General features: G+C 70.5%; 96 protein-coding genes, 3 tRNA genes and 1 other RNA gene (1 of these 100 only partly in view). 39 read left to right on the top strand and 61 right to left on the bottom strand.

The window, feature by feature from the left end:
- Window positions 1–702: 702 nt before the first annotated feature.
- The 4 genes from FHS13_RS18480 to FHS13_RS18465 all read left to right on the top strand — a co-directional run bounded on the left by FHS13_RS18480 (window position 703) and on the right by FHS13_RS18465 (window position 4,470).
- Entirely contained in the window at window positions 703–1,347 is a 645-nt protein-coding gene (locus tag FHS13_RS18480; RefSeq protein WP_184293184.1) for a DUF6230 family protein, read from the top strand.
- Entirely contained in the window at window positions 1,338–1,763 is a 426-nt protein-coding gene (locus FHS13_RS18475) for a DUF6114 domain-containing protein (protein ID WP_343065079.1), read from the top strand. The genes FHS13_RS18480 and FHS13_RS18475 overlap by 10 nt, the downstream gene beginning before the upstream one ends.
- Before the next feature lie 160 nt (window positions 1,764–1,923).
- Window positions 1,924–2,595: a hypothetical protein gene (locus tag FHS13_RS18470; protein WP_184293183.1), complete on the top strand. Its 672-nt coding sequence runs from the start codon at window positions 1,924–1,926 to the stop codon at window positions 2,593–2,595.
- 246 nt (window positions 2,596–2,841) lie between these two features.
- Complete coding sequence (locus FHS13_RS18465; RefSeq protein ID WP_184293182.1) at window positions 2,842–4,470, top strand: AMP-binding protein; 1,629 nt, start codon at window positions 2,842–2,844, stop codon at window positions 4,468–4,470.
- Window positions 4,471–4,532: 62 nt separating this feature from the next.
- Here the strand turns inward: FHS13_RS18465 and FHS13_RS18460 are convergent, their stop codons facing one another.
- Window positions 4,533–6,383 carry a PASTA domain-containing protein gene (locus tag FHS13_RS18460; RefSeq protein WP_184293181.1) on the bottom strand — a complete coding sequence of 617 codons (1,851 nt, stop codon included), beginning with the start codon at window positions 6,381–6,383 and terminating at the stop codon, window positions 4,533–4,535.
- 158 nt (window positions 6,384–6,541) lie between these two features.
- Here FHS13_RS18460 and FHS13_RS18455 point away from each other — a divergent pair, with 158 nt between their 5' ends.
- Both FHS13_RS18455 and paaZ read left to right on the top strand, forming a co-directional pair.
- Entirely contained in the window at window positions 6,542–7,516 is a 975-nt protein-coding gene (locus FHS13_RS18455; protein ID WP_184293180.1) for an ADP-ribosylglycohydrolase family protein, read from the top strand.
- A gap of 140 nt (window positions 7,517–7,656) precedes the next feature.
- Window positions 7,657–9,690, top strand: coding sequence for a phenylacetic acid degradation bifunctional protein PaaZ (gene paaZ / locus FHS13_RS18450; RefSeq protein ID WP_184293179.1), 2,034 nt, complete (start codon window positions 7,657–7,659; stop codon window positions 9,688–9,690).
- 55 nt (window positions 9,691–9,745) lie between these two features.
- Here paaZ and FHS13_RS18445 read toward each other — a convergent pair whose 3' ends face one another.
- From FHS13_RS18445 to pdhA (FHS13_RS18435), 3 genes are read right to left on the bottom strand one after another with little or no spacing between them, the layout of a single operon-like run.
- The gene (locus tag FHS13_RS18445) at window positions 9,746–11,056 is read right to left on the bottom strand and encodes a 2-oxo acid dehydrogenase subunit E2 (RefSeq protein WP_184293178.1); all 1,311 of its coding nucleotides are present in this window, start codon (window positions 11,054–11,056) and stop codon (window positions 9,746–9,748) included.
- Window positions 11,053–12,021, bottom strand: coding sequence for an alpha-ketoacid dehydrogenase subunit beta (locus FHS13_RS18440; protein ID WP_184293210.1), 969 nt, complete (start codon window positions 12,019–12,021; stop codon window positions 11,053–11,055). Before FHS13_RS18440 ends, FHS13_RS18445 begins: the two co-directional genes overlap by 4 nt.
- 25 nt (window positions 12,022–12,046) lie before the next feature.
- Entirely contained in the window at window positions 12,047–13,132 is a 1,086-nt protein-coding gene (pdhA, locus tag FHS13_RS18435) for a pyruvate dehydrogenase (acetyl-transferring) E1 component subunit alpha (RefSeq protein ID WP_184293177.1), read from the bottom strand.
- Between the two features lie 325 nt (window positions 13,133–13,457).
- Here pdhA (FHS13_RS18435) and FHS13_RS18430 point away from each other — a divergent pair, with 325 nt between their 5' ends.
- The 3 genes from FHS13_RS18430 (at window position 13,458) to FHS13_RS18420 (ending at window position 19,213) form a co-directional block, all read left to right on the top strand.
- On the top strand, window positions 13,458–15,116 hold the full coding sequence (locus tag FHS13_RS18430) for a catalase (RefSeq protein WP_184293176.1): 1,659 nt from the start codon (window positions 13,458–13,460) through the stop codon (window positions 15,114–15,116).
- 261 nt (window positions 15,117–15,377) lie between these two features.
- Window positions 15,378–17,801: a VWA domain-containing protein gene (locus tag FHS13_RS18425; RefSeq protein WP_184293175.1), complete on the top strand. Its 2,424-nt coding sequence runs from the start codon at window positions 15,378–15,380 to the stop codon at window positions 17,799–17,801.
- A gap of 17 nt (window positions 17,802–17,818) precedes the next feature.
- Window positions 17,819–19,213 (top strand): extracellular solute-binding protein, encoded by a 1,395-nt coding sequence (locus FHS13_RS18420; protein WP_184293209.1) that lies wholly within the window; start codon window positions 17,819–17,821, stop codon window positions 19,211–19,213.
- A 348-nt stretch (window positions 19,214–19,561) separates the two neighbouring features.
- On the opposite strand, the gene FHS13_RS18415 is transcribed toward FHS13_RS18420, so the two are convergent.
- The 8 genes from FHS13_RS18415 to FHS13_RS18380 form a co-directional block, all read right to left on the bottom strand.
- Complete coding sequence (locus FHS13_RS18415) at window positions 19,562–20,014, bottom strand: DUF4383 domain-containing protein (RefSeq protein WP_343065078.1); 453 nt, start codon at window positions 20,012–20,014, stop codon at window positions 19,562–19,564.
- Between the two features lie 198 nt (window positions 20,015–20,212).
- On the bottom strand, window positions 20,213–21,574 hold the full coding sequence (locus tag FHS13_RS18410) for an MFS transporter (RefSeq protein ID WP_184293173.1): 1,362 nt from the start codon (window positions 21,572–21,574) through the stop codon (window positions 20,213–20,215).
- Window positions 21,575–21,980: 406 nt separating this feature from the next.
- Window positions 21,981–22,520: a hypothetical protein gene (locus FHS13_RS18405; protein ID WP_184293172.1), complete on the bottom strand. Its 540-nt coding sequence runs from the start codon at window positions 22,518–22,520 to the stop codon at window positions 21,981–21,983.
- A complete protein-coding gene (locus tag FHS13_RS18400) occupies window positions 22,520–22,708 on the bottom strand; it encodes a hypothetical protein (protein ID WP_184293171.1) in 189 nt (62 codons plus the stop codon). The genes FHS13_RS18405 and FHS13_RS18400 overlap by 1 nt, the downstream gene beginning before the upstream one ends.
- A 523-nt stretch (window positions 22,709–23,231) precedes the next feature.
- Window positions 23,232–24,038, bottom strand: coding sequence for an aminoglycoside 3'-phosphotransferase (locus tag FHS13_RS18395; RefSeq protein ID WP_184293170.1), 807 nt, complete (start codon window positions 24,036–24,038; stop codon window positions 23,232–23,234).
- Between the two features lie 405 nt (window positions 24,039–24,443).
- Window positions 24,444–24,944: a hypothetical protein gene (locus FHS13_RS18390; RefSeq protein WP_184293169.1), complete on the bottom strand. Its 501-nt coding sequence runs from the start codon at window positions 24,942–24,944 to the stop codon at window positions 24,444–24,446.
- Between the two features lie 133 nt (window positions 24,945–25,077).
- Window positions 25,078–25,398: a type II toxin-antitoxin system PemK/MazF family toxin gene (locus FHS13_RS18385; RefSeq protein WP_343065081.1), complete on the bottom strand. Its 321-nt coding sequence runs from the start codon at window positions 25,396–25,398 to the stop codon at window positions 25,078–25,080.
- Window positions 25,399–25,403: 5 nt separating this feature from the next.
- The gene (locus FHS13_RS18380; RefSeq protein WP_184293167.1) at window positions 25,404–25,730 is read right to left on the bottom strand and encodes a hypothetical protein; all 327 of its coding nucleotides are present in this window, start codon (window positions 25,728–25,730) and stop codon (window positions 25,404–25,406) included.
- Window positions 25,731–25,924: 194 nt separating this feature from the next.
- On the opposite strand from FHS13_RS18380, the gene FHS13_RS18375 reads away from it, so the two are divergent.
- Window positions 25,925–26,107 carry a hypothetical protein gene (locus FHS13_RS18375; RefSeq protein ID WP_184293166.1) on the top strand — a complete coding sequence of 61 codons (183 nt, stop codon included), beginning with the start codon at window positions 25,925–25,927 and terminating at the stop codon, window positions 26,105–26,107.
- A 161-nt stretch (window positions 26,108–26,268) separates the two neighbouring features.
- Here FHS13_RS18375 and FHS13_RS18370 read toward each other — a convergent pair.
- The 9 genes from FHS13_RS18370 to dnaA all read right to left on the bottom strand — a co-directional run bounded on the left by FHS13_RS18370 (window position 26,269) and on the right by dnaA (window position 39,262).
- A tRNA-Ile gene (locus tag FHS13_RS18370) sits at window positions 26,269–26,342 on the bottom strand.
- A 185-nt stretch (window positions 26,343–26,527) separates the two neighbouring features.
- Window positions 26,528–27,193, bottom strand: a complete 666-nt coding sequence (locus FHS13_RS18365; RefSeq protein WP_184293165.1) for a DUF3566 domain-containing protein — start codon at window positions 27,191–27,193, stop codon at window positions 26,528–26,530.
- A gap of 125 nt (window positions 27,194–27,318) precedes the next feature.
- Window positions 27,319–29,922 (bottom strand): DNA gyrase subunit A, encoded by a 2,604-nt coding sequence (gyrA, locus tag FHS13_RS18360; RefSeq protein WP_184293164.1) that lies wholly within the window; start codon window positions 29,920–29,922, stop codon window positions 27,319–27,321.
- A 68-nt stretch (window positions 29,923–29,990) separates the two neighbouring features.
- On the bottom strand, window positions 29,991–31,925 hold the full coding sequence (gene gyrB, locus FHS13_RS18355; protein ID WP_184293163.1) for a DNA topoisomerase (ATP-hydrolyzing) subunit B: 1,935 nt from the start codon (window positions 31,923–31,925) through the stop codon (window positions 29,991–29,993).
- A gap of 450 nt (window positions 31,926–32,375) precedes the next feature.
- Entirely contained in the window at window positions 32,376–32,816 is a 441-nt protein-coding gene (locus FHS13_RS18350) for a DciA family protein (protein WP_343065077.1), read from the bottom strand.
- A gap of 97 nt (window positions 32,817–32,913) precedes the next feature.
- Complete coding sequence (gene recF, locus FHS13_RS18345; RefSeq protein ID WP_184293161.1) at window positions 32,914–34,047, bottom strand: DNA replication/repair protein RecF; 1,134 nt, start codon at window positions 34,045–34,047, stop codon at window positions 32,914–32,916.
- Window positions 34,048–34,153: 106 nt separating this feature from the next.
- The gene (gene gnd, locus FHS13_RS18340) at window positions 34,154–35,056 is read right to left on the bottom strand and encodes a phosphogluconate dehydrogenase (NAD(+)-dependent, decarboxylating) (RefSeq protein WP_184293208.1); all 903 of its coding nucleotides are present in this window, start codon (window positions 35,054–35,056) and stop codon (window positions 34,154–34,156) included.
- Window positions 35,057–35,108: 52 nt separating this feature from the next.
- Window positions 35,109–36,248, bottom strand: coding sequence for a DNA polymerase III subunit beta (dnaN, locus tag FHS13_RS18335; protein WP_184293160.1), 1,140 nt, complete (start codon window positions 36,246–36,248; stop codon window positions 35,109–35,111).
- Window positions 36,249–37,417: 1,169 nt separating this feature from the next.
- On the bottom strand, window positions 37,418–39,262 hold the full coding sequence (gene dnaA, locus FHS13_RS18330; RefSeq protein WP_420221699.1) for a chromosomal replication initiator protein DnaA: 1,845 nt from the start codon (window positions 39,260–39,262) through the stop codon (window positions 37,418–37,420).
- Between the two features lie 807 nt (window positions 39,263–40,069).
- Here dnaA and rpmH point away from each other — a divergent pair.
- The 8 genes from rpmH to FHS13_RS18290 all read left to right on the top strand — a co-directional run bounded on the left by rpmH (window position 40,070) and on the right by FHS13_RS18290 (window position 45,918).
- On the top strand, window positions 40,070–40,213 hold the full coding sequence (gene rpmH, locus FHS13_RS18325; RefSeq protein WP_013155858.1) for a 50S ribosomal protein L34: 144 nt from the start codon (window positions 40,070–40,072) through the stop codon (window positions 40,211–40,213).
- An 86-nt stretch (window positions 40,214–40,299) separates the two neighbouring features.
- Complete coding sequence (gene rnpA, locus FHS13_RS18320) at window positions 40,300–40,815, top strand: ribonuclease P protein component (RefSeq protein ID WP_184293158.1); 516 nt, start codon at window positions 40,300–40,302, stop codon at window positions 40,813–40,815.
- A complete protein-coding gene (gene yidD / locus FHS13_RS18315; RefSeq protein ID WP_184293157.1) occupies window positions 40,812–41,129 on the top strand; it encodes a membrane protein insertion efficiency factor YidD in 318 nt (105 codons plus the stop codon). The genes rnpA and yidD overlap by 4 nt, the downstream gene beginning before the upstream one ends.
- 28 nt (window positions 41,130–41,157) lie before the next feature.
- Window positions 41,158–42,093: a membrane protein insertase YidC gene (yidC, locus tag FHS13_RS18310; RefSeq protein ID WP_184293156.1), complete on the top strand. Its 936-nt coding sequence runs from the start codon at window positions 41,158–41,160 to the stop codon at window positions 42,091–42,093.
- A gap of 177 nt (window positions 42,094–42,270) precedes the next feature.
- Window positions 42,271–42,750, top strand: a complete 480-nt coding sequence (locus FHS13_RS18305; protein WP_184293155.1) for a R3H domain-containing nucleic acid-binding protein — start codon at window positions 42,271–42,273, stop codon at window positions 42,748–42,750.
- A gap of 395 nt (window positions 42,751–43,145) precedes the next feature.
- Window positions 43,146–43,877, top strand: coding sequence for a 16S rRNA (guanine(527)-N(7))-methyltransferase RsmG (gene rsmG, locus FHS13_RS18300; protein ID WP_184293154.1), 732 nt, complete (start codon window positions 43,146–43,148; stop codon window positions 43,875–43,877).
- A 161-nt stretch (window positions 43,878–44,038) separates the two neighbouring features.
- The gene (locus tag FHS13_RS18295; protein ID WP_184293153.1) at window positions 44,039–44,857 is read left to right on the top strand and encodes a ParA family protein; all 819 of its coding nucleotides are present in this window, start codon (window positions 44,039–44,041) and stop codon (window positions 44,855–44,857) included.
- 74 nt (window positions 44,858–44,931) lie between these two features.
- Window positions 44,932–45,918: a ParB/RepB/Spo0J family partition protein gene (locus FHS13_RS18290; protein WP_184293152.1), complete on the top strand. Its 987-nt coding sequence runs from the start codon at window positions 44,932–44,934 to the stop codon at window positions 45,916–45,918.
- 98 nt (window positions 45,919–46,016) lie between these two features.
- Here FHS13_RS18290 and trxA read toward each other — a convergent pair whose 3' ends face one another.
- From trxA to FHS13_RS18250, 8 genes are all read right to left on the bottom strand, one after another.
- Entirely contained in the window at window positions 46,017–46,340 is a 324-nt protein-coding gene (trxA, locus tag FHS13_RS18285) for a thioredoxin (RefSeq protein ID WP_184293151.1), read from the bottom strand.
- A 65-nt stretch (window positions 46,341–46,405) separates the two neighbouring features.
- Complete coding sequence (trxB, locus tag FHS13_RS18280; protein WP_184293150.1) at window positions 46,406–47,338, bottom strand: thioredoxin-disulfide reductase; 933 nt, start codon at window positions 47,336–47,338, stop codon at window positions 46,406–46,408.
- A gap of 458 nt (window positions 47,339–47,796) precedes the next feature.
- Window positions 47,797–48,633 carry a hypothetical protein gene (locus tag FHS13_RS18275; RefSeq protein ID WP_184293149.1) on the bottom strand — a complete coding sequence of 279 codons (837 nt, stop codon included), beginning with the start codon at window positions 48,631–48,633 and terminating at the stop codon, window positions 47,797–47,799.
- Window positions 48,630–49,256, bottom strand: a complete 627-nt coding sequence (sigM, locus tag FHS13_RS18270; RefSeq protein ID WP_184293148.1) for an RNA polymerase sigma factor SigM — start codon at window positions 49,254–49,256, stop codon at window positions 48,630–48,632. Before sigM ends, FHS13_RS18275 begins: the two co-directional genes overlap by 4 nt.
- A 24-nt stretch (window positions 49,257–49,280) precedes the next feature.
- Window positions 49,281–50,819, bottom strand: coding sequence for a protein kinase family protein (locus FHS13_RS18265; RefSeq protein WP_184293147.1), 1,539 nt, complete (start codon window positions 50,817–50,819; stop codon window positions 49,281–49,283).
- Window positions 50,820–51,095: 276 nt separating this feature from the next.
- Window positions 51,096–52,886 carry a murein biosynthesis integral membrane protein MurJ gene (gene murJ / locus FHS13_RS18260; RefSeq protein WP_184293207.1) on the bottom strand — a complete coding sequence of 597 codons (1,791 nt, stop codon included), beginning with the start codon at window positions 52,884–52,886 and terminating at the stop codon, window positions 51,096–51,098.
- 141 nt (window positions 52,887–53,027) lie between these two features.
- Entirely contained in the window at window positions 53,028–54,866 is a 1,839-nt protein-coding gene (gene murJ / locus FHS13_RS18255; RefSeq protein WP_184293146.1) for a murein biosynthesis integral membrane protein MurJ, read from the bottom strand.
- 184 nt (window positions 54,867–55,050) lie between these two features.
- The gene (locus FHS13_RS18250) at window positions 55,051–57,534 is read right to left on the bottom strand and encodes a DUF6049 family protein (RefSeq protein ID WP_184293206.1); all 2,484 of its coding nucleotides are present in this window, start codon (window positions 57,532–57,534) and stop codon (window positions 55,051–55,053) included.
- 372 nt (window positions 57,535–57,906) lie between these two features.
- Here FHS13_RS18250 and FHS13_RS18245 point away from each other — a divergent pair, with 372 nt between their 5' ends.
- The gene (locus tag FHS13_RS18245) at window positions 57,907–59,385 is read left to right on the top strand and encodes a CCA tRNA nucleotidyltransferase (protein WP_420221597.1); all 1,479 of its coding nucleotides are present in this window, start codon (window positions 57,907–57,909) and stop codon (window positions 59,383–59,385) included.
- Window positions 59,386–59,389: 4 nt separating this feature from the next.
- On the opposite strand, the gene FHS13_RS18240 is transcribed toward FHS13_RS18245, so the two are convergent.
- Entirely contained in the window at window positions 59,390–60,682 is a 1,293-nt protein-coding gene (locus FHS13_RS18240) for an MFS transporter (protein WP_184293145.1), read from the bottom strand.
- 90 nt (window positions 60,683–60,772) lie between these two features.
- Entirely contained in the window at window positions 60,773–61,843 is a 1,071-nt protein-coding gene (locus FHS13_RS18235) for an inositol-3-phosphate synthase (protein ID WP_184293144.1), read from the bottom strand.
- An 859-nt stretch (window positions 61,844–62,702) separates the two neighbouring features.
- On the opposite strand from FHS13_RS18235, the gene FHS13_RS18230 reads away from it, so the two are divergent.
- The 6 genes from FHS13_RS18230 to FHS13_RS18205 all read left to right on the top strand — a co-directional run bounded on the left by FHS13_RS18230 (window position 62,703) and on the right by FHS13_RS18205 (window position 68,616).
- Window positions 62,703–65,534 carry a transglycosylase domain-containing protein gene (locus tag FHS13_RS18230; protein ID WP_184293143.1) on the top strand — a complete coding sequence of 944 codons (2,832 nt, stop codon included), beginning with the start codon at window positions 62,703–62,705 and terminating at the stop codon, window positions 65,532–65,534.
- Between the two features lie 254 nt (window positions 65,535–65,788).
- Window positions 65,789–66,079, top strand: coding sequence for a 30S ribosomal protein S6 (gene rpsF / locus FHS13_RS18225; protein ID WP_184293142.1), 291 nt, complete (start codon window positions 65,789–65,791; stop codon window positions 66,077–66,079).
- A gap of 120 nt (window positions 66,080–66,199) precedes the next feature.
- A complete protein-coding gene (locus tag FHS13_RS18220; RefSeq protein WP_184293141.1) occupies window positions 66,200–66,772 on the top strand; it encodes a single-stranded DNA-binding protein in 573 nt (190 codons plus the stop codon).
- Window positions 66,773–66,904: 132 nt separating this feature from the next.
- Complete coding sequence (gene rpsR / locus FHS13_RS18215; protein WP_184293140.1) at window positions 66,905–67,141, top strand: 30S ribosomal protein S18; 237 nt, start codon at window positions 66,905–66,907, stop codon at window positions 67,139–67,141.
- 28 nt (window positions 67,142–67,169) lie between these two features.
- Window positions 67,170–67,616 carry a 50S ribosomal protein L9 gene (gene rplI, locus FHS13_RS18210; RefSeq protein ID WP_184293139.1) on the top strand — a complete coding sequence of 149 codons (447 nt, stop codon included), beginning with the start codon at window positions 67,170–67,172 and terminating at the stop codon, window positions 67,614–67,616.
- 190 nt (window positions 67,617–67,806) lie between these two features.
- A complete protein-coding gene (locus FHS13_RS18205; RefSeq protein WP_184293138.1) occupies window positions 67,807–68,616 on the top strand; it encodes a peptidoglycan recognition protein family protein in 810 nt (269 codons plus the stop codon).
- Between the two features lie 30 nt (window positions 68,617–68,646).
- Here the strand turns inward: FHS13_RS18205 and FHS13_RS18200 are convergent, their stop codons facing one another.
- Window positions 68,647–69,996, bottom strand: coding sequence for an MATE family efflux transporter (locus FHS13_RS18200; RefSeq protein ID WP_184293137.1), 1,350 nt, complete (start codon window positions 69,994–69,996; stop codon window positions 68,647–68,649).
- Between the two features lie 381 nt (window positions 69,997–70,377).
- On the opposite strand from FHS13_RS18200, the gene dnaB reads away from it, so the two are divergent.
- Window positions 70,378–73,467 (top strand): replicative DNA helicase, encoded by a 3,090-nt coding sequence (gene dnaB, locus FHS13_RS18195; protein WP_184293136.1) that lies wholly within the window; start codon window positions 70,378–70,380, stop codon window positions 73,465–73,467.
- Window positions 73,468–73,569: 102 nt separating this feature from the next.
- On the opposite strand, the gene abc-f is transcribed toward dnaB, so the two are convergent.
- The 6 genes from abc-f to upp all read right to left on the bottom strand — a co-directional run bounded on the left by abc-f (window position 73,570) and on the right by upp (window position 78,874).
- Window positions 73,570–75,234: a ribosomal protection-like ABC-F family protein gene (abc-f, locus tag FHS13_RS18190; RefSeq protein ID WP_184293135.1), complete on the bottom strand. Its 1,665-nt coding sequence runs from the start codon at window positions 75,232–75,234 to the stop codon at window positions 73,570–73,572.
- Between the two features lie 786 nt (window positions 75,235–76,020).
- Window positions 76,021–76,251, bottom strand: coding sequence for a hypothetical protein (locus tag FHS13_RS18185; RefSeq protein WP_184293134.1), 231 nt, complete (start codon window positions 76,249–76,251; stop codon window positions 76,021–76,023).
- Between the two features lie 312 nt (window positions 76,252–76,563).
- Complete coding sequence (locus tag FHS13_RS18180) at window positions 76,564–77,073, bottom strand: PH domain-containing protein (protein WP_184293133.1); 510 nt, start codon at window positions 77,071–77,073, stop codon at window positions 76,564–76,566.
- 8 nt (window positions 77,074–77,081) lie between these two features.
- The gene (locus tag FHS13_RS18175) at window positions 77,082–77,246 is read right to left on the bottom strand and encodes a hypothetical protein (protein ID WP_184293132.1); all 165 of its coding nucleotides are present in this window, start codon (window positions 77,244–77,246) and stop codon (window positions 77,082–77,084) included.
- A 348-nt stretch (window positions 77,247–77,594) separates the two neighbouring features.
- Window positions 77,595–77,828 (bottom strand): hypothetical protein, encoded by a 234-nt coding sequence (locus FHS13_RS18170; RefSeq protein ID WP_184293131.1) that lies wholly within the window; start codon window positions 77,826–77,828, stop codon window positions 77,595–77,597.
- Window positions 77,829–78,220: 392 nt separating this feature from the next.
- Window positions 78,221–78,874, bottom strand: coding sequence for a uracil phosphoribosyltransferase (upp, locus tag FHS13_RS18165; RefSeq protein WP_184293130.1), 654 nt, complete (start codon window positions 78,872–78,874; stop codon window positions 78,221–78,223).
- 283 nt (window positions 78,875–79,157) lie between these two features.
- Here upp and FHS13_RS18160 point away from each other — a divergent pair, with 283 nt between their 5' ends.
- The 4 genes from FHS13_RS18160 (at window position 79,158) to FHS13_RS18145 (ending at window position 80,867) form a co-directional block, all read left to right on the top strand.
- Window positions 79,158–79,655: a tRNA adenosine deaminase-associated protein gene (locus FHS13_RS18160; protein ID WP_184293129.1), complete on the top strand. Its 498-nt coding sequence runs from the start codon at window positions 79,158–79,160 to the stop codon at window positions 79,653–79,655.
- Between the two features lie 42 nt (window positions 79,656–79,697).
- On the top strand, window positions 79,698–80,183 hold the full coding sequence (locus tag FHS13_RS18155; protein ID WP_184293128.1) for a tRNA adenosine deaminase-associated protein: 486 nt from the start codon (window positions 79,698–79,700) through the stop codon (window positions 80,181–80,183).
- A complete protein-coding gene (gene tadA / locus FHS13_RS18150; protein WP_343065076.1) occupies window positions 80,180–80,653 on the top strand; it encodes a tRNA adenosine(34) deaminase TadA in 474 nt (157 codons plus the stop codon). The genes FHS13_RS18155 and tadA overlap by 4 nt, the downstream gene beginning before the upstream one ends.
- A 126-nt stretch (window positions 80,654–80,779) precedes the next feature.
- Window positions 80,780–80,867 (top strand) — tRNA-Ser (locus tag FHS13_RS18145).
- Window positions 80,868–80,914: 47 nt separating this feature from the next.
- Here FHS13_RS18145 and FHS13_RS18140 read toward each other — a convergent pair.
- Window positions 80,915–81,772, bottom strand: coding sequence for a substrate-binding domain-containing protein (locus FHS13_RS18140; protein WP_184293127.1), 858 nt, complete (start codon window positions 81,770–81,772; stop codon window positions 80,915–80,917).
- A 6-nt stretch (window positions 81,773–81,778) separates the two neighbouring features.
- Window positions 81,779–84,235, bottom strand: a complete 2,457-nt coding sequence (locus FHS13_RS18135; protein ID WP_184293126.1) for a glycoside hydrolase family 2 protein — start codon at window positions 84,233–84,235, stop codon at window positions 81,779–81,781.
- A 143-nt stretch (window positions 84,236–84,378) separates the two neighbouring features.
- Between FHS13_RS18135 and FHS13_RS18130 the strand changes: the two genes are divergently transcribed.
- Complete coding sequence (locus FHS13_RS18130) at window positions 84,379–85,563, top strand: ROK family transcriptional regulator (protein ID WP_184293125.1); 1,185 nt, start codon at window positions 84,379–84,381, stop codon at window positions 85,561–85,563.
- An 18-nt stretch (window positions 85,564–85,581) separates the two neighbouring features.
- Here the strand turns inward: FHS13_RS18130 and FHS13_RS18125 are convergent, their stop codons facing one another.
- The 5 genes from FHS13_RS18125 to FHS13_RS18105 all read right to left on the bottom strand — a co-directional run bounded on the left by FHS13_RS18125 (window position 85,582) and on the right by FHS13_RS18105 (window position 90,739).
- Window positions 85,582–86,115 (bottom strand): PadR family transcriptional regulator, encoded by a 534-nt coding sequence (locus FHS13_RS18125; RefSeq protein WP_184293124.1) that lies wholly within the window; start codon window positions 86,113–86,115, stop codon window positions 85,582–85,584.
- Window positions 86,116–86,124: 9 nt separating this feature from the next.
- Complete coding sequence (locus FHS13_RS18120; RefSeq protein WP_184293123.1) at window positions 86,125–86,997, bottom strand: Rieske (2Fe-2S) protein; 873 nt, start codon at window positions 86,995–86,997, stop codon at window positions 86,125–86,127.
- Window positions 86,998–87,075: 78 nt separating this feature from the next.
- Window positions 87,076–89,091, bottom strand: a complete 2,016-nt coding sequence (locus FHS13_RS18115; protein WP_184293122.1) for an NADPH-dependent 2,4-dienoyl-CoA reductase — start codon at window positions 89,089–89,091, stop codon at window positions 87,076–87,078.
- Window positions 89,092–89,256: 165 nt separating this feature from the next.
- A tRNA-Ser gene (locus tag FHS13_RS18110) sits at window positions 89,257–89,344 on the bottom strand.
- Window positions 89,345–89,398: 54 nt separating this feature from the next.
- Window positions 89,399–90,739: a DUF2252 domain-containing protein gene (locus tag FHS13_RS18105; RefSeq protein WP_184293121.1), complete on the bottom strand. Its 1,341-nt coding sequence runs from the start codon at window positions 90,737–90,739 to the stop codon at window positions 89,399–89,401.
- Window positions 90,740–90,847: 108 nt separating this feature from the next.
- Between FHS13_RS18105 and ffs the strand changes: the two genes are divergently transcribed.
- Together ffs and FHS13_RS18095 are read left to right on the top strand one after the other, a co-directional pair.
- Window positions 90,848–90,943: signal recognition particle sRNA small type (gene ffs / locus FHS13_RS18100), an RNA gene on the top strand.
- Window positions 90,944–91,068: 125 nt separating this feature from the next.
- Complete coding sequence (locus FHS13_RS18095; RefSeq protein ID WP_184293120.1) at window positions 91,069–93,177, top strand: DNA polymerase III subunit gamma and tau; 2,109 nt, start codon at window positions 91,069–91,071, stop codon at window positions 93,175–93,177.
- 13 nt (window positions 93,178–93,190) lie between these two features.
- On the opposite strand, the gene FHS13_RS18090 is transcribed toward FHS13_RS18095, so the two are convergent.
- A complete protein-coding gene (locus tag FHS13_RS18090) occupies window positions 93,191–93,811 on the bottom strand; it encodes a TetR/AcrR family transcriptional regulator (RefSeq protein WP_184293119.1) in 621 nt (206 codons plus the stop codon).
- Window positions 93,812–93,922: 111 nt separating this feature from the next.
- Here FHS13_RS18090 and FHS13_RS18085 point away from each other — a divergent pair, with 111 nt between their 5' ends.
- On the top strand, window positions 93,923–94,117 hold the full coding sequence (locus tag FHS13_RS18085) for a DUF6243 family protein (RefSeq protein WP_184293118.1): 195 nt from the start codon (window positions 93,923–93,925) through the stop codon (window positions 94,115–94,117).
- A gap of 66 nt (window positions 94,118–94,183) precedes the next feature.
- Here FHS13_RS18085 and FHS13_RS18080 read toward each other — a convergent pair whose 3' ends face one another.
- The gene (locus FHS13_RS18080; RefSeq protein WP_184293203.1) at window positions 94,184–95,380 is read right to left on the bottom strand and encodes a methyltransferase domain-containing protein; all 1,197 of its coding nucleotides are present in this window, start codon (window positions 95,378–95,380) and stop codon (window positions 94,184–94,186) included.
- A gap of 292 nt (window positions 95,381–95,672) precedes the next feature.
- Between FHS13_RS18080 and FHS13_RS18075 the strand changes: the two genes are divergently transcribed.
- The 4 genes from FHS13_RS18075 (at window position 95,673) to FHS13_RS18060 (ending at window position 99,445) form a co-directional block, all read left to right on the top strand.
- Window positions 95,673–96,008 (top strand): YbaB/EbfC family nucleoid-associated protein, encoded by a 336-nt coding sequence (locus FHS13_RS18075; protein ID WP_184293202.1) that lies wholly within the window; start codon window positions 95,673–95,675, stop codon window positions 96,006–96,008.
- 331 nt (window positions 96,009–96,339) lie between these two features.
- Entirely contained in the window at window positions 96,340–96,939 is a 600-nt protein-coding gene (recR, locus tag FHS13_RS18070; protein WP_184293117.1) for a recombination mediator RecR, read from the top strand.
- A 179-nt stretch (window positions 96,940–97,118) separates the two neighbouring features.
- Window positions 97,119–98,390: an aspartate kinase gene (locus FHS13_RS18065; RefSeq protein ID WP_184293201.1), complete on the top strand. Its 1,272-nt coding sequence runs from the start codon at window positions 97,119–97,121 to the stop codon at window positions 98,388–98,390.
- A complete protein-coding gene (locus FHS13_RS18060; RefSeq protein WP_184293116.1) occupies window positions 98,387–99,445 on the top strand; it encodes an aspartate-semialdehyde dehydrogenase in 1,059 nt (352 codons plus the stop codon). Before FHS13_RS18065 ends, FHS13_RS18060 begins: the two co-directional genes overlap by 4 nt.
- Window positions 99,446–99,527: 82 nt before the next feature.
- Here the strand turns inward: FHS13_RS18060 and FHS13_RS18055 are convergent, their stop codons facing one another.
- The 6 genes from FHS13_RS18055 to FHS13_RS18030 all read right to left on the bottom strand — a co-directional run bounded on the left by FHS13_RS18055 (window position 99,528) and on the right by FHS13_RS18030 (window position 106,250).
- Window positions 99,528–100,244, bottom strand: coding sequence for a UTRA domain-containing protein (locus tag FHS13_RS18055; RefSeq protein ID WP_184293115.1), 717 nt, complete (start codon window positions 100,242–100,244; stop codon window positions 99,528–99,530).
- A 248-nt stretch (window positions 100,245–100,492) separates the two neighbouring features.
- On the bottom strand, window positions 100,493–101,548 hold the full coding sequence (locus tag FHS13_RS18050; RefSeq protein ID WP_184293114.1) for a DUF2293 domain-containing protein: 1,056 nt from the start codon (window positions 101,546–101,548) through the stop codon (window positions 100,493–100,495).
- Window positions 101,549–101,690: 142 nt separating this feature from the next.
- On the bottom strand, window positions 101,691–102,986 hold the full coding sequence (locus FHS13_RS18045) for a dihydrolipoamide acetyltransferase family protein (protein ID WP_184293113.1): 1,296 nt from the start codon (window positions 102,984–102,986) through the stop codon (window positions 101,691–101,693).
- Between the two features lie 14 nt (window positions 102,987–103,000).
- The gene (locus FHS13_RS18040; RefSeq protein WP_184293112.1) at window positions 103,001–104,014 is read right to left on the bottom strand and encodes an alpha-ketoacid dehydrogenase subunit beta; all 1,014 of its coding nucleotides are present in this window, start codon (window positions 104,012–104,014) and stop codon (window positions 103,001–103,003) included.
- A gap of 15 nt (window positions 104,015–104,029) precedes the next feature.
- On the bottom strand, window positions 104,030–105,139 hold the full coding sequence (pdhA, locus tag FHS13_RS18035) for a pyruvate dehydrogenase (acetyl-transferring) E1 component subunit alpha (RefSeq protein ID WP_184293111.1): 1,110 nt from the start codon (window positions 105,137–105,139) through the stop codon (window positions 104,030–104,032).
- A gap of 445 nt (window positions 105,140–105,584) precedes the next feature.
- Window positions 105,585–106,250: a GntR family transcriptional regulator gene (locus tag FHS13_RS18030; RefSeq protein ID WP_184293200.1), complete on the bottom strand. Its 666-nt coding sequence runs from the start codon at window positions 106,248–106,250 to the stop codon at window positions 105,585–105,587.
- Window positions 106,251–107,041: 791 nt separating this feature from the next.
- Between FHS13_RS18030 and FHS13_RS18025 the strand changes: the two genes are divergently transcribed.
- A complete protein-coding gene (locus tag FHS13_RS18025) occupies window positions 107,042–107,803 on the top strand; it encodes a phosphatase PAP2 family protein (protein ID WP_343065080.1) in 762 nt (253 codons plus the stop codon).
- Between the two features lie 228 nt (window positions 107,804–108,031).
- Here FHS13_RS18025 and FHS13_RS18020 read toward each other — a convergent pair whose 3' ends face one another.
- From FHS13_RS18020 to FHS13_RS17985, 8 genes are all read right to left on the bottom strand, one after another.
- A complete protein-coding gene (locus FHS13_RS18020) occupies window positions 108,032–108,823 on the bottom strand; it encodes a polyphosphate polymerase domain-containing protein (RefSeq protein WP_343065075.1) in 792 nt (263 codons plus the stop codon).
- On the bottom strand, window positions 108,820–109,410 hold the full coding sequence (locus tag FHS13_RS18015) for a DUF4956 domain-containing protein (RefSeq protein WP_184293110.1): 591 nt from the start codon (window positions 109,408–109,410) through the stop codon (window positions 108,820–108,822). The genes FHS13_RS18020 and FHS13_RS18015 overlap by 4 nt, the downstream gene beginning before the upstream one ends.
- Before the next feature lie 147 nt (window positions 109,411–109,557).
- The gene (locus FHS13_RS18010) at window positions 109,558–110,223 is read right to left on the bottom strand and encodes a response regulator (protein WP_184293109.1); all 666 of its coding nucleotides are present in this window, start codon (window positions 110,221–110,223) and stop codon (window positions 109,558–109,560) included.
- Complete coding sequence (locus FHS13_RS18005) at window positions 110,220–111,779, bottom strand: sensor histidine kinase (protein WP_184293108.1); 1,560 nt, start codon at window positions 111,777–111,779, stop codon at window positions 110,220–110,222. Before FHS13_RS18005 ends, FHS13_RS18010 begins: the two co-directional genes overlap by 4 nt.
- Entirely contained in the window at window positions 111,769–112,131 is a 363-nt protein-coding gene (locus tag FHS13_RS18000; RefSeq protein WP_184293107.1) for a hypothetical protein, read from the bottom strand. The genes FHS13_RS18005 and FHS13_RS18000 overlap by 11 nt, the downstream gene beginning before the upstream one ends.
- A 90-nt stretch (window positions 112,132–112,221) precedes the next feature.
- Complete coding sequence (locus FHS13_RS17995) at window positions 112,222–113,109, bottom strand: DMT family transporter (RefSeq protein WP_425491186.1); 888 nt, start codon at window positions 113,107–113,109, stop codon at window positions 112,222–112,224.
- On the bottom strand, window positions 113,106–114,098 hold the full coding sequence (locus tag FHS13_RS17990) for an ABC transporter ATP-binding protein (protein WP_184293106.1): 993 nt from the start codon (window positions 114,096–114,098) through the stop codon (window positions 113,106–113,108). The genes FHS13_RS17995 and FHS13_RS17990 overlap by 4 nt, the downstream gene beginning before the upstream one ends.
- A 3-nt stretch (window positions 114,099–114,101) precedes the next feature.
- A protein-coding gene (locus tag FHS13_RS17985) for an ABC transporter permease (protein ID WP_343065074.1) crosses the window boundary here: on the bottom strand, window positions 114,102–114,413 show its end. It continues 528 nt past the right edge of the window; only the last 312 of its 840 coding nucleotides appear in the window; its start codon lies off the right edge, out of view; its stop codon occupies window positions 114,102–114,104.

The raw sequence follows: 114,413 nt of genomic DNA, 5'->3' as shown, positions 1-114,413 counted from the left end.
AGACCCTGCTTTCCGAGGAGGCCTTCCGAAGCTTACACGGCTTCGGGCACTGCCCGGACCGAGCTTGTTCGGAGAGGAGGTTCGCCGCCGATCGCGGTCCGGGATCCGAGCCGTCCCCGTGTCCGGGGCGCTCGCCGTTCCGCGGCGACCTGGTGAACATTACCCGCCTCCTCCACCCTCGGCAAACCGCAACGCCTGTGTCCCCACTCACACCCGCCGGCGCGCCCCGCTGCACCGCTGTCCCTTCCACCACTCCGACCCCGGCATCAACACCCCGCCGGGGCGGCACTCACTCCCGCGCGGGTCCGGGGCTCCTTCCCGCTCACCCGGATGACAAGGCGTCTCCTTTTTCGGATGACCGCCTTGGTCGATTCGCAACCTGTCCGCGACATTCCTTCTCCTTCCGCGAATGCACACTCCTCCACTCCCCCTCCTTTCCTCCGTCCTCGCACGTCAGGGCGCCCTCCATCGCACTTCACCCCCCCTCTTTCCCCCCATCTCGTGAAAATTCTCGAAGCTCTCTTGAAATCCCCGGTCGGCCGATACATCATTGTCCGCATTACCGGAGCCCTGCTCCCGGTGCAGCCCCGGCACGACGGGGGACGCACACCAGGGCCGCGGGCCGGATTGTTCGGGGGGACACCGGCGGGCGCAGCGCGGCCATGCATGACGACGTACTGACCTCTCCATGGAAGGACATGCATGGACAGCACATCCCCCGAGGTCCTCGAGGACTCCGTCGCGGAGGCACCCGGGAGCCACACCAGCTGGAAGCGCTTCGCACTTTTCTCCCTCCCGGCCGGCGCCGCCGTGGGCGGAATCCTCATCGCCATGGCCCAGGGCGCCCTCGCTGCTTCCTTCACCGTGTCCGGCCAGGACTTCAAGATCTCCGCCGACAGCCTGCACGGCGAGGGCTTCGTCCAGTACGGCTGGCTCGACCAGACCGTCCGCGAGGATGCCGTCCCCGTCGGTGTCGCGGGAATCAAGGAGGCCGAGCTCGTGGGCCTCTGCCAGTCCGTACTCACCGAGTTCCCCATCGTCGGCAAGATCTCGCTCCGGCTCACCGCCGGCGACCAGGGCACGCCCGTCCAGGCCGAGAACCTGGTGATCGACATGTCGCAGATGGCCGGTGACGCCGAGTTCCAGAACATCGAGATCGGGCGGGACGCGGGCACCCTCGACAAGGGTCCGGCCCGTGCCCACGGCTTCAACGACCTCTTCGGTATGCAGTCCGACGTGATCATCGTGGAGGACCTGGAGCAGACCGCCCGGGCCGCGAGTGCCGGCACCTTCCGGCTCTCGGGCCTCAACCTCGGTATCACCCTCGGGGAGAACGAGTGCTTCTGAGATCGTTGCGGAGCCTGGGACGCAGCTGGCGCACCTGGCGCAAGAAGCGGCCCTTCGCGGGAGGGCTCCTGATGATCTTGTCGGGCATCGTGATGGCCTCACTGGTCGCGATGCCGGTCGAACTGATGCTCCACACAGGCATCGGGGCGGTCTCGTCCCTGATGTTCGGCGGCATGCTCGCCGTCCTCGGCCTGGTCACCTGGTTCACGCCGAACCAGCACGTCATCACCGGCTCACTGGCGGGATTCCTCGCCCTGGGAGCACTCGTCCTGTCCAACCTCGGAGGACTGGTGGTCGGCACCCTGCTGGCCCTGGTCGGCGGTGGTCTGGCCTTCTCCTGGAGACCGGTCGCCAAACCGGTCAAGGAGAAGCGCCGCGGGCGCCGCAGGCGCAGGGCCGAATCCACCGGGGCCTGAGGAACCGGAAGCTGTCACAGACGTCCGGGGGCACGGCATCGCGCCGCGCCCCCGGGTCCACCCAGGAAAACCACGTCTACCGATCGGCGCGTACACCCCCCGAAAGTGTCGTCCGCCGTGCTTGCGCATGCCTGCGGGCGACTACAGAAAAGGAGTACTCATGTCGGTTCCGCGACCGAGATCCCGCACTCGCTCCTTCGCCGCTCTGGCCGCCGCCGGAGTCCTCGCCCTGTCCTGGGGCGGCAGCGCCCAGGCCGCCGCGGGCTCGACCACCGTCGAGCCCGCCGGGGACGGGTTCACCGCGACCCTCGACGGCGGCGCGGTCTTCGACGCCGGCGGTGTCGTGGTCACCTGCGACGTGTCGGTGACCGCCCCCGGCAACGGGAACAACCTCGTTCCCGAAGCCCCCGGCAACCACAACCCGGGCGGTGCCGTCACCGGCCCGATCAACGCGCCCACGTTCCAGAACTGCTCCACGAACATCGTGCTCGTGAGCGCGAGCGTCCAGGTCGTCGACCCGGTCTGGGACATCACCATCCAGCACGGCTCCCCGTCGCTGGCCACCATGGTGATCCCGGCCGGCGGCATCGTGGTGACCACCAGAGGCCTGGCCTCGTGCACCGCGGTGGTCAGCCCCGATGCCACCGCGCACGTCCAGGGCAACTGGAGCAACGGCAACCCGGCGTCGACGCTGGACTTCGACACTTCGGTGCCCGTCGACGTCGATGGCGGCTTCGGCTGCCCGACCAGCGCGTCCCACGCGTCCTTCGACGCGACCTACAAGGTGACCAACGCCGACAACCCCTCCTCCCCGATCACGGTGACCAGCTGATCCCCGGGGAAGCCCGTATGACGCCTTATCCCCTGTGAGGGGGACAAGGTGTGGGGGCCGCCGCGCACCGCGCGGCGGCCCCTCGTCTCCGGTTGACAACTACGCACCGGTAACGCCTCACTCCGGTACGGAGAAACCAGGGCCGTCCTCGCCTAACGTCGCATTACCCCGGGGAGTCACGAGGCGAAGGCTCTCCGGCAAGGCGCGGAACGCTTCGCCCGTCCCCGTCCCTCCCCGGAGACCCCCATGGCGTCCGACAGCTCCACCGCTTCACCCCCCTCCCGCATCGGCCGGCTCCTCGAGACGGTCCGGATCCTGGTCCGCGCCGGTGTCCTCGCGCCGGGACGGCCCGACCGCGTCGTCCGACAGCTACGCGCGCTGCGTACCTGGGGAGCGACGATCGCCGGGGGCTACGCCGCGGCGAGCGAACGCGTGCCGGACGGTGTCGCGATCGTCGACGACCACGGCCCCGTGACCTTCCGCGATCTGCATCTGCGCGGCCGCCTCCTCGCCCTGGAGCTGCACCGCGCGGGTGCGGGCGAGGGCTCCCGTGTGGGACTGCTGTGCCGCAACCACAGCGCCTTCGTCCAGACGATGATCGCCTGCGGCCGGCTGGGCGCCGACACCGTGCTGCTGAACACGGGCATGTCCGCGGCGCAGCTCTCCGCCGCCGTGGCGGCCCACGATGTGTCCGTGCTCGTCCTCGACGACGAGTTCGAGGCGCTGTGCGCGGACATCGACCTGCCCAGGTTCAGGGCGTGGACGGACTCCGAGGGCTCCGGCCCTCAGGTGCCCTGGAAGGCCGGAGCGGTCGCCGGGGAGGAACCCGCACCACCGCGGACCCCGAGCAGGCTGATCGTCCTGACGTCCGGGACGACGGGGGCACCCAAGGGCGCCCGCCGCCCGACCCCGAAGGGACCGCAGGACGGGGCCTCGGTGCTGTCCCGGATTCCGCTGAACTCCTCGGACCGGATCCTGGTCGCGGCCCCCGTCTTCCACACGTGGGGACTGGCGGGCGTACAGCTGGGGATGGCGATGAGGTCGACCCTGGTCATGAGGCGCCTGTTCGATGCCGAGGACGTGCTCCGGACCGTTCAGGAGCAGCGGTGCACGGCGCTGTTCGCGGTGCCGGTGATGCTGCGGCGGATCATGGAGCTGCCCGCGTCGGTGCGGCGCGCCTACGACACGTCGTCGCTGCGGATCGTGGCGTGCAGCGGCTCCGCGATGGATCCCGGCCTGATCACCTCCTTCATGGACGAGTTCGGTGACGTGCTCTACAACCTGTACGGGTCGACCGAGGTGTCGTGGGCGACCATCGCGACGCCCGAGGACATGCGCCTGTCACCGACCACGGCGGGCCGGCCCCCGCTGGGAACGCGGATCGCGATCCTGGACGACAGCGGCGCGGAGCTGCCCGCGGGCAGCGAGGGCTCCATCTACGTCGGCAACGACATGCTGTTCGACGGGTACACGAACGGTCAGGGCAGGAAGGTCGCGGACGGCCTGATGGAGACGGGCGACCGGGGTCACATCGACACCCACGGCCTCCTGCACGTGTCGGGTCGCAACGACGACATGATCGTCTCCGGAGGGGAGAACCTGTTCCCCCGCCCGGTGGAGGAGGCCATCAGCGCGCTTCCGGGCGTGCGGGAGGCCGTGGTGGCGGGCGTGCCCGACGAGGAGTTCGGACAGCGGTTCGCCGCGTTCGTGGTCGCGCACGAGGGGGAGACGCTGGATCCGGAGGAGATCCGGGCCCATGTGCGCCAGGTCCTGGGCCGTTTCTCGGTGCCGCGTGATGTCGTGCTGGTGGACGAGCTGCCGCGCAACGCCACGGGGAAGGTGGTCAGGCGCAGGCTTCCGTTCGACGCGTCCTAGGCCCAATGCCGGTCCGGGCGGACCGCTTCCCGATCCGCCCGCTCTCCTCTCCGACTGCCCGTTCAGCAGGGTCCGCGGTCGACCCAGGGGCCCCACGCGGAGGAGTCTCCGGGCGAGAAGTCGTGAATCCACCAGAGGGACTCGTACACGCGGCCCTCGTAGCTCACCCGGTCGCCCCTGTCGTAGACGGTGCCGGGGTCCCAGGGCGCAGCGCAGGAGCTCTCGTCACCCTCGTCCCGGCCGTCACCGCGACCGTCGCCGCGGCCGTCGCCCCTGTCCCCGCCGTGGCCGCCGTCCTCGTCCGACGCCTCGGGCTCGGAGGGCTCCTCCGGCTCGTCCGAGGGCTCCTCCTCTTCCTCCTCGGGCTCGGGTCCGGCGGAGACGGTGAAGGTGACGGTTCCCTCCTCGGGGAGGATCGATCCGGGTTCGGGGGTCTGGGTGCTGACCTCTCCCTGAGGAACGGTGTCGTGGTGCTCCTCGACGGCCGAGGCGCCGAGGCCCAGATCCTCGAGGGCGGTCGCCGCCTCCTCCTCGGTCATGCCGAGGAGCGTGGGGACGATGACGCCTTCGCTGACATGGACGGTGACGGCGGCATCCCGGTCTCCTTCCTCCCCCGCGGCGGGCACGGTGGACAGGACCGTTCCGGGCAGCTCGTCGGGGGAGTGCTCCTGGACGACCTCGATCATGGTGAAACCGCTCTCCCGGAGGGAGGTGCGGGCCTCGTGCTCGGTGCCTCCGACCACGTCGGGAACCTCGGTGAACCGGGGGCCGAGGGAGAGGCTCAGCACGACCTCGTCGCCCTCCCGCAGGACGCTGCCGACCTCGGGCTCGGTCCCGGCGATCTCCCCGGGCCCGACGGTGTCGCTGTAGACGTCGCCGTAGTGGACGATCAGCTGGATACCGAGCCCGTCCAGCCGCGCCTCCGCCTCGTCGGTGGTGGTGCCGACCACGTCCGGAAGGGTGACCTCCGGCTCGGGAACCAGGGCCCACCCGACCGCGAACAGGATCGCGGCGACGGCCCCCGCGGTCAGGAGTACGGGCACCCGGCGCCGTCGGGGGCGCCGCTCCCGCGCCGCCGGCGGGAGGGCCGCGGTCGCGGCGGGAGCGGCCGCGACGACGGGAATGGGCCGGGTGTCGTCGGCCCCCGGCTCCCCCGGCGGGCGCGGCAGGGAGCGCAGCACCTGCTCGACGAGGGTGAGGTACTGGCCCGCGTCCCGGGGCCGGTAGCGGGGGTTGGGGTCGGTCGCTCCGGCGACCAGCATGTCCAGGTCCGGCGGCAGGTCGGGGTCCACGGAGGAGGGGCGCAGGGAACGGCCCTCCCCGGTGGCGGCGCTCTCGCCGGTCATGAGCGTGTACAGAAGGGCGCCCACGGCGTACACGTCGCTGCGGGGCTCGGGGCCGGCGTCCTCCTCCGCGTCGAAGAGGAGGGGGAAACCGGTGAGGCGCGCCCCGCCGCTGCCGTCGGCGACGACCTGGTCCGCGCCGAGGTCGCCGTGGACCAGGCCCGCCCGGTGGACGGTGTCGAGCACCGACAGCAGGGAGGCGGCCATGCCGAGGGCGATGTGCGGGGCGTAGCGCAGGCCGCCCCCGCCGAGGGCCTCGGCGAGGGTCTCGCCCGGTACGTACTCGGTGACGCAGTAGACGCGGTCCCCGTCGCGGCCGTGGTCCAGGATCCGGGCCATGTCGGGGTGCGAGATCTCCGAGAGGTCCTGGGCCCGGTTCTGGAAGGCGTGGACCGCCGCGTGGTCGGTGAGCAGCCACGGGTGCAGCACGGTGACCGTGACGGTGCGCCCTTCGGCCCGGTCGTGCGCGAGGTACACGCTCCCCGAGGCGCCACTGCGGATCCGCTCACCGAGGACGTAGCGGCCGTCCAGGGTGGTTCCGAAGTGGGGGTCGGGAGTGGGGGTCTCCATGGCTGGAATTGTACGAGTACAAACTGCCGCATATTCCTCTCCGAAAGACCTGTTCCGATCACGCCTTCCCGCTGCGCCCCCGTGGGAGAGCGGTTAATGTCGGATCCGACATGCGGATGCCGCAGGTCCGCTCCCCCCGCAGCCCTTGGAGAGAACCCGTGCACATGCCCGTCCCGGGAAGCAGAGAAGACCGTGCCGCCGGTGTCCTGCTCGGCACCGCGTGCGGTGACGCGCTGGGAGTCCCCTACGAGTTCTCCGTGCGGCTCTCCGAGAGCCAGGTGCCCCGGATGCTCGGCGGCGGCCTGGGAGACTACGCGCCCGGCGAGTACTCCGACGACACCCAGATGGCGGTGTGCATCGCCGAGGCCGTACGCGAACACGGCGATCCCCTGTCCCCGCAGGCTCTGCGGCAGACCGCGGACAACTTCCTGCGGTGGGCCGAGGAGGGTGCCACCGACATCGGCGCCCAGACACGCCGGGTCCTGCGGGGTTCCGGGCACGCGCAGGGCAGGCCCGAGGTCGCCGAGGTGATGACCGCGTTCTCCGCGCGGGAGTTCGCCTCGGGTGTGCGGTGTGCGGGCAACGGGTCGCTGATGCGTACCGCGCCGCTGGCGCTGGCCCACCTGGACGACCCCGAGCTCCTGGCGCGGTCCGCCCTGGCCTACAGCGCCCTGACCCACGGCGATCCGCTGGCCGGCGAGGCCTGCGTCCTGTGGTGCGAGGGGATCCGCCGCGCCGTGGTGCACGGTGACACGGAGGGGGTGCGCGCCGGACTGGAGCTGCTGCCCGCGGACCGCCGCGGGCAGTGGGGAACCTGGCTGGACGAGGCCGAGGCCGGCCCTCCGCACTCCTTCCCGAACAACGGGTTCGTGGTGACGGCGCTGCAGGCCGCGTGGTCGGCGGTGACCCGCAACCCGGAGGGGTTCACCCCGGCACTCCACGCCGCGGTGCGGGCGGGCAACGACACCGACACCGTCGCGGCGATCACCGGCGCCCTCCTGGGCGCCCGCTGGGGCGTCTCCGCGATCCCCGCCGAGTACCTGGACGCCGTGCACGGATGGCCGGGCCACCGCACCGGAAGCCTCGTCGAGCTGGCCCTGTCCCTGGTCTCCGGCGAGAAAACCGGAAGGTGACGCCGGGGAAGGCCGCGGACCGCGCGGCCTTCCCGGTGAAAACGCAGGTGAAGGACGCTCTCTCCCTTCGGGACCTATTTACTGAACGATCGGTCTGTAATACTGTGCCGAAAGACCCATCCCAGAGGAGAGGACGCACGGTGCCCGAGACACTGGAGAGCTACGTACAGGGGTCCTGGTTCACCCCCCGGGAGCAGGGCGAGCCGATGTTCGACGCGAACACCGGCGAGGTGGTGGCCCACCTCTCGAGCGCCGGCCTCGACGTGGCGGGGGCCATCGACCACGCGCGCCGCGTCGGCGGTCCCGCCGTCCGCGCGCTCACCTTCCACCAACGCGCGAACCTCCTCAAGGCGCTCGCCCAGCACCTCATGGGGTACAAGGACGAGTTCTACGCGCTCTCCCACCGGACCGGCGCCACCGCCCGCGACAGCGCGATCGACATCGACGGCGGCTTCGGCACCCTGTTCAGCTTCTCCAGCAAGGGGCGCCGCGAGCTGCCCAACTCCACCGTGATCCTGGACGGCCCGCTGGAGCGGCTCGGACGCGGGGGCACCTTCGTGGGCCAGCACGTGTACACCTCCCGTCCGGGCGTGGCCGTGCAGATCAACGCGTTCAACTTCCCCGTGTGGGGCATGCTGGAGAAGCTCGCACCGGCCTTCCTGGCGGGCATGCCGAGCATCGTCAAACCCGCACCGCAGACCGCCTACCTCACCGCGGCGGTGGTCCGGCGCATCATCGAGTCGGGCATCCTCCCCGAGGGTTCCCTGCAGATGATCGCGGGCGGCCACGAGGGCATCCTGGAGAACCTGGGCCCGCAGGACATCGTGGGCTTCACCGGCTCGGCCGACACCGGGGCCCTGCTGCGCCACCACCCGGCCGTGGCCGAGGGCGGCGTGCGACTGAACGTCGAGGCCGACTCCCTCAACTGCTCGATCCTCGGCCCGGACGTCTCCACCGACGACCCCGAGTTCGAGCTGTACATCAAGCAGGTCGTCACCGAGATGACCTCCAAGGCGGGCCAGAAGTGCACCGCGATCCGCCGGGTGCTCGTGCCCGAGGCGATGGCCGGCGCCGTCGTCGAGGCGCTGTCGGCCCGGCTGTCCAAGGTCGTGGTCGGTGCCGCCGACCACCCCGACACCCGGATGGGGCCGCTGGCCACGCCGGCGCAGCGCGAGGAGGTCCGCAAGGCGGTCAAGGCGCTGCGCGGCTCGTGCGACATCGTCTTCGGCGACCCCGACCACGTGGAGGTCGTGGGCGCCGACGCCGAGAAGGGCGCGTTCGTCTCCCCGGTCCTCCTGCGCGCGCGGCCGGGCGCCGAGGAGCCGCACGACGTGGAGCCGTTCGGCCCGGTCAGCACCGTGATCACCTACTCCACAACGGCCGAGGCGGTCGAGCTGGCCGCACGGGGCAAGGGGTCACTGGTCGGCTCCCTGGTCACCGGCGACCCGGACGTGGCCCGCGAGGTCGTCCTCGGGGCGGCCGCCTGGCACGGCCGCATCCTGGTGCTCAACCGCGACAACGCCAAGGAGTCCACCGGCCACGGTTCGCCCCTGCCCGTGCTGGTGCACGGCGGCCCCGGCCGCGCCGGCGGCGGCGAGGAGATGGGCGGTGTGCGCGGGGTCAAGGAGCACATGCAGCGCACCGCGATCCAGGCCTCCCCCGACATGGCCACCGCGATCACGGGCTTCTGGACGACCGGTTCCAAGCGGACCGTGGAGGAGGTGCACCCGTTCCGCAAGAATCTGTCGCAGCTGCGCATCGGCGACACCATCGCGTCGGCGGAGCGGACCGTCACCCGGGCCGACATCGACCACTTCGCGGAGTTCACCGGCGACACGTTCTACGCCCACACCGACGAGGAGGCCGCCGCCGCCAACCCGCTGTTCGGCGGAATCGTGGCGCACGGCTACCTGGTGGTGTCGCTGGCGGCGGGCCTGTTCGTCGACCCGGACCCGGGCCCGGTGCTGGCCAACTTCGGCGTGGACAACCTGCGCTTCCTCACCCCGGTGAAGGAGGGCGCCACCATCAAGGTGACGCTGACCGCCAAGCAGATCACCCCGCGCACGAACGCCGACTACGGCGAGGTGCGCTGGGACGCCTCGGTCACCGACCAGGACGGTGAGACCGTGGCCACCTACGACGTCCTCACCCTGGTCGCCAAGGGCGAGGAGTAGCGGAGAGGAGGAGGCGCCCCGGGAACTCCTTCCCGGGGCGCCTCTCCGTGTGTCCCTACAGGACCGCGATGGCCGCGGCGGGGTCCTCGATCGCGTCGGCGACGACCCGCATGAAGCCCGCGGCCGTGCCGCCGTCGCAGACCCTGTGGTCGAAGGCGAACGACAACTGGGCGATCTTGCGCACGGTCAGCTCGCCGTCGACCACCCACGGGCGGTCGATGATGCGTCCCAGGCCGAGGATGGCGACCTGCGGATGGTTGATGATGGCGGCGCTGCCGTCCACGCGGAGCGAACCGTAGTTGTTGAGGGTGAAGGTGCCACCGGTCATCTCGGCCGGGGTCGCCCTCCCCTCGCGGGCCGCCTTCGTGAGCCGTCGGATCTCGGCGTCGAGTCCGGCGGTGGTGAGCCGGTGCGCGTCCAGGACCGCCGGGGCGACGAGCCCGCGGTCGGTCTGGACGGCCAGGCCGAGGTTCACCCCGTCGTACTGGACGAGGTCCCCGCCGTCCACACGCCCGTTGAGCTCGGGGTGGGCGCGCAGCGCCGCGACCGTGAACCGGGCGACGTAGGCGAGCAGGCCGGGCCCGTCGGGGCGGGCTGCGCGCAGGCGGACCAGCTCGGTGGCGTCGACGTCGACCCACACGGTGGCCTCGGGGATCTCCCGGCGGCTGCGTCCGAGGGCCTCGGCGACGCTCCGGCGGAACCCGCTCATGGGAGTGCGGGCGGACTCGGTCAGACCGGTGCGCGGGTCCACCGCGCCGGAAGCGCCCGGGTGCGGCGCGGACGCCGGCTCGGGGGCGGGCGCCGGCGTCGCGGCCGCGGCGACGGCGGCGGCCACGTCGCGGCGGGTGACGAGCCCGTTCGGTCCGGTGCCCTGGATGTCGGCGACGCGCAGCCCGGCCTCGCGGGCCATCTGGCGCACCAGCGGCGAGGTGACCAGCGGGACGTGCCGCGCCGAAGGCACCGCGGGTGCGGTCGGCCGGGCGGGCGGGCGGCGGCGGGGGCGGCGGCGCCGTCCCGCGCTCTGCGCCTCGGGGGTGCCGTAGCCGATGAGGACGTTGCCCGAACCCGTACCTGCGCGCTCCTCCTCGCGGTAGCGCTCGCCCTCGGGGGAGACCGGTTCCCGGTCGCCGGAGGCGATGCTGATCAGCGGGCTGCCGACCGCGACCACCTCTCCCTCGGCGCCGTACAGCGCGCTGACCGTGCCGCCGTAGGGGGTGGGCACCTCGACGACGGACTTGGCGGTCTCCACCTCGACGACCGGCTGGTCGACGGCGACCGTGTCGCCGACGGCGACGAGCCAGCGCACCACCTCGGCCTCGGTGAGTCCTTCCCCGAGGTCGGGGAGGTCGAAGGTCTGTGTCGTCACTGGTCGTCCTCCCACTGAAGGTCGTCGACGGCGTCGAGGATCCGGTCCACGCTCGGCAGCTGGTGGCGTTCCAGCTTGGGCGGCGGGTAGGGGATGTCGAACCCGGTGACCCTTCGGACGGGGGCGGCCAGGGAGTGGAAGCAGCGCTCGGTGACCCGGGCCGCGATCTCCGAGGCGACACTGGCGAACCCGGCGGTCTCGGCCACGACGACGGCCCGTCCGGTGGCGCGGACCGCCTCGCACACGGTCGCGTCGTCGAACGGCACGATCGAGCGCACGTCCACCACCTGGAGGCTGCGCCCCTCCTGGGCTGCGGCCTCGGCCGCCTCCAACGCGGTGGGCACCGACGGCCCGTAGGCGATGAGGGTGGCGTCGGTCCCGGGCCGGCAGACCACGGCCCTGCCGATGGGCGGGCGTGAGGTACCGGTGTCCACCTCCTCCTTGGCCCAGTAGAGCTTCTTGGGCTCCATGAAGACCACGGGGTCGTCGCAGGCGATCGCCTCGCGCAGCAGGTGGTAGGCGTCGGCCGGGGTGGCGGGGGTGACGACCTTCAGGCCGGGGGTGTGCGCGTAGTAGGCCTCGGAGGAGTCGCAGTGGTGCTCCACCCCGCCGATGCCGCCCGCGTAGGGGATGCGGATGACGAGGGGCAGGCCGACGCGCCCCCGCGTGCGGTTGCGCATCTTGGCGATGTGGCTGGCGATCTGCTCGAACGCCGGGTAGGCGAACGCGTCGAACTGCATCTCGATGACGGGGCGCATGCCGTTCATCGCCATGCCGACGGCCAGGCCGGCGATGCCAGACTCGGCGAGCGGGGTGTCGAAGCAGCGGTCCTCGCCGAACTCGGCGGTCAGTCCGTCCGTGATGCGGAAGACGCCGCCCAGGGGGCCGACGTCCTCTCCGAAGACGTACACGCTCTCGTCCTCGGCCATGGCGTCGCGCAGTGCCCGGTTGAGGGCCTGGGCCATGGAGAGCTTGATGGGTTCGGCCACGTCAGTTGCCCTCTCTGCTCAGTTCGTCGGCCAGCAGGGCGGCCTGTTCCTCCAGCTGCGGCGTCGGCTCGGCGTACACGTGCGCGAAGAGCTCGGAGGGGTCGGGATCGGTGTCGCGGGAGACCCCCTCGCGCATGGCGGCGGCCACGGCCTCGGCCTTCTCGGCGATCTCGGCGGCGCGCGCCTTGGTGAGCACCCTCTTGCGGCGGAGGAAGGCCTCCATGCGCAGCAGCGGGTCCCGCTCCACCCAGGGGTCGACCTCCTCGGAGCTGCGGTAGCGGGTGTCGTCGTCGGCGTTGGTGTGCGCCTGCATGCGGTAGGTGTGCGCCTCGACCAGCTGGGGCCCCTCGCCCGCACGGGCGGCGGCCACGGCGCGGTCCAGCACGGCCAGGACGGCGGGGGTGTCGTTGCCGTCGACGCGTTCGCCGTTCACGCCGTAGCCGATGCCCTTGTGGGCCAGGGAGGGGGCGGCGCTCTGCCGGGCCAGGGGGACGGAGATCGCGTACTCGTTGTTCTGCACGAAGAACACGACAGGGGTCTTGAACACCGCGGCGAAGTTGAGCGCCTCGTGGAAGTCGCCCTCGCTGGTGGCGCCGTCGCCGCACAGCGCCATGACGACCGTGTCCTCGCCGCGCAGCCGGGCGGCGTGGGCGACGCCCACGGCGTGCAGCAGCTGAGTGGCGAGCGGGGTGGCCTGGGGGGCGACCCTGTGCTCGTAGGGGTCATAGCCGGCGTGCCAGTCACCCTTGAGAAGGGTGAGCACCTGGACGGGGTCGACGCCGCGGGCGACGGCGGAGACGGTGTCGCGGTAGGTGGGGAACAGCCAGTCGCCCTCGGCCAGGGCGAGGGCCGCACCGACCTGGCAGGCCTCCTGCCCGTGCGAGGAGGGGTAAACCGCCAGGCGGCCCTGGCGGACGAGGGCGCCGGCCTGGTCGTTGACGCGGCGCCCGATCACCAGCGCGGTGTACGCGGCGAGGAGGCGATCGGTGCCGGGAAGGGGGAGGGCGGGGTCGTCGACCGGCTTCCCCGACGGGTCGAGCAGCTGCAGGGGCTGCTCGGAGGGAAGCAGATCCCGGGGATCGGCCATGCCTGACTCCTCCGTGTGTCGCATCTGACATGTTCAGGAACATGGTGCATTTGAACGCCATATGTTTGCCATAGGCCACGAAGAATCGAGAAAACGTCGCATTTCTCCGGCCCTTTAGTGCCACTTCGTCCAGAACTGTGACGTGGCGCACCCCGCTGGGTGGACAAGTGGCCGAGGACCTTGCCGGAGGGGCCGCCGGCCTCTTCCCCTCCGGCGCGGCAGGTTCTGTTTTCGGCAAGGATCCGGCCAAGATCGCGTTGCCGCGCCGCCTCCGGGGCAGGAGGTCAGCCGAAAGTCCGAGGCGATGTGCTGAAAGGCCGGTTCCATGACGGACGTATCCAGCCAGGGCCCCCAGAAGGGCGACAACCGCGAGGTCCTCACCAACCGCCAGGGCCACCAGGTCTACGACAACCAGAACCAGCGGACAGTGGGTGAGCGCGGCCCGGCGACCCTGGAGAACTACCAGTTCCTGGAGAAGATCAGCCACTTCGACCGGGAACGCATCCCCGAGCGCGTGGTGCACGCACGCGGGACCACGGCGTTCGGCTACTTCGAGTCGTACGGCGCGTGGGGAGACGAACCGATCGAGCGCTACACGCGCGCCAAGCTCTTCCAGGGAAAGGGAAAGCGCACCGACGTCGCGCTGCGCTTCTCCACCGTCATCGGCGGCCGCGACTCCTCCGAGTGCGCGCGCGACCCGCGCGGGTTCGCCGTCAAGTTCTACACCGAGGACGGCAACTGGGACCTGGTGGGCAACAACCTGGCGGTGTTCTTCATCCGCGACGCCATCAAGTTCCCGGACGTGATCCACGCGCTCAAGCCCGACCCGGTGACGTTCCGTCAGGAGCCCAACCGGATCTTCGACTTCATGTCGCAGACGCCCGAGTGCCTGCACATGCTGGTCAACCTCTTCAGCCCGCGCGGCATCCCCTCCGACTACCGCCACCAGCAGGGCTTCGGCGTCAACACCTACAAGTGGGTCAACCAGGACGGCGACACCGTCCTGGTCAAGTACACGTGGATGCCCAAGCAGGGTGTGCGGAGCATGACCGCGGCCGACGCCGCCAACGTCCAGGCACACGAGACCGGGCATGCCACGAAGGACCTGCACGAGGCCATCGGCAGGGGGGACTACCCCGAGTGGGAGCTGCTCGTGCAGATGATGAGCGACGACGAACACCCCGAACTCGACTTCGACCCGTTGGACGACACCAAGACCTGGCCGGAGAACGACTTCCCGCCCAAGCCGGTGGGGAAGATCGTGCTGAACCGGACCGTGTCGGACAACTTCGCGGAGAACGAGCAGATCTCCTTCGGTACCGGCGTGCTCGTGGACGGCCTCGACTTCTCCGACGACAAGATGCTCGTCGGCCGCACCTTCTCCTACAGCGACACACAGCGCTACCGGGTGGGGCCCAACTACCTCCAGCTGCCGGTGAACCAGGCCAAGAACGCGTCCGTGCGCACCAACCAGCGCGACGGCCTGATGACCTACCACCAGGACAAGGGCGGCGAGAACCCGCACGTCAACTACGAGCCGTCCATCACCGGCGGCCTGCGGGAGGGGCAGTTCCCCACCCACGACGAGCAGGGGCCGGAGATCCGCGGCCGCCTCACCCGCAAGCGCATCGCGCGCACCAACGACTACAAGCAGGCGGGGCAGCGCTACCTGCTGATGGAGGACTGGGAGCGCGACGACCTGGTGCACAACTTCACCGACCAGCTCTCTCAGTGCGAACGCCCCATCCAGGAGCGGATGGTGTGGCACCTGCTCCTGGTGGAGGACGACCTGGGCAAGCGCGTCGGCGAGGGGCTGGGCATCTCCCCGCAGGACGTGGCGCACCTGGAGCCGCTGGCGAGCCAGACCCTGACCGACGAGGACCGCGAGCGCCTGGCCAACCTGGGCAACAACGGTCCCCGCGACGTGTCCGGGCTGACGATGACCCACTGCGTTCCCAACCAGCGGCACGTGGTCGAGCGCTGACACCCGCGCACCGGGGCGGCGGGCACAGGGTCCGCCGCCCCTTCCCGTGTCCGAGAAGGACTGTCGGAAAACAATCTGGCCCGCTGGGGAACAGCGTGAGAAACTGCCCGAAACACAGCGGTTGTGTTCCCGGCCCTGCCCCGCCGTTTCCCCCCGGCACCGATCCCCCCAGGAGCCTCGGATGTCCCCCAGCACCGAACCGTTACCAGATCCCGCAGCTGCCTCCGGCGAAGTCCGCTGGGGGGACGAGGGCGGGTACTAGTGGACGAGAGACTTGTCGCGGAGGTCTGGGCCAGGACCGGCCGCGGCCAGAGAACCGGCTTCGGATACATGGTCGGTCCCACCCTCGTGCTCACCGCCGGGCACCTGGTCGAGGGTGCGCGGGACATCGATGTGCGCGTGGGGCCTTCGCACGGGGCGGAGCACCTGACCGGCACGGTCTGCTGGTCGGACAGCGAGTCGGGTACCGCACTGATACGGGTGGAGGAGGTTCAGCACTCCGTCCCCGCAGTGGCCTGGGGATACGTCACGGGAAGGTGGCGGCGCCGCTACAGGACCGCCGGACGGCCGGTCCCCGTGGTGGACTCCGGCGAGCTCCTGGAACTGAAGAGCCCCCGGGGCACCCTGAGGCCACTCGGCGGCGCGCACCCGGGCATCCTCGAGCTCAGGCGCGGCCGCGGCTCGGGCAGGGCCGGACCGTGGACGGGTTTCCTGGGTGCCGCCGTGTTCGTCGGGGACCGCCTGGTCGGCGTGGTGACCGGCTGCCCACCCGGCAACCGGCTGCACGCCTGCCGCGTCACGCGCTGCATCGAGGATCCGGAGTTCGTACGCCTGGTGGAGGAGGACACCGGCACCGCCCCGGACCCGGCCGAGGTCCCGGGCCCGCCCCGGGCGTTCCGGTGGCTGCCGGCGCCGCGTCGCCTTTCGACGGCCCGCCGCGGAGTCGTCCTGGGCGCTGCCGGCCTCGTCGTCCTGCTTTCGCTCTCCTTGCTGCTGCTCCCGGACAGCAACCCCTTGCAGGTGGCGCTGAAGGGCTGCCCGCCGCCCACCGAACTCAGTGTGCTCACCACACCCGACCAGCAGGAGGTCGTGCGAAGCGCCGCCGAGGACTTCTCCGAGGACCGGGCCCGAGAGGAGATGAGGAACTGCATACCGGTGCGCGTCAGCGTCAACGTGGTGGGGGACCCCTCCAGGGCCCGCGAGCTGCTCCGTAAGGGGTGGAACGATCTGCGGGAGGGCCCGCGCCCGCACATCTGGCTGCCCGACTCCACGGCGGACGTCGCACTGCTCCGGCACGGCCGGCAGGGGCCGGAGACTCCCGGCCTGGTGCAGGAGGGCTCCACCCGGTCCACCCCCCTGGTCCTGGGGCTGCCCCCGTCCGCCACCGATGTGCCCGCCTGTGCGGGGACCGACCCGGCCGGGGAACCGTCGAGCCTGGACGAGTGCGCCCGCGCGGTCACCGAGGCCGGATTCCTGCTGGCCCGCCCCTCGCCCGAGGTCTCGGCCTCCGCCCTGCTCCACACCGAGGCGCTCTACTCCGCGCACCGCGGGCCCGAGCGCAACGGCGCCATCCGCATGACAGAGGCACGGGTGACCTCGGCCGCGCTCGACGCCGAGGGCGACCTCGGCCTGCTGTGCGCCCTGCGCTCCGGAAACACCGGCGCCTCCTCGGTGGGTGTACTGAGCACCGAGTACGCCGTCCGCGCCTACAACGGCGAGGACGGCACCGACCTGGACTGCGGGTCCGGTTCCTCCTCCGAGCCGCCCGAGGAGCCCCTGGTCCCCGTCTACCTCTCCGGGGTCCCCGGCCTCGACCACCCGTTCGTCCGCCTGGACTGGGGAGAGGACGGCGGTGTCAGCCAGGAGGCGGACCGATTCGGGGAATGGATGCTGGACTTCGCCAGGGGTGACAGGCCCTCGGACGCCCTCGACGGCTACCGCACCGCTACCGGAGAGATGATCGGCAGCGACTCCGGCCCCCTCCGGCAGGAAACCTCTGTCCAGGAAAGCAACCTTCGACAGTGGCGGGAGAAGTTGGAGGAGACCCTCGCGTTGCAGAGGGATTCCCGCACCCCTGTCGAGGTGCTGCTTGTGATCGACCGCTCGGACTCCATGGCCGCTCCGGGAACCCGGGGCACCCGGCTGGAGAACGCCCAAGAACTGGCGGGAGACCTCGTGGGCCTCCTGGGGCCACAGGACAGAGCAGGGCTCTGGGCCTTCCCGGACCGCTCCGGAGAGAACGCCACCGGCCAGGAACACGTCCTGGATCCGGTGGCGGACCCGCAGCGTTCGGAGGCCCTGGCCGACGCTGTCGGATCCCTTTCCGCCGAGTATGCGTCGACCCCGCTGGCCGACGCGCTCCGGGACGGAGCCGGGGAACTGGACCCGTGCACCTCCCGGCCCGAAAGTCCCGAGGCCTGCGCGGTGGTCGTGTTCACCGACGGTGTCGCACTCCCCGAGCCGCGCGGGGGAGCCTCGTCGAACGACGTGGCCGAACGCCTGAACGGCCTGGACGAGCGGGTCCGGGTGTATGTCGTCTCGGTGGGCAGCGAGGGTTGCGGCGGAGACGGCCTCCTCGGCCGCCTGGCGTCCGCGGGGGTTCGGTGTCACCATCCGCGGCCCGACGAGCTGGACCGGGTCGCCCACGTGATCATGGCCGGGGTCAGGGCGGTGAGTGAACATTGATCCGGTTGCCTTCCCCCATGACGGCGGTGTGCGCGAGCCTCCTCCTGTTGCTGGGCACCTGTGCGTGCACCGGCGGGGAGGACGAGCAGGTGCTCCGTATCGCCCTCCCCGTGGACGTCACCGCAACGGACGTGAACGGCGACGGCGGCGTGTACACACAGCTGGTCCGGCGCTGGGAGGAGCAGAACCCGGGCTGGGACGTCGACATCCTGTGGCTCTCGCCGAGGGCGGACGAACAGCGCTCGCAGCTGGCCGTGGCGATGCAGACCGACCCTGCCTCCTACGACGTGGTGCTCATCGACAACCAGTGGGTACCCGAGTTCTCCGAGCGCAGCTGGATACGGGCCGTGGACACCGAGCACGACGACCTTGCCTGGAACGGTTTTCTCAGCCGGGCCCAGCAAGCGGTGTGCCACCTCGACCGGCCATGGGCGGTCCCACTGCACATGGACGTCGGCCTGCTCTACTACCGGGCCGACCTCGTGGACCCCGACGATATCGCCGAAGCGATCGAGGCGGATGACGCAAACAGCTGGCAGGAGCTCCTGGAACTGGCGGGTGAGGTGCGCGACGAGCACGGGCTGCCGTACGGGTACACGGGCCAGTTCGGTAACTACGAGGGCCTGACCGTCAACGCCCTGGAGTTCCTCCTCCACGATGCGGCGGGACCGGACGGCGGGCAGGAACTCTTCATCGGGGAGGACGACGGGGCCTGCGCCACGGCCGTCGCCACGAGCACGGAATTCGGAGGGCTGAGGCCCCTGGAGGACGAGTTCACCCATGGCAGGGCAGGGGAGAGCGTCATCCCCGCCTCGGCCCTGGAGGAGACCGAGACGGAGAGCCTGAACCGGTTCCGCGACGGCGACGTGGTGTTCATGCGCCACTGGCCGAGGGCCGTACCCCAACTCCAGGCCGACGCGGGAGGCACCGAGACCCTTCAGGAGGGCCTGGAATGGGTCGGATGGGGAGGCAAGGCCGAGGGCGCAGAACCGGCCTTCGGGGTGCTCCCCCTGCCGACCGCGGTGCTCGGCGGCAACGGCCTCGCAGTCACCGAGGGGACACGCCACCCGGAGGAGGCCTGGAGCCTGGTCCGGACAATGACCGACGAGGACGCCCAGGAGGACCTGCACGCGTCCGGGCTCCTGCCCGCGCGCAGGAGCGGCTACCAGCTGGAGACCGGCAGCAGCACGGACGCCCACTACTGGGAGAACCTGCGCAAAGTGATCGACCAGGGGTACTTGCGCCCGCGCACCCCCTACTACCCGTACGTGAGCGAGGTCCTGCGTCGCCACGTACACCTACGGCTCCACCCCACCACCCCCGATCCCTCCTTCGAGGACATGTCCTGCGAACTGAACGCGGCACTGGAGGGAATCGCGGTCACCGACGGCTCCTGCGAGAGTGACAGTTGAGCATGCGCACGTGCCCCGGCCGACGGCCGGGGCACGTGCGCCGTGTGTATCGGAGTGTGTTCCGCGGGTTTCCCGGAGCAGGCGCAGCGGGGGCGGTCCTTCCGCGGTCCCGCGGGGAACGTATCGGGACGCCGCCCGCGAAGGGCGGCATCCACCGGATACGCTCCAGGCTCTGTTTTTTGGATGCTCTCGCCGTATCGGCGGAGCCGATCCCCCGGCGAACGGCCGGCCAGGTGTTTCCTTGCGAGGCGGGGAGCGCAGCTCAGCCTGGTTGGCTTCGCAAGCTCTCCGGCGCGGCAAGGGGGCGCCTGGCGGCCGTGCAGCCCGAGATGATCCGAAAAACGGGGCCTAGCGGCGCGGGCTGACCGGTCGGCGCAGGACGAAGCCGAGTCCGATCATGCCGATGGCCAGGAACAGGTGCAGCCAGTTGTCGGCGTCGTTGAGCGGGACGAAGTTGGCCGCGCTCTCATAATCGATGATCAGGCCGTAGAGCCACAGCAGCAGATAGACCAATCCGCCGCCCAGGAGGTAGATCCGGGCCAGCGAAGCGGTCCGCGACATGGCCAGGCCCACCACACCGAACAGCAGGTGGACGATGTTGTGCAGGATCGACACCTGGAAGATGCCGAACAGGAACGACTCGGAGTGGTGGCCGGCGAACTGCAGCTGGTCGTAATTGGTGGTCAGACCCGGAATGAAACCGGCGATACCCACCAGCAGGAAGACGATGCTCACGATGACGGTGGCGAGTCTGATCGGACTTCCGGTCAGTCCACCCTTGTTCGACTGCGGTGTTGCCACTGCGATCTCCTCCGTCCAATACATGCGGTCGCTTCTTCCGCCTCACGGGCAACGGTTGTGCGTTCTTGCGACTACCCCCCGTCAGGGAGCTCACTCACGATCGCATCAAGCCGGAAAAATAGCGGCCGAATGTGGGTCCGTCCGGAGAACGCGACGGGGCGGTGGGCCGGTACACCGGCCCACCGCCCCGTTTCCCACCTACTCGGAGGCCGGTCCCGCGGCGCCGACGTGCAGGTCGACGCCCTTGGGCTCCTTCACCAGGGAGACACCCAGGAAGGAGACGGCGGAGGCCACGACGATGTAGGCGCCGATCGACCACGAGGCTCCGGTCTCCGTGAGCAGGAGCTCGGCGATCATGGGCGCGAACGCGCCGCCGAGGATCGCGCCGAGGGCGTAGCCGATGGAGACACCGGAGTAGCGGACCTCGGCCGGGAACATCTCCGCGTACAGCGCCGACTGGGGTCCGTAGCTGAAGCCGAGGGTCAGCGTGAAGACGAAGACGCCGGCGAAGTACATGTAGATGTTGCCGGTGTCGACCATGAACCACATCGGCACGGACCAGGCCGCCAGGAGCAGGTAGCCGAGCTGGAAGGTCCTCACCCGGCCGAGCTTGTCGCTGAGGATTCCGCCGTAGAGCGTGGAGATGAGCCAGCCGAAGGAGGCGAGCGTGGTGGCCAGGAGGACGGGGCCGCGCTCCATGCCGAGACCGAACTCCTCGACGGGCCGGGACGCGTAGGTGGCCAGGAAGGCGATGACCAGGTAGCCGGCGGCGTTGTTGGCGATGAAGATCAGCGCGGAGAGGACGACCTCTCTGGTGTGGTTCTTGAACAGCCGGCCCAGCGGAGCGGAGGACTCGGTCCTGCGCTGCTGCATCAGCTTGAAGACCGGCGACTCCTCGACGGACTTGCGGATGAGGTGGCCGATGATGATCAGCAGGAAGGAGAGCAGGAACGGGATGCGCCAGCCCCACTCGAGGAAGGCGTCCTGGCCGATGGCCGCGGTGATCACCCACATGACGAAGGTCGCCAGGATCATCCCGCAGGGAACACCGATCTGCGGGTAGGCGCCGAAGAAGCCGCGCTTGTGGACCGGCGCGTGCTCCACGGACATGAGGGCGGCACCTCCCCACTCACCGCCGGCCGAGAAGCCCTGGAGGATACGAAGGATGATGAGGAGGACCGGCGCGGCCATGCCGATCTGCGCGTAGGTAGGCAGCAGGCCGATGAGGCAGGTGGCGAGTCCCATCATCACGAGCGTGACGACGAGCATCTTCTTGCGGCCGATCCTGTCGCCGAGGTGTCCGGCGACGATCGCACCGAGCGGGCGGAAGAGGAACGAGATTCCGATGGTGGCGAAGGACAGCACCTGGGCCAGGGCGGGACTGGCCGCCTCCATGGGCGCCAGGAAGAGGGGCGCCAGCACCAGACCCGCGGCCTGCGCGTAGATGAAGAAGTCGTACCACTCGATGGTCGTACCGACCATGGTCCCGGCGAGGACCTTGCGCTTCTCCCTGGTGTCCAGGGTGCCCGGTCCGGAAGCCGTGGCGTCGGAAGTTGCCATTGGTGCTCCGTAGGTTCTCTGCCGACCTGGGGGTCGGTCGCTGCCGGCGGGACCGCCGGACGGCCGAGGGGCACGGGCCGTCCGGCCCACGGATGAGGGGACTTCGTCCGTGCGCCTCAGGACACTATGCCATGTGACTCAACACACTTAAAGGTTTATCCATCCCTTTTTCCTGTTCAGGACGGTTGAACTGACCGAACGTTCGGTGAGTGTGCAGGTACCGACGGACATCCGCCGCAGCTCACGCGGGAAACTCCTACCCGCAGGTAGGTCCACGGGGTGGCGCCGGGGCACCGTAACGACTCGGTGAACACCGCGGCTTCGGGAAGGTCCACATGCGGCGGGACCTTCGAGAAGGCGCATCCGCCTCGGTCGGGTCGGCCCCGGAGCACGGGGACCGACCGGCCTAGCCGGCGGAGGGGAGCATCAGCATCACCGGGCGCCCCGGAGCCTGGCCGTCGAGCGCGCGCCACGCGGTGGCCCATCGCTGGAAGTACTCCCCGGTTCCGCCCAGCGACACCACGAAGGCGTTCAGCAGCGCGAAGGTGGGCAGCCGGTCCTGCTTCAGGGCCTCGCAGAACCTGCTCGGCGACCCCACACCCACCCGGCTCGCCATGTCGCGGAACGACGGGTTGCCCGCCCAGCGGCGGTAGCGGCGCATCATGTCCACGAACTCGGCCGGGGTCGAGGCCCCCAAGGGGTCGGGCTTGCAGTTCCACCCGGGAACGTCCTCCGGGACCGCGGGCACCGGCTGGGGGAGGGCCCCCTGGTGCGCCTCCCCGGCGGCCAGGACGAACACCGGGTGGTTCGGCGAGACGGACCCTCGGGTGGGGACGATGCGGAACTCGGCCCAGACGGTGCCGTCGGGCTCCACCCTGACGTTGCGCGGACGCACATCGTTCCTGATCACGTACTGGGTGTCCTTGAGAGCGCTCCGGTACCCCATCAGCGCGCCTCCCCCGCCGGAACGGCCCGGCGTGCGGTGTCCGCGGCAGCGCCGAGCACCGCGGCGGCCAGGATGAGCGCGGTGGCGAGGTCCTGGCCCTGGCGGTGCAGGACCAGGGCGGTGACGACGACGAGAATGACGATGAGAACGCGCCCGGACAGGGAGTCCAGGACCAGTGATGCGGTCATAGCAGACCTTTCGTGTTGATTGTTCCGGCTGGACGAGCCGCTCTCCCCGATTTCACGGCAGCGGCTGTTGCCTGGAGAAACCGCGGCCGGGTGGAAGTGGCTGATGGACCGGTGCCAGGAACCTACATCACAAGGTCACCCTCCAAAGAGAAAAAAATCAGCGAATGTCCTGCTATGGGCCCGTGTGGGGCCAAAATTACTCCAGTAGCCGAGCTTCCCCTTTGAGGCCTGTTGTGTTCGGCAAGGCACTCATCAGTTCGGCAGTGTTCGGATAAGTTCGGATACCGTTCGAAAGTTTTGGAAATCCTCCTCACGGGGAAGAGGCGAGAAGGAATCAGGAGCACATCGGCGCGCTTTTCGGCTCTACCCTTAACCGAATTGAGGAGCGCCGATCATCGTGAGGGTCCGGCTGGACGCCGGCGGGCCGGGGACTGGAGACCCCTTCCCGCCGGCGATGGGCCCTCCGGGCAGGGGCCGCCTCCGCGCGGAGGCGGCCCCTGGGACCTCGCACCGCCGCCCCGTCTCACGAAAGGTCCCACAGCAGGCGGTAGTAGGCGATCCGGTCCGTGTCGGGCGCCACCCCGTAGCCCTCGAAGAAGGCTTCCTCGTGGCCGGGACCGTAGTTCCACTCCAGGCTCCACGACGCCACCGCGAGGTCGGCCCACCGATCCGCCGTTCCCAGTCGGCCCAGGTCGACGTGGCCGAGGAAGCGGCCGTCGTCACCGAGCAGCGTGTTGGGGGCGCAGGCGTCCCCGTGGCACACCACCGGAAGGTCCGCGGCCGGAGGGTTCTCCAGCCGTGCCAGCGCCTCCTCCACGGACAGGCCCCGATGCTCCGGCGCCCACCGCTCCGGTCCCTCGCCGGCGGCCAGGCGTTCGCGCACCCGCTCCAGGCGCTCGCCGTCCGACCAGTCGAAGGGGCACTCCTCGCAGGGAAGCGCCTCGTGCAGCACCCGAAGGCCCCGGCCGATCTCCGCCGCCACCGGTCCGGGATCGGCCGACCAGTGAGGTGCGACGGCGCTGGTGCCCGGCAGTGCCTCGGTGAGCAGCCACCGTCCCGTCCCCTCCTCCCCCGAATCGAGTACACGCGGCACGCGCACCCACCGCGCGGCCCATTCCATGCGCCGGCGTTCGGCCTCGGGGTCCAGGTGGAGCGCCTCGGCCGGTGCCCACTTCAGATAGCGATGGCGCGGCGTCCCCTCGGCGATGCTCCACGTCACCCCGCCGAGCCTGTTCACCCACACCGCCCGTGCGGGGTCCCCGCCCACCAGCCGTGCCAGGACCCGGGGCACCGGGATCTCGTGCTCGGGCGCCTTCGCGGCGAAACTCATGGACGTGACTCCCTCGGTGTCGGGCAGGGCCCCGGCTGCCCCGGAACGCCGACACGGTACTCCGCCTTCTCCCCTCGGTACAGAGAATTACAGAGGGTGGAGGGTCCGCTGGGCGGTCTCCGACCTCGCGGGCAGTGAGGTGGCTGCCTCCGGTGAAAGCGACGGCTTGTCCCGCAGGTGCGGTAACGAGGCGCCGCCGGAGAAGAGCAGGTCCACGGTGCGCGGACCACCCCTGCGGGCGCGAGGCCGAGGGTCACCACCAGAGCGGCCCGCTCCAGGGCGGGGATACTCCTCGGTCAGATCGGCCATGGCCACCCTTCGGGGGCAGGGCGTCGTCACGGTACAGCTTGCCTGAGGCGAGCCGGGGAATGGCCACATTTGCCCGGACGTGGTCATCCCCCGGGTTCAGTCGTCCAGGGTGCCGGGGAGCAGTGAGCGTTCCAGGAAGGACCGGACGATATCCCGGTCCAGCGCCATGGCTTGGATGAGTGCGTAACCCACCACGTCGGGGGCGATACCCAGCTTGTCCTGTGCGTCGCGCACGATGTCACCGACCATGCGTTGCGCGGCAGCGGGGTCGTGGCGGATGACCCGGTCCACCATGGTGTCCGTGGTGGCCCACAGGTGCAGCGCCCCCTTGGAAACCGGCTGCCCCTCCTTCGCGCACCTCTGAGTGTCCCCTGAGAACTCCAAGGCCACGGCCATGCGCACCACCGCCGTCAGCACGGGCATGGGGATGATGCGGTTCAGCGACACCGCGACCGACCAGGCCAGGCCCTGCGAGGTCCGCTGGACCTGTTCAGGGGTGCGGTGACGCAGGGCCCAGCGCTTGCGCCGCCCGGGGTTGTCCCACAGCTCGGAGGTGAAGGACTTGGCGAACCTCTCCTGGACCCGGTGCTGACCCACGCTCAGGGAGAACTCGCTGGCCTGCTGGGCCAGTACCGACTCCGAGCCTTTCGCGCGTCCTGGCGCGGTTCAGAACCGGTGGACGCGGTCGATCATGGGCCGCGCGACTGATCGCCGCGCGACCCCGGTGGGCTCAGGGCAGGCCCAAGGCCGCTTTGAGACCGGTGGCCACCGTGGTCATCGTCGCGTGGCTCAGCGCCCCGATGTCCTCCAGCAGCTCGTCGTTGAACAGCAGGGTGATCTCGTCACACAGCACGTACCCGCGCAGCGGGGCGTCGGCCGGCCCCAGCGGAACGACGGTGGTGTACGCCTCCTTGCGAGTGGTGGTCAGGCGCACCGCCAGGCAGTCCCCCAGGGCCCGGTTGCGTTGGTTGTTGGAGACCACCACATAGGGCTTGCGCTCCTGCTCGCCTTCCTCGGTCTCCATGTACACCCAGTAGACGCGGCCCCGCACCGGGGTCACCGGTCGCCCCGAGGCGAGGTCCGGCGACGTCGGCGCAGCGCGGCACGCACCGCCCGGTCCTCGTCGGTCTGCTCCGCGGCAATGGCCTGGTACTCGGCCTCCAGCACCTGTTCCTGGAGCGCCTTGCGGCCCATCTCGATCAGGGCGGCCAGGGTGGTCGCCTCCGAGAGCTGGGCGGCGCCGATGGGGAGGGGGATGCCGTTGCGGGCGGCGAGCACGGCCAGGGCGTCGTGCTCCGGGGTGCCTGCGGTACGGGCGGCCTGGACCGTGCGTTCGGTGTCGGGGTCGATGGGCACCGAGGGGCGCCGGGTTGTCTGCGTCATAGCCATGCCTCCCATCATGCCGCAAATCATGCAGCACAATATGAAGTTTCTAGTATCGCACAAGCCCCTGGCGTGCACCGGGCAGGCAGGACGGGCGTCAGGGACGTGCCAAGTGGTCCGGGACACAGAAAAGTCCGCTCCTCCACTGGGGAGGGCCGGGCTGTGCCCACTCAGCGCAGGGCGGGGTCGATGTGGTGAGTGCGCACCAGGTACAGGCCGAGCGGGTGCGGGTGCTGGAACAGGCCTATGTGGCCCAGCCGCACCGGTTCGCCTCGGTACCCGTACCACCGCCGCTGCCGAAGGTGGTCCACACCAACCCGCTCCGGATCGCGCGCGAGGAGGAAACCGCTCCCGGCCTGGGAGAACCCGCGGCATAGAACGCCTCAGAGAGATTGACAGGTTCCGGTGCCGCACATGCCGGGAAAGTACGGGTTCTGACGGGGGGTCCCGTGGGGTTCTCACGGTCAGATGGCGGTCGAAAGAGGAAGAGCCCTGCTCTCCGAGGTGGAGAACAAGGCTCTCGACTGCACAAACTGTGTGGGCGTACCAGGACTTGAACCTGGGGCCTCATCCTTATCAGGGATGCGCTCTAACCGACTGAGCTATACGCCCTTGCTCCGTGTGGAACTCTACCGTATCCCGGGGGCCGGAGCGAACCGGCTTCCTCGGGGCGGGGGAAGGCGGGACACGGCGTGCGCCTCCCGCTTCACCTCCCATTTTACCGGCGTTCCGGAGTGCTCGGGACAGTGTGCGGTGGGGGCCGGCCGCGCTGTGCGTCCGGCCCCCACCGGCGGGTGCTACTCCGCCTCGGAGAGCGTGACGTCGACGCCGCCGACGAGGTCGGCGACCAGGTTGTAGACCATGGCGCCCACCGTGGCCAGGGCGGTGATGAGGACGACGTTCAGCGCGCCGACCACACCGGTGTAGCCGAGCACGCGGCCCGGGGAGAACCAGTCGGCCGGGTTGAGGCCGAGCTCGCTCTCGCCGCCGTCACCTTCCATCAGGGCGGTGACCATCTTGGTCATCTCGTCGAAGACGCCGAGCATCGACAGTGTCGCGTAGATCACCGCGACAGCGACGAACAGGACGATGAAGCACACCAGGGACACGACGAAGCTGAACTTCATCACCGACCAGGGCTCCACCCGGGAGACGGTCAGGTGTGCCTTGCGGCTGCTGAGAGACGCCTTGCCCGCACGCGGTCCCCGGGGGGCGGAGGTCTTCTCCTCCGTCTTCTGCTCGGCGGACTCGGCCGGCGCAGACTCCGCCGAGGCGGACTCCACCGGAGTGGACTCGGCCGAAGCGGATTCCACCGATGTGGACTCGGCCGAAGCGGACTCTGCCTGTTCGGCCTCGGTCGGCGCCTCGGCGGTCGCCCCATCCCTCTCCTCGGCCTGTTCGGCCTCGGTGACGACCGTGTCCGGGGCGGATTCGTTCGTGGTGGTGTTCTGGCTTTCAGACATGAAGCGCTACCGCTGGACTTTCGTTGAGAACGGATGGTGGACGCGACCGTGGCCCACGGGGTGCCGGCCCCGCGGGCCACATGGAGATGTGATCCCCACAGGTCCCTTTGGGCTTAACGCGAAGTCTAGGCCTCAGGGTTGCGTTCTTCCGAAACCGTCTCCTCGGCCGTGTCCGTGTCGCCCTCGTGCTCCTCGTCGGCCTCGGCCTCGGCGTTGCGGGCGATGGCCACGACCTTGTTGCCCTTGCTCAGGTTCATCAGCCGGACGCCCATGGTGGTGCGGCCGGACTGCTTGACCTCGTTGGCACCGGTGCGGATGACCCCGCCCGCGGACGTGATCGCGAAGATCTCGTCCACCTCAGGGTCGACCATGAGCGCACCGACCAGCTTGCCGCGGGCCTCCACGACCTTGGCCGTCAGCACGCCCTTGCCGCCCCGGTTCTGCACCGGGTACTGGTCGGCCGGGGTCCGCTTGGCGTAGCCGTTCTCCGTGGCCACCAGGACGTCCGTCGAGCCGTCTCCGGGCCGGATGACGCCCATGCTCAGCAGGTAGTCGCCCTCCAGGAAGCGCATGCCGATGACACCGCTGGTCGCACGGCCCATCGGGCGCAGGGACTCGTCGGAGGCGGAGAAGCGGATCGACTGGGCGTCGCTGGAGATCAGCAGCAGGTCGTCGTCGGGGAAGACCAGCCGGGCGGCGATGAGTTCGTCGCCCTCGCGCAGGTTGATCGCGATGATGCCGGCCGCGCGGGCCGAGTCGAAGTCCTGCAGGCGGGACTTCTTGACCAGGCCCTCACGGGTGGCCAGGACCAGGTACGGCGCGGCCTCGTAGTCGCGCAGCGCCATGATCTGGGCGATCTCCTCGCCCGGCTGGAACGGCAGCAGGTTGGCCACGTGCTGGCCGCGTGCGTCGCGGGCGGCCTCGGGCAGCTCGTAGGCCTTCGTCCGGTACACCCGGCCCTGGTTGGTGAAGCACAGGATCCAGTGGTGGGTGGTGGTGACGAAGAAGTGCTGGACGATGTCGTCCTGCTTGAGCTGGGCTCCGCGCACGCCCTTGCCGCCGCGCTTCTGCGCCCGGTAGTTGTCGATCCTGGTGCGCTTGGCGTAGCCGCCGCGGGAGATCGTGACGACCACGTCCTCCTCGGCGATGAAGTCCTCCATGCGCATGTCACCCTCGAAGGGGATGATGTGCGTGCGCCGCTCGTCGCCGTACTTGTCGACGATCTCGCCCAGCTCCTCGCGGATGATGCCGCGCTGGCGGACCTCGGATTCCAGGATGTCGTTGTAGTCGGCGATCTGCGCCATCAGCTCGTCGTACTCGGCGGTCAGCTGGTTGCGCTCCAGAGCGGCCAGCTTGCGCAGCTGCATGTCGAGGATGGCGCGGGCCTGCACGTCGTCGATCTCGAGCAGGCCCATCAGGCCGGTGCGGGCCTCGTCAGCGGAGGCGCTGGCCCGGATGAGGCTGATGACCTCGTCGATGCGGTCCATGGCCCTCAGCAGCGCGCGCAGGATGTGCGCCCGCTCCTCGGCCTTGCGCAGCAGGTACCGGGTGCGGCGGACGATGACCTCGACCTGGTGCTTGACCCAGTAGCGGATCATCTGGTCCAGGCGCAGGGTGCGCGGAACGCCGTCGACCAGCGCGAGCATGTTCGCGCCGAAGGTCTCCTGGAGCTGGGTGTGCTTGTAGAGGTTGTTGAGGACCACCTTGGCGACGGCGTCGCGCTTGAGCACGATGACCAGGCGCTGGCCGGTGCGGCCGCTGCTCTCGTCGCGCACGTCGGCGATGCCGGTGATCTTGCCGTCCTTGACCAGGTCGGCGATCTTCAGGGCCAGGTTGTCGGGGTTGACCTGGTAAGGCAGCTCGGTGACGACCAGCGTCTGCCGGCCCCGGCTGTCCTCCTCGACCTCGACCACGGCGCGCATGGTGATGGAGCCGCGCCCGGTCCGGTAGGCCTCCTCGATGCCGCGCTTGCCGACGATGAGGCCGCGGGTCGGGAAGTCGGGGCCCTTGACGCGCTCGATGAGGGCGTCGAGCAGCTCGTCGTCGGAGACCCCCGGGTTGTCCAGGTACCAGTAGACGCCCTCGGCGACCTCGCGCAGGTTGTGCGGCGGGATGTTGGTGGCCATGCCGACCGCGATGCCCGAGGAGCCGTTGACCAGCAGGTTCGGGAAGCGGGCCGGCAGCACGACGGGCTCGGAGGAGCGGCCGTCGTAGTTGGGCCGGAAGTCGACGGTCTCCTTGTCGATGTCCCGCAGCATCTCCATGGCCAGCGGCGCGAGCTTGCACTCGGTGTAGCGCATGGCGGCGGCGGGGTCGTTGCCGGGCGAGCCGAAGTTGCCGTTGGGATCGACCAGCGGCATCCGCATGGACCACCACTGGGCGAGGCGCACCAGGGTGTCGTAGATCGCGCTGTCGCCGTGCGGGTGGTAGTTGCCCATCACGTCCCCGACGACGCGGGCGCACTTGAAGTACCCGCGGTCAGGGCGGTAGCCGCCGTCGTACATCGCGTACAGCACGCGCTGGTGGACGGGCTTGAGGCCGTCGCGGACGTCGGGGAGGGCGCGGCCGACGATGACCGACATCGCGTAGTCGAGGTAGCTGCGCTGCATCTCGACCTGGATGTCGATGGGCTCGATCCGGTCGGTGGTGCGCGCGAGGGCTCCCACCGCGGCCTCCGGACCCGGGGTCTCCGCTCCCTCAGGGGCGTCGGGGTTGTTCGCATCCGTCACGGATGTCGATCCCTTCTACGAAGCTTCGTTGAGCGTGGGCGCCCGGGCCGGGCCCGGGCGGGGAGGGGTCAGATGTCCAGGAAGCGGACGTCCTTGGCGTTGCGCTGGATGAAGGAGCGCCGGGACTCGACGTCCTCGCCCATCAGCACGCTGAACATCTCGTCGGCCTGCGCGGCGTCGTCCAGGCTGACCTGGAGCAGGACGCGGTGCTCGGGGTCCATCGTGGTCTCCCAGAGCTCGTTGGCGTTCATCTCACCCAGGCCCTTGAAGCGCTGCACGAGGTCGCGCGGGCGCGGGTCCTTCTTGCCCGCGGCGACACCGGCCTCGATGACCCGGTCGCGCTCCGCGTCGGAGAAGACGTAGTCGGCGTCGATACCGCGCTGGTCCCACTTGATCTTGTAGAGCGGCGGCTGGGCGAGGTAGACGTTCCCGGCCTCCACCAGCGGCTTCATGAAGCGGAACAGCAGAGTGAGCAGCAGCGTGCGGATGTGCTGACCGTCGACGTCGGCGTCGGCCATGAGGACGATCTTGTGGTACCGCAGCTTGTCGGCGTCGAAGTCCTCGTGGATGCCGGTGCCCAGGGCGGTGATGATCGCCTGCACCTCGGCGTTCTTGAGGATGCGGTCGACCCGTGCCTTCTCCACGTTCAGGATCTTGCCTCGGATGGGCAGGATGGCCTGGTTGTGCGGGTTGCGGCCGCCCTTGGCCGAACCGCCGGCCGAGTCGCCCTCCACGATGTAGAGCTCGCACTCCTCCGGCACCGTCGACTGGCAGTCGGACAGCTTGCCGGGGAGGGAGGTGGACTCGAGGAGGGTCTTGCGCCGCGTGAGATCGCGGGCCTGGCGGGCCGCGATACGGGCGCGGGCGGCCTGGCTGGCCTTGGAGACGATGTCCTTGGCCTCGCCGGGGTTGCGCTCGAACCAGTCGCGCAGGTGTTCGTTGGTGACCTTCTGGACGAAGGACTTGGCCTCGGTGTTGCCGAGCTTGGTCTTGGTCTGGCCCTCGAACTGCGGGTCGGCGAGCTTGACCGAGATGATCGCGGTGAGACCCTCGCGGATGTCGTCACCGGTGAGGTTGTCGTCCTTCTCCCGCAGCAGCTTCTGGTCGCGGGCGTACCGGTTGACCAGGGTGGTCAGCGCGGAGCGGAAACCCTCCTCGTGGGTGCCGCCCTCCGTCGTGTTGATGGTGTTGGCGAAGGTGTGCACGGACGAGGTGTAGGACTGGTTCCACTGCATGGCGATCTCAGCGGAGATCCCCTCGCCGTCCTCCTCGAAGGAGATGATGGAGGCGTGTGACGGGTCCTTCTTGGCGTTGATGTGCCGGACGAAGTCGGACAGGCCCTCCTCGTAGTGGAAGGTGTCGACCGCCGGGCCGCCGTCGGTGTACTCGGGGCGCTCGTCGCGGATCGTGATGGACAGGCCCTTGTTGAGGAAGGCCATCTCCTGCATCCGGCGCGACAGCGTCTCGTAGGAGAACGCCGTCGTCTCGAAGACGTCGCCGTCGGGCCAGAAGGTGAGCTGGGTACCGGTCTCCTCGGTCTCCTCGCCCTTGGTCAGCTCCCCGGGCACGGTCATCTCGTAGTGCTGGCGCCAGACGTGCCCGTCGCGGCGCACCTCCACGTCCATGGCGGTGGACAGCGCGTTGACGACGGAGACGCCGACGCCGTGCAGACCGCCGGAGACGGCATAGGACTTGCTGTCGAACTTGCCGCCCGCGTGCAGCGTGGTGAGCACGACCTCGACGGCCGGCCGCTTCTCCACGGGGTGCAGGTCGATGGGGATGCCGCGGCCGTTGTCGGCCACCCGCACGCCGCCGTCGGCCAGCAGGGTCACCTCGATGGCGTCGGCGTATCCCGCCAAGGCCTCGTCGACCGAGTTGTCGACCACCTCGTAGACCAGGTGGTGCAGGCCCCGCTCCCCGGTGGAACCGATGTACATCCCGGGGCGCTTGCGGACTGCCTCAAGCCCCTCCAGAACCGTGATTGATTGAGCGTTGTAGGCCAAGTGGGTACACCCTCCTGCTGGGAACGCCTGCCGGCCTGGGCCGGGCTGGCGACGGCCGGTCCACGGCGGCGCGATCAGGAAGAACCGCACCCCGCGACACCTGGGAAATCGCCGTCCGTCGCACGCGGCGTACACCCATCCCGTCCTGGGGGCCCGGCACCGGCTACAGGCGTCTGAAGAACCTTGTCCATGATACCCCGCGCGGTGTGACAAAGTGGCATCGTCGGCGCTGTGGCGCATCACAACGAACGTTCGGGGCGGGAGACGACTCCCCACACGCGGGCAGGCCTCCCGACAAGTTCCCGCGCACTTCAGATGCCTTGGACGGGCTCCCGGGATCGATCGCGTCCGCCACCGGGGATCCGGCACCCCTGCTCCCGAGAGGAGGGCGGGCCCGCGGAACCCCTCCCACCTGCGCCTGTCCACAGCCTGTGGAGAAGAAGGCGCCCGTCAGCGGCGGCGGTTCCCGGGCCCCTTGACCTTGATGGAGACGACCGTGCCCTCGCCCAGTTCGGCGTTGAGGCGCCGCATCAGGTCCCGGGTCATCGTCCGCGCCTGGGCGGCCATCGTCGGGGACTCCGCCACCACGACGAGTTCGCCCTCCGCGTAGCTCTCCGGGCGCAGGCGCCGGCCGATGACCTCGCCCACGATGTCGGACCAGCGTCCGAAGACGCCGCCGATGGCCACCTGCTCCTGCCATCCGTGCTCGATCAGCCACGTCCGGACCGCCTCCCCGAACATCTGCGGCTCGTTGCGTGACCGCATCCGGCCACGGCGGCGGGGACCGGTTCCGCGCGGGACCGCACCGCGGTTGCGCGCCTCGGCGCGGGCACGTGCGAGCGCCTGGCGGGCGAGGTCGGCGCCGGAGGCCGCCGGGGCGGCGGACGGCACCGGCGCGCCCGAGGGCCCGGAGGCAACCGGGTGGCCGTTCACAGGCTGTGGAAGACTCCGGCCGACCGCACCGCGGTCCACAGGCTGTGGATAACCCTCACCCACCCTCGACCACTCCCTCTCTCACCTCGAAGCGGGCACCGTCCAGCTCGGCGGGGACGTCCTCGGGCACGGCCGCGGTCACCAGTACCTGCTCGGCATCGCGCACCCGGGCGGCGAGGCGCCTCCGCCGCTCGCCGTCCAGCTCGGCGAAGACGTCGTCCAGGATCAGCACCGGGTCGTCGCCGTCGGCTCGCAGCAGTTCGAACGCGGCCAACTTGAGCGACAGCGCGTAGGACCAGGACTCCCCCTGGCTGGCGTATCCCTTGGCGGGAAGGCCGCCGAGGCTCAGGTGGAGCTCGTCCCGGTGCGGCCCCACCAGGCTGACCCCGCGCTGGAGCTCGCGCTCGCGCGCCTCCGCCATGGCCGTGCGCAGGACCTCCACGAGCTGGATCCGGTCGCGGGGGAGGGAACCGCCCTCGGGGGCCGCCCCGCTGCGGTACTCGGGCACCGCGGGCCCTCCGGAGTCGGTCAGTCCCGCGTACGCCTCCGCGATCAGCGGCGTCAGTTCCGCCACGAGGTCCAGACGGGCCGCGAGAAGCTCGGCGCCCTTCTCGGCCAGGTGGGCGTCCCACACCTCCAGCGTGCCGAGGTCGGGGGCGGAGCGCTGCCGGAACATGCGGCCCGAGGCCGACTTCAGCAGGGCGTTGCGCTGCTTGAGCACCCGGTCGTAGTCGGAGCGCACCCCGGCCATCCGCGGCGACCGGGCCACGAGCAGGTCGTCGAGGAAGCGGCGCCGGTCGCCGGGGTCGCCCTTGACCAGGGCGAGGTCCTCGGGGGCGAACAGCACGGTGCGCAGGATCCCCAGGACGTCGCGGGGCCGGCCCGCGGGAGCCCGGTTGATCCGCGCCCGGTTGGCCCGGCCGGGGTTGAGCTCCAGCTCCACCAGCATGGACCGCTCGTCGCGCACCACCTTGGCACGCACGATTCCGCGGGGCGCCCCCTGCCGCACCAGGGGAGTGTCGGACGAGACCCGGTGGCTGCCGAGCGAGGCGACGTAGCCGACGGCCTCGACCAGGTTGGTCTTGCCCTGCCCGTTGGAACCGAGGAACACGCTCACACCGGGCCGGAGTTCCACCAGCGCCTCGGCGTAGGAGCGGAAATCGGCCAGTTGCAGATGGGACACGTACATCCGGCCTTCTTCCTGGAGCAAGACGGGAGGTGAGGGAAGGGGGAGGGAGAGGACGCAAAGGGCCCGGGAACGCCGCTCGCGGCGGACGTCCCCGGGCCGGTGCCGGTCAGTCCCGGAAGGCCTCTTCGGGGCGGTGGGCGACGCGGGTGACCGCGTGCCCGCCGAACTGGTTGCGCAGGGCCGCGATGACCTTCATCGCCGGGCTGTCGTCCTGGCGCGAGGCGAAGCGGGCGTAGAGCGCCGCGGTGATCGCGGGGGCGGGCACGGCCAGGTCCACGGCGGTCTGGACGGTCCAGCGCCCCTCGCCGGAGTCCTCGGCGTAGCCGCGCAGCTCCGACAGGTCGGGGTCCTGCTCCAGGGCCCGGGTGAGCAGGTCCAGCAGCCAGGAGCGGACCACGGTGCCCTCGCGCCAGCTCTCGAACGTGCCCGGGATGTCGTCCACGAGGCCGGAGGCGGCCATGAGCTCGTAGCCCTCGGCGAAGGCCTGCATCATGCCGTACTCGATGCCGTTGTGGACCATCTTGGCGAAGTGCCCCGCCCCCACGGGGCCGGCGTGCACGTAGCCGCCGCTGTCGGGGGTGAGGGCCTCGAGAACCGGCCGGATCCGTTCGACGTGCTCGGCGGGACCGCCCACCATGATGCCGTAGCCGTTCTGGCGGCCCCAGACGCCGCCGCTGACGCCGGCGTCGATGTAGGTGATGCCCTTCTCCGCCAGGTGCACGGAGCGGGCGTGGTCGTCGACGTAGTGGGTGTTCCCGCCGTCGATGACGGTGTCACCCTCCTCGAGGAGGCGGCCCAGCTCCGCCACGGTGTCCTCCGTGGGGTCACCCGAGGGGACCATGACCCAGACGACCCGCGGTGCTTCCAGACGCCCCACCAGCTCGGCCAGGGTGTCGACGTCGCGCTCCTTGGAGGCCACGTCGTAGCCGACGACCTCGATCCCCTTCTCACGAAGCCGAGCGGCCATGTTGCCGCCCATCCTGCCGAGGCCGACCATTCCGAGCTGCATCTCTGTGCTCCCCTTCACGCCACCTGTGGATTCTTCGGAACCGCTACCCGGATCAGCTGGGCTGACGCACCGGCATGATCAGGTAGCGGTACTCGGGGTCCGCCCCCTCGGCGGCGGGCTTGCCGGTCAGGATGGAGGGCCTGGTGGAGGTCGTGAAGTTCATCCGGGCGACGTCGGTGCCGATGGCGCCCAGGCCGTCCAGCAGGAAACCCGAGTTGAAGGCGATCTGGATGTCGTCGCCCTCCAGCTCCGCCTCCAGTGCCTCGACCGCCTGGGCCTCCTCGCCGGTGCCCGCCTCGAGGACCAGCTGTCCGGAGGTGAAGGACAGGCGCAGCGGCGTGTTGCGCTCGGCGACCAGCGAGACGCGCTTGACCGCCTCGATGAACTCGGAGCGGCTGACCTCGGCGACGGAGTTGAAGGTGTCCGGCAGCAGGGCGCGGTACTTGGGGAACTCGCCGTCGAGCAGACGGGTGGTGGTGCGGCGTCCGCCGCCCTCGAAGCCGATCATGCCCTCGCCGGAGCCGCTGCTGGAGAGGGCGATGGAGACCTCGGCACCGGAGGTGAGCGACTTGGCGGTGTCGTGCAGGGTCTTGGCGGGCACCAGCGCGACGGCGGACAGACCGGGGTCGGCGGGCTTCCAGCTGAGCTCCCGCACGGCCAGCCGGTAGCGGTCGGTGGAGGCGAGCGTGATCTTCTCGCCCTCGATCTCGACGCGCACGCCGGTGAGCATGGGAAGGGTGTCGTCGCGCCCGGCGGCCACGGCCACCTGGCTCACCGCCGCGGCGAAGGCGTCGCTGCCGACGGTCCCGCTCACACCGGGCATCTCCGGGAGCGTGGGGTAGTCCTCCACCGGCATGGTGGTGAGGGTGAACTTGGCACTGCCGCCGGTGACCACGACCTTGGTGCCGTCGGTGGCGATCTCCACGGTCTGCGGCGGCAGGTTGCGGGTGATCTCGGAGAGCAGTTTGCCGGTGACCAGGACGGTGCCGGCCTCCTCGACGTCGACGTCGACGACGGCCTGGGTGGAGACCTCGTAGTCGAAGCCGGACAGGCGCAGCTGCTGGCGGCCGTCGAACTCGCCGGCCTCCAGCAGGATGCCGACGAGCACCGGGACCGAGGGGCGCGTCGGGAGTGTGCGCGCGGTCCAGGCGACTGCGTCGGCCAGTACGTCGCGTTCGACCCGGAACTTCACTTTCCGACTCACTTTCCGCCAGGTCGGGGTGCCCGACCGAAGCCTCAACATGTGCAGCTGCTGGATGTCTGGTGGGGGCTGTGAAGGCTCTGTCAACAGGTTGTGGACGGGAGTGTCCGCATCCGCGAGTAGTGTCCCACCGCCCCCGGAGCCGACTCCGGTCCGTGGGGACGGCCGCCCGGACCGGGCGGCGGAGGACAAGAGCGAGACCCCACGTTACCCGGATTCCTCCGCTGCCGCTGACAGCTCGCCGGGAGCCTCGGTTCACGTCCGTCCCGGCCGGTTGTCCACAGATTTTCCGCGTCGCTGTTTCGAAGCCACATTTGGGCTTATGAAGGTGCGCAGTAGTAGTAGGGCCTGTGGATAATGTGGATAACCCTTGTTTCCGCAGGTCACCCCACGGATTTTTGTCCACAGGCCCTGTGGACGGCCCTGTGGGTAACTCGGGCTTCCTGTGGACGAACGAGACCGTCCCCAGGTTTTCCACATCTCGTCCACAGGCTTGTCCACAGGTTTTCCCCAGGTTGTCCACAGGAGCCGCTGACCAGGTCATGGGATGACCGTCTTCGCTGTCCACAGACAGACCCCGGGTTACCCACAGGCTCGGCGCGGTTTTCCACAGGTTGTCCACAGGGTTGTCCACAGATTTGAGGGGCCTCCTGTGGATAACTTGGCCGGGGAAGGCCAAAAATTTTTTTCTGGGCCGCTCCCACACCACACGAACCATGACAAAGTGTCCCGCCGTCCTGTTGTCCACAGGCGCAGGGCGGCTGCGAGGAGCCGCGGTTGTCCTGGCCTGGGGATGTGGGCAGTGCAACAGTGCTTCGTGCCCCCGGAAAAGCGGACATCCAAGGCCGTCGGGGCACGTGAGTGGCCTTCCTGTGACGCTACGGGCCTCTGCCGCGAAGCAGGGCGAAGCTGGGCACAAGCCTGTGGATAACTTCCTGTGGGCGGCGCCGGCCTGTGGATAACTCCCTGTGGACAACGTCGGGAAGGTCCACAGGCACCTCCGCATCGTGGGCTGGGCCCTGTTGTGTGGATGCCCTCGCCGGAGGATCGGCTCCGCCGATACGGCGAGAGCATCCACACAACAGGGCTTGGGGCGGTGAGGGAGGAACGAAGAAGGGAAGGACCGCCGACGGTCCTCCCCTCCGCATCGGTCGGGATGCTCAGGCCAGGGACGGCTGGTCCTTGATCCGGCTCGTGAGCTCGTGCACCTGGTTGTAGATCGACCGGCGCTCGGCCATCAGCGCGCGGACCTTGCGGTCGGCGTGCATGACGGTCGTGTGGTCGCGGCCGAACTGCTGGCCGATCTTGGGGAGGGAGAGGTCCGTCAGCTCCCGGCACAGGTACATGGCGATCTGCCGGGCGGTCACCAGCACCCGGGACCGGGAGGTCCCGCACAGATCCTCGACGGTCAGGCCGAAGTAGGCGGCCGTCTGGGACATGATCGACCCCGCCGTGATCTCCGGCACCTCGCTGCTGGGCACGAGGTCGCGCAGCACCTGGCCGGTGAGGTCGAGGTCGACCGACTGCCGGTTGAGGCTCGCGAACGCGGTGACACGGATCAGCGCGCCCTCCAGCTCCCGGATGTTGGTGGAGATCTTGCTGGCGATGAACTCCAGCACCTCGGGCGGTGCGGCCAGGCCCTCCTGGGCGGCCTTCTTCCTCAGGATGGCGATCCGGGTCTCCAGCTCGGGCGGCTGGACGTCGGTGAGCAGTCCCCACTCGAAGCGGCTGCGCATCCGGTCCTCCAGCGTCGTCAGCTGCTTGGGCGGGCGGTCGCTGGAGATGACGATCTGCTTGTCGGAGTTGTGGAGCGTGTTGAAGGTGTGGAAGAACTCCTCCTGTGTCTGCTCCTTGTTCTCCAGGAACTGGATGTCGTCCACCAGGAGGACGTCGATGTCCCGGTAGCGGCGGCGGAACCCGTCCGCCTTGCCGTCCCGGATCGAGTTGATGAACTCGTTGGTGAACTCCTCGGAGCTGACGTAGCGCACCCGGGCCCCCTCGTAGAGCCGGTGCGTGTAGTGCCCGATGGCGTGCAGCAGATGGGTCTTGCCCAGACCGGAGCCGCCGTGGATGAACAGCGGGTTGTAGGCCTTGGCCGGCGCCTCCGCTGCGGCCACCGACGCCGCGTGCGCGAAACGGTTGCTGGAGCCGATGACGAAGGTGTCGAAGGTGTACTTCGGGTTCAGCCGGGCGTGCTCACCCGGAGGGGTCTCCTGGGAGCGTCCCGGGGGCGCGTCGACGGGAGCGGGGGAGAAGGCCGGCGTCTCGTCCGCGGTTCCACCGGTCCCCCTGGCGGTGTCGGCCTCGGGAGCGCCCTGTGCCTCCGGTGTGCCCGCGGCGGCCTGCGGAGGGGCCTCCCAGCGCTCCTGCCGGCCCCAGGCGGCGTCGTCCCCGGCCCAGGTCGGCTGCTGCCAGGAGGGGTCCTCCGGCTTGGTCAGGGCGGACGGCTGCTCCCAGAGGGGAGGGGGCTGCGTACCGCGGGACGCGGACCAGGGCCCCGGGTCCGCGGCCCCGAGCTCGTCCTGGGTGAACTCCGGAGGCGCGGACGGGGCCGAGGAGCTCCCGAGCGGTCCGGGCTCGAGCAGGTCGGCCCCGGCCTCGGCGTGCGGAAAGGCCTCGGCGCCGGACCGGGGAAGGGCGTGCGGTTCTCCGGACGCGGGGCGGTACGGCTCGGGGGAGGGGCTCGGGACATCCTCGGGACCGGGCCGGGTGCTCTCCCTGGGCGCGTAGGAGGTGGCGACCGAGGGCGGGGGCGGCGGCGTGGGAACCGCGGTCGGGTCGACCGTGACCGCCAACCTGATGTCCCTTCCCAGGTGGGCGGAGAGGGCCTTGCTGATCGCCGGGTAGAGGCGTGTCTCCAGCACCTTCTTGGTGAACTCGTTGGGCGCGGCGATCAGAGCCGTGTCCTCGATCAGGCCCAGGGGACGGGTCTGGGGCAGCCAGGCGCGCTGGTGCGGCGGGAGGGAGTCGTTGTCGATCCCGTCCAGCACGCTGGACCAGACCACTGCGAGGTTGACCTGTGCGTCAGCCAAGGTGACCTGCCATGGTTGCTGTCCCTTCGATGCGGGTCTGTTCGGTGCGGGTACGGGCACGGGAAGGAGGGGGCGCACACGTTCCGTGCGGTCGGACGCGGTGTCCCCGCCCCTCCGGCCGGGGCGGCGGCGGGCAGCTTCCCATTGTCCTCTCCTCAGGGAGGTACCGGGGCAGGTGAGGGAGATTTGTCCGTTGTGAAGATGACCGACAGGCTGTGGACAACCTCACTGGTCCGAACTCGGCCCCATCTTTGCCTACTGGCCGGTATCCACAGCTCCCGTCGGTTGTCCACAGGTTGTCCACAGGGTTTTCCACAGGATGACAGGTCTCTGTGCACAGCGCAGAGTTATCCACAAAACGCACGTCAGGGCATGTGGAACCTGGTTGGTCGGGCGTCGCGTCGGCGGCGTGGCGGGGAAAGGGGTGAGTTATCCACAGGCTGAGGTTATCCACAGGACCCCCGGGCTGGGGAAGTCTCACACGCCTGTGGACAACGTGTGTCCACAGGATCCTCCCGGTACTCCCGCGTGGGCAGGCTCTGCGGTTCCCGCGGGCGCGGGGGAAGAGCCCCGCTCCCCACGGCCCCCGCACTTTCTCCCGGAGGGCTCGCCCCGGCCTGATTTGACCGCGTCACGAGCAGGCCGTATCTTTTTTATGCTCAGCCGTTGATCTGCCTGCGTCCGCCTCCGAGCGGTGACGCGGCCGCGGCCCACGCACCACAAGGCCCCACGTATCCTGGGGGTCTTCAGTATTTTCCTGACACGCCCCTGGAGCCAGCAGTGAGCAAGCGTACGTACCAGCCGAACAACCGGCGTCGCGCGAAGGTCCACGGCTTCCGGCTGCGCATGCGTACGCGAGCCGGACGCGCCATCATCGCCTCGCGTCGTCGCAAGGGGCGCGCTGCGCTGACCGTGAGCCACTAGGCCACGCGCAGCCCAAACTTCGGGACCGGTCCGGCCTCTGCCGGCCGGTCCCTTTGTCGTGGGAAGGCACGCCACGGGGAGGCCTGATGCTGTCGCCGAGGAACCGGATGCGCCACAGCACCGAGTTCGGCTCCGTCATGCGCTCGGGGCAGCGCGCGTCCCGGGACGACCTGGGTGTCGTCTATCTGCCCCCGCCCTCGGGGGATCAGGGGAGCGGGGGAACCGGAAAGGACCCCCACTCGTTCTCTGAGGGCGGCACCGCCGACGCGCCCCGCGTCGGTTTTGTCGTGAGCAAGGCGGTCGGTGGCGCGGTGGTGCGCAAGGGCGTCCAGCGTCGGCTCCGTCACCTGATGCGCCCCAGACTGGCCTCTCTGCCGGACGGTAGCCTTCTTGTGGTGCGTGCCAAACCCTCCGCGGCCGTCGCACGGTACGAGGACCTGGCCGCACAGCTGGACAGTGCGATCACCGCGGCGATGCGGCCCCGAGGGGGCTCGCGCCGCCGGCGCGGCCGCGGCGACACACGGCCGCCGGGTCCGGCACAGACCCAGGCGACAGGCGACCGTCCCCCGAGCGGGGACGGGGAACGGCGGACGGACCGATGACCGAGCAGAGACCGACGGTGTTCGCACGCGCGCTCATCCTCCCCATTCGGGGCTACCAGCGCTTCATCAGCCCGCTCCTTCCGCCTGTCTGCCGTTTCTATCCCTCCTGCAGCGCATACGCCGTCGAGGCCCTGCGCGTGCACGGAGCCCTGTACGGGCTGTGGCTGGGCATCCGGCGCATCGCCCGCTGCCACCCCTTCACCAGGGGTGGCCTCGACCCGGTCCCGCCACCCAGGCGCGGCCGGAGGAACCAGGAGTCCGAGGAGTCTGCGGGCGGAGCCGGGCACCCCGGTACCGCTACCGGGGACCAGTAGCTGAACCGAAGTACATAGGAGTTGGCCGGTGCTGGACTGGCTTTACAACATCGTCGGCTGGATCTTGGTCCAGATCCACGCAGGTCTGGCCTTCGTCGGCCTGGACCCCGACAGCGGGTGGGCGTGGGGCCTGTCCATCGTGCTGCTCACCGTCATCATGCGCCTCCTGCTAGTGCCGCTGTTCGTCAAGCAGATGAACACCCAGCGCAAGATGCAGGAGATCCAACCCAAGCTCCGCAAGCTCCAGGAGCGCTACAAGCACGACAAGCAGCGGCTCCAGCAGGAGTCGATGAAGCTCTATCAGGAGAGCGGCACCAACCCGCTGATGGGCTGCCTCCCGCTGCTCCTGCAGATGCCGGTCTTCTTCGCGCTGTTCAACGTGCTGCGCAGTGTCGCCGAGGGCAAGGTCGACTACGGCTTCACCGAGGAGCTGGTGGAGAGCGCCGGTCAGGCCCTGATCTTCGAGGCGCCGATCGCGGCCCACTTCAACAGCTCCACGGAGGAGCTGCTGGCCCTGGGTGCGAGCAACCCGATCATGGCCAAGGTCGTCATCGCGCTCTCCTGCGTGGTCATGGGTACGACGACGTTCCTCACCATGCGCCAGAGCATGAAGCGCAGCACCGCGCAGATGCCTGACAACCCGATGATGCAGACCCAGAAGATCATGATGTACATGGCGCCCCTCTTCGGGCTCTTCGGTCTCATGATGCCGGTGGGTGTGCTCGTCTACTGGGTCACCTCCAACGTCTGGACGATGGGGCAGCAGCACTTCCTCTACCGCAACCAGCCGGTCCCCGGTGAGGAGGCGAAGGGCGCCTCTGCCGTCGCCCCCGCCAAGGGCATGCTCGGCCGCAAGAAGAAGGAAGCGGAATCCGCGCCGAAGCCGGTGGAACAGCCTAAGATCGAACGCAAGCAGCCGAAGAAGCAGCCCCGCTCCAAGCGTTCCGGTGGCGGATCCCGTTAGGCCCTGTTCTTTGGACCATTTCGGTGGGACACGGCCTGGGACGGGTGCCTGCGTCGGCAACCGAGGCCTCGGGTTCGGCGTCCGAGTGTGCAGACGCCTCCGTGGCGTACCGATGCGTGAGAATGAGGAGACGGGATCGCTGTGGCAGCTAGCGAGGAAGGAAGCGGTGGAGTAGCGGTGGCTGAGGCGCCTATCGACATCGAGGCCCTGGAGAACGAGGGCGACATCGCCGCGGACTACATCGAGGGGCTCCTCGACATCGCGGACTTCGACGGTGACATCGACATGGACGTCGAGGGGGACCGGGCGCTGGTGTCCGTCGTCGGAGCCACACTCGACGAGCTCATCGGAGAGAACGGGGAGGTGCTGGAGGCGCTCCAGGAGCTGACCCGACTGGCCGTGCACCGGGCCACGGGGGAGCGCAGCCGTCTGATGCTCGACATCGGCGGTTACCGGGAGGGGCGGCGCAAGGAGCTCTTCCAGGTCGGCGCCGAGGCGGCGAAGAAGGTCAAGGCATCCGGTGACGCCTACGAGCTGGAGCCGATGACCCCGTTCGAGCGCAAGGTCGTCCACGACGCGGTCGCCGCGGCGGGCCTGCGCAGCGAGTCGGAGGGCGAGGAGCCCCACCGCTACGTGGTGGTCCACCCCGCCTCCTGAGGGGCGGAGTCCCGGGCCGAGGGGCGGCGGTGTTTCACGTGAAACACCGCCGCCCCTTTCTGTGTGCCCGGGGCGGAACCCTCGCCGGGCCGCGGGGGGCGTGCGCACGCGATGTTTCACGTGAAACGCGGCCGTCGGCTCTCGCCGGTGTTTCACGTGAAACACCGGGGGATCGGGGAGGGCGCCTGTTTCACGTGAAACATCGACAGGCCGTGCGCGTAGGATCGGGGAGGGCCTTTCCTGTCCCGCGCGGCGTTCATCCGGCCGGTGCGGGCATCCCTTCGCCGGCCGGTGCGGTGGAACGCTCCTTCGGAGGAGTGAAGGACCGCACCGCGGGCCCGCCGGTGAGCTGAGCTTGGAAGTGAAGATGGACGAGTTCCGACAGGTGGTGACCCATGACCTCGGGGACTGAGGAAGCCGGAGCTGTCCCGCCCGCACCCTCGGCAGCCGCGGAGGAGGTCTTCGGCGAGTTCCTGCCGAAGGCCCGGCGCTACGCCGAACTGCTCGCCGACGACGGTGTGCGACGTGGCTTGATCGGGCCGCGTGAGGTGCCCCGTCTGTGGGAGCGGCACCTCATCAACTGCGCGGTCGTCGAGGAGCTCCTGCCCGAGGGGGCGGAGGTGGTCGACATCGGTTCGGGGGCGGGCCTCCCGGGCCTGGTGCTCGGCCTGATGCGTCCGGACATCCGGATGGTCCTGCTGGAGCCGCTGCTCCGACGGACCGTCTTCCTCGACGAGGCGGTCGCCCTCCTGGACCTGCCCAATGTGGAGGTGCGTCGGGGGAGGGCCGAGGAGGTCCACGGGGAGCTGTTCACCGACTTCGTGACCGCGCGGGCCGTGGCACCGCTGCCCCGCCTGGCCGGCTGGGCGCTGCCGCTCCTGCGCAAGGGCGGCAGTCTTCTGGCGCTCAAGGGTGAGCAGGCGGAGGCCGAACTCGCCGCCGCGGAGAAAGACGTTTCGAAACTGCGTCCTGGCGTCAGCGATGTGATCCGGGTCGGGCGGGGTAAAGTCGAACCCGCTACCACGGTCGTTCGCGTCACGGTGACATCCGACGGTGGTCCGCCCCCGTCCGCTGGTTCCCAGAAGAAGACCGGGGGCGGCAAGAAGAAGCGCGGACGGAAGAGGTGAACTCATTCGTGTCCCAGAACCCAGCCGACAACTTCGATGTTTCACGTGAAACATCCGCGGGTGCCTACGGAGACCTCCTCGATGTTTCACGTGAAACATCGACATCCGGCTCCTACAGCGGCGCCCCCGACACACCGCTCGCCCGCGCTGCCCGCGCCGCGATGTCCTCCCGTGGACAGGAGGAGGTCTGGCCCCGGCCGGAGTCGTGCCGGGTGATCAGCGTCGCCAACCAGAAGGGCGGCGTCGGCAAGACCACGACGACGGTCAACATCGCCGCAGCCCTGGCGATGCACGGCCAGCGTGTCCTCGTCGTCGACCTGGACCCTCAGGGCAACGCCTCCACGGCGCTCAGCATGGAGCGCGACAACCGGACCCGCTCCATCTACCACTGCTTGGTCGAGGACGAGGAGATCCGCAAGCTCGCCCAGCCGGTGCCGGACATCCCCAACCTGTGGTGTGCCCCGGCGACCATCGACCTGGCGGGGGCGGAGATCGAGTTGGTCTCGCTCGTGGCGCGCGAGGCCCGTCTCAAGCGCGCCTTCGCCGCCTACGACACCTCCGACCTCGACTACATCCTCATCGACTGCCCGCCGTCGCTCGGCCTGCTCACGGTCAACGCGATGGTGGCGTGCGACGAGGTCATGATCCCGATCCAGTGCGAGTACTACGCGCTGGAGGGCCTGGGGCAGCTGCTGCGCAACGTCGAGCTCGTCCAGTCCCACCTCAACCCGGGGCTGGCGGTCAGCACCATCCTGCTGACGATGTACGACGGTCGCACCCGCCTCTCCCAGCAGGTGGCCGACGAGGTGCGCTCCCACTTCGGAGACACGGTGCTGAAGACGCTGATCCCGCGGAGCGTCCGCGTCTCCGAGGCGCCCAGCTACGGCCAGTCGGTGATGACCTACGACCCGGGATCCAGCGGCGCCCTCGCCTATCTGGAGGCGGCTCGGGAGATCGCCCACCGGGCGAAGCGGCACTGAGGGCGCGCCGCGATCGCGGCCTCCCGGCAGGTGCCGCCGGACGAAGTTCTGAGAAGTGTGGAAGGGAATTGCCGGTGAGTCAGCCACGGCGCGGACTGGGCAAGGGACTGGGCGCGCTCATACCTCAGGGGCCTCCGGCCCCGGTGGCCCCTGGCAGCGCGGTCGGGTCGGCCGCGAACGGGACAGCGGATGTGGGCGTGCGGGACGAGCCTCCGGGCCCGCTGCCCCTGCCGGACGGGACGTACCTGGAGGAGGTCGCGCTCACCGACATCCGCCCCAACCCCCGCCAGCCGCGTGTCCACTTCGACGAGCAGGCCCTGGAGGAGCTTCGGGACTCGATCGTCGAGGTCGGTGTCCTGCAGCCCGTGGTGGTGCGCAAGCTGCCGCCCGGGCAGGAGGTCGGCTACGAGCTGATCATGGGAGAGCGCCGCTTCCGGGCGAGCCAGTTGGCCGACCTGGAGCGTATCCCCGCCATCGTCCGCGGTACCGAGGACGACCAGCTGCTGCGTGAGGCGCTGCTGGAGAATCTGCACCGCCAGCAGCTCAACCCCCTGGAGGAGGCCGCCGCCTATCAGCAGATGCTGGACGACTTCGGGACCACCCACGCCGAACTGGCCCAGCAGGTCGGCAAGTCCCGTGAGTACGTCGGCAACATGCTGCGCCTGCTCCAGCTCCCCGCCTCGATCCAGCCGAGGGTGGCGTCCGGTGTGCTGAGCGCCGGGCACGCGCGGGCCCTGCTGCGGGTCAAGGACGACCCGGAGCTCATGGAGCGCCTCGCCACACGCGTGAACACGGAGGGGCTGTCGGTCCGCTCCCTGGAGGAGATCGTGGCCCTCCACGCGAAGGGCCACGAGATCGAGGAGGCCGAGCGCAAGCGCCGTACCTCCCTCAAGGCGGTCAACCCTCCGCATGTCGAGGACTGGGCCTCACGTCTGGCGGACCGGCTGGACACCACCGTCAAGGTGGACATCGGCAAGCGCAAGGGCAAGATCGTGGTGGAGTTCGCCTCGGTCGAGGACCTGGAGCGGATCATCGAGCAGATGGGCGGGCACTCCGCCTGACGGTGCGCCGACGGCGGCGTTTCACGTGAAACACCGCAGCGGAGAAGACGAGAGGCCCCCGGACTCCGGGGGCCTCTCACATGTACCTGTGTGCCTGGTTACAGGAACTCGGCCAGTTCCTTCTCCAGGACGCGCTTGGGCTTGGCGCCGATCAGCTGCTTGACGACCTCACCGCCCTTGTAGACGTTCATGGTCGGCAGCGACATGACGTTGTAGGAGCGGGGGGTCTCCGGGTTCTGGTCGGTGTTGAGCTTGACGATCTGGATCTTGTCGCCGTACTCCTCCGCCATCTTGTCCAGGATGGGGGCCATCTGCTTGCAGGGACCGCACCAGTCGGCCCAGAAGTCCACCAGGACGGGCTTGTCACTGGTGAGGACCTCGTCCTTGAAAGTCGCGTCGGTCACGGTCTTGACAGCAGACATTCTTCTCCTTGGTTCGAAGCAAGCGGGATGCGGGATCGGGGCCGCTGTACGGCGGCCCCGGAATTTCAGTTGCCGATGTCGGCGAGGTAGCGCTCGGCGTCCAGGGCGGCGGCGCATCCGGTACCGGCCGCGGTGATCGCCTGGCGGTACTGGTGGTCCACCACGTCGCCGGCGGCGAAGACGCCCGCGACGCTGGTCCGGGTCGAGGGGTGGTCGACCTTCAGGTAGCCCTCGTCGTCCAGCTCCAGCTGGTCGCGGAACAGGTCGACCCGGGGGTCGTGGCCGATCGCGACGAACACACCGGTGACGTCCAGGGTGCTGGACTCCTGGGTCTGGTTGTTCACGACCTTCAGGCCGCTCACGCGCTCCTCGCCCAGGACCTTGACGACCTCGGTGTTCCACAGGAACGAGATCTTCTCGTTGGCGAAGGCGCGCTCGGCCATGATGCGGCTGGCGCGCAGCTCGTCGCGGCGGTGGATCACCGTCACGGACCTGGCGAAGCGGGTGAGGAAGAGGGCCTCCTCCATGGCGGTGTCGCCGCCGCCGACCACCGCGATGTCCTGGTCGCGGAAGAAGAAGCCGTCGCAGGTGGCGCACCAGGACGTGCCGCGCCCGGACAGTTCCTTCTCACCGGGCACACCCAACTCGCGGTAGCCGGAGCCGGTGGCGACGATGACGGTGTGCGCGCGGAAGGTCTCGCCGCCCGCGGTCACCTCCTTGACCGGTGCGGACAGGTTCACGGAGGTGACGTCCTCGGGAACCAGCTCGGCGCCGAAACGCTCGGCCTGCTTGCGCATGTTGTCCATGAGGTCGGGGCCCATGATGCCGTCGGGGAAGCCGGGGAAGTTCTCCACCTCTGTCGTGTTCATGAGGGCACCGCCCGCGGTGATGGAACCCTCGAACACCAGGGGGCGAAGCTCGGCCCGGGCGGCGTAGACCGCGGCGGTATATCCCGCCGGTCCCGAACCGATGATGATGACATTGCGGACGTCACTCACGCTCGTTGGCCCTTCACGATTGCTGCCCGGGCCACGAGATGTGGCCAGCGGGGGAGTCGGTTAACCACAACCGATGGTAGGTGCCGCGCATTCCCTGCCCCGCAGCCCGTCGCCTACGCCGAGGCCCTGCCGCTGCTGCGGACCCGAGGTCCTCGGCCGTGCGGCGGCGGGCCGGTGCGAGACGGCCGGAGTGGCGGGCGGGCGTCGGTGGGGGAGCGCGGGTGCTGAGGATCTCCTGGCGGCCGTGCAGCCCGAGATGATCCGGGAAGCAGGGCCGGGGCCCTGTTTCGTGGATGCTCTCGCCGTATCGGCGGAGCCGATTCCCCGGCGAACGGCCGGCCAGGTGTTCCCTTGCGAGGCGGGGAGCGCAGCTCAGTCCGGGAGGCTTCGCAAGCTCTCCGACGCGGCAAGGGGGCGCCTGGCGGTCGTGCAGCCCGAGATGATCCAAAAAAGAGGGTCTAGGGAGCCTCGACGGTCTCGAAGGCGAGGACGTCGGTGTTGGCGTCGCCCGTGCAGTCCGTCCCGACCACGTACACGTCCACCTTCTCGCCCTCGGGGGCGAAGAGGACCCATGCCGGGGCACCCTCGTAGCCGGCGTCGTCGACCAGGGTGAAACGGGTGCCGAGTTGCTCGCCGAGGGCGGCGGCGCAGCCCTCGGGGGAGTACCGGGTGTTCTCCTGGATGCCGGGCCCCTGCTCGAACGCTGTGCCGGCGGCCAGCACCTCGGCGGCCTGGTCGGCCAGCCCGGCCTCGGTGTAGGCGGTACCGCTGCCGACGACCACCGGTCTGTAGGACTGGGCCGTGTCCGGCTCGCTGTGCTCGGGACTGCTCTCCATCAGCGGCGCGGCGGCACCGGTCTCGGCTCCCCGGTCGGCCAGGACGCCGTTGTACAACATGGCTCCGCCACCGCCCACGACGACCGCCGCCGCGGCGACCAGCAGCAGGCCGGGCATGTGGAACCCGCGCCGCCGGGCACGGGAGATCGGGACCACGGTCGCACCGCCCGGCCTTTCGGCGGGCGGCGGTCCGGCAGGAGCGCGCCCCTCCTCGGTGCGCTGCGCCGAGCGCTCGCGCACGGCGGTCGCCACCCGCTGGTCGAGGAGGTCGGCGACGTCCTGGGGCAGCGACGGCAGCGGCACGTCGGCCAGGGCGCGGCTCACCTCGGAGAGCTCGTCCAGGGCGGTGGCGCAGGCCGTGCAGGTCTGCAGGTGGTCGGCCACGGTGCGTTCCTCAGCGGGCTCCAACAGCTCCTCGGCGAAGAACGCGAGTGCCTCCACATCAGGGTGGGACGTCACGATGGGTTGGCACCTCCTCTCCCACTTGTGACGTCTGGGGGATGATGAGGGTTCCTCAGATGAGCCAGAGACGGCAGAAGTTTGGCGCGACCTCGAGCACACCTGCTCTTGACCGTGCCGGTCGCCACGTCCAGGATCCGCGCGGCCTCCTCCACCCGGTAGCCGAGCATGTCCACGAGGGTCAGAGCCATGCGCTGGTCCAGGGGCAGGGTGTCGAGGGCGGCGTGCACGTCCAGGCGTGCCTCGGTCTGCGAGGCGTGGTCGGGCGCCCCGCCGGAGCGGCCCAGACGCTCGTTGGACAGCACGTCGAGGGTGTCGTCCTCGGTCGGTGTCGCGGGCCGCACCTTGCGTCGGCGCAGGCGGTCGTGGCAGGCGTTGACCACGATGCGGTGCAGCCAGGTCGTGACCTGGGACTCCCCGCGGAAGCGGTCGGCGGCGCGGAACGCGGACAGGAAGGCGTCCTGAAGGGCGTCCGAGGCCTCCTCGCGATCGCCCGTCATGCGCATCGCGACAGCCCAGAGGCGCTCACGGTGACGTTTCACCAGGACCGCGAAGGCCTGTTCGTCACCCTGAGCATGCCTCTCGAGGAGCTCCTTGTCAGGAAGCTCGTGGACCGCTTCCATCAGCGCCGATCACATACCTCACAACTAGGAACCGCGTACCTCGATCTCGTTGACCAGACCCCGGTAGTCCCCGTCACTCTGCTGTGGCAGTTCAGTGAACCAGATCAGGAGGTAGCGTCCGCTGGCGGGCTCCTCCAACTCGATCGTCTGCGAGCCGCCGGAGGCCTGCTGGACGACCTCGAAGTCGTTCTCGGACGCTCCCTCGACGTCACCGACCCGGATGTCGAACTCGTAGCCCTCGCCGCCCATGTCCAGGACGATCTCCCCGATCTCATAGCTCTCACCGAGGTCGAGCCGCAGGCCCACCCCCGGTTTGATGATGCTGAGCGGGTCGCGGTACCCCTGGGTCTTCCAGGCGGACGACGGATCGCCGTCGTAGGAGCGGGGGGCGGTGTCGCTGTGCTCGTCGGTGTTGCCGTGCGGGTTCAGTCCGGCGGACGCCTGGATCGCCACGGTCTCCAGTTCGACGGGTTCCTCGGAGGGCTGGGCGGTCTCCGTGCCGGTCGGGTCCTCCTCGTCTCCGGCACCGCTGATCATGCTGCCGACGGTCCAGGCACCGATGATCACGGCCGCGAACAGGACGACCGCCATCGCGCCGACGGCGATCTGCCGCGGCGACACACGGCCGCCGGTGGCGCGCCGCTCCGTCCGGGAGGGCTCGGCGCGCTGGTCCCGGGCCTGGGAGGAACGTGCACTGCGTCGGGGGCCGGTGCTCCCGAACTCACCGGTGCGCCGGGAGGTGCCGGGCTCGGGCGGCGGCACCGTCTCGGTGGGCGCCACCGGCAGGGGGATGATCCTGGGGACCTCCGCCATGGCGGCGCAGAACTCGGCGGGTGAGGTGATGGCCGGTCCGGGGACCATCTGGCCGACGAGGTGGGGCAGGGCGGACCGGATGGTGATGGTGGACAGGGGTTCGTTGACACCCTGGCGGATCTGCCCCGGCGGGTAGGCGCCGGCGGGGCCCTGGGGAGCCGCCGGAAGGCCGTTCGCGGGGCCGCCGGGCCACAGGCCGGTGAGGGCCGCGTAGAGCAGGTTGCCCAGCCCCTGGGCGTCGCTCGCGGCCGGGTCGGCGCTGCTGACACCCTGGAGGGCGGCGTCCACGCCGATACCGGTCACCTTGACCGCTCCGCCGTTGCTCCACATGAGCTTGCTCGGGGTCAGGCACAGGTGGTGGAGCCCGCTCGCGTGCGCGGCTGCGATCGCCTCGGCGGCCTCGGCGACCAGGCCGGCCGCGCGCTCGGGCTCGAGGGGGCCCTGCCGGAGCAGGTCGGCCAGGGAGGAGCCGACGACCCACTCCTCGACCACGTAGGGGATGGAAGAGGTGTCGTCGGCGTCGAAGACCTGGGTGACGCGTGCGTCGGTGACGCGGCTGGTGGCTCGTGCCGCGCGTACGACCTCGGAGGTGCGGGGGAAGCCCTCGGCGAAGGTCCACACCGCCACGGGCCGGGCGAGGGTCTCGTCGGTGGCCTTCCAGCGGGTCGCCCCGCCGGTTTCGCTCACCACCTGGTCAAGGCGGTACCGGTTGGCCAGCTTCGCCCCGGGCTCGATCAAGAAGGTGCTCATGATGGGAGTGACGGGCGCCAGTGCCGGTGTCCTCCGCGCGCGGCGATGTGCCGGACCGCCGTGGTCCGGGACTTCTCGGGGTGCGCATGAGGAAATCGGCCCTGCTTGCTGTCCCCAGCCTCCCTTCGGGCAGCTCGGTTGAACAATGCTGTGACGGTAAAGCTTTGCCTGTCCATGCTAGGACGCCTGAACAGCAACTTTGGAGGACACGGAAGAGAGATCCGTCTTTCGGGACGTAGAGGTGTCCGGTTACCCAACGTCATCCATTCCTGGTAATCAGCGACGTCGTAGGCGGCTCTTGATCAATTCGACGAAAGATGTGACTTCGGACACATTCAACAGCTTGGCGCTGACAAGGAACAGCACAGCACCTCCGACGCCTCCTGCCGCCATCGACGCGAGCCCCGGCCACATACTTCCGGGCAGGTTGTCGAAGAGGTGGATCATCGCCACCCCGAAGACGGCGGAGGGCACGGTGGCCAGGTGGAGCTTGAACAGCGTGAGTGCGGTGCGGCGACCGTCCAGGCCGTTGAGCCTGCGCCGGAGCAGGAACCACATGATGACCGAGCCCACGATGTAGTACAGACCGTAGGGCACCGGGAGCCAGACCACCACGTGCTGGGGTTCCACGACGAAGAGGAGACCGATCGCGGTGACCGCGTGGGCGATCTCGGAGGGGATCGACACCAGGGCCGGGGTCCGGGTGTCACCGAGAGCGTAGAACACGCGCATCTGGAGTTGGAACAGCGTGAACGGGATGAGCATCAGGCAGAACACCATGAGGATACGCCCGATCGCCGCGGCGTCCTCCTCACCGGTGCTGCCCTGCGCGTAGATGAGCACGCAGAACGGGATCGCGAAGACGATCATCGCCACCGAGATCGGCGCGATCAGCGCCGAGGAGAGGCGGAAGCCCCGGGAGAAGTCGCTGCGCACCTGGTCCTTGCGGCCCGCCGCGACGTGCTCGCTCATCCGCGGCAGAAGGGCGGTGATCACCGACACCGCGATCACGGCGTACGGGAGCTGGAAGAGCATCGACGCGAACTTGTACGCCGCGATGCCGGACCCCGACTCGAAGCCCAGTTCGGCGGCACGGGCGCCCGCCCGGCTCGCCACGTTGGTGGAGACGAGCGCGCCGAACTGCGCGACGACGATGTACAGCATCATCCACGACGCGGCACCGGCCGCCTCGCCCAGGCCCGACCCCCGCAGGTCCAGACGCGGGCGCCAGCGGAATCCCGCCGCGGCCAGCGCCCACAGCAGTACCGCGGCCTGGACGACCTGTCCCGCGGCCGTGCCCAGGCCGAGCAGCATCACCTGGACGTCGGTCACCGACTCGGGGGTGCTCCCCGGCCCGGCGATCGCCAGGAACCAGGCTCCGACACCGATGATCACGAGGTTGTTCAGCACCGGTGCCCACATGGGCGCGCCGAACTTCCCCCGTGCGTTCAGCATGGCACCGGCCACACCGCTCGCACCGATGAAGAAGATCTGGGTGACCAGGTAGCGGGCCAGGACCACCGAGACGTCGAACTGGGCCCCGGAGAACCCGCCCGCGTAGATCCGGATGAACCACTCCGCCAGGAGGAGGGAGGCCAGGGTGATGACCAGGAGCGCCGTCAGCATCAGCGTGAACAGGCGCTGCTCGGTCCGGTCCCCGCCGTCGGCGTCCAGCTTGCGCCTCTTGACCAGGAACGGCACGAAGACGCTCGCCAGCAGACCGCCGATGAGCAGGTCGTAGACCATGTACGGGACCATGCCCGCCACCTGGTAGGCATCGCCCAGCATCTGCGTGCCGATCGCCGCCGCCAGGACGATGGTCCGCACGAACCCGGTGACGCGGGAGAAGATGGTGCCCAGCGCCATCACCGCGCTGTTCCTGGCGAGGTTGCCGGGAGCGGTGTGCGCGCTGCCGCCGATCTCGTCGCCGTCCTCCAGACCGGCCCGGTCGGCGGTGCCCGCGTCACCGATGTCACTGGGGTCCCGGAGCGTGCGCAGGCCCGTTTCGGGCTCGCCCTCGGGCTCCTGGCGCTCGTAGAGGTCCAGGACGTCGTCGGGCATCACCATCTGGGGACGCCGCGCCTTCTCACCGGGCCCGGACCCGGAGGCGGAGTCCTGTTCTCTGGGGGGATCGATGGACACCGTCGGATCCGTCCTTCTCTTGTACGGGGCCTGGGCCCGGTGGAGGGTGGGTCTCGGAACTCGTGTCTAACGACGCAGGCGTCCCCGGATCAGTTCCGTGGCGGCGCCGAGTTCGGGTACCCGCAGCAGGCGCGCGGCTCCGAGGAAGAGGAGTGCACCGACGAGGCCGCCCGCCACGGGCGCCCCGATGTAGGACACCAGACCCGGGCCGACGTAGGCGTCGAAGAGCAGGTTCACACCGATGCCCGCCGCGACGCTCGGGACGACGGCCAGGTACAGGCGCAGCAGGGTACCGAGGATGTTCCTGCCGTCGAGGCCGCCGAGGCGCCGGCTGAGCACCAGGCCGGCGATGGTCAGACCGACGAGGAACGAGAACATGAACCCCGCGGCGATGCCCACGACCACCCGCTCGGGCGGGAGCAGCATGTAGGAGGTGAAGGCCAGCGCGCTGTGCACGGCCAGGTTCGCGATGCCGATGAGCGCCGGGGTACGGGTGTCGCCCATGGCGAAGAACACGCGCAGCATGAGCTGGAAGATCGTGAACGGCACCAGGCCGAGCGACATCACGGCGAGGATCTGGCCGATGTTGGCGGCGTCGGCCACGGAGATCGAACCGCGGGCGAAGGCCAGGACGGCGACGTGCTCGGCGAACAGCGCGATCGCGAAGGACAGCGGCACCAGCACGAACGCGGAGATCCGCAGGGTACGCGAGAAGTCGAAGCGCACCGCCTCCCAGTTGCGGTCGTCCGCGTGTGCGCTCATCCGGGGCAGCAGCACGGTGATCAGTGAGACCGCGATGATCGCGTACGGGAGCTGGAACAGCTGGTAGGAGAGGTTGTAGGCGCTGATGCCGGCACCGACCTCGCGGCCCTCGGCGATGGCCGACACGTTGGCGGCGTTGGCGATGTTGGTGGTGATCCACAGGCCCGCCTGGGTGAGCAGGGTGTAGAGCATCATCCAGCCGGCGGTCCCGACGGCCTGGCCCAGGCCCGAACCGCGCAGGTCCAGACGGGGGCGCCAGCGGTAGCCGGTGCGGTACAGCGCGGCGAACAGCACCAGGGCCTGCAGGGCCATGCCGCCCGCCGTGCCCGCTCCCAGGAGGGTCAGCTGGCCCTCGGTGACGGTGCTCGGGGTCTGGTTCGCGCCCGCGACCCACAGGAACATCCCGAACACGGTCATGATGACCAGGTTGTTGAGCACCGGTGCCCACACGGCCGCGCCGAAGTAGCCGCGGGTGTTGAGCATGGCGCTCAGCAGGCCGCTCAGGCCGACGAAGAAGATCTGGGTCATCAGGTAGCGGGCCAGGTAGACGGAGACCTCGAACTGGTCCGCCGTGAACTGGGACCCGTACAGCCAGATGAGGAACTCGGCGCCCGCCACCGCGATCGCGGTGATGACGAACAGCCCCAGCGCCGTGGCGGTGAACAGCCGGTCCTCGGTGGCCTTGCCCCCGTCCGCGTCGCGCTTGCGGCGCTTGACCAGGAAGGGGACGACGACGCTGGCCATCAGGCCGCCGATGAGCAGGTCGTTGAGGATGAAGGGGATGGTGTGCGCCGTGTTGTAGGCGTCGCCGAGCAGATGGGTACCGATGGCGGCACCCAGCACGATGGTGCGGACGAAGCCGGTGAGGCGTGATGCCATGGTGCCCACGGCCATGATCGCGCTGGAGCGCATCATGCCGCCACCGCCACCGCCACCGCCGCCGCCGTCGGGGTCGCCGGAGCCCGTCCCGTCCGCGGAGGTCCCGCGCACCTCCTCGGCGGGCGGGGCCTCGGGGAGCTGACCCTCCTCGTAGGAGGGCACCGGACCGCCGGTGGGACGCAGGGGGGCCTCACCCGGCAGGGGGCCTTCTGGCTGGGCGGGGCGGCGGTGCCTTCCGCCCGTGTACGGGGATTCGTTGACCACCTGGGATCAGGCTTCCTTTCGTCCGACTGGGGATGGGCCGGCGGAGCCGGGGTCCGGCATCCGGCCGGACGGGCCGGATGCGCCGCGGCCTGCCGCGCGCGCCGGCGTGGAGATGTTCGGATGTGTCGACACGGCACCCCGTCGGTAGGGGATCATGCCGGCCGGCCCGCGCGGAAGAGAGGGGTCACTTTCCCGTGCCCTTCGGTTCGGGCTCCGCGGTGGTCGCGGGGACGTCTCCGTCGTCTTCGGCGGTGTCCTCCGCCGCTCCTGCCGTTTCCGCCGCCTCGGTGTTCCCTGCGGCTTCCGACGCACCGGCGTCCTCCGCCGGTCCGGTGTCCTCCGCGGCCTCGGACGGTCCGGCCGCCTCGGCCTCCAGGATCGCCTCGCCCCTCTTGCGGCGGACCCACTTGCGCAGTGCGCGCGGGGCCAGCGCGGCAATCAGGATCAGTGCGCCGACGCCGCTGATGAGAAGTGCCTGGGTGCCCAGACCCGTGGCGTTCACGGGGATCTGGACGGTCTGGGCGTTGATCGGTTCGCCGTCGGCGTTGTGGAGGCTGGCGTGCACCACCGTGCGGCCGTTGATGCGGGCCGACAGGGGGACGTACACCGTGGTCTTGGCACCGGGCTCGATCTCGAAGGTGACGTTGTAGTCGCCGATGCTCAGCCGGCCCGAGTTCTCGGAGAACACCGACAGGTGGACGAAGACGGCCTCGTCCTCGAGGTCGTTGGCGACCAGGATCCCGGTGGTCCCCTCCCGGCTGACCAGGGTGATCTCGTCGGCGGGGATGACGCGCACGTCCGAGAGGCGGGCCTCCACCTCGTCCGAGACGAGGGAGCGAGCGGCGCCCGCAAGCACCTCCTCCTCCCGCCAGTACGCCGTCTCCAGCCGCAGCAGTGCCCGTCGGAACGGGTCGTCGTCGTCCACCAGGATGCTGTTGAACAGGCGCACGTCGCGGCCGACGTCCTCGACCAGGGCGAGATAGGTGGAGCTGAGCTCCTCACCGCGGGCGCCGTCGGGGTAGGTGAGCCGCCGGCGGGTGTTCTCGCGGTCCTCCTCCGCGGGCAGCTCGACGTCGTCGAGGGAGGTCGCGGACAGCCACGGAAGCTCCTCGGACGACTCCAGCACACCCGAGGCGAATTCGGGGCTCGGATCCCATCCGGAGTCGGGAAGGGCGACGACGACCCGGTCGTCCCCCGCGTTCTCCCCGGCGATCATCGCGGTTTCGGCGGCGAAGCGCTGGAGCGCCAGCTCGGTCTGCCCCGCTCCCCGGGTCGGTGCGGAGAGGACACCGCTGATGCCTGCGTCGGCGACCAGGGCGAGGGCCTCGGACTCCCCGTCGGCGGAAGGCAGCGGCGCCTGGGCGGTCGGGGTCGTGGACAGCCACGACACGGCGGGCAGGGACCCCTCGGAGAGGAGGAAGCGGGTGGCGCCGCTCTCGGAGAGCAGACCGTGGACATTCTGGTCCATCAACCCGCCGGGCGGCAGGGCGTAGGACTCGTCGGCCTCCAGCTCCAGGGCGCGCAGCACGGCCTCACGGCCGATGCGGACGGCGGCCTCGGCATCGCCGCCCATGTCGTTGCGCAGCAGTGCCGCCAGGTCGGCGTTGGCGTAGGGGGCGGCCACGACGGTGTCGCCGGCCAGGACCCGGCGTGCCTCACGCAGCCACACCTGGGCCGCGACGGAGGCCTCCCGCTCCTCACGGGAGGGCTCGGACTCGGCAGGGACCGCGAGGGCGTCGTCGACCACCTCGTACTCCTCCGACGCCATGCGCAGGATGTCGTCGAGGGTGCCGGGGTCCACGGCCCAGGTGACGGGCACCCCCTCGCCGCCGGAGGCCTCGGAGTCCTTCTTCTCGGCCTCGTCGGAGGGTTCCCCGGTCTCCTCGCCCTCCTCGTCCCCACCGTCCTCCGAGGGCGCCTCGGAGGGCCCGTCCGAGGGCAGAGGAGAAGCGCTCTCCTCCGCGGCGGCCGATTCCTCCTCGCCGGTCGCCTCCGGGTCCTCGTCCAGGCCGAGGAGCTCGACCAGGTCCTCCTCGCCGGGCTCGAAGGACACCTCGGCCCCCGCACCTGCGGCCAGGAGGCGGGCCAGGCGGCCCTCCTCCGAGACGGCGTCCTCCAGACCGCCGCCGAGGAAGGTGCCGTCGTCCGCCCGCTGGGGGGATTCCATCAGCGGCCACACCCACGCGATGTCGACGGAGGGAACGTCCTTGCCGTTCCCCGTGTAGGGGAGAAAGGTGTACTGGGCCCCCACCACGGCGCCGTCGGCGTCGACCGCCTCGACCACCAGCGGGTACACGCCGTAGGACTCGAGTCCGAGATCCTCCGCCGGGACACTCAGTGTGTAGGACTGCCTGGTGCCGGGCGGGAGTTCGGCGGTGATCCTGTCGTCGGGCCCCGAGGCGCTGGGCTGCCAGCCGTCGCCGGAGGCGAACTCGTCCAGCTCGTCCCGGCTGGTGAAGGGGTGCCGCGAGTAGCGCATCCGGACCGTGACGTCGGAGATGCTCTCCGAGGTGGTGTTGGTCACCTCTCCGGACACCTTCAGGGTGCTGTCCTCGTCGATCGCCTCCGGGGTGATCTGTTCGACGACGAGAGGTTCGGCCTGCCCCTCGTCGGGCTCGGCGGACGCGGGCGGGGCCGGGAACGGCAGCAGCGCGGCGGCCACGGCCATGGCCGCCGGTACGGAGGCAATTCGACGCAACGCTTGACCGGTTTCCTGATTCGGGTCCGTATGGACGTCCCGCCGCGGATGCGGTGCCGAGGGGCGGGAGCGGTCGGCAGTGCCCGCACGGCGTACACGGCGTTCGCGGGCCGGGAGGACACGGGGCAATCGCAGCGTCCTACCACTACTGCACCCGAAGATACCGCCTTCCCCGGCCCCGGAGTCGGGGAAGACCTCCGTGTGGCGTGCGGAAGGGGATGTTTCTCCAGGGAACGGGCGCCTGAGGCGGGGCCCGCCGACGAGCTGTCACCGTACGGCCGCTTCGGAGCCGCCGTCCCGCACGATTCGCCGATTGCACTTCGCGGCCCCTAACCTGCGTGTGTGCCGAACACAGAGTTTTCGAGTGGAAGTGACGACTCCCCGGTGGAGGAGCCGACGCCTGAGCAGCGGGCGTCGATCAGCGCGCTGGTCGATTCCGTGCGCACCGTCTCCGAGGGGCTGGGTGGAATCTTCGCCGCGGAGGGCCAGGAGCTCGCCCTCGTGGGGGGACCCGTACGCGACGCCCTGCTCGGAAGACCGGCCCACGACGTGGACCTGACGACCGACGCGGTGCCCCAGCGCATCCTCGAACTCGTCGAGGGGTGGGCCGACTCCGTGTGGACGGTGGGCATCGACTTCGGCACCGTCGGCCTGCGCAAGAAGAACCTCCAGCTCGAGGTCACCACCTACCGCAGCGAGTCCTACTCGCCCAAGTCCCGCAAGCCCGAGGTGGCCTACGGCACCGACATCGAGGACGACCTCGTGCGGCGGGACTTCACCGTCAACGCCATGGCGGTGCGCCTGCCCGAAGGTGAGTTCGTCGACCCCTTCGGCGGTCTGGCCGATCTGCGGGCCGGCGTGCTGCGCACCCCCGGCCGGCCCGAGGACTCCTTCAGCGACGACCCCCTGCGCATCATGCGGGCGGTCCGCTTCGCCGCGCAGCTGGGCTTCTCCCTCGCCCCGGAGGTCGCCGAGGCGGCTCGGGACATGGCGGAGCGGCTGTCCATCGTCTCCGCCGAGCGCATCCGCGACGAACTGGTCAAGCTCCTGCTCAGCCCCGACCCGCGCCGCGGCATCGAGCTGATGGTCGAGCTGGGCATCGCCCCGTACGTGCTGCCCGAGATCCCCAAGCTGCGCCTGGAGATCGACGAGCATCACCGGCACAAGGACGTCTACGAGCACTCGCTCACGGTGCTGGACCAGGCCATCGGACTGGAGAGGTCACGCGGCCACGAGCCCGATCTGGTGCTGCGCCTGGCGGCCCTGCTGCACGACATCGGCAAGCCCAGGACCCGTGCCTTCGAGGGCGCCGGCCGGGTCACCTTCCACCACCACGAGGTCGTGGGCGCCTCGATGAGCCGCAAGAGGCTCACCGCGCTGCGCTTCCCCAAGGACGTGGTGTCCGACGTCAGCAGCCTGGTCGCCCTGCACCTGCGGTTCCACGGCTACGGCCGGGGGGAGTGGACCGACTCCGCGGTCCGCCGCTACGCGCGCGACGCCGGTCCCCTGCTGGAGCGGCTGCACATCCTCACGCGAGCCGACTGCACCACGCGCAACAAGCGCAAGGCGGCCGCGCTGTCCCGCTCCTACGACGACATCGAGCGGCGCATCGCCGAGCTCGCCGAACAGGAGGAGCTGGACCGCATCCGGCCCGACCTCGACGGCAACGAGATCCAGGAGATCCTGGACATCGGGCCGGGGCCCGACGTCGGCAAGGCCTACCGCCACCTGCTGGAGCTGCGCCTGGAGAACGGTCCCATGGGCAAGGAGGCCGCGACCGAGGCGCTCCGCGCCTGGGCCGCCGAACACCTCGCGGGCTGACCGCCTAGACGGGGATCCCCGGAGCGGGGAGGGCGGTGCGCCGCTCGCGCACCGCCCACGCCGCTCCCAGCAGCAGGTAGGCGGCGACCATGCCCGCCACCACGGGGACACTGACCCCGGACGGTGGGACGAGGAGGGCCACCAGGGCCGCCCCGAGGACGAACGTCGCGTTGAAGAGCACGTCGTACACGGAGAACACCCGCCCCCGGAAGGCGTCGTCGACATGGCGCTGGACCAGCGTGTCCACGGTGACCTTCACGCCCTGGGAGACGAAGCCGAGCACGAACGCCGCCGCGGGGAACAGCGCCGGGGAGAACGGCAGCGCGAACCCCGCCAGGGCCGCCGCGGCCACCAGGAGCTGGAGGCGGATCCAGGCGCCGGGGGACATCCGCGCCGTCGCCCATGGAGTGGCCACCGCACCGAGGAAGAACCCGGCGGCCAGCAGCCCCGCCGACACGGAGAACCCCGCCAGCCCGGCCACACCTCCGCCGGTGAACGTGTTGTTGTACAGCAGCAGTGTCAGGAGCGAGGAGATCCCGAAGAGGACCCGGTGCGCGCCGATCGTGGCCAGGCCGTCCCGGGCCGGGGGACGCGACCAGATGTGCCGGACGCCCGAGACCATGCCCCGGACGACGTCGCCGACCGCTGCCCGTACCTCCTCGGGCTCCTCCTCCAGGTGCGGACCCAGTTCCCGGCGGCCCAGCGAGAGCGAGACCAGGCCTGCCGCGGCGAAGCCCAGCGCGGCGGCCGTCAGAATCCCCGCGGTGCCCAGGGGGCCCGTGCCGACCAGCAGACCGATCGCCAGGCCCGCCCCCGTGCCCAGCGAGGAGGCCACCGTGCCGCAGGTCGGCGTGACCGCGTTGGCCATCATCAGCTGCTGCCGCGGCACCACGTAGGGCAGCCCTGCCGACAGTCCGGACAGGAAGAACCGGTTGACGCTCAGCGCCACCAGGGCGACCGCGAAGAACGCGGGGCCCTCGCCGTCGTACACCAGCGCGGCGCAGGCCAGGGTGAGCCCGGCCTTGGCCAGGGAGGAGAGGAGGAGGACCTGGCGGCGCGGCCACCGGTCGATCAGGACCCCGGCGAACGGCGCCACCACCGAGAACGGCAGGAGCAGCACGGCGAAGGCCATCGCGACGGCGCCGGCGCTCGTGTGCTGCTCGGGGTTGAAGAAGACGAATCCGGCCAGGCCCGCCTGGTAGACCCCGTCGGAGAACTGGGAGGCCAGCCGGGTGCCGAAGAGGCGGCGGAACCGGGGTCCCCGGAGGACCGTCCGCAGATCGCCGAAGAAGGACATTCCACCAGGGTAGAGGGGGGCGCCCGGGGCCGGAGCGGCCCCGGGCGGGAGACCTCGGGGGAGGGCCCGCCGGTGCGGGCCGGGCGGTGCCTACTCTCCCGCGATGAAGCGCTCGACCGCCTCGTGCGCCTCGGCGTCGCTGTACTGCTCGGGCGGCGACTTCATGAAGTAGGAGGAGGGGGCCAGGATCGGACCGCCGATGCCGCGGTCCTTGGCGATCTTGGCGGCGCGCACCGCGTCGATGATGATGCCGGCGGAGTTGGGGGAGTCCCAGACCTCCAGCTTGTACTCCAGGTTCAGCGGCACGTCGCCGAACGCGCGGCCCTCCAGGCGGATGTAGGCCCACTTGCGGTCGTCGAGCCACGGCACGTGGTCCGAGGGGCCGATGTGGACGGCGCCGGCATTGAGCTCGTGGGGGATCTGCGAGGTGACCGACTGGGTCTTGGAGATCTTCTTGGACTCCAGGCGCTCGCGCTCGAGCATGTTCTTGAAGTCCATGTTGCCGCCGAAGTTCAGCTGGTACGTGCGGTCCACGATCACGCCGCGGTCCTCGAACAGCTTCGACAGCACGCGGTGGGTGATGGTCGCGCCCACCTGGGACTTGATGTCGTCACCGATGATCGGGACGCCCGCGTCGGCGAACTTCTGCGCCCACTCGGGGTCGGAGGCGATGAACACGGGGAGGGCGTTGACGAAGGCCACCCCGGCGTCGATCGCGCACTGGGCGTAGAACTTGTCGGCCTCCTCCGAGCCCACGGGGAGGTAGGAGACGAGGACGTCGGCCTTGGTCTGCTTGAGGACGGCGACCACGTCCACCGCGTCCTCGGGAGACTCCTGGATGATCTCCTGGTAGTACTTGCCGAGACCGTCGTAGGTGGGGCCGCGCATGACGGTGACGCCCGTGGGCGGTACGTCGCAGATCTTGATGGTGTTGTTCTCGCTCGCCGTGATGGCGTCGGCGAGGTCGTGCCCGACCTTCTTGGCGTCCACGTCGAAGGCCGCGACGAACTCGACGTCGCGCACGTGGTACTGGCCGAACTGGACATGCATCAGGCCCGGTACCCGGGACTCGGGGTCTGCGTCCTTGTAGTAGTGCACTCCCTGCACGAGAGACGCAGCGCAGTTGCCGACACCCACGACGGCTACACGTACCGAACCCATTGGTTCTTGCTCCTTCTTCTTCGCGAACGTGGATTCCACGGCGCACGGCGGCGGTCCCGTACCGGGGCCGGTGCGGGGAGTGCCGTTCTGCTTTCGTTTTCCGTATGTGATCAGCAGCTTGCCGGGCGTTTCTGTTCCCACCCGGAGCGGTCGGCCGCATGTCGGGACAGCGAGTGGAACGTGCATGTATGGCTGGTTTGTTCGGGTATGACTCTATCCCTGGGCGTCGTGGGATCGACGTCCGCTCCTGAGTCCCCGGGGACGCCGGTTGCCTGTGCTTCCATGCGCTGCCCAAGAGTACGTGCGCCGATGAGCGCGGAATGTCACACACCACGTCGGCCGACCCGCCGGTGAGCTGGTGCTGTACGTCCGTCGGTGGACACATCAGTACATGTCCGAGCTCTGAGGGGCAGGCGTGGCGGGCGGTTCTTGACAGAGGATGGCAAAGTGTCCTATCACACGCGATACGCTCACGCGTGGGTTGTGCTATACCGTCCGATCGCTTTAACGTGACCTGTGATTTGCGTGCGTAGCCGGTAGAGCTCCCGGATGATGCCCCGCCGCGGCGTTCGCGCCGACAGGGCGGTGACGGGGCCCTTGTTCCCCAGGCCAACGATCAGGAGGAAGAAGCGGCCAACGTCTTCGCGGTCTGTCTGAAAACCTCTGCCCGCGGCTGAGCGTCCTTCTCCGGGAGTCCTGAACGACAGGCACGACGGTGGAGGCGGCCGTACCGCCCGCCCGCTCCGAGGGCCGGGCGAAGAGGACAGATCGCGGATCACCGATCCCCCCGGGGGAGCCACCCCCGTCTCCACCAAGGAATCGTCAGGCCGACCGGCCGTGAAAGGCAATCGAGGACCACGTGAGTACCGAAAGACGACGGAATGCCGACGGCGGCCGTCGCCGGGCCGAGGGCCCGGTCGACGGTCCGCGCGGCAACGGCGGAAGGCGCCGGGCCGACGGCCCGCCCCGGGACGAACGTGCCGGAGGGCGCCGACGTCCGGAAGCGGACAGCGGATTCTGGGGTGACGAGGGCCAGGAGCGCCCGCGCCGTCCCCGGCCCCCGGCGAGCGAGGCGCGCTCCGGGGGCGGCGGCCGCCGCCGTGCGGAGGACGACCGCCCGCGCCGCCCGGAGGGCCGGCGCAGGCCCCCCGAGGAGGAGCCCCGGCGCCGTCCGGAAGGTCAGCGCAGGCGTCCCGAGGAGGGCGGTGCCCCCCGCCGGCGCCCCGAGGGCGGTGAACGCCCCGGAGGCCGCCGCCGACCCGACGGCCCGCGCGACCCCCGCGACCGGGAGCACGCCTCACGCTCCGAGGCCCGGCGCGGCGGCCGGGGGACGCGTGCGGCGGCCGGGGGACGCGGCGGAGGCGGCGGCGGTCGCCGCCGCTCCCGCGAGGAGGAGCCCGACGACCGTCCGTGGTGGAAGCGGTTCCTCGCCAAGGCCTGGAAGCCCGCCCTGGCCGTGTTCGGCCTCATGATCATCGGCGGCGTGGCCGCCTTCGCGGTCCTGTACGCACAGGCTCCAGACGCGGACGAGCTCGACGCCAAGGCCGAGAGCACCATGTCGGCCAGCCAGATCCTCTGGGAGAACGGCGAGACCGCGATCACCACGGGCGAGGTCCAGCGCATCGAGGTCCAGCGCGAGGACATTCCCGAGCACGTCGTCGACGGCGTCCTGGCCGCGGAGCAGCGCACCTTCTACGACGACCCCGGCATCAACCTCATGGGTATCGCCCGCGCGGTCGTCACCGGCGGTGAGGCGGGCGGCGGTTCCACCATCACCCAACAGATGGCGCGCAACTACTACAGCGACCTCGACGGGCAGAACCCCTACGTCCGCAAGGTCCGCGAGATCTTCATCTCCATCAAGCTCGGCCAGCAGGAGGACCACGACAAGATCCTCACCGACTACCTCAACACGATCTACTTCGGCCGCGGCGCCCTGGGGATCGAGATGGCCGCCCAGGCGTACTTCGACAAGAGCGTCGGCGACCTGACCCCCGAGGAGGGGGCCTTCCTCGGGGTCATCATCCAGATGCCCGCCAACTTCGAGGGCGAGATGGGCCCCTGGACCGAGACCTACCTCAACAAGGAGCGCTGGCCCTACATCCAGAACCAGCTCGCGCTCATGCACGAGGAGACCGGTGGGGAGCGGGGCATGCCCAGGTCCGAGGCCGAGGCCCTGGAGATTCCCGAGCGGGTCCCCTACGGCAGCACCGAGGACGGTGAGGAAGAGGCGTTCGACCCCAAGTTCGGGTACGTGCGCACCGCGGTCATCGAGGAGGTCGAGCGGCGCTACGACATCACCGCCTCCGAGATCGCCACGGAGGGCTACGTCGTCAAGACCTCCCTCGACCCCGCTCTGATGGACGCGGCGCGTGCGGCCTTCGACGTCCTGCCGGGCACCCCGGAAGACACGATGATGGGCCTGACCGCCATCGACCCCAAGACCGGGCGGATCATCGCCTTCCACGGCGGTGACGACGTGGCGATCGACCTCAACAACTCGCTGACGCACCGGACCCAGGCGGGTTCGTCCTACAAGCCGTACGTGCTCGCGGCGGCCCTCCAGGCCAACATCAGCCTGGAGAGCATCTTCGACGGTGACTCCCCCCAGGAGTTCCCCGGCCTGCAGAGTCCGGTCCAGAACGCGGGCAACGCGAGTTACGGCCCGGTCAACCTGATCGACTCCACCGCGGACTCGGTCAACACCCCGTTCGTGCAGCTGGCCTCGGACCTCACCCCGGCGGTCGTCGACGACATGGCGGTGAACCTCGGCGTGGCCCAGGAGCAGACGACCACCTCCGCGCAGGGTCCGCTGGTCGCTCTCGGCACCCACCAGGTCAGCTCCCTGGACCAGGCCACCGCCTACGCGACCTTCGCCTCCGGCGGCGTCCGCTACCCGGCGCACATGGTCGTCGAGGTGCAGACCGCCGAAGGCGATGTCGTGGAGCCCAACGACGCCGACCAGCTGGCCGGCGGCGAGCAGGTCATCAGCTCCGACATCGCCGCGGACGTCACCTACGCCCTGACCCAGGTGGTCGAGGCCGGCGGTGGCAGCAGCGCCGCCCTGCCCGACGGCCGCCCCGTCGCCGGCAAGACCGGTACCTCCAGCGGCGCGGTCTCCGCGTGGTTCGTGGGATACACCCCGCAGCTGTCGGTCGCGGTCGGCCTGAGCCGGGCGTCGGCCGAGGACTCCTTGCAGTTCGAGGGACAGTCCGAGAACGAGATCTTCGGTGGTACGACCTCGGCCAAGGTGTGGCGCGAGTTCATGGTCCAGGCGACCGAGGGCCAGCCCATCGAGCAGTTCCCGCCGCGGGCCTCGGTCGGTATGGACCAGAACTTCGCGCCCACGCCGAGCCCGTCCGCCGAACCCTCCGAGGAGCCCTCCGAGGAACCGTCCGAGGAGCCCTCCGCCGAGGTGCCGGAGGAGATCGAGTGCAACCCGTGGACGGGGGAGGGCTGCGTGCCGGAGGACTCGGAGTCACCCGACTGCGGTCCCTTCGGCCTGGGCTGCGAGGACAGCCCGGAGGAGCCGACCGCCCCGGTGGACTGCGAGCAGTGGCCGTACGACCCGTCCTGTGTCGGGAACGGCGGCGGTGAGGGCGGCGCCGGCGGTGGCGGCGCCGGCGGCGGTGGCGGTTTCGGTACGCAGGACAACAGCCGGGCCGCGGTTCTCGGCAGCCGCGACGACTGACCGCCGACACGGCCGAGGGGCCGGTGCGCCCGGGGTTCCGCCCCGGGGGTGCCGGCCCCTTCCGCGTGCGGCCTTCCGTCCACAGGTTTCCGCCGCCGCCTGTTCCGGTCCCGGGCTGCTGGTAATCTTGGCTCCCGTATGGCTCAGAGCCCGTGGGAGACCCCGCGCCCCTCGGTGCGGCAAGGACCAGGGCTCCTGCCCTCCTGCCATGGAGATTCCATGGCCGCGACAGTCCAGAGGAGGAACGTACGCCTATGCGTCGTTACGAAATCATGGTCATCCTCGACCCCAGCCTCGACGAGCGCACCGTCGCCCCGTCGCTGGAGAACTTCCTCGCCGTCGTCCGCAACGACGGCGGTTCGGTCGAGAAGGTCGACATCTGGGGCAAGCGCCGCCTCGCCTACGACATCGAGAAGAACGACGAGGGCATCTACGCCGTCATCGACCTGTCGGCCGAGCCCGCCACCGTCAAGGAGCTCGACCGCCAGCTCGGCCTCGCCGAGGCGGTGCTCCGCACCAAGGTGATCCGGCCCGAGGCCCGCTAGCGGTCCCCGCGCCCGCGATCCCCTGCCCCCGAGACATCCGCTTTTGTCAGAACCGACACGGATGATCGGGGAAGCAGGCGAAACCGCCTGAGCCCGACTATCTCGAACCGGAGCCCGTACATGGCAGGCGAAACCCAGATCACGCTCGTCGGCAACCTTGTCGACGACCCTGAGCTGCGCTTCACGCCCAGTGGAGCCGCGGTCGCCAACTTCCGAGTGGCCTCGACGCCGCGCACCTTCGACCGGCAGTCGGGGGAGTGGAAGGACGGCGAGTCCATGTTCCTCACCTGCACCGTCTGGCGGCAGTACGCGGAGAACGTCGCCGAGAGCCTCCAGCGCGGCATGCGCGTCATCGTCCAGGGGCGGCTCAAGCAGCGCTCGTACGAGACGCAGCAGGGTGAGAAGCGCACCGTCTTCGAGATCGACGTCGAGGAGGTCGGCCCGGCCCTGCGCAGCGCCACCGCGAAGGTGACCAAGACGCAGCGCCAGGGCGGCGGCGGCTTCGGCGGCCAGCAGGGCGGCGGTTTCGGTGGCGGCCAGCCCCAGGGCGGCGGCTACGGGAACCAGGGTGGTGGCTTCGGCGGCCAGCAGGGCGGAGGGCGTCCTCCCGCCGACGACCCGTGGGCGACCGGCGGCGGCGCCGGTGGCGGCGGGGGCTTCGGCGGCGGATCGTTCGACGACCCGCCCTTCTAGGCCGCCAGGGTCCGCTCCCCGGAGCGCACCACGCAGCAAAACGGCCCGGTGCCCCGTGGCGCCGAGCCGATGTCCACTTGTCCTCAGACCATCCCCGGGAGGACCCCGGGGCTCTTGCGAAGGAGCACCACGATGGCGAAGCCGGCAGTGCGTAAGCCCAAGAAGAAGGTTTGCCTCTTCTGCCAGGAGAAGCAGTCCTACATCGACTACAAGGACACCACGCTTCTCCGCAAGTTCATCTCCGAGCGCGGCAAGATCCGCGCCCGCCGCGTGACGGGTAACTGCACGCAGCACCAGCGCGACGTCGCGACCGCGATCAAGAACGCGCGCGAGGTGGCCCTGCTGCCCTACACCAGCACCGCTCGCTAGCGGGGATTCTCCGAGGGAGGTTTTTGTCATGAAGCTGATCCTGACCCACGAGGTCAACGGTCTCGGAGCCCCTGGCGATGTCGTCGAGGTGAAGAACGGCTACGGCCGCAACTACCTGCTTCCCCGCGGGTTCGCCATCCGGTGGACGCGCGGCGGCCAGAAGCAGATCGACCTGATCCAGCGTGCGCGTGCCGCGCGTGACATCCGGTCCCTGGACGAGGCCCGTCAGGTCGCCGGCCAGGTCAACGCGCTCACCGTGCGTCTCAAGCAGCGCGCCGGCGAGGGTGGCCGCCTGTTCGGTTCGGTGACGCCCGCCGACATCGCCGAGGCCGTCAAGGCCGCCGGCGGTCCCGAGCTGGACAAGCGCCGCATCGAGGTCAAGAACCCGATCAAGTCGGTCGGCAGCCACAAGGCGCAGGTCCGCCTGCACCCGGAGGTCGCCGCGACGATCAAGCTGGACGTCGTCGGCTCCTGAGTCCGGCACACAGCACCGGTCCGGTCCCGTCTCTCCTCGGAGAGGCGGGACCGTTCCCTTTTCCGGGGAGACTTCCGGGGAGGAACGGGGGGAGCCGGACACGCCGAGATGTTCCGACAGCCCGTTTGGTAACTCTTTGTAACTTATCGTGTTCTCTGTGTTGATGTCGCGCGGAGAGGACGACAGAACCATGGCTGGACGGCAGGAATACGTTCCGGACCGCAGGACGGTTCTCCGGGGGGCGGTGCTCGTCGCGGGAGGGCTGCTTCTCGGCGGGCCGGCCGGGTTACCGGGGCCGGCCTCCGCCGCCGTGATTCCCAGGGTCTACACGCGGGAGGAGTGGAAGGCGCGCTCCCCGCGCCACACGATCCAGGTCCTGGACAGGGGGCCCACCCACATCGTCGTGCACCACACCGCCACGCAGAACTCCTACGACACCTCGGCCGAACACGCCGGAGAGCTGTCCCGCATCATCCAGAGCTACCACATGGACTCCAACGGCTGGAGCGACGCCGGACAGCAGCTGACCATCAGCAGGGGCGGCCACGTCATGGAGGGCCGGGACAGGACGATCCAGGCGATCCGCGAAGGCAGGCACGTGATCGGCGCGCACACCGCGGACCACAACTCGCACACCATCGGAATCGAGAACGAGGGGACCTACGCCACGGTGGCTCCTCCCGCGGAACTCATGACGTCTCTCGTGGAGACCTGCGCCTGGCTCTGCCTGGTGTACCGCCTCCACCCGGAGGAGGCCATCGTCGGGCACCGCGACTTCAACTCGACCAGCTGTCCGGGCGACAAGCTGTACTCGATGCTCCCGAAGCTGCGTGACGACGTCACTGCGCGGCTCCGCAAGCAGCTCGACCACCTCAGCGAGCCGGCGGGCACCGAACTCAGCCTGGAGCAGCTGCCCGACCACCCGCCCCGGCCTGCCTCGGAACGGGTGGCGAACTTCTACCACGGTCCGGCCATCGGGGAGCGGGACACCTCGCTCTGACCGGGGGCCTCCTCCCGGCCGAGGCGCCGCTCAGCTGCGGATCGCCCCGGTGACGAGCCAGGCGCTTCCCCGGGCCCGGACGCCCAGTGCGACGGCCCGTGCCAGGATCCACACGCCGAAGGCGGCCCACAGACCGACCAGTCCCCACATCGCGGAGTTCGCGAGGGCGGGCAGGGCCACGGCGAACGGCAGGAAGACCAGCATCGTCCACAGGGAGGCCCAGGCGAGGTAGCGCTGGTCCCCGGCGCCCATGAGCACCCCGTCCAGGACCATGGTCACCCCGCTCAGCGGTTGCAGCAGGGCGACCACGACCAGGGACGCCGTGATGAGCAGGCGCACCTGCGGGTCGGAGGTGAAGGGGACCCACGCCCACGGCAGCACCGCCAGCACCAGCACGGTGAACACGAACCCGAGGCCCACGCCCCACTCGACCATGCGGCGTGTGGACTCCCGTGCCCCCCGGGCGTCGCCCGCGCCCAGGTAGCGGCCGACGATGGCCTGCCCGGCGATGGCGATCGCGTCCATGGCGAACACCAGCAGGGCCCAGATGTTGTTGCTGACCTGGTGTGCGGCGATCGGGGCGTCACCCAGGCGGGCGGCTACGGCCGTGGTCACCAGAGCCACCACACGCATCGAGACGCTGCGAAGGAACAGGGCGAACCCCGCCGATGCCGACGCGCGCAGGCCCGCGGCGCTGGGGGCGAGGGACACGCCCTCGGCCCGGGCCCGGCGGATGATCACCGCGATGTACCAGAACGCTCCGCCGCCCTGTGCGGCCACCGTCGCCCACGCCGAACCGGTGATACCCCAGTCGAGCACCAGGACGAACAGCGCGCACAGGACGGCGTTGCCGGCGAAGGAGGCGACCGCCACGACCAGGGGCGTGCGGGCGTCCTGGAGACCGCGCAGCACTCCGGTGCCCGCCATGACGACGAGGAGGAAGGGCGTGCTCAGGAGGCTGACGCGCAGGTAGGCCACGGCGTAGGGTGCCACGTCGGACGAGGCGCCGAGGACCTCCACCATCGCGGGTCCCAGGGGCCAGCCGATCGCGATCGCGGCGGCCCCGAGGACGGCGGCGAGCCAGAGACCGTCGACACCGTCGCGGATGCCTCCCGCGATGTCACCGGCTCCGAACCTGCGGGCGACCGCGGCGGTGGTTCCGTAGGCGAGGAAGATGCAGACGGCGGCCAGGGTGAGCAGGACCTGCCCGGCCACGCCGAGGCCGCCGAGCGCGTGGGTGCCGAGGGTGCCCACGATCGCGGAGTCGGTCAGCAGGAAGAGCGGTTCGCTGACGAGCGCGAAGAAGCTCGGCACCGCCAGCGCGAGGATCTCGCGGTCGTGGCGGTGCCGGAACGGGGCGGCGGAGAGAAGTCTGCGCATGTCGAGGTCACCGTATCGGACAGGCGTCCACAGGGCGTGTGAAGTTATCCACAGGCCCCTGAAAGCCTGTGGATAACTCGGTCTGGCGGGCCCTGTGAGGCATCCCGCACGCACCTGTCGCAAGGGTTGTCTTCGCAGGTCAGGCCATATATCCACAGGTTGCGTGAAAGTTATCCACAGGTGATGTGTACAACTTGTGGTCCCTCTGCCCTGCAAAGACCTCCGGCGAGTGGTAAAAGCCCGTCCGAAACCCGTGTTCCGGCGTCGGTGCGTGATCCACAGCCCGTCCGCCCCCGGCCGGTCGGGCACCTGCCATGGGGCATCCTGGAAAGGTCGGTCCACGCCTGGGCCGACACGGAGCACGGTCCAGGGAGATTGTTCGTGAGTGTCGCCGAAGAGCCACCCGAAGAGGTCGGATACGAGCGCACACCGCCCCACGACATCCAGGCGGAGCAGAGCGTGCTGGGCGGCATGCTCCTCTCCAAGGACGCCATCACGCAGGTCGTGGAGATCGTCCGGTCCGCCGACTTCTACCGGCCGGCCCACCAGATCATCTACGACGCGGTCGTCGACCTCTTCTCCCGGGGCGAACCCGTCGACGTCATCTCGGTCAACGCCGAGCTGACCAAGCGCGGCGAGGCCACCCGGGCGGGCGGTGCCCTCTACCTCCACACCCTCACCGAGTCCATCCCCACCGCGGCCAACGCGGGCTACTACGCCAAGATCGTCTCCGACCGGGCCGTTCTGCGCCGCCTCGTGGAGGTCGGCACCCGCATCGCCCAGATCGGCTACTCGGGCGACGGGGAGGTGGACGACCTCGTCGACATCGCCCAGGCAGAGATCTACAAGGTCGCCGAGAAGCGCACCGGAGAGGACTACCTCCCCCTCTCCGACATCATGCCGGGCGCCCTGGACGAGATCGAGGCCATCTCCACCCACGACGGAACCCTCACGGGCGTTCCCACCGGCTTCGCCGACTTCGACGCCCTCACCAACGGCCTCCACCCCGGCCAGATGATCATCATCGCCGCCCGACCCGCTGTCGGAAAGGCCCTCGCCCTGGACACACCGCTGCCCACCCCTCAGGGCTGGACCACGATGGGAGAGGTGGAGGTCGGCAGCGAACTGCTCGCCGCGGACGGGACCCCGACCCGGGTGGTGGCCGCCACCGAGGTGATGACCGGGCGCCCCTGCTACGAGATCACCTTCGACGACGGCACCACCGTCGTCGCCGACGCGGAGCACCGGTGGCCGACCCACACGAGGGCCTCGCGGCGGGCCGGGCAGGAGGCGGGGACTCATGGCGGAGCCCCCTGCCTTCCCGAGATGCGTACCACGAGCGAGATCGCCCGTACCCTGAGCACGCCCGGGGCCGACCACGGGCCGAACCACTGGGTACCCACCACCGAGCCGCTGGACCTGCCCGAACAGGATCTCCTCCTGCCGCCCTACTTCCTGGGTGCCTGGCTCGGTGCCGGGGACGCCGGAGAGGCCCGGATCACGACCACGGACCCCGAGGTCCTGCTCGGCATCGAGTCCGAGGGACTGGTGGTCAAGCCCGTCGGTACCGACCGCGCCGCTCACAGTGTCTTCCTCCCCCAGGAGGAGCCCGGGAACGACGCGCGGGAGCGCACAGGCCGCCACGGCGGTGTCCGGGCCCTGCTGCGTACGCTCGGGGTGCTGGGGGACAAGCACATTCCTCCGGCCTGTCTGCGCGGCTCGGCGGAACAGCGCAGGAAGCTCCTGGCCGGCTTGCTGGACACCGGCGGAACGGTGGACGCCGACGGGTCGGTCCGGTTCGAGGTGGCCGACGAACGTCTGGCGAACGGCTTCCGGGAGCTGGTGCACAGCCTGGGGTACCGCACCGACATGTCGACGAGGCGGCCGGCGGGCCGGCCCGAGGCGCCCTCCACCCGCTACACGGTCACCTTCGAGCCGGAGCAGGAGATGTTCGGGCCCGACCTCGGGCGCGGAGCGCACGAGGAGCGGAGCGCGGGCCGCAGCCGCAGGAGAACCGGTTCCCGCTTCATCACCGCTGTCCGCCCGGTCGAGAGCGTTCCGGTCCGCTGTGTGCAGGTGGACCATCCGGGCCACCTGTTCCTCGCGACCCGTTCCATGGTGCCCACCCACAACTCGACCCTGGCCTTGGACTTCGCCCGTGCGGCGTCGATCAAGAACGACATGACGTCGGTCTTCTTCAGTCTGGAGATGGGGCGCAACGAGATCGTCATGCGCCTGCTGTCGGCGGAGGCGCGGGTACCGCTGCACACCATGCGCTCGGGTCTGATGACCGACGACGACTGGGCGCGGCTGGCCCGGCGGATGGGCGAGGTGGCCAACGCTCCGCTGTTCATCGACGACTCGCCCAACATGTCGATGATGGAGATCCGGGCCAAGTGCCGAAGACTCAAGCAGCAGCACGACCTCAAGCTGGTCATCGTCGACTACCTCCAGCTGATGAGTTCGCCCGGTCGGGTGGAGAGCCGCCAGCAGGAGGTCTCGGAGATGTCCCGGTCGCTCAAGCTCCTGGCCAAGGAGCTCGAGGTACCGGTGGTGGCGCTCTCCCAGCTCAACCGAGGCCCCGAACAGCGCACCGACAAACGCCCCCAGGTGTCGGACCTGCGGGAGTCGGGCTGCCTGACGGCCGACACCCGCGTGCTGCGGGCCGACACCGGTGCCGAGACCACGTTGGGAGAGCTGTACGAGGCAGGGGAGAGGGACATCCCCGTGTGGTCCCTGGACGACAAGCTCCGCCTCGTGCCCCGGACCATGACCCATGTCTTCTCCAGCGGGGTGAAGCAGGTCTTCCGGCTCCGCCTCCGGTCGGGAAAGGAGGTCACGGCCTCGGGGAACCATCCCTTCCTCGCCCTCGACGGCTGGCGCGCCCTGGAGAAGCTGGAACCCGGCGACAGGGTCGCCGTCCCCAGGCACGTGCCGGAGCCCCGGGAGACAGAACCGTGGCCGGAGTCCGGGGCCGTGGGACACCACGGAGCCCGCGCGGTGAGCCCGAGAAGCTGCGGCACCGGCCTTGCCGAGAGCACGGCCTGCACGACCACGGACACCGTTCCCCTTGAGGTTCGGGAGAGAGTGCGTACCGCGGTCGCGGACAAGGACGTGCTGGTGCGTGTGGCCCGGGTCCTGGATGACGCCGAACTCGACCTGGTGGCCACCAACGATGTCTTCTGGGACGAGATCGCGGAGATCGAGCCCCTCGGGGATCAGGAGGTCTTCGACGCGACCGTGCCCGGGACCCACAACTTCGTGGCCAACGGGATCAGTGTCCACAACTCCATCGAGCAGGACGCCGACATGGTCATCCTGCTCTACCGCGAGGACGTGCACGACAAGGAGTCGCCGCGCGCCGGTGAGGCGGACCTGATTCTCGCCAAGCACCGCAACGGTCCCACCGCCGACGTCACGGTGGCCTTCCAGGGGCACTACAGCCGCTTCGTCGACATGGCACCCGGATAAAGCACGCCCGCCGGGTGCGGAAGCACCCGGCGGATGCGCTGCATTCGGACATTTTCGGTCGGCTTCTCTGGCGCTTTGCGGTCATGTCGACTTGTCGACAAATCACTTCATGTTCATGACGTCGACCAGACGGCCTCCGTGCATCGCCAGGCGGCGGCCGGAAAGGCGGCGCCGCATCGTCCGGTCGTGGGTCACGATCACCACGGCTCCGGTGTAGTGCGACAACGCTTCCTCCATCTCTTCGATGAGCCCGGGGGCGAGGTGGTTGGTCGGCTCGTCCAGCAGGAGCAGTCCGTACACACCCGAGGTCAGCCGGGCGACCTCGATACGCCGCCGCTGGCCGACCGAAAGGTGGGCCACAGGCTGGTCCAGTTCTCCGGGCCGGAACAGTCCCAATGAAGCGAGCTCGTCCCGGTACTCCTCGGCCGGCTCGAGGCGCCCGGCGGCGTAGGCCTGGAGCACGGTCCGCCCGGCGGGTGCGTCGCCGTCCTCCTGGCGCAGGTGGCCGACCCGGACGGGTACGGACACACGGCCCGTGTCGGGGGCCAGTTCACCGGCGAGGACGCGCAGGAGCGTCGTCTTGCCGGCGCCGTTGGGACCCGTGACCACCACGCGCTCTCCCGGGGCGATGCGCAGCGCGGGAACGTCGAGCCGACCGCCGACACGCACCCCCTCCAGCTCCGCGGCGGACACGTTCCCTTCCGTCCGCTCCTCCCCGTGGAAGGCCGCGGTCATCCGCAGCGGTACCGGCGGGGGAGGGACCGGATCGGCGGTGAGCCGTTCCAGCCTTTCCTTGGCCTGGCGGATCCGGCTCATCGCTCCGTGCGCCCGCCCCCGGGCCCGGAAGGCTCCCGACCCGAAAATGGCCTTCTCCATCTTGCGGGGAACGGCCTCCAGACGCCGGACGTTGTTCTCGGCGAGCCTGCGCGAGCGCTCCCTCTCCCGGCACCATGCGTCGTACTCCCTGATCCAACGGGTGCGCTCGGCGGCCTTGGCCGCGAGGAAGCCGTCGTAGCCGTTGCCGTACCGGTGGACCCGGTGCAGGTCGCGGTCGACCTCGAGAACGGTGTCGGTCACCGCGGCCAGGAACGCGCGGTCGTGTGTGACGGCCACGACCGTGCCGCGGTGGCCGCGCAGGCGCTCCTCCAGCCAGGCGACGGCCCGGTCGTCCAGGTCGTTGGTGGGTTCGTCGAGCAGGAGCAGTTCGGGCGAGGCGGCCAGCACCGATGCCAGGGCAAGGCGTGAGCGCTCGCCGCCCGAGAGTGTGTGGAGCGGACGGGACCGGTCGAGGCCGGGCAGGCCGAGCGCGTACAGCCCGGCCTCCACCCGGGCGTCGGCGTCGTATCCGCCCCGGGCCTCGAACTCGGACAGCAGGTCCCCGTAGGCGTTCAGCTGGTCGGGGCGGGCGGTGCCGAGGCAGGCCTCGGCGGTGCGGATCCGCTCCTCCAGCTCCCTCAGGTCGTACAGCGCGTCGTCGATGGCGTCGCCCACGGTCCCGGTCGCGACACCGACGTGTTCCAGGGTCTGGGGCAGGTGGCCGATACCACCGGGGGCTCGGACCAGGACATCTCCGTTGTCGGCCTTCTCCTCGCCGGCGAGCAGGCGCAGCAGCGTGCTCTTGCCCGAGCCGTTGTCGCCGATGATGCCGACGCGTTCGCCGGGGCCGATGGTGAAAGTGACGCGGTCGAGGACGGTGCGGTCCCCGTAGCGCTTGGTGACCTCGGCCAGGGTGATCTGGGAACGGGAAAGCGGTCGGGCGGTGCTCATGCGCGGCCTCCTGTCTCTGAAAGGGGGTGGTGGGCCGCGGTTGTCCGGAGAGGGCACCTCGGAACGGTCCTTGCGGACACAGGAATGCGAGGTTGCGGACTGCCGTCGGGGAGCGGCACGGATGTGCACGCTCCCGCGCGAGGCCCCTTCCGGATCGACCGCGGCGGAGAGTACCCGCGGAGCGGCGCGGCACGTACGTGCGGCGCGGAACTCGACGCGGGTGCGGAGCGCGGGATTCACAGGAAGAAGTAGAGCCTCATGAGCGAGACGATACGTTCCGTCTCACGTGGTGTCAAGCGCCCCGGGCGGTCGGCGCACATGTTCTGGCACGGTGACCGGAAAGTCAGGCCCCCTGGCCGCCGGGGGCGGGTGGCGGGGGTGTTCCCGCACCGTGGTGGTGCGGTACGGGGAGGCCGGGTCCCTGAAGGGGATGCTGCCGTCCGCCGCTGGTCCGCCCTTTCGGGCGGTGCGGCTGGGGCGGGAGCGGCAGGGCACTTATCGGTTGGCCCTTATATCCCTTTATCGTCAAGCCGATTTGTCGACATGGCCAGGACATGCGTGAGGGGCCGCCCCTGGTGGGGCGGCCCCTCGGTTGCTCGGTCGTCCGGGACTCCTCACCGAACCGTTCGGCGAGGGCGTGCCGCGGGTGGCACGTCGTGGGCGGACGCTCCTCGCGGAGCGGGACTCTCGTACAGCGGGCCAGGAAGACGCCGCGCCCTGCGCGGAGACGCCTGAACCGCTGCTCGCAGATTCTCGGCTCCGCCGGAGATCGCGAGAAGTCGCGGCCTAGAGCCAGCGAGCCTCGGGTCGCGTGCGCCCGTTCTCGTCGGTGACCAGCACCCAGTGCATGATCGGGTGCTGAGAGCTGATGGTGTCGGCGTCCTCGCGGGGCCGGGGAACGTGCACGGGCTCCGCCGCCACGCCGGAGAGGCGAAGGGCCTCTTCGGGGGTGCGGACGGTCCGGCCGGCCTGGGGGGAGCGAGTGGGATGCACCGCACGCTCGATGTGGTGTGCCATGTGCCCTCCTCGTTTCCTTATCAGATGATATGAGTTAACCCTATGTTCACCTTGAAGTCAAACCTCGCCGTGACGCGGTTCGGTGCATGGGTGCTCAGCTGCCCCCGGAGGGCCGGTTGAAACCCCAGGAGAAGGCGGGGTCGGAGGCGTGGGGCTCGCCCGGGCCGGGGGACGCGCGGCGAGTGGCTCGGGAGCAAGGTGAACAGAAGGTGAACGAGCGGGGAATCCGGGGCCGGTGGAGGTGGCGGGACAGACGGGAAAACGGAGAGCACCCGCCCGGGGGCGGGTGCTCTCCGTCGGAGGCAGGGAGGGCTACTCCTTGAAGATGAGCCCCACGACCTCCAGGTAGAGCTGTTCGGGATAGGGGATGAAGTCGATCTTGCTCAGGGCCTGGTCCTGACCGGCCGACTCCATCACGAAGGTTCCGTAGCCGAGGAAGCGCCCCAGGAGGGTGCGCTCGAACCTCATGTCGGTGACCTTGCCGAGCGGCATCATGTTGACCTGGCGGGTGATCAGTCCGGTCGTCAGCAGCAGCCGGGCGGAGGTGATGACGAAGTAGTCGACCGACCACTCCGCGACCTTCCACACGAACCACACCAGCACCAGCAGCCAGAGCCACCAGATGATGGCCACCGCCGCGGCGGTATCCGCGATCTGGGTGTTGCTGAGGATTCCCGCGAGGATCAGTGCCCCGAGGACCGCACCCACCGGGCCGATCAGGATCGCGGGATGCCGGCGGATGGTCACCACGTCCTGCTCGTGCGGGAGCAGGTAGCGGTTGACCGACGCCGGAGCGCTGTTACTCGAGGCCACGAGCCGCATGTGTCCGCCTACGGCAGCAGGGCGTTGACGAAGCGGGACATCGATTCCGCACCGCCGACCAGGCCGCCCAGCGCACTCTGGATCACGCCTGCCGCGCTCTCGGGTTGCGTGAGCAGATAGAACGCCACGAACCCGATGAGCGCGTAGCCGCCCCATTTCTTCAACTTCGCCACGACTGACTCCTCTGGGAATCCACCTGACCCACCAACCCAAGAGTGATTGTCGCATTGGGAATGCTGCCCCGTAAAGCCTGCCAGGTACTTCCGGCGTGGCGGTATGTCGGGACTTCCGTGCTTGCGGGTTGTGTCCGGTTCCGTTGCTGTTGGTGCCACAGCGTTTGGTGATTGCAATACGGATATCCCCGAGCGCAGGTCAGGGTGGTTGGGGGCCGGTGTCGGGGTGTCCTGGGGAAGGGGTGGGAACCGAAACGCCGAAGAAAGTGTCGGACAGGCCGAAAATCGAGCTCTGTACAGGTCGAATTCAGAAAAACTGAACAGGCACGGTGTCCGGGTGCCCGTCCGTCAGCGGCGTTCGGCAAAAGCCATCGCGAGCACCTGGAGGTGCTGGCGGGCGATCCGCTCCACCAGGTCGGGGGTGGCGCGACCGGTGACCTCCAGGGCGCCGTGCCTGGCCGCGTCCACGCACCGGGCCACGGTGGCCTCGTGGTGCACCGCGGCGAACTCCGACGTCAGTCGCTCGACGACCGGGGAGAAGCGGGGATCGGCGATGGTCGAGGAGGACGTGGTCTCGGGCATCTCGCTCCTTGGAGGTCGCAGGGGTGGTGGCGCAGGGTGCCCGGTCAAGGGCGTTCGGTGATTCCTGCCGGTTCTCCGGACGACCGCACCGGGGGTGGGTGTGGGGATTCGGTGTCGGTGAACCGCGGGGTTGGTTTCGGTCTGAGATCTCTGCCCTGTTACGGGCCGTCATGAACCATGATCACTGCTGTCGGTTACGTTCTCATCTCGAAATGAATTCGGATAATGCCGATCAGTGGTCCATCTCGGGCTACCACCTGGGGTGATGATATCGCCACTGTAGATGCATGCCCGCTTTTCGGACGTTCATTCACTCTGTGCTGAAATGAGCCGAAAAAGCGCCCGACTGGTGATCCAGTCGGGCGCCGGCGTCTGTCGCGAAGGGGGGAGAATCAGGTGCAGCCGTACAGGCGGTCGCCGGCATCCCCGAGCCCGGGCAGGATGAAGCTGTTCTCGTCCAGCCGCTCGTCCACGGCCGCGGTCACCACGCGCATGGTCGCGCCGTGGTCCGGCTCCAGGGTTTCGGACAGTTTCCGCTCGAGAGCCTCCAGGCCCTCGGGGGCCGCGAGAAGGCAGATCGCGGTGATGTGGTCGGCGCCGCGCTCCACCAGGAGCTTGAGTGCGGCGGCCAGGGTGCCCCCGGTGGCCAGCATGGGGTCGAGCACGTAGCACTGGCGGCCCGAGAGGTCCTGGGGCAGCCGGTCGGCGTACGTGGCGGGCTGGAGCGTCTCCTCGTCCCGGGCCATCCCCAGGAATCCCACCTCGGCCGTCGGGAGCAGGCGCGTCATCCCGTCGAGCATGCCCAGGCCGGCGCGCAGGATCGGCACCACCAGCGGGGTGGGGCGGCTCAGCTGCGTCCCGGTGGTCTCCGTCAGCGGGGTCCTGACGGTGACGTCCGTCACTCGCACGTCGCGGGTCGCCTCGTAGGCGAGCAGGGTCACCAGCTCGTCGGTCAGTCGGCGGAAGGTGGGCGAGTCGGTCTGCACATCGCGCAGGGTGGTCAGCTTGTGCGCGACCAAGGGATGGTCGACGACCAGGGTTTCCAAGACAGTCTCCGGATGAGCTGGGACAACGGACGGTGGCTGGGGAGCTGGGCCAGGCAGAGTCTAGTCGTGCCCGGATCCTCCGCCGGGTGCCTCGGACCGCGTCCGGAGGACGGGCGGGAGAGGCGCACACCCGTCGTGGGGAGCTCGGTGGAGCACGCCGAGCCGGAGTCGTGAGAGCGTTGTGCGGAACTGAAGCGGACCGGGACCGGAGTGATCGTTACCATGTCACTCGCACGGGCGGTTCCTTCGTCCGCACCGATACACCGGCCGGGTTGGGGTGGCGATGACAGTGCTCGATCATGGTGACGACGACTCCGGTGACTTCGCGGCCGTCGCGTACCGGGAAGAGGAGTACTGGGAGGTGGACCTCCTCCCAGTGGCCCTGGCGCACGACGTCAAGGGCCTGATCCACGCCCTGCGCCAGCAGCCGAGCATCAGCGGCTCCATCGGCCTGGTCTCGGTCGGCGACGACTTCTTCGTCCTCGTCCGGGTGTACGGCGGCGAGGTGTCCCTCTTCCTCTCCGACGTCACCGCCTCCGTCGAGTGGCAGGTCGCCCGGGACGTCCTCGACCACCTGGACATCGACCTGCCCGACGACGACCTGGACCAGGTGCTGCCCGCCGGCGACCTCTCCATCCTCGCCGATCTCGGCCTGGACGAGATGGAGCTCGGTGCCCTCGCCGGCGACCTCGACCTGTATCCGGACGAGGTGCTGGCCAGCGTCTCCGAGCGTCTGGGATTCGCACAGTCGTTCCAGCGTGTCCTCGACTCTCTGGGGTAGGGACACCTGGGAAGTCACCCCGGAGAACAAGGAGAGCAAGCGGTGCCCACCTTCGCAGCTGTCTTCGCTCCCGACGGGAAGGCGTGGCGTGGAGCCGAGGTCGAGCTCGGGGAGGTGAACGTCATCGACGACGTCACCGACCTGATGCTCGACCACGCTGCCGAATCGGGAAGCGATCTCGCCGTCCTCCTGCTGGAGGTCGACGACGAGTGGTTCGCCATCGTGCGCACGGACGACGGCGGTGAGCCCCGGGTGTTCCTGTCCGACGCCCGCGTGGTGGAGGACCATCACCTGGCCGAGGTGCTCTCCGAGGCGGGAGTGGCCGGAGCTCCCCCCGCGGAGGGGGCGGGCTCCCGCCCCGACCCCTCGCCCGACGGTGACGCCGGACTGCTCACCGACCTGGGAGTGACCGCGGACGAGCTGCGGTCGCTGTCCCACGACAGCAGCGGAGTGCTGCCGAGCGACGTCCTCGCGGCCGTGGCCGAACGGGCCGGCTTCGGCGACCTCCTCGACAGCATGAGGCTGTGACCTCCTACGACACCCCCCTGAGAACGGCGGTCGCCGAGGCCGAGCTGGCCCTGGCCACCGGTGACGTCCCTGTGGGCGCCGTCGTGCTCGATCCCGCGGGCACCGTCATCGGCCGCGGCCACAACGCACGCGAGGCCGGGGGCGATCCCACCGCCCATGCCGAGCTGCTCGCCCTGCGCGCCGCCGCCGTGGTCCGCGGCGAATGGCGGCTGACCGGTTGCACGCTGGTGGTCACCCTCGAGCCCTGCGTGATGTGCGCGGGCGCGATCGTGCTCTCGCGGGTGGACCGCCTCGTCTACGGCGCCCGCGACGCCAAGGCGGGTGCGGCCGGTTCCCTGTGGGACCTGGTCCGCGACCCCCGTCTCAACCACCGCCCGGAGGTCGTTCCGCCCGACATGGTCGGCACCGAGGTCGCCGAGGAGTGCGCGGCCCTCCTCACCCGCTTCTTCACCGAGCGCCGGGGGCCCTGACCCTCCGACCGGAGTCCTTCCTCCGCCGCCCGCTCCCGCCCCCGACCGGCGGCCTGCGGTCGCAGGATCCGTCCTCGGCGCCCCGCCGGTTTTCCGCACTCCCCAGGATCCGGTAGAGTTGTCCGCGGTGGAGTCGCCTAGTGGCCGATGGCGCCCGCCTCGAAAGCGGGTAAGGGGCAACCCTTCGAGGGTTCAAATCCCTCCTCCACCGCCACCAGCCGCCCCCGGCATCGCCGGGGGCGGCTTTTTCGTGTCCCGATGTCACCCCTCGGCCGGGGCGGGGCCCGTGCTGCCGCGGGAGACGAGGCGGGCGGTGGGGGACCAGCGCTCGGTGGCGGGGTGGCCGTCGGCGCACTCCAGGGCCGCCTCGGCGACCGAGGTGCCGTACCGGTGGACGTCCACGCTCATGGCGGTGAGGGTGGGCGAGGCCAGCCGGCACAGCGTCGAGTCGTCCCAGGCGATGAGGCTCAACCGCCCGGGGACGGCGACGCCGAGCTCCCGAGCGGTGTCCAGCCCCGCCACCGCCATCACGTCGTTGTCGTACAGGACCGCCGTGGGCGGGTGGTCGAGTCCGAGCAGCTCGGCGGTGCGCCGGGCGCCCGACTCGCGGGAGTAGTCGCCCTCCAGGACCACCGGCGCGGGGAGCCCCGCCTCGCGGCAGCCCTCGGCGAGCGCCTCGGTGCGTGCGCGGGTGTGCAGCAGCTGCGCGGGACCGCTCACCCGGGCGATGCGCCGGTGCCCCAGCTCCAGGAGCCGCGACAGCACCTCGCGGACCGGGGCGGTGTTGTCGGTGTACACCGCCGGGGCGTCGGAGCCCTCGTGGGCCCCGGCCACCACGAAGGGCAGCCGGAGCTCACGCAGCAGGGCGGGACGGGTGTCGTCGACGGCCGGGTTGACCACGGCCACGGCGTCGACCAGGCGGCTCTCCGCCCAGCGGCGGTAGGCCTCCTCCTCCGCCTCGGCGGTGGTCACCAGCTGGAGCAGGACCGACATGTCGCGCTCGGCCAGCCGTTCCTCGATCCCCGCGATGAACTCCATGAAGAACGGCTCCGCGCTCAGGAGGCGGCTCGGCCGGGCCAGGACCAGCCCGACCGCTCCGGCGGGTTCGCGTTTTCCCACGGGCGTTCACTCCCCTCCGGAGCCGTGCAGGGAATTGGCGGTGCGCAGCACCTCGCGGGAGGTGAGTGCGGCGTGGTCGAGCTTCGTGCCGGACCTCACGGTGAAGGTGTGCCGCTCTCCCGGGAGCAGGTCGACGAGCATGTCGTCGACCTCGGCGCCGGGGTCGAGCCGGTCGACCAGGAGGGAGACGTCGCGGGCGAACGAGGTGGCGCTGACCTCCACCGAGCAGCCGTCGGGCGTGTCGGTGACCTTCGCGGTCAGCGGCTCGGGGTCGTAGGCGAGGTGGCGGTCCTCGCGGAAGGGCCGCACGGTACGGACGCCGGAGGCGGTCGCCGTGAGCACCTCCCTGCGGTCGTCGGCGGGCGCGAGCAGTTCCCGGGGCAGCTCGTACTCGCCCACCGCGCGCGGCGGGACGGAGAGCGCCGCCGTGTCGGTGTGCAGGGTCTCGCCGGTGAAGGTGGTGCGCTCCAGCCGGACCTCGTCGGCCCACTCCTCGTCGGTGTCGTTGACCGCGACGAGGACGAGTCTCCCGTCGCGGGGCTGCACGGTGAGCAGGCGGGGGGCGTAGGCGTCCCGCAGCGCGTACCACAGGGGCTTGGGGCGCTCGTCGCCGTCGACGGCCGCCCAGGAGGTGACCGGCCAGCAGTCGTTGAGCTGCCACACCAGCGAACCCGCGGTGCGGGGCCACCAGGAGCGGAAGTGCTCGACGCCGAAGGCCACGGCGCGGGCCTGGTTGAGCTGGGTGGCCCAGTGCCAGTCCGCGAAGTTCTGCGGTGCGCGCAGGTGGGCGGAGAAGCCGCGGTCGAGCTTGCCGTTGCCGTCCTCGGCCTTCTGGTGCAGCAGGAAGGCCGGCGAGGTCGGGGTCATCGGCTCGTCGTGCACCCACGCCGTGAGGGTGGACCAGGTGGGTGGGCCCTGGAAGCCGAACTCGGAGCAGAACCGCGGGACGTGGTCCTGGTAGGCGCGGTAGTCGGTCTGGTTCCACACGACCCACTCGTGGCGGGTGCCGTGCGCCTCGTCGTTGGGGTGGACCTCAGAGGCGGGCAGGCCCGGTGAGTAGGGGCTGCCGTCGGAGTAGAAGCGGGTGGGGTCGAGTTCGGCGACGACGGACGGGAAGAGCTCGGTGTAGTAGCGGTGTCCCCAGGTGAGGTCGCCCAGCTGCTCCTTCCAGCCCCAGTCCTCGTGGCCCCACAGGTTCTCGTTGCCGCCGTTCCACAGGGCGAGGGAGGCGTGCGAGCTGAGGCGGGCGACGTTCTCGCGGGCCTCGGCCTCGAACTCGCTCCACAGCGGTTCCTCCTCGGGGTAGGCCGCGCAGGCCAGGAGGAAGTCCTGCCAGACGAGGACACCGCGCTCGTCGCAGACGTCGTAGAAGTCCTCGGACTCGTAGATGCCCCCGCCCCACACGCGGAGCATGTTCATGTGGGCACCCAGGGCCTGGTCGACGCGGCGGGCGAGGCGGTCGCGGGTGATGCGGGTGAGGAAGTGGTCGTCGGGGATCCAGTTGGCGCCCTTGACGAAGATCGGCTTGTCGTTGACGGTCACGGTGAACGGCGTGCCGTGCTCGTCGGGGGTGGTGTCGACCTCGACGGTGCGGAAACCGATGCGGCGCTCGGCGGAGTCCAGGATCGCGCCGCCGCCGGTGAGGGAGACGGAGAGGTCGTAGAGGGGCTGCTCGCCGTGGCCCGCGGGCCACCACAGCCGCGCGTCGGGCACCTCCACCACGACGGTCCCGCTGTCGCCGTCGACACGGGCCTCGGCCCTGCGCCCGGCGACCTCGGCGGTCAGCAGCAGCTCGGCTCCGCCGTCGCGCTCGATGTCGGCGTGGACCTCGACGCGGCCGGTGCCGTCCTCACCGACGGTGACGAGCGTGCGTACCTGCGCGAGCCGGGCCTTGGTCCAGCGCTCCAGGCGGACGGGCTTCCAGATCCCGGCGGTCTGGAGGTCGGGCCCCCAGTCCCAGCCGAAGGAGCAGGCCATCTTGCGGATCATGTTGAACGGGTGGGTGTTGACGTGCGGTCGGGCGCCGAGGCGCTCACGGGTCTCCTCGGCGTGCTCCAGGGCGGAGCGGAAGGAGACGGTGAGCTCGTTGGAGCCCGTGCGCAGGGCCTCGCGCACGTCGAACCGGTGGCCGCGGTGCATGTTGGCGGTGCGGCCCAGCTCCCGGCCGTTGAGCTCGATGGTCGCGACGGTGTCCAGGCCGTCGAAGGCCAGGTCGACGCGCTCGCCCCCGCCGGCGGCCTCGGCGTCGAAGACGAGGGTGTAGCGCCAGTCCGTGCGGTGGATCCAGGCCAGCTCGGTCTCGGCGGTGTCCAGGTACGGGTCGGGGATCAGGTCGGCGGCGAGCAGGTCCGTGTGGGTGCTGCCGGGGACCTGGGCGGGGATCTCGCGGCCGGCGATGTTCTCGGGGACGGGGCCGGCGGTGGCGGTCAGGCGCCAGCCGTCGTGCAGGGTGTGGCGGATCATCCTCAGCCTCTCGGAAAGCGGGGCCGGCGCACCGTGCGCCTTGGCACGAGATTCTTACTTAAGTGAACAAACTAAGTCAACGCCCCTTATCCTCGTGGGTACGCTGGTACGCGCTGTGCGGCCACGAGTCGGCGGAGGTTCCCTTGAGCGGTTCGGCGCGCGCCGCCACCCACGCGACGAGCAGGGGGGCGATCCTCGACGTCATCCGGGCGGCGGGCACCATCAGCCGGGCCGGCCTGGTCCGCGCCACCGGATTCACGGCGGCGACGATCTCCAACGTGGTCCGGGGGCTCCTGCGGGACGGGCTGGTCGTGGAGACCGGGCGCGCCGAGTCCACCGGCGGCAAGCCGCGCGTGCTGCTGCGCCTCAACGGGGACGCGCGCTACGCCGTGGGTGTCCACCTGGACCCGATCCGGACCTCGTACGTGCTCACCGACCTCACCGGCGCGGTGGTCTCGCGCCTGACCCGCGCGGGCCGCGCCGAGCCCTCCGTCACCGCCGCGGAGGCGGCCGACCGGATCGGTGTCCTGGTCGCGGGCGCGGGGGTCGACCGCGACCGGGTCCTCGGAGCCGGGGTCGTGGCTCCCCCGGGGACCGCCCTCCCCGGCACCGGAGACCTCGAACGCGCCCTCGGCCTGCCCGTCGTCCTCGGCCGGGACGCGGCGGCCGCGGCCCTCGGCGAGTACTGGTCGGGGGAGGCGGGCCGCGCCTCGGTCTTCGCCACCGTCTACATGGGCACCGGTATCGGCGCGGGTGTCCTGGTCAACGGCATCCCCTACCAAGGGGCGGGCGGTGCCGGCGAGATCGGCCACGTGTGCCTGGACCCCGACGGCCCGGTGTGCTGGTGCGGGGCCCGCGGCTGCGCCGAGGCCGTGGCCGGACCCGCGGCCGTCGTGGCGGCGGCCCGTGAGGACGCCGTCCTGCGCGGGGAGCTGTCGGGGCCCTCGGTGGCCGCGCAGTTCACGTCCGTGGTCCGCGCGGCCCGGGCGGGACGGACCGGGGCCCGCGTCCTCCTGGAGCGCTCGGCCCGGCACCTGGCGGTGGCGGTGCGCACCCTCGCCAACCTCATGGACCCGGAGCTGATCGTCCTCACCGGTTCCAGCCTGGCGGTGGCGGCCCCGGTCTACCTGCCCGCGATAGAGCACGAGCTCGGCCGGGCGCTCTCCGCGCGCGGCCGCCGTCCCGTCCGGGTGCGCATGTCCACCTCGGCCTCCACCGCCCCCGCCATCGGCGCGGCGGCGATGGTGCTGCGGTCCCGGCTCGTCCCGTTCCACCCGCCGGGCCTGCACCTGCCCGACGACATCTCCGAGGCGGTCCCGGGCTCCTGACCCGCGGTCGCGGTCCCGTCAGCCTCCGCCGAGCTCGTCGACGGCCCGCGTGAGCCAGGAGACCCAGCCCCGCTCCATGTCGATGCCGCCGCGCAGGACGAGCAGCTGCACCCGCTGCTGTTCGGTGAGCGCACCGCCCGGGAAGTCGCGCCTCTCGAACTCCTCGTACTCCCGCAACCGCGCCAGGTGCAGGTCCCGGTGGCGGGCCAGCTCCGGCACCAGGTTCCGCAGGCCCACCACTCCCGCCGCACGCAGGCGCAGCGGCAGCGGGTCGCGTCCCACCTTCGGGTCCTCGCGCCGCTCCACCCAGCGGCACAGCTCCCGGCGGCCCTCCGGCAGCACCTCGTACTCCTTGCGCCGACCGCGTGCGGGCACCTCCGAGGGCAGCGCCCGGATGAGGCCCGACTCCTCCAGCTTCCCCAGCTCCCGGTAGATCTGCTGGTGGGTGGCCGACCAGAAGTACCCGATCGACCGGTCGAAGCGTCGGGTCAGTTCGAGGCCCGAGGACGGTTTCTCCAGCAGCGCGGTGAGGATGGCGTGGGGCAGTGACATGTGCGCATTCTAGGAAGCCCTGCCCTTGGCCACCTCGCCCCGGAGGCGGACCTGCACGCGGCCGCCGTCCACCCGGCACTCCAGGTGCTCGGCCCCGGCGGTCGCCGGACCGCGGGCCACGCTGCCGTCGTCGAGGCGGAACTCGCTGCCGTGCCACGGACAGCGCACACAGCCGTCCACCAGCTCCCCCTCCGCGAGCGGGGCGCCCATGTGGGTGCACGTGCCGAGCAGGGCGCGCACCGCGACCCCCTCACGCACGACCACGACCGGCACCTCGCCGACCTCGGCCGCCGCGGGCTCGCCGTCGGGAAAGCCGTCGAGGGGGCCGACGTCCTGCCAGCCCTGGGGAAACAGGTCGATGTGGTGGTCGGCGCTGTTGGCGCCGCCCGCCCGGTAGTAGGCGATGTGCCCGCCGAGGGAGCCGCCCAGCGCCGCGACCCCCATGCCGGCCAGGGCCAGGGCCCGCCCGACCCCGTGGCGGCCCCGGCCGCGGTACAGGGACGAGGCCCCGAACAGCAGCAGGGCGACGGTGTTGGCCTCCGCGTGGACCACGCCCACGCGCTGCTGCCGCTCGTGCTGCTGCGACCAGTCCGCCAGGCCCGACACGGCGGCGGGCAACGAGGCCAGGATTCCGACGTTGACCAGCGTGTGCGCGCTGCGCCGGTGGTCGCCGGGCAGCATGTCGAGCACCACCGCCGACAGCCAGGAGCCCAGCGGCACCTGCACGGCGATCGGGTGGAGGGGATGGCCGAGCGGGACGCCGTGGAGCAGGTCCCGTACCTTGCCCGACGGAATCAGCCCCGCGGCCTTCTTGAACTTGGCCACCACCGGGTCGAGGCGCTCGGAGCGCTCGATGTCGCGTATGCGTTCGCCGAATCTCATGCTGGTGCGGCTACCCCGGCGCGTCCCCGCCATGCCCCGGACGGGGAACGCGTCAGGTGTCCTTTGCCCCGGCTTGGGTCAGAGCGCCGCGGCCAGGCGCGTGCCCTGGTCGATGGCGCGCTTGGCGTCCAGCTCGGCGGCCACGTCGGCCCCGCCGATCAGGTGCGGGGTGATGCCCGCGGCCTCGAGGTCGCCGACGAGGTCGCGGCGCGGGTCCTGTCCGGCGCACACCACCACGGTGTCCACGTCCAGTACGCGCGGCTCGCCGTCCACGGTGATGTGCAGGCCCTCGTCGTCGATCCGGTCGTAGGAGACGCCGGACAGCATCTCCACACCCCGGTGCCGCAGCTCCAGGCGGTGGATCCACCCCGTGGTCTTGCCGAGGCCGGCGCCGACCTTGCTGCTCTTGCGCTGGAGCAGGTGCACCCGGCGCGGCGGCGCGGGGCGCACGGCCTCGCCGAGGCCGCCCGGGGTGGTGTGCCCGGTGTCCACGCCCCACTGGAGGAAGAACTCATCGGGGTCCTGGGAGGCCTGCTCGCCGCCGTCGGTGAGGAACTCGGCCACGTCGAAGCCGATGCCGCCCGCGCCGACGACCGCCACGCGCTCGCCCACGGGCGCCGCCTCGCGCAGCACGTCGACGTAGCCCACGACCTTCGAGTGGTCGATGCCGGGGATGTCGGGCGTGCGCGGGGTGACACCGGTGGCGAGGACCACCTCGTCGTACCCGGCGAGGTCGGCGGCGCCCACCTCGGTCTTGAGCCGCACGTCCACGCCGTGGCGCTCCAGCTGGACCCCGAAGTAGCGCAGGGTCTCGTCGAACTCCTCCTTGCCGGGCACCCGGCGAGCCATGTTCAGCTGCCCGCCGATCTCGTCGGCGGCGTCGAACAGGGTGACCTCGTGCCCCCGCTCCGCGGCCGACACGGAGAAGGCGAGGCCGGCGGGGCCGGCGCCGACCACGGCGACGCGCTTGCGGGTCCGGGTGGGGGAGAGCACCAGCTCGGTCTCGTGGCAGGCGCGCGGATTGACCAGGCACGAGGTGATCTTGAGCTGGAAGGTGTGGTCCAGGCACGCTTGGTTGCAGCCGATGCAGGTGTTGATCTGCTCGGGCGTCCCGGCGGCGGCCTTGGCCACGAAGTCGGGATCGGCGAGGAACGGCCGCGCCATGGCCACCATGTCGGCCTGGCCGCTCGCGAGGATCTCCTCGGCGACCTCGGGGGTGTTGATGCGGTTGACCGCCACGAGGGGGACCGAGACCTCGCCCATGAGCTTCCTGGTCACCCAGCTGTAGGCGCCGCGCGGCACGGAGGTGGCGATGGTGGGGATGCGCGCCTCGTGCCAGCCGATGCCGGTGTTGATGATGGTGGCCCCGGCCGCCTCGACGGCCCCGGCCAGTCGCACGACCTCGTCGAAGGTGGAGCCGCCGGGCACCAGGTCGAGCATGGACAGGCGGTAGACGATGATGAAGTCGTCCCCGACCCGCTCGCGGGTGCGGCGCACGATCTCGACGGGAAAGCGCATCCGGTTCTCGTAGGAACCGCCCCACTCGTCGTCGCGGCGGTTGGTGGCGGCGACCACGAACTGGTTGATCAGGTAGCCCTCGGACCCCATGATCTCGACGCCGTCGTACCCGGCCTCGCGTGCCAGCACCGCGGCGTTCACGAAGTCCTCGACGGTCTGCTCGACCTCCTCGGAGGTGAGCATGCGGGGGGTGAAGGGGTTGATGGGGGCCTGGATCGCGCTGGGCGCGACGAGGTCCTCGTTGAACGCGTACCTGCCGGTGTGCAGGATCTGCATGGCGATCCGCCCGCCCTCGCGGTGGACGGCCTCGGTGACGACCCTGTGCTGGGCGACCTCGGCGGCGTTCGTCATCTTGGCGGCGCCCTTGAAGGTGGCGCCCTCGGCGTTGGGTCCGATGCCGCCGGTGATGATGAGCCCCGCACCGCCGCGGGCGCGTTCGGCGTAGAAGGCCGCCATCCGCTCGAAGCCGCCGGGGTGCTCCTCCAGCCCCAGGTGCATCGAACCCATGATCGTCCTGTTCGGCAGGGTCGTGAATCCCAGGTCCAGGGGTTGCAGCAGGTGGGGGTACTCGCCCATGGTCTCTCCTCGCGCGGAAAACGCCTCTCGGTCCGGCGGCCGGCCGTCCCGAGCACATTATGCAACAAGTTGCAAAATGGGTCGGAGGCGACCGGGGAAACCCGCCGGCTCCACCGGCCCCCGGAATGCCGAAGGGCCCGACCGCACCGCGGTCGAGCCCCTCTGTGGCGGAGGATAGGGGATTCGAACCCCTGAGGCGTTGCCACCAACACGCTTTCCAAGCGTGCGCCCTAGGCCACTAGGCGAATCCTCCGCCACCAACTGTACATGCCGGGAGAGGGTGCTTCGAACGGGTTTCCCCGAACGCTCACCCCTGGCTGGACCGCACCCCCGCGATGCGGTTGTTGCGGAAGGCGTCGACGAAGAGCGCGTAGTCCGTGCGGACCTGGGCCGCATAGGCGTGGGCGAACGCCGTGCACCAGTCGACGAACTCCTGCTCGCGCCCGGCGAGCACCTCCGACAGCGCCTCCTCGACCTGGCTGCCGGTCAGCGCGTCGTCCGCGTGGGAGTCGGACACGCAGTGCGCCTTGGCCGTGGCCCGGCCCAGGTAGTCCAGCACCGGCGCGATGTCACCGGGCTCGGTCAGCCCACCCCAGTCCAGGTCGTTGGTGTACGGGGAGACCTCGCTCACCACGAAGCCCTTGCCGTCGATCTCGGTGTGTCCGAGCAGCGGGTCGGCGTGGGCCTGCAACGCGCGCTGGGACACGGCGGTGCGGTGCCCGTGGTGCTCGAACGCCGCCATGATCTCGGGGTCCTTGACCACCCGCGACGGCGCGGCGACGTTGCCCTGCTTCATCGACAGCACCAGGTCGTTGTCCCAGGCCTCGGACTGCCCCTCCACGAGGAAGGTGTAGGCGGGCAGGCCGGCCGAGCCGATGCCGAAGCCGCCGCTGCCCACGACGTCCTTCACCTCGTAGCTCATCGAGCTGTACCGCTGGTCCTGCGGAATGGTCTCCAGGTACCGCCGGTAGGCGGCCATGACCTTCTCCCGCTCCTCGTCGCCGAGACGGCGGGCGCGGGGACCCTCGCGGAACAGGCGCCGGTAGCCCTCGCTGCGGGTCATCGACAGGAGCATGTCGGCACGGCTGTTGAGACGGGCCCTCTGCAGGACGTCGTGGACGGTGCCGTCGGTGGTGTCGAGCTTGAGCGAGAACTCGGAGTCGCCGCCGTGCACGGCGAACTGCGCCACCTGGGAGACATAGGCGTTCACGTACCGGGCCACCAGGGCGCTGATGTCCTCGTCGGACAGGGCCTTCTGCCACCCCAGCAGGGCGATGCTGGCCGACAGGCGCAGCACGTCCCAGGTGAAGTGGCCGAGGTAGGCCTCGTCGAAGTCGTTGACGTCGAAGACGAAGCGGCCGGTGGAGTCCATGTAGGTGCCGAAGTTCTCGGCGTGCAGGTCGCCCTGGATCCACACGCGGGAGGTGCGCGCGTTGGCCCAGGGGTCCTCCAGGGGGGCCACGTCCGCGTAGAACAGCGCGGCGCTGCCGCGGTAGAACGCGAACGGGTTGGCGGCCATCTTGCGGAACTTCACCCGGAACGCCGAGGGAGCCTCGGACATCAGCTCCGAGAAGGCGTCGTCCAGGACGGAGACGATGAGCTCCTGGCGGGCGGGAGAGCGGTCGACGGGGGTCTGAAGGTCGAACATGACCTCTTGGACGCTCCGGCGGCCCCTCCCAGTTCCGCGGATTCACGGGGGTGTTCCCCGCCTCCGCCGCGCCTTGCCAGACCACCCCCGGCTTCGGATAGACTCTGTGCAGACCCCTCGTGCGGCGTCACCCTATGAACCTCCCCAGGGCCGGAAGGCAGCAAGGATAAGTAGGCTCTGGCGGGTGCGCGGGGGGTCCTTTCTGTTTCTCCGGCCCGGTCCGGCCCCCCTGGCACCGAGGCCAGGCCGTGTTCCGCAGACGGGGCGCGGGCTGTCGGTGCTTGCGGGTTGAATGGACCCGTGGCAGGGACCAGGGGAGTGATCACACCGTGAGCATCGCGCTGTACCGCAAGTACCGCCCCGCGACGTTCGGTGAGGTGCGCGGCCAGGAACACGTGACCGACCCGCTGCGCCAGGCGCTGCGCAGCGGACGGATCAACCACGCCTATCTCTTCAGCGGCCCCCGCGGCTGCGGCAAGACCACCAGCGCCCGCATCCTCGCGCGCTCCCTCAACTGCGCGGAGGGTCCCACCCCCGACCCCTGCGGCACCTGCGACTCGTGCGTGGCGCTGGCCCCCGACGGCGGCGGCAGCATCGATGTGATCGAGATCGACGCCGCCTCGCACGGCGGTGTCGACGACGCCCGGGACCTGCGCGAGCGCGCCTTCTTCGCGCCCGTCAGCTCGCGCTACAAGGTCTACATCATCGACGAGGCGCACATGGTGACCCGCGAGGGCTTCAACGCGCTGCTCAAGTTGGTGGAGGAACCCCCGCCGCACCTGAAGTTCGTGTTCGCGACCACCGAGCCCGAGAAGGTCATCGGCACGATCCGCTCGCGGACCCACCACTACCCGTTCCGACTCATTCCGCCGAGCACCCTCAAGGAGCTCATGGAGGACCTCCTCGCGCAGGAGGGCGTCCCCTACGACCCGGCGGCCCTGCCGCTGGTGGTGCGCGCGGGCGCGGGCTCGGCGCGCGACACCCTGTCCGTCCTCGACCAGCTCATCGCGGGCTCGGACGAGGGGGGCATCACCCGCGAGGGGGCCGTCTCCCTGCTCGGGTACACCGACTCCAGCCTGCTCGGCGAGATGGTCGACGCCCTCGCCGCCCGCGACGGCGCCGCCGTGTTCGGCCTGGTCGACCGCATGGTGGAGGGCGGCCACGATCCCCGCCGGTTCGCCACGGACCTGCTCGAGCGCTTCCGCGACCTGGTCGTGCTCGCGGCCGTCCCCGACGCGCTGGACAAGGGACTGATCAACGTCGCCCCCGAGGCGGTGGAGCAGATGAAGGCCCAGGCCTCCCGGCTGGGGCCGGCCGAGCTGACCCGGGCCGCCGACATCCTCAACCAGGGTCTGACGGAGATGCGCGGTGCCACCGCGCCCCGGCTGGTGCTGGAGCTCATGTGCTCGCGCATCCTGCTGCCCGCCGCCGACGGGGACCAGGGGACCGCTCTGCTGGCCCGCCTGGAGCAGATGGAGCGCCGCATCGCCTCGGGTGCGGTCGCGGCCCCTGCGGCTGCCGCGGCTCCCGCGGTCCCTGCCTCCCCTCCTGCACCTGCGGCCCCCGCCGCGCAGGCGGCCCCGGCTCCCGCACCGCCCGAGCAGGCCCGGCCCGCCGCGCCCGCCCCCGTCGAGCGGCAGGCTCCCCGGAACTCGCAGCAGCCGCCCCGCCAGGCCGATCCGGCCGGCTGGGACGCTCCCGCCCCGGCGGCCGCCCCCGCCCCCGCGCAGCGCCCGGTGCAGACCGGCGGAGCTCTCGACCTCGGAAGGCTCCAGGGAGCCTGGACCCAGGTCCTGGAGGCGGTCAAGGGCCGGCGCCGCTTCACGTGGTCGGTCCTGGTCGGCAGCAGCATCCAGCCGGTCGGTGTGGAGGGCAACACCGTCATGCTCGGTTTCTCCCGCCCCGGGGAGGCCAAGGGCTTCGGCAACAGCGGCAGCGACCAGGTGGTCGCCGCCGCGATCCAGCAGGTCTTCGGCGTGGACGTGCGCGTGGTCGCCGCCGGTGCGGGCGGTGCCACCGCCGTCGCACCGCGCCGGCCGGCTCCGGTCGCGGAACCGGCAGGCTGGGACGCCCCCGCCCCGCAGCAGCCCGAGCCGCAGCCGTCCGCCGCACATCCCCCCGCCGCGCCCCGGCCCGAGCCCGCCGCGCCTCCCGAGCCGGCTCCGGCGGGCCCGCCGCCGGACCGGATCGTCACGGGGCTCCAGGAGCCGCCGCCCGACCCCTACGAGGACGCCGCCGCGGCCCCTCCGCCGGAGGAGCCCGGCGAGCCCCGGGACCGGGCGCCGCGCTCCGTTCCCGCGCCGCAGGAGCCCGTCGCGGCCTCCGCACCTCCGGACTCCGCCCCTCTGCCCCCGGGAGCAGGAGCGGCCCTCATCGAGACCGAGCTGGGCGGCCGGGTGATCGAGGAGATCGAACACGAGGCCCCGAGCGGACTCTGATCCGGGGGAGCCCCTACCCCGGAGGCCGCATGCCGCGCAGCGCGGTGTCCACGAGCGCGTCCACGTACCCGTGGGTCAACGGCGCGGTCCGCTGGAGCCAGCGCTGGTGGAACGGCCCCGTGAGCAGTTCCACCGCGATGTCCAGGTCGAGACCGGGATCGATCTCCCCTGCCTCCTGGGCGCTGCGCAGCCGGGCCTTGTACGCCTCCAGCCCCGGCCGCAGCTGCTGTTCCCGGACGGCCTCGGCGAACGCCGAGTCGTGCTGGATCTCGGCGGTGAACGCCCGGGCGGTGCGGTCGATCACAGGGTCGTTGAACTCGTCCACGGTGGCGCGCAGCACCGCCTTGAGGTCGGCGGCCAGGTCCCCGGTGTCGGGCAGCCGTTCCTCGCTGCCGCTGCCGGTGAGCTCGGTGAACACGTCGAGGAGCACCCCGGCCTTGGAGGGCCACCAGCGGTAGATCGTCTGCTTGCCGACCCCGGCCCGCGCGGCGATCGCCTCCACCGTCATCTTCGCGAACCCCACCTCGCCCAGCAGCTCCGCCGCGGCGGTGAGAACCGCCCGGCGGGCCCGCTCGCTGCGGCGGCGGGGATCGGGACCGACCGGGCCGTCGGTGGGGGCGCTGCGCTCTGCCATACCGACACGTTAGCGGCTCGATAATGACGAGACGTTTCGTCTCGGAGGGGTTACCCTCCAGGAAGCGGTTGTTGCGGGGCATGGTGCCCCGCACGCGAAAAGGGGGCCCTCATGGCCAGAAACAGCGACAACCTCCTCGGCCTCGGCGGCCAGCGCGGCACCTTCTCCCGCTCCGCCCTCCGCGGAGGGAAGGGGAGCGTTCCCGGCGGCCCCAGCGCCGACGCCCGGCAGAGCAAGCAGGAGCTCCTGCGCAAGATCAAGGAGAAGAGCCAGGCCCAGGAGGCCGGCGAGAACACCGCGGAGTGAGCGGAGCGGGTCCCGGCCTCCGAGGCCGGGACCCGCCGGCCGCCGCCGGCCGGGGGACGGGTGGGGTCAGCACCGCCACGTACGTCCCTCCGGGGAGTCGAGCCACACCCGGTGCGCACCGTCGGGGTCCACCGACAAACCGAACCGGTCGGGCTCCGGGGAGCCCAGGCCCCTCCACTCCTCCAGCGCCTCCTCGAACTCGTCCCAGATGCTGCGCGGGCCGCCCTGCTCGACCATCCACGAGGTGCCGTAGGGGTAGATCCGCACCCACGACTCGCGCGTCCGGTCGCACACCCAGAGGCCCGAACCGGTTCCGATCCAGCGCCGCCGCACCCTCCAGTCGGGCACCATCACCGACAGCGCGAACGCCGACGGGAACGCCATCAGCGGAGCCACGGGGTCGGTCTGCGTGAGCCGGTACTCGTCGGGCTGCTGGCCGGAGTCCCGTACCGGTGGCAGGGGCGGCCCGGGGACCCGCAGCGGCACGAAGCCCACCCCGCCGTGGAAGTCCGCGCACATCGACCCGTCGTCGAGGCGTGTCGCGCGCGCCAGCACCCCGGCGCCCTCCAGCAGCCCCCAGGGAAAGACGACCCGTCCGTCCGGCTCCAGCTGTTCGAGCCAGGAAGGAGGCAGCCGGCGTACACCGCAGGCCGTGATGATCCGGTCGTAGGGAGACTCCGGGGCGAAGCCCTCGTAGCCGTCGGCCGTGTGCACGGCGGGTTCGTACCCCTCGGCGCGCAGGGTCTGGACGGCGGCCCGCGCCAGGTGTTCGTCGATCTCCACCGAGATGACGGAGCGGCTACCCACGCGGTGCGACAGCAGCGCCGTGTTCCATCCGGTCCCCGTGCCGATCTCCAGCACCCTCCGGCCGCGTCTCAGCCCGGCCAGCTCCAGCATCCGGGCCAGGACGGTGGGCGCGGTGCTGGAGGAGGCGGGCCGGTGCCGCTGCGCCCGGCGCGGTTGCGGCGCCCGGTACCTGCGGGCGACGGGAAGGTCCTCCCCGAACAATTCCTCGCGTCCGCCCGGAGGCTCGGCCTCGTCCATACGCGTGACGATGGCGTCGTCGGCGTAGACCGCCGACAGCCACAGTTCGTGGTTGCCGGTGGCGTCGAGCGCGGTTCCGTGCGCGGTCAGCGCGCCGGTCTCGGGGATGAAGCGGTGCCGGGGCACGGCACGGAACGCCTCGACGAGTGCGGGGTCGACGAGTGTGCCGTCCGCGACCATCGCCTCGATCAATGCCGAATGGCGCTCCTCTGCGGTCAACACTTTTCCGGACCCCCGTGCTGTCGGTGCTGTCGGCGGGGCCTGCCCGCACAGCCGCGACGGCGGTGCCCGCCAGACCCCATGTCCACCAGCGGTGATTTTATCGCTACTCCCTGCTCATGCCTTGTGTGCCCTCCTGCCCGGAGAGTCGCCGCTGTCCGGCCGACCTTCCCCTTCGGCCCAGGCTGTCCCGCACATCCGCCCCTGACCGGTTACGCTCACACGGAGCAAGGCATGACAGCGACGCCCGCACCGAGAGTGCGGCGAGGAGGCGGCCGTGAACCCCGGCGGAATGGACATGCAGGCGCTGCTCCAGCAGGCCCAGCAGATGCAGCAGCAGCTCGTCCAGGCCCAGCAGGCCCTGGACGAGACCGAGGTGGAGGGCACCTCCGGCGGTGGCCTGGTCAAGGTCAAGCTGAGTGGGCGCGGACAGGTCGAGGACATCACCATCGACCCCGAGGCCGTCGACCCCGACGACGCCGCCGACACGGCCGAGACGATCGCCGATCTCGTGCTCGCCGCCATCCGCGACGCGGAGGCCCAGGTCGAGCGGATCCAGCAGGAGAAGATGGGCCCCCTCGCGCAGGGCCTCGGAGGCGGCGGGATGCCGGGACTCCCCGGCTTCTAGGCCGTTGGACCGTGTTTTCGGATGCTCTCGCCGCATCGGCGGAGCCGATCCCCGGCGAACGGTCGGCCAGGCGTTCCCCTGCGAGGCGGGGAGCGCGGCCCAGCCCGGGAGGCTCGGCAAGCTCTTCGGCGGGGCAAGGGGGCGTCTGGCGGCCCTGCGGTCCGGGGTGATCCGAACAACAGGGCCTGGAGCTGCGGAAACCTGTTTCACCGCAGACGGCGGACGGCGGCCGACCCGGTGTGCCGGGGAGGCCGTCGCTGCCTATACGGTGGAGGTGCGGGGCTGAGGACCGAGCCCGTGAGGAATCCGGTCCGAACCGAATGGGCAGGCGATGTACGAAGGCGCGGTGCAGAATCTGATCGACGAGCTGGGGCGGCTGCCCGGCGTCGGTCCGAAAAGCGCGCAGCGCATCGCCTTCCATCTGCTGTCCGCCGAGCACGCGGACGTCAAACGCCTCGTGAACGCGCTCGTCGAGGTCAAGGAGAGGGTGCGCTTCTGCTCCGTCTGCGGCAACGTCGCCGAGGAGGAGCAGTGCCGGATCTGCCGCGATCCCCGCCGCGACGCCGCGGTCATCTGCGTCGTCGAGGAGTCCAAGGACGTCGTCGCCATCGAGCGCACGCGTGAGTTCCGCGGCCGCTACCACGTGCTGGGCGGCGCCATCAGCCCCATCGAGGGCGTCGGACCCGACGATCTGCGCGTCAAGGAACTCATGACCCGTCTGTCCGACGGCGAGGTGACCGAGCTGATCCTCGCCACCGACCCCAACCTCGAGGGCGAGGCGACAGCCACCTATCTCGCCCGCCTCGTCAAACCCATGGGTCTCAAAGTGACGCGGCTGGCCAGTGGGCTGCCCGTCGGCGGAGATCTCGAATACGCCGACGAAGTCACTCTGGGACGCGCCTTCGAGGGGCGCCGCAGTCTGGAGTTCTAGCTCACATTCGGCTTTTTCTGCCGGAGATGACGAGTACTCTCCCGCGCACCGGGTAAGCCCGACCGCTGGTGTGCCATGCACATACGTGTGCTCCCGTCCCAGGTCGGACGGGGTCGACGACGACGTCGCTGGCTACACTCCTTTCATTGTCTGATCCCAACTCCTCAGGAGCATCGACCGTGGCCCTGATCGTGCAGAAGTACGGTGGGTCTTCCGTCGCCGACGCGGAAGCCATCAAGCGAGTAGCCCAGCGGATCGTCGCTCAGAAAAAAGCGGGATATGACGTCGTCGTCGTCGTTTCTGCAATGGGCGACACCACCGACGAACTCATCGACCTCGCCGAGCAGGTGTCCCCGATGCCGCCCGCGCGCGAGCTCGACATGCTCCTCACCGCAGGCGAACGCATGTCCATGTCGCTGGTCGCCATGGCCATCGCCAACCTGGGGTTCGAGGCCCGCTCCTTCACCGGTTCGCAGGCCGGTGTCATCACCACGTCCCTGCACGGCAACGCCAAGATCATCGATGTGACCCCGGGCCGGATCAAGGAGGCCGTGGACGAGGGTGCGATCTGCATCGTCGCCGGCTTCCAGGGTGTCTCCCAGGACTCCAAGGACATCACCACGCTCGGCCGGGGCGGCTCCGACACCACCGCGGTGGCGCTCGCCGCCGCGCTGGAGGCCGACGCCTGCGAGATCTACTCGGACGTGGACGGCGTCTTCACCGCCGACCCGCGCATCGTCCCGGGCGCCCGCCGCATCCCGCAGATCTCCTACGAGGAGATGCTGGAGATGGCCGCCTGCGGCACGAAGATCCTGCACCTGCGCTGTGTGGAGTACGCGCGGCGCTACAACATCCCGCTGCACGTCCGTTCGTCGTTCAGCCAGAAGCCCGGGACCTGGATCGTTCCCGAAGTCGAGGAAAGCGAAGGCATGGAACAGCCGATCATCTCCGGGGTCTCCCACGACCGGAGCGAAGCCAAGATCACCGTCGTCGGCGTGCCCGACCGCATCGGTGAGGCCGCGACCATCTTCCGCGCGCTCGCCGACGCCGAGATCAACGTCGACATGATCGTGCAGAACGTGTCGGCCGTCTCCACCTCGCGCACCGACATCTCCTTCACCGCTCCCAAGGACTCGGGCAAGGAGGCCCTGTCCGCGCTGAAGAAGGTCCAGGACAAGGTCGGCTTCGAGTCCCTGCGCTACGACGACAAGATCGGCAAGGTCTCCCTGATCGGCGCGGGGATGCGTTCCTACCCGGGTGTCACCGCCCGCTTCTTCGACGCCGTCGCCGGGTCCGGCACGAACGTCGAGATGATCTCCACCTCGGAGATCCGCATCTCGGTCATCGTCGAGGAGGACCAGATCGACGCGGCCGTCCAGGCCGCCCACACCGAATTCCAGCTCGACGCGGACCAGGTCGAGGCTGTCGTCTACGGAGGTACCGGCCGATGAGCAACCGTCTTCCCACCCTCGCCCTCGTCGGCGCCACCGGCGCCGTCGGCACCGTGATGCTGGACATCCTCAGCCGGCGCGAGAACGTCTGGGGTGAGATCCGCCTGGTGGCCTCCGCGCGCAGCGCGGGCAAGGTGCTGCGGGTCCGCGGCGAGGACGTCGTGGTCCAGGCCCTGGCCCCCGAGGTCTTCGACGGCGTCGACGTCGCCATGTTCGACGTCCCCGACGAGGTCTCCAAGGAGTGGGCGCCCGTCGCCGCCGCCCGCGGCGCCGTGGCCGTCGACAACTCCGGCGCGTTCCGCCTCGACCCGGACGTCCCTCTCGTGGTGCCCGAGGTCAACGCCGACCAGGTCCGCAACCGGCCGCGCGGCATCATCAGCAACCCCAACTGCACCACCCTGTCGATGATCGTCGCCATCGGCGCCCTGCACCGCGAGTTCGGTGCCACCGACCTGGTGGTCTCCTCCTACCAGGCCGCCTCGGGCGCCGGCCAGGAGGGCATCGACACCCTCCGCGACCAGATGGCCAAGGTCGCGGCCGACCGCACCCTCGGCACCGAGGCGGGTGACGTGCGCGCCGCCGCCGGCGAGCTCGGCCCCTTCCCGGCGCCGCTGGCCTACAACGTCGTGCCGTGGGCGGGTTCGCTCAAGGAGGACGGCTGGGCCTCGGAGGAGCTGAAGGTCCGCAACGAGTCCCGCAAGATCCTGGGCCTGCCCGACCTGCGCGTCTCGGCGACCTGCGTCCGCGTTCCGGTCATCACCACCCACTCGCTGACCGTGCACGCCACCTTCTCCCAGGAGGTGACCGCCGACGCGGCCCGCAAGATTCTGGGCGCCGCCGACGGCGTCGAGGTCCTGGACGACCCGGCCAAGGGCGAGTTCCCGACCCCCGCCGACGTGGTGGGCACCGACCCGACCTGGGTGGGCCGCATCCGCCAGTCCCTGGACGACCCGAGGTCGCTGGACCTCTTCCTGTGCGGGGACAACCTGCGCAAGGGCGCCGCGCTCAACACCGCGCAGATCGCCGAGGTCGTGGCCCGGGAGTTCACCTCCTAGGGGGCCCTGGTCCGCCCGGTCGGCGGACGGCAGGATCGTGAGGGGCGGCCGCCCGTCGGGGCGGCCGCCCCTTCCCGTGTTCTCAGGGGCGGGCCAGGGCGAGCCGGTAGAGGAGCCGGCAGTGCTCGGCCGAGCCGATGAGGTCGGAGGTCTCCACCGCGCGGTTGCCGCTGAAGTGGGTGCGCTCCACCACCAGCACGGGTGTGCCCGGGGCCGCACCGAGCAGGCTCGCCTCGGAGTCGTGCAGGGCCCGCACGCCCACCTCCTCGATCACGCGGTCGACGGGGTGGCCGACGGAGCAGAGGCGGTCGAGCAGCCCGGAGCCGGGCGAGGTGTCGAACGGGGTGCGCAGCGTGCCCGCGGTGAGGGAGGCCGGCTCCCACGAGCGGTGCAGGGTGACCGGCCGGTCCGAGGCCAGGCCGCGCGAGGTCGTGCGGTACACCGGTTCGCCCTCGCGCAGCCGGAGGCGCCTGCTCAGCGGCGGTGCGCAGGGCTCCTGCTCGGTGCCGACGAGCTCGCGGGAGAGCAGCCCCACACCGGAACCGGAGCTGCCGTCGGTGCGGCAGATCCGGAACACCTCGGGGGCGGACCGCACGTAGTACCCCGACCCGGGCCTGGCCTCGACCAGCCCCTCGGTGACCAGGAGTCTCAGTGCGGTACGGGAGATCTGCTCGCTGACCCGGTAGGTGCGGGCCAGGCGTGTGCGGGAGGGGAGCCGGGTCCCGGGGGGCATCTCACCGCGCAGGATCGGCTTGCGAAGCTGTTCTGCCAGCCACAGGTAACGGGGTTGCCTGTCCACGGTCACACCGCTCCGGTCGCGGTGGCCTCCCTCCGGGCTCTGCGGGGCCAGGGGGGAAGGGAGACCTCCCCGTGCGCGGCCGGCCCGCCGTCGACCCGGACGGCGGGCCGGCCGGGTGGGAGGGGAGTGAACCTGCCAGATCGCCGAAGCTCGCCCATGCTCTTAGTAAAGCAGCGGAAACCCCAGGTGGGGGGCGTTACCGAGGAACAGCAGCATCCTTTCTGCTCCGGGCGGCCCGATCCGCCGGCTCAGACCCATTTCTCCAGGACCCGGTCGATGTCCTCGGCGATGCGGGAGCGCGCCTCGTCCCGGGGGACCCCGGCCATGAGCAGGTCGTCGTAGTCGGTGTCCTCGTGCCGGATCGACGCGACGACCGCGCGGCGCACCGCACCCGGATCCAGGGCCCGGCCCGCCGCGGAGCGGCCGACCCTTCCGCTGCCGCGCGCCCCCGCGTGCTCCGCGATCCGCCGGGCCCGTTCCACGGGGCAGCCGGGGAACTGGCGGACGACCTCCTGCGCGAAGTGCTCCTGGAACACGACGTCCTGGGCGGCCCGGCGCTCCGCGTCGCGCTCGCGCCGGCGTGCCCGGGCGTCCTCGTCGGCCAGGCACTGCTCCTCCGCCGCCTCCAGTGCCGCCTCCTCCACGAGGATGCCCGTCCGGCGGTACTTCCGGCGGGAGGCGACCCAGCGCATGACCACCGCCGACAGGCGGCTCCCCTTCTTGGCCCGGCGGGTGAGGGCGGCGTCGCCCGCCGGGAGGAGGACGAGGTGGTCCATGTCGGCACAGGCCAGGCAGTGCGGTTCACCGCCCTCCATCTGCAGCAGGCCGGTGTCCTCCTCGCCGCAGGAGGCGCACTTCCACGGCCGCGACGGCTCCAGGACCACGAGGTCGGGCGCCTTGGTGCGCCGCTGCTCCTCGCGCCTGCGCTGGGCCTCCGTGGCTGCGGGCGACACCCAGTGGGTCCGGAAGGCCCGCTCCTCGGAGGCACCGCCCCCGGCGGTGAACCTCAGTTCGCGGCGCTCGCGCGAGGCGGCGCGGTACTCGCCCTCCTCGCACCGCATGGAACGGGACTCAGCCCAGGCCCGCAGCAGTGCGACGGCCTCGCGCTGCCGCTCCGCCGGGGCCTGGAGCAGCTCCTCCAGGGAGTCCGCGCGCCCCTGGTGCCACGATGTGAGAGCTCTGTCCGTGACCCATCCCAGGGCGGTGAAGGTGTCCAGCACGGACACCGCTCCGCGCCGCTCGACAGCGGCGGCCGCTGCCGCCGCCACCCGGCGTCCCAGCCGTGTCTCCAGGTTCGGTGCCATTGCCGTGTCCCCGTCCGTCTCCTCGGCCGATGCCCCGGTCCAGGTTAAGGTGCCGCCGCCGTGCGGGTGGCCGGACGTCCACAGGCCGCGGACGCGAAGGCGCCCCGGCCGCAGGGCCGGGGCGCCTCGGAGACGCGGAGGGCTACAGGATGATCCGCATGGGCTCCTCGAGGATCTCCGCGAGGTCCTTGAGGAACGCGGCGCCCACGGCACCGTCCACCGCGCGGTGGTCCACCGACAGCTCCAGGGAGATCCGGTGGCGGGGGACGATCTCGCCGTCCACGACCGCGGGCTCCTGGCGCATCGCGCCCACCGCCAGGATCGCCGCCTCCGGCGGGTTGATGACCGCGGAGAAGCTGTCCACGCCGAACATGCCCAGGTTGGACACGCTGAACGTGCCGCCGCTCATCTCCTGCGGCTTGAGCTTGCCCTCGCGGGCCTTGCCCGCCAGCTCGCGGGTGCGCGTGGAGATCTCCGACAGGGTGGTCCTGTCGGTGTCGTGCAGGACCGGGACCACCAGGCCGGCGTCCACCGCGACGGCCACACCGACGTTGATCCGCCGGTGCCGCAGCAGGCGGCCGTCCACCCACGAGGCGTTCACCGCGGGGTTCAGCTTCAGCGCGGTCGCACTCGCCTTGACGATGAGGTCGTTGAAGCTGACCTTCACGCCCGTGCCCGCCAGCTGCTCGTTGACCCGGGAGCGGAATTCCCTGAGTGCCTCGGCGTCGATCGTGCGGCGCAGGTAGAAGTGCGGCACCTCCTGCTTGCTCTCGGTCAGGCGGCGCGCGATCACCTTGCGCACGTTGCTCACCTGGAGCTCCTCGGAGTCGCGGCCGTCGTCGAAGGACGGAGCCTGCTTCTCCTGCGGGGCCGGCGCGGCGGCCTTCTCCGGCTCCGGAGCGGGCGCCTCCTGCGCGGCGGCCCCCTCCTTGGCGGCGGCCTCGATGTCGGCGCGCACGATCCGGCCCTTGGGGCCCGATCCCTTGATCTTGGTGATGTCCAGCCCGTACTCCTTGGCCAGGCGGCGGGCCAGAGGAGAGGTGCGCGGACGCTCGGAAGGAGCTTCGGCGGCGGGCGCCTCCTGCTCCTCCTGCTTCTCCTGCTTCCCCCCGGAGGGAGCGGCCTCCTCCTTCGGGGCGGGCTCGGCGGCCTTCTCCTCCGCGTCCCCGGCCTCGGGACCCGAGTCGTCGGGCACCGCGTCGGGGGAGTCGGCGATCACGCCGATGACCGCGCCGATCGGCACGGTCTCGCCCTCGGAGACCGACTGCCGGACCAGGTAGCCGTCCTCGTAGGCCTCGTACTCCATGACGGCCTTGTCGGTCTCGATCTCGACCAGGACGTCACCGGAGGCGACCTTGTCGCCCACCTTCTTGACCCAGGTGCTGATCACGCCCTCTTCCATGGTGTCGGAGAGGCGCGGCATGTGGATCTCGCTCATGGAATGAACTCCCTCTACCCGACCCGCTTGCCGACGGCGCTCAGGGTCTCCTTGATGACGGTGCTGATCGACTCGACGGACGGCAGGGCCGCGGTCTCCAGGGGCTTGGCGTAGGGCATCGGCACCTCGGCCATGGCCACCCGCCGAACCGGTGCGTCGAGGTAGTCGAAGGCCCCCTCCTGGATGGACGCGGCGATCTCCGCGCCGATGCCGTAGGTGAGCCAGTCGTCCTCGCAGACCACGGCGGCACCGGTCTTCTTGACCGAGTCGACGAAGGTCTGCCGGTCGAGGGGGCGGAGGCTGCGCAGGTCCACGACCTCGACGCTGATGTCCTCCTCGGCGAGCTTCTCGGCGACCTGGGTGGCCACCGCGGCCATGCGCGAGTAACCGATCAGGGTGATGTCGCTGCCCTCGCGGGTGACCGCGGCGCGGCCGATGGTCGCCGTGTTGTCGTTGTCGGGCTCGGCGTAGTCGTCGGGGACCTCGCCCTTGGAGTTGTACAGGCCCAGGTTCTCCAGGAACAGGACCGGGTCGTCGTCCCGGATGGCCGCGCGCAGCATCGACGAGGCCTCCGCCGGCGTGCTGGGGGCCAGCACCTTGAGGCCGGGGATGAAGGAGTAGAACAGCTCGATGTTCTGGGAGTGGGTCGCCCCGAGCTGCTGGCCGCCGCCGCCCGGGGTGCGGATGACCATCGGCACGCTCGTCTGCCCGCCGAACATGCCGTAGATCTTGGCGGCGTGGTTGACGATCTGGTCGATGGCGATGAGCGAGAAGTTGATGGTCATCAGCTCGACGACCGGGCGCAGTCCCAGCATGGCCGCGCCGATCGCCGCGCCGACGAAGCCCTCCTCCGCGATCGGGGTGTCCTTGACCCGGCGGGGGCCGAACTCCTTGAGCAGGCCCTCGGTGATCTTGTAGGAGCCCTCGAAGAGGCCGATCTCCTCGCCCATGACGAGGACGTTCTCGTCGCGGACCATCTCGGCGCGCAGTGTGTCGCGCAGTGCCTGGCGGTAGGTGATCACAGACATGTCGTACTTCCTTCTCTACTCCGCGAACACCGGGTCGGCAGGCATGCGCCGCGACTCGTTGGGGACCGGGGTGGCGTATGTGTAGTCGAAGAGCGTCGACACGTCGGGGTGCGGGCTGTTCTCGGCGAACTCGGCGGCCTCGGCCACCTCGGCCTTGACCGACGCGGCGATCTCGTCGCGCAGCTCGTCGGTGAGGATTCCCGCCTCGGTCAGCTGCCTGTCGAAGACGAGGATGGGGTCGTTCTCCTCCGACCGGGCCTCGTCCCGCTGCTCGTCGGTGCGGTACTTGGCCGGGTCGACGACCGAGTGCCCCTTCTGGCGGTAGCTCCAGGCCTCCAGCAGGAACGGCGTCTGCTCCTTGCGGGCGCGTTCGACGAGGCGCGAGGCGGCCTCGCGCACCGCGAGCACGTCGCGGCCGTCCACCCGCTCGCCCTCGATGCGGAAGGCGGCGCCGCGCTTGTACAGGTCGGGCTCGGCCGAGGACATCTCGACGGTCGTGCCCATGCCGGTGAAGTTGTTGATCACCACGAAGACGACCGGCAGGTTCCACAGCTTGGCGATGTTGAGGGACTCGTGCCAGGCGCCGATGTTCGTGGTGCCGTCGCCCATCTGGCACATGACGACCTCGTCGCCGCCGCGGTAGGAGATGGCCAGTGCGGCTCCGGTGGCCAGCGGCAGCTGGCCGCCGACGATGCCGTAGCCGCCGAGCATCCGGGTGGCGGTGTCGTACATGTGCATGGACCCGCCCCAGCCCTTGGCCACGCCGTCCGAGCGCCCGTAGAGCTCGGCCATGACGCGCTTGGGGTCCATGCCCTTGCCGATGGCGTACCCGTGGTCGCGGTAGTTGGTGAAGAGGTAGTCGGTCTCCTTCAGCGCGCTCATCAGGCCGACGACCGTGGCCTCCTCGCCGAGGTTGAGGTGGCAGTAGCCGCCGATGCGGGCCTGGGTGTAGGCCTGGGCCGTGCGCTCCTCGAAGCGCCGGATGAACAGCATCTGGCGGTAGTGGTCGAGGAGGACCTCGGGCTTCTCGCCGCCGAGGCCGGAGGAGGTGTTCTTGCGGCTGGTGCGGCGCCGGGTACCGGAGGACCTGGCGCTGCCGCTCTTCGGCTTGGCCGTGTCAGCCATTGTCTGCCTTTCTTGCGTACGAGGAGGCCCGCGCCCCCGGCCTGTGGGCCGGAGCGCGAGGCCTGCCGGGAACGCGCTGTCGGGCACGGTCCCGGATCGCGCCGCCGCCGGGCTCGAACGACGGTGGCGCTCTGTGGCTGTCGGGGTGTGCCCCGGGGAGCGTGGCTCGTTCTCCCCGGGACACGAAGGCCGGCGGAATCTCGCCTGCGGTTGTCACCCGGACCCCTGACCGGATGCTTCCCGGTCTCCTCCGCCCTATGCATCCGTGTCGTGCGGGGCGGCGGTCGGTGCCCGGGTTCGTTCACCGGCCGGATGAACGATTCCGGACGCCCGTAAGAGTCCGTCTGGGTGTGACGTGCGTCGCGCACACTCTACGGTCTGATCGATGATCGATCAATACGACTTTACGGCAGATACCGGAAAAAGACACGGCAGGGGTGCCTCCTCACCGGGCCCGCAGGGCCGCCTCCACGTAGTTGAGCACGTGGTCGCTGACCATCTCACCGACCGACGGGTCCCCTTCACGGAAAGCGCGGGTGATCTGCTCGTGGTCGGCGGCCTTGGCGTGCAGCTCCATGTCCAGCCAGCGCACCGACAGGGTCGTCCACACCTCGACGCCCAGGGACTCCCACGTGTGCAGCAGCACGCTGTTGTGCGCCGCCCGTACGATCTCGCGATGGAACTCGACACTGTGCCGGATCTGCCCCGAGACGTCGCCCTCGGCGGTGGCCAGCCTGAGCAGCTCCACCTCCCGCTCCAGGGGAGAGGGGTCGGCGGCCAGCCGCGGCGCCGCCAGCCGGGCCGCGACGAGCTCGAGTCCGGCGCGCACGGGATAGATTTCCGCCATGTCCCGGACCCCGAAGTCCCTCACCCGGGCGCCCTTGTTGGGCACGGTCTCGATCAGCCGCAGCGTCTCCAGCTCGCGCAGGGCCTCCCGGACAGGGGCCTGGCTCACCTTGAGCTCGGTGGCGATACGGCGCTCGACGATGCGCTCGCCGGGCTTCCAGCGCCCCGACAGCAGCCCCTCGACCAGTACCTGCCGGATCTGCTCCCTCAGCGGCTCGCGTGCCAGTCTCGAGGGATCGTCCGGCAACCTCGGCAGGTCGACCATCCAGGGCCCTTCCCGTTCGACGGCCCGCACACGGCGTGCGCGGGCCGGTTCGCTCAGCGTCTCTACAAGCTCATTGAAGGGTGCCACACGGGCGCGGGCCTCCTGTACAGCGGGACTCGGGCTGCCGGAGGAGGGGCAGCGAGCGGGTCGCGCGGCGGTGAACCCTTCCTGTCCAGTATCCGTTCCCCGGCAAAGTGCAAGGCAGAAGAGTCACACTTGAGCCCTTGGGACGGAAGGGAGGGGACGTGTGCGGGTAGGCTCGTCTGTCGGCAATATTCACACAAAACCGCACAGAGAGTGATAGACGCAACGGCGAACGAGTGAACGAGGTGTCCCCACCCGCGCCGATGATCCGCCGCGGGGTGTGCGAGCACCTCGGAAACGACCACTGCTGTCGAGCATCCGCGCCCCGGATGCCGGTCCTGCCCGGTGGACGGCCGCCCAGAGGCGAACCGTCCGGAAGGACCGGCCGTCGAACCGGAGGGAGGCACCCTCTCTCCCCGATTCGGCCGGAGGAAGTCGGTGAACCACGTCCGCAAAGGCCGAGCCGTGTTTTCTGGATGCTGTCGCATCCCTCGGCACAACCGAGTCCCCACCATCCGAAAAACAGGGCCCAGCCGTTCCCCCGCCCAGCCAGTGCTGCAGGCGAGCCCACACATCGTGAGACGAGCGCTGAGCACATGACGCACACTTCGAGGATCCGGCACCCGAGGGCGAGACACGTGAGCATGACACACGGCAGGGAAGAGGGGGCCACCCCGGCTCCCGGGCCCTACAGCGGCCCCATTCCGGTGGTACGCGGCGAAGCATACGCGCCCGGCCCGCCCGTCGTGCGTTCGGTCACGTGGCCGAGCGTGAGCGAGATCGCCTGGGGCCTGGCCTCGGACCGGATCGCCATCATCCTCGCCGTGGCCCTCATCGCGATGACGATGCTCGCGGCGGGCCCGCTCCACCCGGTGGACAACTTCCTCAACGAGCTGCCCCGGCCCTTCTGGGACACCCTGCGCGAGCCGCTCATCCACTGGCCCGACAACGTGGCCTCCCGTTACGTCGCGCTGCCGGTCCTGGGGGTGACCGCTCTCCAGCTGGCCTACTGGCACCGGAGCTGGCGGCCGATGGTGCTGAGCGCGGTCGGCGTGGTGGGGATGATGTCGCTGGTCTCGATCATGAAGCTGGCGTTCAACCGCGGCCACGCCAAGAACTACGACCCCGACTTCTTCGCGGGCATGGGGAACGTGGCCTTTCCCTCGGGGCACGGCGCGAACGCGATCCTCATCTACGGGTTGGTGCTCTACCTCATCGTCCGCTTCGGCGCGGCTCGGCCGCACATCATCCGCCGGCTGGCGTACTGCATCGTCGCGATCGCGGCGCTCCAGGCAGCGGTCTCGATCTACCTGCACTTCCACTGGTTCACCGACCTGCTGGCGGGGATGATCGCGGGCGGATTCGCGCTACGCCTCACCGTCCGCCTGGACCGGATGTTCCCCTCGGGGCGGACGGTCGAGTGGTGGCCCTGGTACGGACGCCAGGAGGAGCCGCCCCCCGGCGAGTGAGACACGAGGCGCCCACCGGCAGGTGGGCGCCTCTTCCGTGTGCGGGATTGCCCGCTTCCGCGCCCCCGGCCGGGGAAGGACGCCCCGGAGGCCGTGACGCCGTGCGCCGGACCTGGCAAGATCTGGAGCAGCCGGACGGCCCTTCTTGTAGCGGGGAGGGTCCCGGCCCGGCCACCGTCCCGCATCGGATACGGGACGGTGGCCACCTCCGGCGTTTCACGTGAAACGTCAGGCCGAGAGGTCCTCCACCAGGTCGTCCGCCCGGGGCCGGTCCAGGTGTGCGGCCATCGCGCGGTGCCAGGGGTTGCCCCGCATGCCCGGTTCCAGTGCGGCAACCGTCGTTGTGTACTTGCTGAACCTGACCTCGCGGAAACCGTGCCGGTGCAGACGGCGTTCGGTCGGGGTGAGGCCGCCCCGGGTCTTGACCTCCAGCAGCACCGTGTCCGGCCGCATCCGCACCGACCGGCCTCCGCGCCTGCCCACCAGGTCGGTGTCGACCGTCACCCGCTCCTCGCCGGAGAGCGCCACGATCGTCGTCCTCCGGTAATCGGTCACCGCGCTCGCGACCAGGGGTCCGGGCGGGGAGATCCCGTACCCGGCGAGGGTGTCCTCCAGAAACCGCCGCATGGCGGGGACGAGCTGGTCGGGCGGGCCGTCGTAGGCCGTTCTGACCTTCTCGGTGAGCCCCCGGGCCCCTTTCGCCTTGACCTCGAACATGCGCGTCCCCGTGTCCAGGTAGGTCCGCACCCTGGCCTTGAAGCGCAGACGCCGTCCCTGCCGGTGGTCGCGGAAGGTCTGCAGGCACGGGGTGTCCAGGTAGGTCGACGAGTAGCGGAAGGAGCGCAGGCCCTCGATCTCCAGCACTCCGAACTGCCCCGTGAACAGCTCGGGCAGCAGGTCGGCGGGAAAGAGGTACTTGCGGCAGCTGCGCGTGATCAGGGCCGCGCGCTCGTTGACCTCCTCCAGCGACAGCGGAGCCAGGTCGCGGAGCTCGGCGGGGGACAGCCGGGGAGTGCTCACCTGGCACCTGCCCGGGCGTTGAAGAAGGAGCGGCGGGGAGCACGCTCGTGCGGGGCCGCCTGGAAGCGCACGTCGACCACCATCAGGTCGCGCACGTAGTCGATCTCCATCACGTCCACGCGGGTGACCTGTCCGTGCAGCCGCGCCGAGAGATCCTGCCGCAGCGACACGGGGTCCTCGTGCACCACGTCCAGGGTGAGCATGCGCCGCCCGTGCCGGGAGAGGAGCAGGGGGTGGTCCGCCGCGTACAGCACGCCGAGCATGAGCGCGTTCATCCCCAGCAGCATCCAGGGTGAGGAGGCGACCGCATTGATCAGACCCAGGGTGATCGAGGTGAAGTAATAGCCGATCTCCCCCTGGCTGATGAGGTCGGACCTCAGGCGCAGGATGGCCAGGACACCGAACAGACCGAAACCGACGGCCATTCCGACTTGCTGGTTGCCCAGGACCGAAACGACGGCGAAGATCCCGGTGTTGAGGGAAATGTAGGCCAGCAGCAGGTCCCGGCGCCCGTGGCGGCGAAAATAAATGGCGTACGACAGAATCATGATTGCGGTCAGGTCGACCGACAGCGCGAACCAGAACATGATCTCATCCTAAAGAGCTGGGATGATGTATTCATGAGTATTGGATGAAAAGGGTCTCATGGAAAACAGGGTTGAGGTGGAAATACTTGTTTCACCCCGATTTATGTCAATTGTTCTGTGCGGCTGAAAGGTCCCCGCAGGCCGGGCTCAGGACCGGTCCTCGAACCGATATCCCATGCCGCGCACGGTGACGATCCGGTCGGCCCCCACCTTGCGGCGCAGGGCGCGCACGAACACGTCGACCACGTTCGACCCGGGATCGTGGTCGTAACCCCACACGTGGGACAGCATCTGCTGGCGGCTCAGCACCTGGCCGGGATGGCGCATCAGCAGTTCCAGCAGGGCGAACTCGCGCGCGGTCAGGTCGACGGTGCCGCCTCCGACCGCCACCCGGCGGGTACGCAGGTCCAGAGCGAGCCCTCCGGCGCGCAGCACCGTGAGGTCGACCGGGCGCTCCCTGCGCATCCGCAGCCGCACCCGCGCCAGCAGCTCCTCGAACCGGAACGGCTTGGTGACGTAGTCGTCCGCGCCGATCTCCAACCCGGTCACCGTGTCCCGCACCCCGTCGCGCGCGGTCAGGATCACCACCGGCATGTCCACACCGAGCGCGCGGATCCGTCGCAGCACGTCGAAGCCGTCGGTGTCGGGCAGCCCCAGGTCCAGGAGCATGAGGTCGAACCCGCCGGTCACCGCGTGGTCGACCGCCTCCGCGCCGGTGGCCACGACCGTCGTCGCGAATCCTCCGGCCGCCAGGCCCTTGCGGACGAACGAGGCGATCCTCTCCTCGTCCTCGACGATGAGGATGCGGCTCACGCGTGCTCCCTTCCCCGGGGGACGACGAGGGTGAAGGTGGACCCCTCCCCGGGCGCCGAGCGCAGGTCGACCCGCCCCCGGTGCGCCTCGGTGATGGCCCGGACGATGGCCAGGCCCAGGCCGGCGCCCCGGTCGCCCCGGGACGTGTTCCCGACGCGGGAGAAGCGCTCGAAGACGCGGCCGTGCTCCTCGGCGGGGATCCCGGGGCCGTGGTCGGTGACCCAGAACAGGACGTCGGAGCCGACGACGACCGAACCGGTCCGCAGTACCGACCCGGTTTCGGTGTGCCGGACGGCGTTGGCGGCCAGCTGCACCACGGCCTGGGTGATGCGCTGCGGATCGAGCCGCCACGTGCCCTCGGCCACCGACTCCAGCCGCCAGTCGCGGTCGCCGAGCGTACGCACCTTGGCGTCGATGTCACTGGTCAGCTCCGCCAGCGACACCTCCCGGGGACGCACGAAATCGGGCTGCTGCGACTTGGCGAGCAGCAGCATGTCCTCCACGATCCGCCCCATCCGGTCCAGCTCGTCGGTGACCAGGCGCACCACCTCGCGGCGCTCCTCGGGGTCGTCGCCCATCAGCTCCAGGTGCCCGCGCACGATGGTGATGGGGGTGCGCAGTTCGTGCCCGGCGTCGTCGACGAACCGCCTCTGCTCGGTGAAGGCGGCCTCCAAGCGGTCCAGCATGCTGTTGAACTGCTCGGCGAGGGCCGCGATGTCGTCGCGTCCGGAGACGTCGATGCGCTGGGTGAGGTCCTCCTCGGTGATCTGCGCGGCCGCTTCGCGGACCAACCGTGCGGGTGCGAGGATGACGCCGGCCACCCACCAGGCGGCGGCGCCGGCGGCGAGCAGCCCCACCAGGCTGACGAGCACGATCGTCCGCACGGTGGAGTCCACCGTCTCCTGGTCGCGCTCGGTGAAGTAGCCGATGACGAACCAGCCGGCGGCTCCCGTCCCGTCGGGCGGCAGCACGCGCACCTTCGCCCACTCCACCGGCCCCGCGGGGGTGTCGAGCACGCCGCGTCCGCCCGGGTCCCCGAGGACCTCCTCGACCATCGCGGGTTCGGCCGACAGGTCGAAGGGCGGTTCCTGCCCCTGGCGGATGCGCCCGGGCCCGCCGGCGTCCGAGGCGTCCTCCGTCCAGCCGAAGAGGATCTCCGACTCGTCCGGGTACTGGCGCTCCAGGTACACCCGTACGAGCGAGGACACGTCGGTGAAGGCCTCACCGGTCGCGGGGTCGACACCGACCCCGGCGAACTCCTGGAACTCACCCAGTTCCTGGGTGAGCGCACGGTCGACCCGCTCGTCCAGCTTTGCGGCCAGCGCGCTCCAGGTGACGACGTTGACGAGGGCCAGGACGAGGGCCATCAGCAGGACGACCCACGCCATGATGATGAGCCGTGCGGGGATCCGCCGCCGCTGTCCGGGCTCCGGTACGGGGCCGCGCAGGACCATGGTGGGGAACAGGGCGGTGGTCGACGACCGGACCCGCGAGGCGGCAGCTCCCGCGCGGCCCTCGGCGGAGGAGTCCGCGCCCGCGCCGGGGTCAGTCGTCATCGTCGTCGTCCTCCTCGCAGTCGTCGTCCTCGCCGTCGTCATCGTCGTCATCGTCGTCACAGGGAACGAGGGGGGAGCCGGCCGGTTCCTCCCCGGTGGAGGGCGGAGGCTCGGCGGAGTCGGGACCGCGACCGTCCGGAGCGCCGTCTCCGGTCACCGGCGGCGGGGGCGCGACCACGCCCTCCGGCGGCGGGCTCCCGCTCGGCGCGGACCCCGGCGACCCGCCCACCACGACCTCGGCGGGGGAGGAGGACTCCGGTGCCCCGGGGGACATCGCCCATGCGAGGGCGACTCCTCCGGCGAGGAGGGTCGCGATCGCGGCGGTGACGAGCGGAACGAGCGGTGATCTCATACCTGCAGCGTCCCGTGCCGACGGGAACCCGGGATGAAGCGAACATGAGGATCCTTTCATCCTCGGTCCGCGCCTCGCCGCGGCCGCGGCTTACTCCGCGGCCGGGACCCTTCCGTCCTCCGCGGTGCGGGGCGTGACGGTCAGCAGCCGGACCCCCTGGGCCGCGGCCAGGGCGCTCACCAGTGCCACGGCGGCTCCGGCCCAGCCGCCGGCGTAGGACTTGCCCATGAACCCGATTCCGACGAGGGTCGCGGCGGCGGGGTTGGCGAAGATCGTGATCCCCAGCGGAGCGCCCAGGTCCATCCCCTGGTAGGCGGCCTGGGACAGCAGCAGGCCGAGCACGGCGATCACCGGCGTGGCCAGGGTCGACGGATGCAGCAGCCCGGCGACCCCGTCGGCGGCGATCACCGCCACCGCTGTCTTGGTGGTGGCGGAGGAGACCCCGAACGCCACCCCGGCGGCCCCGGCCAGCAGGTAGCTGCGCCACCGCGCCGAGGGCACCCGGCCCGCCGCCCAGGCGGTGGCCAGCAGCAGCACCGCCGTTCCGCCCCCCACCACCAGCGAGCCGGCGTCGTCGAGCACGCCGCCCGTCCCACTGGTGACCGCCACCGACAGCAGAGCTCCCAGAGACACCACGGTGAGCGCGGCACCGAGCCACTCGGAGCGTCTGACCCGGCGGCCGCCCACCCGGGCCGACAGGGGAATTCCGAACACCAGCACCATCACGCCCAGCGGCTGGACCACGGTGAGCGGTGCGTTGCTCACCGCCGCCACCTGGAAGCCTGCCCGGCCGCAGTTGAACAGCAGGGACACCCACCACAGGGGGTGCCGCAGCAGCATCCCCAGCCGGCCTCCCCCGGTGAGCGGACCGTCGATGCGTGTGGCGAGGTGGCGCTGCGCCACCGCGGCGGCGGTGTAGGAGGTGCACGACAGCAGGGCGAAGAGGACGCCCCACCAGATCGGGTCCGGGTTCGTCACCCTGACAAACTACGCGTTCCGTCGGCACCGGTGCGGGCCGAGCCCCGATACAGAGCGGCCACCACGCCCTCGATGTCGGGTTCGCGCAGTGTCAGGTCGGTGACCCCGTGGTCCCGGGTGACCCGCGCGATCACCGCGGCCGGGTTGTCGGACAGCTCCAGCCACTGTCGGGGCCCCTCCACGCGCACGCACCGGGCGCCTTCCACCTCCAGGGCCGGTGCGGGGACGGCCAGGTCCACCGTCAGGACCCGGGGAACGGGCATGCTCGCGCGCAGCCCGTCGAGGCTCCCGTCGTAGGCGAGGCTGCCCCGGTCGATCACCACGACGCGCTCGCACAGGCGCTCGACGTCGCCCAGGTCGTGCGTGGTCAGCAGGATCGTCGTGCCCTCCTCGGTGTTGAGCCGCAGCAGGAACTCGCGGATGGCCGACTTGCTCACCACGTCCAGCCCGATGGTCGGCTCGTCCAGGACCAGCAGGTCGGGGCCGTGCAGCAGGGCCGCCGTCAGGTCGCCGCGCATGCGCTGCCCCAGGCTGAGCCGGCGCACCGGTGTGTCCAGGAACGGCCCCAGTTCCAGGAGTTCGGTGAGCCTGCCCAGGCGCCGGGCGTGGTCGGCGGCGGGGACCCGGTACATGTGCCGGGCCAGCTCCAGGCTGTCGCGCAGGGGCAGGTCCCACCACAGGGTGGTGCGCTGACCGAAGACCACCCCGATCCGCCGGGCCAGGCGGGTGCGGCGGCGCGACGGCTCCATGCCGAGCACGCGCAGACTGCCCGACGTGGGGGTGAGGATGCCGGTAAGCATCTTCATGGTGCTGCTCTTGCCGGCGCCGTTGGGGCCGAGGTAGCCGACGATCTCTCCGGAGCGCACGGTCAGGTCGATGCCGTGCACGGCGCTGACCGTGCACCTGCGGCGGCGCAGGAAGGGACCCTCGGAGACGGTGAAGTCGCGGCCGAGGCCCCGGGCCTCGACGACGGTGTCGTGTGCGGTCATCGGTCAGCTCCCGGTGGATCGGTAGTGGCGCAGACCCAGGCGCCACAGCAGGGCGGCGGCCGCGCACGAGACGAGGGCGACGAGGGGCGGGGCGAGGCGCAGGGCGTCGGGCAGCCCGGTGGGGTCGGGGCGGTCGAGCAGGTACAGGACGGGCTGCCAGCCGACGAAGGCCAGCGGAACCGCGAAGGTCACCGCGAGCACGACCTCCTTGGCGTAGATCGCGAGCGGGTACTCGGTCAGGGCCTGCCCGCCGTAGGTGAGGCTGTTGGCGGCATCGCGGGAGTCGGTGGCGAAGAACTGCACGCAGGCGCCGGC

This window comes from Nocardiopsis algeriensis (assembly GCF_014203695.1).
In the GTDB taxonomy this organism is placed as follows: domain Bacteria; phylum Actinomycetota; class Actinomycetes; order Streptosporangiales; family Streptosporangiaceae; genus Nocardiopsis; species Nocardiopsis algeriensis.
The sequence above is the reverse complement of the archived record's forward strand: the minus strand, read 5'-3'. Positions and strand labels throughout refer to the sequence as shown.

Excerpts from the sequence above, each read along its gene's own strand:
- FHS13_RS18480 (WP_184293184.1), top strand. The coding sequence starts at position 703 with ATGGACAGCACATCCCCCGAGGTCCTCGAGGACTCCGTCGCGGAGGCA.
- FHS13_RS18470 (WP_184293183.1), top strand. The coding sequence starts at position 1,924 with ATGTCGGTTCCGCGACCGAGATCCCGCACTCGCTCCTTCGCCGCTCTG.
- FHS13_RS18465 (WP_184293182.1), top strand. The coding sequence starts at position 2,842 with ATGGCGTCCGACAGCTCCACCGCTTCACCCCCCTCCCGCATCGGCCGG.
- FHS13_RS18460 (WP_184293181.1), bottom strand. The coding sequence starts at position 6,383 with ATGGAGACCCCCACTCCCGACCCCCACTTCGGAACCACCCTGGACGGC.
- FHS13_RS18440 (WP_184293210.1), bottom strand. The coding sequence starts at position 12,021 with ATGGCCCAGGCCCTCAACCGGGCACTGCGCGACGCCATGGCCGAGGAC.
- pdhA (WP_184293177.1), bottom strand. The coding sequence starts at position 13,132 with ATGGCCGATCCCCGGGATCTGCTTCCCTCCGAGCAGCCCCTGCAGCTG.
- FHS13_RS18430 (WP_184293176.1), top strand. The coding sequence starts at position 13,458 with ATGACGGACGTATCCAGCCAGGGCCCCCAGAAGGGCGACAACCGCGAG.
- FHS13_RS18420 (WP_184293209.1), top strand. The coding sequence starts at position 17,819 with ATGACGGCGGTGTGCGCGAGCCTCCTCCTGTTGCTGGGCACCTGTGCG.
- FHS13_RS18410 (WP_184293173.1), bottom strand. The coding sequence starts at position 21,574 with ATGGCAACTTCCGACGCCACGGCTTCCGGACCGGGCACCCTGGACACC.
- FHS13_RS18405 (WP_184293172.1), bottom strand. The coding sequence starts at position 22,520 with ATGGGGTACCGGAGCGCTCTCAAGGACACCCAGTACGTGATCAGGAAC.
- FHS13_RS18400 (WP_184293171.1), bottom strand. The coding sequence starts at position 22,708 with ATGACCGCATCACTGGTCCTGGACTCCCTGTCCGGGCGCGTTCTCATC.
- FHS13_RS18395 (WP_184293170.1), bottom strand. The coding sequence starts at position 24,038 with ATGAGTTTCGCCGCGAAGGCGCCCGAGCACGAGATCCCGGTGCCCCGG.
- FHS13_RS18380 (WP_184293167.1), bottom strand. The coding sequence starts at position 25,730 with ATGACGCAGACAACCCGGCGCCCCTCGGTGCCCATCGACCCCGACACC.
- FHS13_RS18365 (WP_184293165.1), bottom strand. The coding sequence starts at position 27,193 with ATGTCTGAAAGCCAGAACACCACCACGAACGAATCCGCCCCGGACACG.
- recF (WP_184293161.1), bottom strand. The coding sequence starts at position 34,047 with ATGTACGTGTCCCATCTGCAACTGGCCGATTTCCGCTCCTACGCCGAG.
- gnd (WP_184293208.1), bottom strand. The coding sequence starts at position 35,056 with ATGCAGCTCGGAATGGTCGGCCTCGGCAGGATGGGCGGCAACATGGCC.
- rnpA (WP_184293158.1), top strand. The coding sequence starts at position 40,300 with ATGCTGTCGCCGAGGAACCGGATGCGCCACAGCACCGAGTTCGGCTCC.
- yidD (WP_184293157.1), top strand. The coding sequence starts at position 40,812 with ATGACCGAGCAGAGACCGACGGTGTTCGCACGCGCGCTCATCCTCCCC.
- rsmG (WP_184293154.1), top strand. The coding sequence starts at position 43,146 with ATGACCTCGGGGACTGAGGAAGCCGGAGCTGTCCCGCCCGCACCCTCG.
- FHS13_RS18295 (WP_184293153.1), top strand. The coding sequence starts at position 44,039 with ATGTCCTCCCGTGGACAGGAGGAGGTCTGGCCCCGGCCGGAGTCGTGC.
- trxA (WP_184293151.1), bottom strand. The coding sequence starts at position 46,340 with ATGTCTGCTGTCAAGACCGTGACCGACGCGACTTTCAAGGACGAGGTC.
- sigM (WP_184293148.1), bottom strand. The coding sequence starts at position 49,256 with ATGGAAGCGGTCCACGAGCTTCCTGACAAGGAGCTCCTCGAGAGGCAT.
- FHS13_RS18265 (WP_184293147.1), bottom strand. The coding sequence starts at position 50,819 with ATGAGCACCTTCTTGATCGAGCCCGGGGCGAAGCTGGCCAACCGGTAC.
- murJ (WP_184293207.1), bottom strand. The coding sequence starts at position 52,886 with ATGGTGATGCCCGACGACGTCCTGGACCTCTACGAGCGCCAGGAGCCC.
- FHS13_RS18250 (WP_184293206.1), bottom strand. The coding sequence starts at position 57,534 with ATGGCCGTGGCCGCCGCGCTGCTGCCGTTCCCGGCCCCGCCCGCGTCC.
- FHS13_RS18240 (WP_184293145.1), bottom strand. The coding sequence starts at position 60,682 with ATGTCCTTCTTCGGCGATCTGCGGACGGTCCTCCGGGGACCCCGGTTC.
- FHS13_RS18235 (WP_184293144.1), bottom strand. The coding sequence starts at position 61,843 with ATGGGTTCGGTACGTGTAGCCGTCGTGGGTGTCGGCAACTGCGCTGCG.
- rpsF (WP_184293142.1), top strand. The coding sequence starts at position 65,789 with ATGCGTCGTTACGAAATCATGGTCATCCTCGACCCCAGCCTCGACGAG.
- FHS13_RS18220 (WP_184293141.1), top strand. The coding sequence starts at position 66,200 with ATGGCAGGCGAAACCCAGATCACGCTCGTCGGCAACCTTGTCGACGAC.
- rpsR (WP_184293140.1), top strand. The coding sequence starts at position 66,905 with ATGGCGAAGCCGGCAGTGCGTAAGCCCAAGAAGAAGGTTTGCCTCTTC.
- rplI (WP_184293139.1), top strand. The coding sequence starts at position 67,170 with ATGAAGCTGATCCTGACCCACGAGGTCAACGGTCTCGGAGCCCCTGGC.
- FHS13_RS18205 (WP_184293138.1), top strand. The coding sequence starts at position 67,807 with ATGGCTGGACGGCAGGAATACGTTCCGGACCGCAGGACGGTTCTCCGG.
- FHS13_RS18200 (WP_184293137.1), bottom strand. The coding sequence starts at position 69,996 with ATGCGCAGACTTCTCTCCGCCGCCCCGTTCCGGCACCGCCACGACCGC.
- abc-f (WP_184293135.1), bottom strand. The coding sequence starts at position 75,234 with ATGAGCACCGCCCGACCGCTTTCCCGTTCCCAGATCACCCTGGCCGAG.
- FHS13_RS18185 (WP_184293134.1), bottom strand. The coding sequence starts at position 76,251 with ATGGCACACCACATCGAGCGTGCGGTGCATCCCACTCGCTCCCCCCAG.
- FHS13_RS18180 (WP_184293133.1), bottom strand. The coding sequence starts at position 77,073 with ATGCGGCTCGTGGCCTCGAGTAACAGCGCTCCGGCGTCGGTCAACCGC.
- FHS13_RS18170 (WP_184293131.1), bottom strand. The coding sequence starts at position 77,828 with ATGCCCGAGACCACGTCCTCCTCGACCATCGCCGATCCCCGCTTCTCC.
- FHS13_RS18160 (WP_184293129.1), top strand. The coding sequence starts at position 79,158 with ATGACAGTGCTCGATCATGGTGACGACGACTCCGGTGACTTCGCGGCC.
- FHS13_RS18135 (WP_184293126.1), bottom strand. The coding sequence starts at position 84,235 with ATGATCCGCCACACCCTGCACGACGGCTGGCGCCTGACCGCCACCGCC.
- FHS13_RS18125 (WP_184293124.1), bottom strand. The coding sequence starts at position 86,115 with ATGTCACTGCCCCACGCCATCCTCACCGCGCTGCTGGAGAAACCGTCC.
- FHS13_RS18120 (WP_184293123.1), bottom strand. The coding sequence starts at position 86,997 with ATGAGATTCGGCGAACGCATACGCGACATCGAGCGCTCCGAGCGCCTC.
- FHS13_RS18115 (WP_184293122.1), bottom strand. The coding sequence starts at position 89,091 with ATGGGCGAGTACCCCCACCTGCTGCAACCCCTGGACCTGGGATTCACG.
- FHS13_RS18105 (WP_184293121.1), bottom strand. The coding sequence starts at position 90,739 with ATGTTCGACCTTCAGACCCCCGTCGACCGCTCTCCCGCCCGCCAGGAG.
- FHS13_RS18090 (WP_184293119.1), bottom strand. The coding sequence starts at position 93,811 with ATGGCAGAGCGCAGCGCCCCCACCGACGGCCCGGTCGGTCCCGATCCC.
- FHS13_RS18085 (WP_184293118.1), top strand. The coding sequence starts at position 93,923 with ATGGCCAGAAACAGCGACAACCTCCTCGGCCTCGGCGGCCAGCGCGGC.
- FHS13_RS18075 (WP_184293202.1), top strand. The coding sequence starts at position 95,673 with ATGGACATGCAGGCGCTGCTCCAGCAGGCCCAGCAGATGCAGCAGCAG.
- recR (WP_184293117.1), top strand. The coding sequence starts at position 96,340 with ATGTACGAAGGCGCGGTGCAGAATCTGATCGACGAGCTGGGGCGGCTG.
- FHS13_RS18060 (WP_184293116.1), top strand. The coding sequence starts at position 98,387 with ATGAGCAACCGTCTTCCCACCCTCGCCCTCGTCGGCGCCACCGGCGCC.
- FHS13_RS18050 (WP_184293114.1), bottom strand. The coding sequence starts at position 101,548 with ATGGCACCGAACCTGGAGACACGGCTGGGACGCCGGGTGGCGGCGGCA.
- FHS13_RS18045 (WP_184293113.1), bottom strand. The coding sequence starts at position 102,986 with ATGAGCGAGATCCACATGCCGCGCCTCTCCGACACCATGGAAGAGGGC.
- FHS13_RS18040 (WP_184293112.1), bottom strand. The coding sequence starts at position 104,014 with ATGTCTGTGATCACCTACCGCCAGGCACTGCGCGACACACTGCGCGCC.
- pdhA (WP_184293111.1), bottom strand. The coding sequence starts at position 105,139 with ATGGCTGACACGGCCAAGCCGAAGAGCGGCAGCGCCAGGTCCTCCGGT.
- FHS13_RS18030 (WP_184293200.1), bottom strand. The coding sequence starts at position 106,250 with ATGGTCGACCTGCCGAGGTTGCCGGACGATCCCTCGAGACTGGCACGC.
- FHS13_RS18015 (WP_184293110.1), bottom strand. The coding sequence starts at position 109,410 with ATGTTCTGGTTCGCGCTGTCGGTCGACCTGACCGCAATCATGATTCTG.
- FHS13_RS18005 (WP_184293108.1), bottom strand. The coding sequence starts at position 111,779 with ATGACGACTGACCCCGGCGCGGGCGCGGACTCCTCCGCCGAGGGCCGC.
- FHS13_RS18000 (WP_184293107.1), bottom strand. The coding sequence starts at position 112,131 with ATGAGATCACCGCTCGTTCCGCTCGTCACCGCCGCGATCGCGACCCTC.
- FHS13_RS17990 (WP_184293106.1), bottom strand. The coding sequence starts at position 114,098 with ATGACCGCACACGACACCGTCGTCGAGGCCCGGGGCCTCGGCCGCGAC.